The sequence below is a fragment of the Fulvimarina pelagi HTCC2506 genome, from assembly GCF_000153705.1.
GTDB classification, from domain to species: Bacteria; Pseudomonadota; Alphaproteobacteria; order Rhizobiales; family Rhizobiaceae; genus Fulvimarina; species Fulvimarina pelagi.
In genome coordinates, this window is record NZ_DS022272.1 from 2,956,456 (window position 1) to 3,068,581 (window position 112,126).

General features: G+C 62.4%; 108 protein-coding genes and 1 riboswitch (2 of these 109 running past the window's edge). Of the genes, 47 read left to right on the forward strand and 61 right to left on the reverse strand.

Translation table 11 applies throughout. The features are described from left to right. Positions 1–1,586 carry the 3' portion of a flagellar hook-length control protein FliK gene (locus tag FP2506_RS13820; protein WP_007068151.1) on the forward strand. 316 nt of this gene lie to the left of the window's left edge, so only the last 1,586 of its 1,902 coding nucleotides appear in the window; its start codon lies beyond the left edge, outside the window; its stop codon occupies positions 1,584–1,586. A gap of 16 nt (positions 1,587–1,602) precedes the next feature. Here the strand turns inward: FP2506_RS13820 and FP2506_RS13825 are convergent, their stop codons facing one another. Next, positions 1,603–2,760 carry a 2'-deoxycytidine 5'-triphosphate deaminase gene (locus FP2506_RS13825; RefSeq protein WP_007068152.1) on the reverse strand — a complete coding sequence of 386 codons (1,158 nt, stop codon included), beginning with the start codon at positions 2,758–2,760 and terminating at the stop codon, positions 1,603–1,605. Positions 2,761–2,807: 47 nt separating this feature from the next. Further along, a riboswitch (SAM riboswitch) is annotated at positions 2,808–2,885 on the forward strand. Positions 2,886–2,964: 79 nt separating this feature from the next. On the opposite strand from FP2506_RS13825, the gene FP2506_RS13830 reads away from it, so the two are divergent. The 4 genes from FP2506_RS13830 (at position 2,965) to FP2506_RS13845 (ending at position 7,439) form a co-directional block, all read left to right on the forward strand. Then, positions 2,965–4,161: an O-succinylhomoserine sulfhydrylase gene (locus tag FP2506_RS13830; RefSeq protein ID WP_007068153.1), complete on the forward strand. Its 1,197-nt coding sequence runs from the start codon at positions 2,965–2,967 to the stop codon at positions 4,159–4,161. A gap of 100 nt (positions 4,162–4,261) precedes the next feature. After that, positions 4,262–5,017, forward strand: coding sequence for a sulfite exporter TauE/SafE family protein (locus FP2506_RS13835; RefSeq protein WP_007068154.1), 756 nt, complete (start codon positions 4,262–4,264; stop codon positions 5,015–5,017). Between the two features lie 124 nt (positions 5,018–5,141). Continuing rightward, positions 5,142–6,611, forward strand: a complete 1,470-nt coding sequence (locus FP2506_RS13840; RefSeq protein ID WP_007068155.1) for a mannitol dehydrogenase family protein — start codon at positions 5,142–5,144, stop codon at positions 6,609–6,611. A gap of 87 nt (positions 6,612–6,698) precedes the next feature. Beyond that, positions 6,699–7,439, forward strand: a complete 741-nt coding sequence (locus tag FP2506_RS13845) for a glutathione S-transferase (protein ID WP_007068156.1) — start codon at positions 6,699–6,701, stop codon at positions 7,437–7,439. A gap of 65 nt (positions 7,440–7,504) precedes the next feature. Here the strand turns inward: FP2506_RS13845 and FP2506_RS13850 are convergent, their stop codons facing one another. The 4 genes from FP2506_RS13850 to FP2506_RS13865 form a co-directional block, all read right to left on the reverse strand. Then, positions 7,505–8,329 (reverse strand): lytic murein transglycosylase, encoded by an 825-nt coding sequence (locus FP2506_RS13850; RefSeq protein WP_007068157.1) that lies wholly within the window; start codon positions 8,327–8,329, stop codon positions 7,505–7,507. Positions 8,330–8,772: 443 nt separating this feature from the next. After that, positions 8,773–9,108, reverse strand: a complete 336-nt coding sequence (locus FP2506_RS13855; protein WP_007068158.1) for a hypothetical protein — start codon at positions 9,106–9,108, stop codon at positions 8,773–8,775. 113 nt (positions 9,109–9,221) lie between these two features. Then, a complete protein-coding gene (gene acs, locus FP2506_RS13860) occupies positions 9,222–11,186 on the reverse strand; it encodes an acetate--CoA ligase (RefSeq protein ID WP_007068159.1) in 1,965 nt (654 codons plus the stop codon). 304 nt (positions 11,187–11,490) lie between these two features. Further along, positions 11,491–11,889, reverse strand: a complete 399-nt coding sequence (locus FP2506_RS13865) for a DUF1761 domain-containing protein (RefSeq protein ID WP_007068160.1) — start codon at positions 11,887–11,889, stop codon at positions 11,491–11,493. A gap of 143 nt (positions 11,890–12,032) precedes the next feature. Between FP2506_RS13865 and FP2506_RS13870 the strand changes: the two genes are divergently transcribed. Further along, complete coding sequence (locus FP2506_RS13870) at positions 12,033–13,223, forward strand: winged helix-turn-helix domain-containing protein (protein ID WP_007068161.1); 1,191 nt, start codon at positions 12,033–12,035, stop codon at positions 13,221–13,223. A gap of 6 nt (positions 13,224–13,229) precedes the next feature. Here the strand turns inward: FP2506_RS13870 and holA are convergent, their stop codons facing one another. Genes holA through leuS form a run of 3 tightly spaced genes read right to left on the reverse strand, consistent with a single transcriptional unit; the run spans position 13,230 to position 17,448 of the window. Continuing rightward, positions 13,230–14,267, reverse strand: a complete 1,038-nt coding sequence (holA, locus tag FP2506_RS13875) for a DNA polymerase III subunit delta (protein WP_007068162.1) — start codon at positions 14,265–14,267, stop codon at positions 13,230–13,232. A gap of 36 nt (positions 14,268–14,303) precedes the next feature. Next, the gene (locus FP2506_RS13880; RefSeq protein WP_007068163.1) at positions 14,304–14,846 is read right to left on the reverse strand and encodes a hypothetical protein; all 543 of its coding nucleotides are present in this window, start codon (positions 14,844–14,846) and stop codon (positions 14,304–14,306) included. Next, positions 14,833–17,448 (reverse strand): leucine--tRNA ligase, encoded by a 2,616-nt coding sequence (leuS, locus tag FP2506_RS13885; RefSeq protein WP_007068164.1) that lies wholly within the window; start codon positions 17,446–17,448, stop codon positions 14,833–14,835. The genes FP2506_RS13880 and leuS overlap by 14 nt, the downstream gene beginning before the upstream one ends. 407 nt (positions 17,449–17,855) lie before the next feature. On the opposite strand from leuS, the gene FP2506_RS13890 reads away from it, so the two are divergent. Continuing rightward, positions 17,856–18,530, forward strand: coding sequence for a YggS family pyridoxal phosphate-dependent enzyme (locus FP2506_RS13890; protein WP_007068166.1), 675 nt, complete (start codon positions 17,856–17,858; stop codon positions 18,528–18,530). Between the two features lie 37 nt (positions 18,531–18,567). Here FP2506_RS13890 and FP2506_RS13895 read toward each other — a convergent pair whose 3' ends face one another. Both FP2506_RS13895 and FP2506_RS13900 read right to left on the reverse strand, forming a co-directional pair. Further along, positions 18,568–19,263 carry a M48 family metallopeptidase gene (locus FP2506_RS13895; RefSeq protein WP_244404202.1) on the reverse strand — a complete coding sequence of 232 codons (696 nt, stop codon included), beginning with the start codon at positions 19,261–19,263 and terminating at the stop codon, positions 18,568–18,570. Positions 19,264–19,523: 260 nt separating this feature from the next. Continuing rightward, positions 19,524–19,967, reverse strand: a complete 444-nt coding sequence (locus tag FP2506_RS13900) for a DUF2852 domain-containing protein (protein ID WP_007068168.1) — start codon at positions 19,965–19,967, stop codon at positions 19,524–19,526. A gap of 234 nt (positions 19,968–20,201) precedes the next feature. Here FP2506_RS13900 and FP2506_RS13905 point away from each other — a divergent pair, with 234 nt between their 5' ends. From FP2506_RS13905 to FP2506_RS13915, 3 genes are all read left to right on the forward strand, one after another. Then, positions 20,202–20,651, forward strand: a complete 450-nt coding sequence (locus FP2506_RS13905; protein WP_007068169.1) for a YqaA family protein — start codon at positions 20,202–20,204, stop codon at positions 20,649–20,651. 258 nt (positions 20,652–20,909) lie between these two features. Continuing rightward, a complete protein-coding gene (locus FP2506_RS13910) occupies positions 20,910–21,317 on the forward strand; it encodes a TadE/TadG family type IV pilus assembly protein (RefSeq protein WP_007068170.1) in 408 nt (135 codons plus the stop codon). Beyond that, positions 21,314–22,960, forward strand: a complete 1,647-nt coding sequence (locus FP2506_RS13915; protein ID WP_007068171.1) for a pilus assembly protein TadG-related protein — start codon at positions 21,314–21,316, stop codon at positions 22,958–22,960. Before FP2506_RS13910 ends, FP2506_RS13915 begins: the two co-directional genes overlap by 4 nt. A 23-nt stretch (positions 22,961–22,983) precedes the next feature. On the opposite strand, the gene FP2506_RS13920 is transcribed toward FP2506_RS13915, so the two are convergent. After that, positions 22,984–24,543: an SLC13 family permease gene (locus FP2506_RS13920; protein ID WP_007068172.1), complete on the reverse strand. Its 1,560-nt coding sequence runs from the start codon at positions 24,541–24,543 to the stop codon at positions 22,984–22,986. A 205-nt stretch (positions 24,544–24,748) separates the two neighbouring features. Here FP2506_RS13920 and FP2506_RS13925 point away from each other — a divergent pair, with 205 nt between their 5' ends. Beyond that, entirely contained in the window at positions 24,749–26,029 is a 1,281-nt protein-coding gene (locus tag FP2506_RS13925) for a glycerophosphodiester phosphodiesterase family protein (protein WP_007068173.1), read from the forward strand. Between the two features lie 103 nt (positions 26,030–26,132). Then, positions 26,133–26,339 (forward strand): hypothetical protein, encoded by a 207-nt coding sequence (locus FP2506_RS13930; RefSeq protein WP_007068174.1) that lies wholly within the window; start codon positions 26,133–26,135, stop codon positions 26,337–26,339. A gap of 236 nt (positions 26,340–26,575) precedes the next feature. On the opposite strand, the gene FP2506_RS13935 is transcribed toward FP2506_RS13930, so the two are convergent. After that, complete coding sequence (locus tag FP2506_RS13935) at positions 26,576–27,466, reverse strand: branched-chain amino acid aminotransferase (RefSeq protein ID WP_007068175.1); 891 nt, start codon at positions 27,464–27,466, stop codon at positions 26,576–26,578. A gap of 283 nt (positions 27,467–27,749) precedes the next feature. Here FP2506_RS13935 and FP2506_RS13945 point away from each other — a divergent pair, with 283 nt between their 5' ends. Genes FP2506_RS13945 through FP2506_RS13955 form a run of 3 tightly spaced genes read left to right on the forward strand, consistent with a single transcriptional unit; the run spans position 27,750 to position 30,518 of the window. After that, the gene (locus FP2506_RS13945; RefSeq protein ID WP_040489960.1) at positions 27,750–28,295 is read left to right on the forward strand and encodes a MarR family winged helix-turn-helix transcriptional regulator; all 546 of its coding nucleotides are present in this window, start codon (positions 27,750–27,752) and stop codon (positions 28,293–28,295) included. Continuing rightward, entirely contained in the window at positions 28,292–29,008 is a 717-nt protein-coding gene (locus FP2506_RS13950; protein WP_007068177.1) for a response regulator, read from the forward strand. Before FP2506_RS13945 ends, FP2506_RS13950 begins: the two co-directional genes overlap by 4 nt. 13 nt (positions 29,009–29,021) lie before the next feature. Beyond that, the gene (locus FP2506_RS13955) at positions 29,022–30,518 is read left to right on the forward strand and encodes an ATP-binding protein (protein ID WP_007068178.1); all 1,497 of its coding nucleotides are present in this window, start codon (positions 29,022–29,024) and stop codon (positions 30,516–30,518) included. 55 nt (positions 30,519–30,573) lie between these two features. On the opposite strand, the gene fae is transcribed toward FP2506_RS13955, so the two are convergent. Continuing rightward, positions 30,574–31,113 (reverse strand): formaldehyde-activating enzyme, encoded by a 540-nt coding sequence (fae, locus tag FP2506_RS13960; protein ID WP_007068179.1) that lies wholly within the window; start codon positions 31,111–31,113, stop codon positions 30,574–30,576. Positions 31,114–31,505: 392 nt separating this feature from the next. Continuing rightward, positions 31,506–32,351 (reverse strand): MOSC domain-containing protein, encoded by an 846-nt coding sequence (locus FP2506_RS13965; RefSeq protein WP_244404204.1) that lies wholly within the window; start codon positions 32,349–32,351, stop codon positions 31,506–31,508. 295 nt (positions 32,352–32,646) lie between these two features. Between FP2506_RS13965 and FP2506_RS19370 the strand changes: the two genes are divergently transcribed. After that, the gene (locus FP2506_RS19370; RefSeq protein WP_007068181.1) at positions 32,647–32,781 is read left to right on the forward strand and encodes a hypothetical protein; all 135 of its coding nucleotides are present in this window, start codon (positions 32,647–32,649) and stop codon (positions 32,779–32,781) included. 187 nt (positions 32,782–32,968) lie between these two features. Here FP2506_RS19370 and FP2506_RS13970 read toward each other — a convergent pair whose 3' ends face one another. After that, positions 32,969–37,882: an NAD-glutamate dehydrogenase gene (locus FP2506_RS13970; protein ID WP_040489965.1), complete on the reverse strand. Its 4,914-nt coding sequence runs from the start codon at positions 37,880–37,882 to the stop codon at positions 32,969–32,971. Positions 37,883–38,130: 248 nt separating this feature from the next. Between FP2506_RS13970 and FP2506_RS13975 the strand changes: the two genes are divergently transcribed. From FP2506_RS13975 to FP2506_RS13990, 4 genes are all read left to right on the forward strand, one after another. Then, positions 38,131–38,388, forward strand: coding sequence for a hypothetical protein (locus tag FP2506_RS13975; RefSeq protein WP_007068183.1), 258 nt, complete (start codon positions 38,131–38,133; stop codon positions 38,386–38,388). After that, positions 38,385–39,281: a pyridoxal kinase gene (pdxY, locus tag FP2506_RS13980; protein WP_007068184.1), complete on the forward strand. Its 897-nt coding sequence runs from the start codon at positions 38,385–38,387 to the stop codon at positions 39,279–39,281. Before FP2506_RS13975 ends, pdxY begins: the two co-directional genes overlap by 4 nt. 119 nt (positions 39,282–39,400) lie before the next feature. Further along, positions 39,401–40,054: a carbonic anhydrase gene (locus FP2506_RS13985; RefSeq protein WP_007068185.1), complete on the forward strand. Its 654-nt coding sequence runs from the start codon at positions 39,401–39,403 to the stop codon at positions 40,052–40,054. Between the two features lie 611 nt (positions 40,055–40,665). Further along, positions 40,666–41,061: a protease inhibitor Inh/omp19 family protein gene (locus FP2506_RS13990; RefSeq protein ID WP_187289053.1), complete on the forward strand. Its 396-nt coding sequence runs from the start codon at positions 40,666–40,668 to the stop codon at positions 41,059–41,061. Positions 41,062–41,151: 90 nt separating this feature from the next. Here FP2506_RS13990 and FP2506_RS13995 read toward each other — a convergent pair whose 3' ends face one another. The 8 genes from FP2506_RS13995 to FP2506_RS14030 all read right to left on the reverse strand — a co-directional run bounded on the left by FP2506_RS13995 (position 41,152) and on the right by FP2506_RS14030 (position 48,554). Beyond that, complete coding sequence (locus FP2506_RS13995) at positions 41,152–42,585, reverse strand: phosphomannomutase (RefSeq protein ID WP_007068187.1); 1,434 nt, start codon at positions 42,583–42,585, stop codon at positions 41,152–41,154. A 299-nt stretch (positions 42,586–42,884) separates the two neighbouring features. Continuing rightward, on the reverse strand, positions 42,885–43,136 hold the full coding sequence (locus FP2506_RS14000) for a DUF1902 domain-containing protein (protein ID WP_007068188.1): 252 nt from the start codon (positions 43,134–43,136) through the stop codon (positions 42,885–42,887). 99 nt (positions 43,137–43,235) lie between these two features. Continuing rightward, positions 43,236–43,721, reverse strand: coding sequence for a protoporphyrinogen oxidase HemJ (gene hemJ, locus FP2506_RS14005; RefSeq protein WP_007068189.1), 486 nt, complete (start codon positions 43,719–43,721; stop codon positions 43,236–43,238). A gap of 172 nt (positions 43,722–43,893) precedes the next feature. Then, positions 43,894–44,913: a uroporphyrinogen decarboxylase gene (gene hemE / locus FP2506_RS14010; protein ID WP_007068190.1), complete on the reverse strand. Its 1,020-nt coding sequence runs from the start codon at positions 44,911–44,913 to the stop codon at positions 43,894–43,896. 488 nt (positions 44,914–45,401) lie between these two features. Further along, entirely contained in the window at positions 45,402–46,739 is a 1,338-nt protein-coding gene (locus FP2506_RS14015) for an 8-oxoguanine deaminase (RefSeq protein ID WP_007068191.1), read from the reverse strand. Beyond that, positions 46,736–47,368 carry an urease accessory protein UreG gene (ureG, locus tag FP2506_RS14020; RefSeq protein ID WP_007068192.1) on the reverse strand — a complete coding sequence of 211 codons (633 nt, stop codon included), beginning with the start codon at positions 47,366–47,368 and terminating at the stop codon, positions 46,736–46,738. The genes FP2506_RS14015 and ureG overlap by 4 nt, the downstream gene beginning before the upstream one ends. Further along, complete coding sequence (locus tag FP2506_RS14025; RefSeq protein ID WP_007068193.1) at positions 47,365–48,075, reverse strand: urease accessory protein UreF; 711 nt, start codon at positions 48,073–48,075, stop codon at positions 47,365–47,367. Before FP2506_RS14025 ends, ureG begins: the two co-directional genes overlap by 4 nt. Then, a complete protein-coding gene (locus FP2506_RS14030) occupies positions 48,072–48,554 on the reverse strand; it encodes an urease accessory protein UreE (RefSeq protein WP_007068194.1) in 483 nt (160 codons plus the stop codon). Before FP2506_RS14030 ends, FP2506_RS14025 begins: the two co-directional genes overlap by 4 nt. A gap of 123 nt (positions 48,555–48,677) precedes the next feature. On the opposite strand from FP2506_RS14030, the gene FP2506_RS14035 reads away from it, so the two are divergent. Continuing rightward, complete coding sequence (locus FP2506_RS14035; RefSeq protein WP_007068195.1) at positions 48,678–49,304, forward strand: hypothetical protein; 627 nt, start codon at positions 48,678–48,680, stop codon at positions 49,302–49,304. Here FP2506_RS14035 and FP2506_RS14040 read toward each other — a convergent pair. Next, positions 49,301–49,696: an MliC family protein gene (locus FP2506_RS14040; protein ID WP_007068196.1), complete on the reverse strand. Its 396-nt coding sequence runs from the start codon at positions 49,694–49,696 to the stop codon at positions 49,301–49,303. The genes FP2506_RS14035 and FP2506_RS14040 overlap by 4 nt on opposite strands. A 278-nt stretch (positions 49,697–49,974) precedes the next feature. After that, positions 49,975–51,687, reverse strand: a complete 1,713-nt coding sequence (ureC, locus tag FP2506_RS14045) for an urease subunit alpha (RefSeq protein WP_007068197.1) — start codon at positions 51,685–51,687, stop codon at positions 49,975–49,977. 324 nt (positions 51,688–52,011) lie between these two features. Between ureC and FP2506_RS14050 the strand changes: the two genes are divergently transcribed. From FP2506_RS14050 to typA, 3 genes are all read left to right on the forward strand, one after another. Next, positions 52,012–52,485 carry a hypothetical protein gene (locus FP2506_RS14050; RefSeq protein WP_058371597.1) on the forward strand — a complete coding sequence of 158 codons (474 nt, stop codon included), beginning with the start codon at positions 52,012–52,014 and terminating at the stop codon, positions 52,483–52,485. A gap of 129 nt (positions 52,486–52,614) precedes the next feature. Then, positions 52,615–53,235, forward strand: a complete 621-nt coding sequence (locus tag FP2506_RS14055) for a hypothetical protein (protein ID WP_050765082.1) — start codon at positions 52,615–52,617, stop codon at positions 53,233–53,235. A gap of 189 nt (positions 53,236–53,424) precedes the next feature. Beyond that, complete coding sequence (typA, locus tag FP2506_RS14060; protein ID WP_007068199.1) at positions 53,425–55,251, forward strand: translational GTPase TypA; 1,827 nt, start codon at positions 53,425–53,427, stop codon at positions 55,249–55,251. A 54-nt stretch (positions 55,252–55,305) separates the two neighbouring features. On the opposite strand, the gene FP2506_RS14065 is transcribed toward typA, so the two are convergent. Next, positions 55,306–55,707 carry a Uma2 family endonuclease gene (locus FP2506_RS14065; protein WP_007068200.1) on the reverse strand — a complete coding sequence of 134 codons (402 nt, stop codon included), beginning with the start codon at positions 55,705–55,707 and terminating at the stop codon, positions 55,306–55,308. Positions 55,708–55,819: 112 nt separating this feature from the next. On the opposite strand from FP2506_RS14065, the gene mnmG reads away from it, so the two are divergent. The 4 genes from mnmG to FP2506_RS14085 all read left to right on the forward strand — a co-directional run bounded on the left by mnmG (position 55,820) and on the right by FP2506_RS14085 (position 60,473). Then, on the forward strand, positions 55,820–57,715 hold the full coding sequence (gene mnmG / locus FP2506_RS14070; protein ID WP_007068201.1) for a tRNA uridine-5-carboxymethylaminomethyl(34) synthesis enzyme MnmG: 1,896 nt from the start codon (positions 55,820–55,822) through the stop codon (positions 57,713–57,715). Further along, positions 57,705–58,451, forward strand: coding sequence for a 16S rRNA (guanine(527)-N(7))-methyltransferase RsmG (rsmG, locus tag FP2506_RS14075; RefSeq protein ID WP_007068202.1), 747 nt, complete (start codon positions 57,705–57,707; stop codon positions 58,449–58,451). The genes mnmG and rsmG overlap by 11 nt, the downstream gene beginning before the upstream one ends. A 256-nt stretch (positions 58,452–58,707) precedes the next feature. After that, the gene (locus FP2506_RS14080; protein WP_007068203.1) at positions 58,708–59,493 is read left to right on the forward strand and encodes a ParA family protein; all 786 of its coding nucleotides are present in this window, start codon (positions 58,708–58,710) and stop codon (positions 59,491–59,493) included. Beyond that, positions 59,490–60,473, forward strand: a complete 984-nt coding sequence (locus FP2506_RS14085; protein WP_007068204.1) for a ParB/RepB/Spo0J family partition protein — start codon at positions 59,490–59,492, stop codon at positions 60,471–60,473. Before FP2506_RS14080 ends, FP2506_RS14085 begins: the two co-directional genes overlap by 4 nt. A 133-nt stretch (positions 60,474–60,606) precedes the next feature. Here the strand turns inward: FP2506_RS14085 and FP2506_RS14090 are convergent, their stop codons facing one another. From FP2506_RS14090 to FP2506_RS14105, 5 genes are all read right to left on the reverse strand, one after another. Continuing rightward, positions 60,607–61,233 (reverse strand): alpha/beta fold hydrolase, encoded by a 627-nt coding sequence (locus FP2506_RS14090; protein ID WP_007068205.1) that lies wholly within the window; start codon positions 61,231–61,233, stop codon positions 60,607–60,609. A gap of 12 nt (positions 61,234–61,245) precedes the next feature. Beyond that, positions 61,246–61,431, reverse strand: a complete 186-nt coding sequence (locus tag FP2506_RS19240) for an alpha/beta fold hydrolase (RefSeq protein ID WP_007068206.1) — start codon at positions 61,429–61,431, stop codon at positions 61,246–61,248. 27 nt (positions 61,432–61,458) lie between these two features. Beyond that, on the reverse strand, positions 61,459–61,818 hold the full coding sequence (locus FP2506_RS14095) for a hypothetical protein (RefSeq protein WP_040489974.1): 360 nt from the start codon (positions 61,816–61,818) through the stop codon (positions 61,459–61,461). A 230-nt stretch (positions 61,819–62,048) separates the two neighbouring features. Continuing rightward, a complete protein-coding gene (locus tag FP2506_RS14100) occupies positions 62,049–63,035 on the reverse strand; it encodes a cytochrome D1 domain-containing protein (RefSeq protein WP_007068208.1) in 987 nt (328 codons plus the stop codon). Next, positions 63,032–63,568 carry an SRPBCC family protein gene (locus tag FP2506_RS14105; RefSeq protein ID WP_040489977.1) on the reverse strand — a complete coding sequence of 179 codons (537 nt, stop codon included), beginning with the start codon at positions 63,566–63,568 and terminating at the stop codon, positions 63,032–63,034. The genes FP2506_RS14100 and FP2506_RS14105 overlap by 4 nt, the downstream gene beginning before the upstream one ends. Positions 63,569–63,799: 231 nt before the next feature. On the opposite strand from FP2506_RS14105, the gene ggt reads away from it, so the two are divergent. Beyond that, on the forward strand, positions 63,800–65,581 hold the full coding sequence (gene ggt, locus FP2506_RS14110) for a gamma-glutamyltransferase (protein ID WP_007068210.1): 1,782 nt from the start codon (positions 63,800–63,802) through the stop codon (positions 65,579–65,581). A 12-nt stretch (positions 65,582–65,593) separates the two neighbouring features. Here the strand turns inward: ggt and FP2506_RS18105 are convergent, their stop codons facing one another. Both FP2506_RS18105 and FP2506_RS14120 read right to left on the reverse strand, forming a co-directional pair. Further along, positions 65,594–66,082: a MarR family winged helix-turn-helix transcriptional regulator gene (locus FP2506_RS18105; RefSeq protein ID WP_007068211.1), complete on the reverse strand. Its 489-nt coding sequence runs from the start codon at positions 66,080–66,082 to the stop codon at positions 65,594–65,596. 114 nt (positions 66,083–66,196) lie between these two features. Then, positions 66,197–67,099 (reverse strand): histone deacetylase family protein, encoded by a 903-nt coding sequence (locus tag FP2506_RS14120; protein ID WP_007068212.1) that lies wholly within the window; start codon positions 67,097–67,099, stop codon positions 66,197–66,199. Positions 67,100–67,244: 145 nt separating this feature from the next. Between FP2506_RS14120 and FP2506_RS14125 the strand changes: the two genes are divergently transcribed. After that, the gene (locus FP2506_RS14125) at positions 67,245–68,615 is read left to right on the forward strand and encodes an MATE family efflux transporter (protein ID WP_007068213.1); all 1,371 of its coding nucleotides are present in this window, start codon (positions 67,245–67,247) and stop codon (positions 68,613–68,615) included. Positions 68,616–68,727: 112 nt separating this feature from the next. After that, complete coding sequence (locus FP2506_RS14130) at positions 68,728–69,078, forward strand: DUF427 domain-containing protein (protein WP_007068214.1); 351 nt, start codon at positions 68,728–68,730, stop codon at positions 69,076–69,078. Between the two features lie 22 nt (positions 69,079–69,100). Here the strand turns inward: FP2506_RS14130 and FP2506_RS14135 are convergent, their stop codons facing one another. After that, positions 69,101–69,406: an Rdx family protein gene (locus FP2506_RS14135; RefSeq protein ID WP_040489157.1), complete on the reverse strand. Its 306-nt coding sequence runs from the start codon at positions 69,404–69,406 to the stop codon at positions 69,101–69,103. A 124-nt stretch (positions 69,407–69,530) separates the two neighbouring features. Here FP2506_RS14135 and FP2506_RS14140 point away from each other — a divergent pair, with 124 nt between their 5' ends. The 6 genes from FP2506_RS14140 (at position 69,531) to arsH (ending at position 73,328) form a co-directional block, all read left to right on the forward strand. Beyond that, a complete protein-coding gene (locus FP2506_RS14140; RefSeq protein WP_007068216.1) occupies positions 69,531–70,463 on the forward strand; it encodes an ion channel in 933 nt (310 codons plus the stop codon). A 65-nt stretch (positions 70,464–70,528) separates the two neighbouring features. Further along, complete coding sequence (locus FP2506_RS14145) at positions 70,529–70,891, forward strand: ArsR/SmtB family transcription factor (protein ID WP_007068217.1); 363 nt, start codon at positions 70,529–70,531, stop codon at positions 70,889–70,891. Continuing rightward, the gene (locus tag FP2506_RS14150) at positions 70,888–71,409 is read left to right on the forward strand and encodes an arsenate reductase ArsC (protein ID WP_007068218.1); all 522 of its coding nucleotides are present in this window, start codon (positions 70,888–70,890) and stop codon (positions 71,407–71,409) included. The genes FP2506_RS14145 and FP2506_RS14150 overlap by 4 nt, the downstream gene beginning before the upstream one ends. Positions 71,410–71,433: 24 nt before the next feature. After that, positions 71,434–72,150 carry an aquaporin gene (locus FP2506_RS14155; RefSeq protein ID WP_007068219.1) on the forward strand — a complete coding sequence of 239 codons (717 nt, stop codon included), beginning with the start codon at positions 71,434–71,436 and terminating at the stop codon, positions 72,148–72,150. A gap of 33 nt (positions 72,151–72,183) precedes the next feature. Continuing rightward, entirely contained in the window at positions 72,184–72,600 is a 417-nt protein-coding gene (gene arsC, locus FP2506_RS14160; protein ID WP_007068220.1) for an arsenate reductase (glutaredoxin), read from the forward strand. Then, the gene (gene arsH, locus FP2506_RS14165; protein ID WP_007068221.1) at positions 72,597–73,328 is read left to right on the forward strand and encodes an arsenical resistance protein ArsH; all 732 of its coding nucleotides are present in this window, start codon (positions 72,597–72,599) and stop codon (positions 73,326–73,328) included. Before arsC ends, arsH begins: the two co-directional genes overlap by 4 nt. A 107-nt stretch (positions 73,329–73,435) precedes the next feature. Here arsH and FP2506_RS14170 read toward each other — a convergent pair whose 3' ends face one another. Together FP2506_RS14170 and FP2506_RS14175 are read right to left on the reverse strand one after the other, a co-directional pair. Beyond that, positions 73,436–74,299 carry an RNA polymerase factor sigma-32 gene (locus tag FP2506_RS14170; RefSeq protein ID WP_040489158.1) on the reverse strand — a complete coding sequence of 288 codons (864 nt, stop codon included), beginning with the start codon at positions 74,297–74,299 and terminating at the stop codon, positions 73,436–73,438. A gap of 544 nt (positions 74,300–74,843) precedes the next feature. Continuing rightward, entirely contained in the window at positions 74,844–75,458 is a 615-nt protein-coding gene (locus FP2506_RS14175; RefSeq protein WP_007068224.1) for a CarD family transcriptional regulator, read from the reverse strand. Positions 75,459–75,927: 469 nt separating this feature from the next. Here FP2506_RS14175 and def point away from each other — a divergent pair, with 469 nt between their 5' ends. Further along, positions 75,928–76,449, forward strand: coding sequence for a peptide deformylase (gene def, locus FP2506_RS14180; protein ID WP_007068225.1), 522 nt, complete (start codon positions 75,928–75,930; stop codon positions 76,447–76,449). Here def and FP2506_RS14185 read toward each other — a convergent pair. Further along, positions 76,446–77,072, reverse strand: a complete 627-nt coding sequence (locus FP2506_RS14185; RefSeq protein WP_007068226.1) for a hypothetical protein — start codon at positions 77,070–77,072, stop codon at positions 76,446–76,448. The genes def and FP2506_RS14185 overlap by 4 nt on opposite strands. A 261-nt stretch (positions 77,073–77,333) precedes the next feature. On the opposite strand from FP2506_RS14185, the gene FP2506_RS14190 reads away from it, so the two are divergent. Together FP2506_RS14190 and FP2506_RS14195 are read left to right on the forward strand one after the other, a co-directional pair. Then, complete coding sequence (locus FP2506_RS14190; protein WP_050765161.1) at positions 77,334–78,575, forward strand: MFS transporter; 1,242 nt, start codon at positions 77,334–77,336, stop codon at positions 78,573–78,575. 15 nt (positions 78,576–78,590) lie between these two features. Next, on the forward strand, positions 78,591–79,514 hold the full coding sequence (locus tag FP2506_RS14195; protein WP_007068228.1) for a DMT family transporter: 924 nt from the start codon (positions 78,591–78,593) through the stop codon (positions 79,512–79,514). Here the strand turns inward: FP2506_RS14195 and FP2506_RS18110 are convergent. From FP2506_RS18110 to FP2506_RS14210, 3 genes are read right to left on the reverse strand one after another with little or no spacing between them, the layout of a single operon-like run. Then, positions 79,493–79,939, reverse strand: coding sequence for an acyl-CoA thioesterase (locus FP2506_RS18110; protein WP_007068229.1), 447 nt, complete (start codon positions 79,937–79,939; stop codon positions 79,493–79,495). The two genes, FP2506_RS14195 and FP2506_RS18110, sit on opposite strands and share 22 nt — an antisense overlap. Positions 79,940–79,970: 31 nt before the next feature. Continuing rightward, positions 79,971–80,696: a DNA repair protein RecO gene (gene recO / locus FP2506_RS14205; protein ID WP_007068230.1), complete on the reverse strand. Its 726-nt coding sequence runs from the start codon at positions 80,694–80,696 to the stop codon at positions 79,971–79,973. Between the two features lie 12 nt (positions 80,697–80,708). Further along, positions 80,709–82,328 (reverse strand): peptide chain release factor 3, encoded by a 1,620-nt coding sequence (locus FP2506_RS14210; protein WP_007068231.1) that lies wholly within the window; start codon positions 82,326–82,328, stop codon positions 80,709–80,711. A 239-nt stretch (positions 82,329–82,567) separates the two neighbouring features. Here FP2506_RS14210 and lexA point away from each other — a divergent pair, with 239 nt between their 5' ends. Beyond that, positions 82,568–83,284, forward strand: a complete 717-nt coding sequence (lexA, locus tag FP2506_RS14215) for a transcriptional repressor LexA (RefSeq protein ID WP_007068232.1) — start codon at positions 82,568–82,570, stop codon at positions 83,282–83,284. 149 nt (positions 83,285–83,433) lie between these two features. On the opposite strand, the gene FP2506_RS18115 is transcribed toward lexA, so the two are convergent. Then, positions 83,434–85,812, reverse strand: a complete 2,379-nt coding sequence (locus tag FP2506_RS18115; RefSeq protein ID WP_050765083.1) for a ComEC/Rec2 family competence protein — start codon at positions 85,810–85,812, stop codon at positions 83,434–83,436. Positions 85,813–85,920: 108 nt separating this feature from the next. Between FP2506_RS18115 and gltX the strand changes: the two genes are divergently transcribed. Both gltX and gltA read left to right on the forward strand, forming a co-directional pair. Then, positions 85,921–87,345, forward strand: coding sequence for a glutamate--tRNA ligase (gene gltX / locus FP2506_RS14225; RefSeq protein WP_007068234.1), 1,425 nt, complete (start codon positions 85,921–85,923; stop codon positions 87,343–87,345). Positions 87,346–87,503: 158 nt separating this feature from the next. Continuing rightward, entirely contained in the window at positions 87,504–88,796 is a 1,293-nt protein-coding gene (gene gltA / locus FP2506_RS14230) for a citrate synthase (protein WP_007068235.1), read from the forward strand. Between the two features lie 81 nt (positions 88,797–88,877). On the opposite strand, the gene FP2506_RS14235 is transcribed toward gltA, so the two are convergent. The 8 genes from FP2506_RS14235 to FP2506_RS18985 form a co-directional block, all read right to left on the reverse strand. After that, positions 88,878–90,041, reverse strand: a complete 1,164-nt coding sequence (locus FP2506_RS14235; protein ID WP_007068236.1) for a helix-turn-helix transcriptional regulator — start codon at positions 90,039–90,041, stop codon at positions 88,878–88,880. Between the two features lie 166 nt (positions 90,042–90,207). Next, on the reverse strand, positions 90,208–90,759 hold the full coding sequence (locus FP2506_RS14240) for a pyridoxamine 5'-phosphate oxidase family protein (protein WP_187289054.1): 552 nt from the start codon (positions 90,757–90,759) through the stop codon (positions 90,208–90,210). Between the two features lie 183 nt (positions 90,760–90,942). Then, entirely contained in the window at positions 90,943–91,659 is a 717-nt protein-coding gene (locus FP2506_RS18120) for a TetR/AcrR family transcriptional regulator (RefSeq protein ID WP_007068238.1), read from the reverse strand. Positions 91,660–91,873: 214 nt separating this feature from the next. Beyond that, on the reverse strand, positions 91,874–92,194 hold the full coding sequence (locus FP2506_RS14250; RefSeq protein WP_007068239.1) for a 2Fe-2S iron-sulfur cluster-binding protein: 321 nt from the start codon (positions 92,192–92,194) through the stop codon (positions 91,874–91,876). Positions 92,195–92,301: 107 nt separating this feature from the next. After that, on the reverse strand, positions 92,302–93,171 hold the full coding sequence (locus FP2506_RS14255) for an MBL fold metallo-hydrolase (RefSeq protein WP_007068240.1): 870 nt from the start codon (positions 93,169–93,171) through the stop codon (positions 92,302–92,304). Beyond that, positions 93,164–94,714 (reverse strand): AMP-binding protein, encoded by a 1,551-nt coding sequence (locus tag FP2506_RS14260; RefSeq protein ID WP_007068241.1) that lies wholly within the window; start codon positions 94,712–94,714, stop codon positions 93,164–93,166. Before FP2506_RS14260 ends, FP2506_RS14255 begins: the two co-directional genes overlap by 8 nt. Beyond that, positions 94,707–95,444, reverse strand: coding sequence for a class-II aminoacyl-tRNA synthetase family protein (locus tag FP2506_RS14265; protein WP_202814199.1), 738 nt, complete (start codon positions 95,442–95,444; stop codon positions 94,707–94,709). Before FP2506_RS14265 ends, FP2506_RS14260 begins: the two co-directional genes overlap by 8 nt. After that, on the reverse strand, positions 95,444–95,677 hold the full coding sequence (locus FP2506_RS18985; RefSeq protein ID WP_187289055.1) for a phosphopantetheine-binding protein: 234 nt from the start codon (positions 95,675–95,677) through the stop codon (positions 95,444–95,446). The genes FP2506_RS14265 and FP2506_RS18985 overlap by 1 nt, the downstream gene beginning before the upstream one ends. Positions 95,678–96,187: 510 nt before the next feature. Here FP2506_RS18985 and FP2506_RS14275 point away from each other — a divergent pair. Beyond that, positions 96,188–97,189 (forward strand): cytochrome P450 family protein, encoded by a 1,002-nt coding sequence (locus FP2506_RS14275; RefSeq protein WP_007068244.1) that lies wholly within the window; start codon positions 96,188–96,190, stop codon positions 97,187–97,189. A 9-nt stretch (positions 97,190–97,198) separates the two neighbouring features. On the opposite strand, the gene FP2506_RS14280 is transcribed toward FP2506_RS14275, so the two are convergent. The 8 genes from FP2506_RS14280 to FP2506_RS14315 form a co-directional block, all read right to left on the reverse strand. Then, complete coding sequence (locus FP2506_RS14280; RefSeq protein WP_007068245.1) at positions 97,199–98,572, reverse strand: NAD(P)H-dependent oxidoreductase; 1,374 nt, start codon at positions 98,570–98,572, stop codon at positions 97,199–97,201. Positions 98,573–98,627: 55 nt separating this feature from the next. After that, positions 98,628–100,958 carry a 1-deoxy-D-xylulose-5-phosphate synthase N-terminal domain-containing protein gene (locus tag FP2506_RS14285; protein WP_081448419.1) on the reverse strand — a complete coding sequence of 777 codons (2,331 nt, stop codon included), beginning with the start codon at positions 100,956–100,958 and terminating at the stop codon, positions 98,628–98,630. A 122-nt stretch (positions 100,959–101,080) separates the two neighbouring features. Then, positions 101,081–102,100: a 1-aminocyclopropane-1-carboxylate deaminase gene (locus FP2506_RS14290; RefSeq protein WP_040489160.1), complete on the reverse strand. Its 1,020-nt coding sequence runs from the start codon at positions 102,098–102,100 to the stop codon at positions 101,081–101,083. A 154-nt stretch (positions 102,101–102,254) separates the two neighbouring features. Then, positions 102,255–102,728 (reverse strand): hypothetical protein, encoded by a 474-nt coding sequence (locus FP2506_RS14295; protein ID WP_007068248.1) that lies wholly within the window; start codon positions 102,726–102,728, stop codon positions 102,255–102,257. A gap of 131 nt (positions 102,729–102,859) precedes the next feature. Beyond that, positions 102,860–104,077 carry an argininosuccinate synthase gene (locus FP2506_RS14300; protein ID WP_007068249.1) on the reverse strand — a complete coding sequence of 406 codons (1,218 nt, stop codon included), beginning with the start codon at positions 104,075–104,077 and terminating at the stop codon, positions 102,860–102,862. 133 nt (positions 104,078–104,210) lie between these two features. After that, positions 104,211–104,846 (reverse strand): DsbE family thiol:disulfide interchange protein, encoded by a 636-nt coding sequence (locus FP2506_RS14305; RefSeq protein ID WP_007068250.1) that lies wholly within the window; start codon positions 104,844–104,846, stop codon positions 104,211–104,213. A 4-nt stretch (positions 104,847–104,850) separates the two neighbouring features. Further along, positions 104,851–105,036, reverse strand: coding sequence for a heme exporter protein CcmD (gene ccmD / locus FP2506_RS14310; RefSeq protein WP_007068251.1), 186 nt, complete (start codon positions 105,034–105,036; stop codon positions 104,851–104,853). After that, complete coding sequence (locus FP2506_RS14315) at positions 105,033–105,812, reverse strand: heme ABC transporter permease (RefSeq protein WP_007068252.1); 780 nt, start codon at positions 105,810–105,812, stop codon at positions 105,033–105,035. Before FP2506_RS14315 ends, ccmD begins: the two co-directional genes overlap by 4 nt. Before the next feature lie 226 nt (positions 105,813–106,038). Here FP2506_RS14315 and FP2506_RS14320 point away from each other — a divergent pair, with 226 nt between their 5' ends. Continuing rightward, positions 106,039–106,356 (forward strand): hypothetical protein, encoded by a 318-nt coding sequence (locus FP2506_RS14320; protein WP_007068253.1) that lies wholly within the window; start codon positions 106,039–106,041, stop codon positions 106,354–106,356. A 303-nt stretch (positions 106,357–106,659) separates the two neighbouring features. Here FP2506_RS14320 and FP2506_RS14325 read toward each other — a convergent pair whose 3' ends face one another. The 3 genes from FP2506_RS14325 to FP2506_RS14335 form a co-directional block, all read right to left on the reverse strand. Next, positions 106,660–108,144: a cobyric acid synthase gene (locus tag FP2506_RS14325; protein ID WP_007068254.1), complete on the reverse strand. Its 1,485-nt coding sequence runs from the start codon at positions 108,142–108,144 to the stop codon at positions 106,660–106,662. Positions 108,145–108,153: 9 nt separating this feature from the next. Next, on the reverse strand, positions 108,154–108,897 hold the full coding sequence (locus FP2506_RS14330; RefSeq protein WP_007068255.1) for a TSUP family transporter: 744 nt from the start codon (positions 108,895–108,897) through the stop codon (positions 108,154–108,156). An 87-nt stretch (positions 108,898–108,984) separates the two neighbouring features. Further along, positions 108,985–109,854 carry a PhzF family phenazine biosynthesis protein gene (locus FP2506_RS14335; RefSeq protein ID WP_007068256.1) on the reverse strand — a complete coding sequence of 290 codons (870 nt, stop codon included), beginning with the start codon at positions 109,852–109,854 and terminating at the stop codon, positions 108,985–108,987. A 244-nt stretch (positions 109,855–110,098) separates the two neighbouring features. Between FP2506_RS14335 and FP2506_RS14340 the strand changes: the two genes are divergently transcribed. Beyond that, entirely contained in the window at positions 110,099–111,319 is a 1,221-nt protein-coding gene (locus tag FP2506_RS14340; protein WP_007068257.1) for an MFS transporter, read from the forward strand. On the opposite strand, the gene FP2506_RS14345 is transcribed toward FP2506_RS14340, so the two are convergent. Then, positions 111,274–111,975 carry a DapH/DapD/GlmU-related protein gene (locus tag FP2506_RS14345; RefSeq protein ID WP_050765162.1) on the reverse strand — a complete coding sequence of 234 codons (702 nt, stop codon included), beginning with the start codon at positions 111,973–111,975 and terminating at the stop codon, positions 111,274–111,276. The genes FP2506_RS14340 and FP2506_RS14345 overlap by 46 nt on opposite strands. 123 nt (positions 111,976–112,098) lie before the next feature. On the opposite strand from FP2506_RS14345, the gene FP2506_RS19375 reads away from it, so the two are divergent. After that, positions 112,099–112,126: the 5' end (the start) of a hypothetical protein gene (locus tag FP2506_RS19375; protein WP_007068259.1), read on the forward strand. Its footprint extends 104 nt past the window's final position; the window shows 28 of its 132 coding nt (coding positions 1–28); its start codon is at positions 112,099–112,101; its stop codon lies beyond the right edge, outside the window.

Sequence of the window (112,126 nt, forward strand, 5' to 3'; positions counted from 1 at the left end):
CCGCGAACGAAACGAAAGACGCAATGTCCGCAGACTTCGAGATCACCGGCAAAAAGAAGAGCAACGCGCCGGTAGCTAAGGAAAAGACGGCCGGTAGGCGCGACGGCGGCGAGGAACAGCTTGGTGGCGGCTTTGACGCAGAGCTCGGCGCGGAGGGCAAGCCTGCCGAGGCGATCCAGCCGGGACGGGATACTCCCACGGTGTTGCCGCCGCAGACTTCATCGCGAGCCGAAAGCGTTCTCTCCGACCAGACTGCCGGATGGACGGCGAACGGCGAAGCAGAATTTCGCGGCAAACCGAGTTTCGAGCAGCTCCTGAACGGCTACGGAAGCAGGCTCGGGTCCGTCACAGCGGACATGAGATCGTTCCGTCTTCAGTCGCAAACGGCTCCGGGTGCGGCCGTTCCCGCATCCGAGGGCAAGGTCACCGCGAACAGCCCGCAGCTCTTCCCGACGTCCGACATGGCGGACGTTTCGATTACTCCGCATCGTATTGCTGCGTCCGTTGAGCCCGCAAAAGGCATCTCGGCCCGCGCAGACCTCGTCTCGATGCGGACCGATTTCCAGCCGGCCGGCATGGATGCCAACGGCGCGAAAGCGGCAGTCGGCGCCAATCCGCTGGCGGCCCAGAGGCTCGAAACCGCAGTCCGGACCGGCGCGGCCTCCGCTGATCTCCACGCCAACCCGACCGGCTTCGAGGCGACGGGCAACGCGAAGACGGGCGAGGCAAAAGCGGCCGATTCCAATTCGTCCTTGCCGGCATCCCGCCCCACGATGCCGGGGGCGGCAGCCGAAACTATTCCTGCTGACACCGGTCGCGACATGAAATCCGGCGCGGCTGCGGACAAATCGATCGCTGCAACCAATGAGCCGCCACTGCGCGAGCGCGGTGCCGAAACGGTGCGGCATCCCGCTGCGTCCGACAGGATTCCCATCGATAAAACCGCAAGAGCCGAAGTGAGCGGTGTGAAAGTCGAGAAGACGATCGACGCGAATGCCGATTTCGGCCGGCAGGTGGGCTCGATCATCGCCGAGAACCTGCCCCAGACCGGCAACCGCCAAGGCCCGGCACCGCAGACCGCAAGCGTCCCCCAAGCCGCCTATGAAGGCTCGTCCGAACGTGTGCGCTACCAAGCCGGCGGCGCTGCCATGAAGACGCTTCAGATCCAGCTCCAGCCAGCCCATTTTGGCACGCTCGACGTTCTAATGAAGGTCGTGAACGGCCAGATGACGCTCGATCTTTCGGTCAGTGAACCCGAGACGCTGATGCGGCTTCAGGACGACCGCGAAGGCCTGAAAGCGGCCATGGCCTCGGCCGGCTTCGACCTCGACGAGGCCCAGGTGACGATCACGCTGAGGGACAGCGGCGCTCAGCCGACACGAACAGCGGGATCGGGCTTCGACCCGTCGTCACAGGGCCGAACGGACGGCAATGCCGCGAACGGCGATACGGGTCAGTCGCGCGGCCAGGACAGCGAGCGCGGCAATCGTTCGAACGGTCGTCAGTCATCGCAGGAGCATGCGGGTCCCAATCAAGGCCACGGGCTGGAGCGCGGTCGCCGGAGCGGTTCCGACCTCTATCTCTGACGGTTCGCCATTGCCCTCAGGCGAAGTGCTTCGACAGCTTGAGGCCCTGCGCCTGGTAATTGCTCTTGAGGTCCGCGCCGTAGAGCCGGTCCGGCAGCGAGGCCATGTGCTCGTAGACAAGGCGGCCAACGATCTGGCCGTCCTCCAGAATGAACGGCACCTCGTGGCTGCGCACCTCCAGCACCGCCCGCGAGCCCGAACCGCCCGCCGCATCGTGCCCGAAGCCCGGATCGAAGAAGCCGGCATAGTGGACGCGGAATTCGCCTACCAATGGATCAAACGGCGTCATCTCGGCGGCATAGGCGGGCGGCACGTGGACGCTTTCCTTGGAGACGAGGATGTAGAACTCGTCAGGATCGAGCACGAGCTCCCCCCGGCCCTGCCGATAGAGCGGCTCCCAGAAGTCCGCGACAGCGTTCGTCCCGCGTTTGTCGACGTCGACGACACCGGTGTGGCGCTTGCCGCGATAGCCGACGAGATCGTCGGCATTCCCCATCAGGTCGATCGAGAGCGCGATGCCGCCGCCGGTGATGTTGGCGGCGGTATCGGAGGTTAGCCGATGTTCGCCGTGCAGCGCTTCGAGATCTGCGCCGGACAGCGTCGGCTCGCCCCGCCGGAAGCGGATCTGCGAAAGCCGCGAGCCCTGCCTCACGAGGACCGGAAAGGTGCGCGGCGAGATTTCGAGATAGAGCGGCCCGTCATAGCCGGCCGCCACCTTGTCGAACTCCCGGCCGCGATCGGTGAGGACGCGCGTAAAAATGTCGAGCCGGCCGGTCGAGGATTTCGGGTTCGCGGTCGCGCGGACATCATCGGGCAGCCGCAGCTTTTCCTGAAGCGGCACGATGTAGACGCATCCGGTCTCGAGAACTGCGCCGTCTTCCAGCGAGAATTCGTGCAGCGAGAACCGCTTCAGCTTGTCCTCGACCGTGCGCTCGATTCCCGGCAGAAAGCTCGCCCGCACGCGGTAGGCACGGTCCCCGAGCCTCAGATCGAGCGAAGCTGGCTGGATCTGGTCCTCGTCTCGAGCGCGCGGGATCGCAATCGACCCAGTCTCGAATAATTCGGCGATGTCGCGATCGGGCAGAATGCCGCCTTGAGGTTTCGCCTGCTCGTTCGCCACCGCCAGCCTCGTTCCGCTGCTTTGAGTCGTCTCAAGCCTGAACGCCTCGCGCATCCGGCCATTTCGATGAGAATTGACGCTTAGACGAAATCGGCGTATGCGCAAAGGACAGTGGTGATTTGGCCGGCCGGCTTGCAGCCACGTTAAACAACTCGCTAAAGGGCCGATCCGATCGTGGACCGTCAGGGGTCCTTTTCGAACCGGCTTTCCAGCGATCTTCGCCAGGCCGGTTTTTTCGTGTCGGGAGTTCGAACGACCATGCTGAAGCGCGACGACAATAGACGAGGCTGGCGGCCCGCCACGGAACTCGTGCACGGCGGGACGATGCGGTCCAATTTCGGCGAAGTCTCCGAGGCGATGTTCCTCACGCAAGGCTATGTCTACGCCACCGCCGAACAGGCCGAGGCTCGCTTCAAGGGCGAAGAGCCGGGCTTCATCTATTCGCGCTATTCCAACCCGACGACCCGCATGTTCGAGGAGCGCATGATGCTGCTCGAAGGGGCCGAGGACGCCCGCTCCACGGCCTCGGGCATGGCGGCTGTCTCGACCGCGCTGCAATGCCAGCTTCAGGCCGGCGATCACGTGGTTTCGGCCCGCGCCCTCTTCGGTTCCTGCCGTTATGTGGTGGAGACCGTGCTCGGCCGCATGGGCGTCACCTCCACCTTCGTCGACGGGCGCAATCTCGACGAATGGCAGGCGGCGGTGCGGCCGAACACCAAGGTCTTCTTCATGGAGACGCCGACCAACCCAACGCTCGAACTGATCGACATCGCAGCCGTCGCCGAGATCGCCCATCAGGCAGGCGCGCGGCTCGTCGTCGACAACGTGTTCGCGACCCCGCTCTTCCAGCACCCGCTTGAACTCGGCGCGGACGTCGTCGTCTATTCGGCGACCAAGCATATCGACGGCCAGGGCCGCTGCCTCGGCGGTGTCGTCCTCTCCTCGAAGGACTGGATCGACGAAAACCTGCACGACTACTATCGCCACACCGGGCCGGCGATGTCGCCGTTCAACGCCTGGACGCTGCTAAAGGGCCTCGAAACACTGCCATTGCGCGTGAAGCAGGCGACGGCTTCTGCCGCCCGAATCGCCGATTATCTCGCCGATCATCCGAAGATCGCCCGCGTCTTCTATCCCGGCCGCGACGACCATCCGGATGCGGCGGTCGCGAAGAAGCAGATGACCGGCGGTTCCACCCTGATCGCGTTCGAGATGAAGGGGGGCAAAAGGGAAGCCTTCGCCTTTGCCAACGGCCTCGAACTCGTCCTTCTCACCAACAATCTCGGCGACGCCAAGACCCTGACGACCCATCCGGCGACCACCACCCACAAGAACCTCAGCCAGGAGGCCCGCGACCAGCTCGGCATCTCCGACGGCCTGATGCGCCTCTCGGTCGGCATCGAGGATACGGACGATATTCTCGAGGATATTGAAGGAGCGCTGAAAAGAGTATGAGCCGCCAGTAAGGAGCGCTCTCGAACTCTCCGTTTCTCACCTTGCCGTCGCTCGCATTGGCGTGACATGCCGGCCCGCATACGAACCTCGCCGAGCCGCCATGTCTCTCCTCACCATCGCCCTCCTCTTCCTTTCGGGACTGCTTGCAGGAGCCATCAACGCCGTTGCAGGAGGTGGGACGTTCATCTCCTTCGGCGCGTTCTCGCTCATCGGCATGCCGCCGGTGGTGGCGAACGCCTCCTCGGCGATCGCCCAGCTGCCGGGCTATCTCACCTCGACGCTGCCCTATCGAAAGGACATCGCGAAGCTCTGGCGTGGGCTCGTGCTCCTCGCCATCGCCTCGATCCTCGGCTCGGTCATCGGTGCGATGATCCTTCTCTGGCTCGACAACGACCGTTTCCGCGTGATGGTGCCCTGGCTGCTACTCGCTGCGACCGCGCTGTTCGCGGCAGGCCCCTGGCTGAGGCCGCGCCGGGAGCACGAAGAGGCTGCGGCGAAAGGCAGGACCTATGCGAGCCCGATCGTCCAGTTCCTCGGCTCGATCTATGGCGGTTTCTTTGGCGCTGGCATGGGAATCATGATGCTGGCAACGCTGGGACTGACCGAGAGCGGCGACTATCACCGCCTCAACGCCATCAAGAATGTCCTTTCCAACGTCATCGCCGTCGTCGCGATCGTGGTCTTCGTCTCGGGCGGGGTCGTGGACTGGCCGGGGGCCCTCGCGATGGTGCCTGGCATCGCGCTCGGCGGTTATTTCGGCGTCCGGATCGCCCAGCGCGTACCGCAGATCGCCGTCAGGATCTTCGTCATCGGCTTCGGGATCTTCCTCGCGGGCTATTACTTCGTCACCGGCTGACAAAGAGACGAACGCCATCGCAGACGGTTGCAGACTTGCCGTCCCGCCTATGTTCTGATGACGCGTCAAAACGCGCTTCGATGCGCGAAGGCCGAGACGTCGATCGGCGGGAGGAGGACTGCAGATGACCACGAAATTGTCGCTTCAAACCCTGAACGACCTTCCCGCAAATGTCGCCAGGCCGTCCTATAGCCGAGTCGATTTGAAGCCCGGCATCCTCCATATCGGCGTCGGCAATTTCCACCGCGCCCACCAGCAGGTCTATCTCGACCGCCTGTTCGAGACCGGCCGCGATCTCGACTGGGCCTTTGTCGGCGCGGGCCTCATGCCCTTCGACGCCAAGGTGCGCGACACTTTGAAGGCGCAGGACTATCTCGCTACCGTCGTCGCCCAGGAGGCGGAAAGCTCCACCGCCCGCGTCACCGGCGCAATGGTCGACTTCGTCGAGCCAGGGGACCCCGAAAAGATCGTCGAGCGCCTCGCCGATCCGGCCATCCGCATCGTCTCGCTCACGGTCACCGAAGGCGGCTATTTCGTCGATCCCTCGACCGGCGAGTTCGATCCGACGAACCCTAAGATTGTCGCTGACGCAAACAATCTCGACGCGCCGCAGACCGTCTTCGGCGTCATCCTGAAAGCGCTCAAAAATCGGCGAGACGCGGGCCAAAAACCCTTCACGGTGATGAGCTGCGACAACCTTCCCCACAACGGGCGCGTCGCGCGGGACGCCGTCATGGGCCTTGCCAAGGAAGCCGATCCGGAATTCGCCGCCTGGGTGGGCGAGAACGTCGCCTTTCCGAACGGCATGGTCGACCGCATTACCCCAGCGACCGGCGACCGGGAACGGCGCATCGTGCGCGACGACTTCGGAGTTGCCGACGAGTGGCCGGTCTTCTGCGAGGACTACATCCAGTGGGTTCTGGAGGACAAGTTCACCGCCGGCCGTCCGGCGCTCGATCAGGTGGGCGTCCAGTTCGTGCCGGACGTCTCGCCATACGAGACCATGAAGATTCGCATCCTCAACGGCGGCCACGCGATCATCGCCTATCCGTCGGGGCTCATGGACATCGAATTCGCTCATGAGGCGATGGAGAACGATCTCGTCTCGCGCTTTCTGAAGAAGGTCGAGACCGAGGAGGTGATCCCCATCGTGCCGCCGGTGCCGGACACCAGCCTCGACGATTATTTCGCGCTGATCCAGAGGCGCTTCGCCAATCCGAAGATCGCCGACACGATCCGTCGGCTCTGCCTCGACGGCTCGAACCGCCAGCCGAAATTCATCATCCCCTCGATCAAGGACAATATTGCCAAGGGCCGCGACGTTACGGGCCTCGCCCTCGAAAGCGCCCTGTGGTGCCGCTACTGCCTCGGCGAGACCGACAGCGGCAAGACGATCGAGGACAACGATCCGAGCTGGGACCGGCTGACCAAACAGGCGAAGGCCGCCAAGGAAAACCCGTCCGCCTGGCTGGAGATGACCGACATCTACGGCTCGCTGAAGGACGAACCCCGCTTCGCCGAGCCCTTCGGGAACTGGCTCAGGATGCTCTACGAGAAAGGCACGAAGGCAGCGCTCGAAAGCTATCTCGCTTAGAATTCAGGCAACCAACCGCTTGTCATCGAACTGGCCAGTCGTAGCTCCGGAAACGTCGAACCACGGACGTTTCGAGGCGCACGCATCATGATCGATCTCTATTACTGGCCGGACATTCCCGGCCGGGGCGAATATGTCCGGCTGGTGCTCGAAGCCGGTGGCTTGAAATATCGCGATGTCGTTCGCCTGCCCGAGGCGGAGGGCGGCGGCATGCCGGCGATGGTCGCCTTCCTCGAAGGCCGCAAGGGCTATCCGATCCCCTTTGCCCCGCCCTTCATCGTCGACGACGGTATCCTCGTCTCCCAGACTGCGCTCTGCTGCGCTCATGTCGCCGCCCAATGCGGTCTTGCGCCGGAAGCCGAGGCCGATCGCGCCTTCGCCCTCTCCGTCGCGGTGACGACGGCCGACTTTGCGGCCGAGGCCCACGACACCCACCACCCGATCAGCGTTTCGCTCTACTACGAGGACCAGAAGCCGGAAGCGATGCGCCGGGCGGAGGATTTCAGGAACAACCGCATCCCGAAATTCCTCGCCTGGTACGAGAATCTCATCGAGAACAATCCCACGGATTCCGGCTGGCTCGTCGGCGACAGGATGACCTACGCCGATCTCGGCCTCTTCCATACCTGCCGCGGCCTCGCCTACGCATTCCCAAACGCCATGGGGGAAGCATCGCAGGCGGCACCCAAGGTGCAGGAGCTATGCCGCACCATCGCAAAGCTCCCGAAGGTGATCGCCTATCAGGGCAGCGATCGTGCGCTCCGCTTCAGCACGGACGGCCTCTTCCGGCGCTACCCGGAACTCGATCCGGCAAGCGGCGGGCAATGAGCGAATGAATAACCCCGGCCGCTATGCGACCGGGGCTGCGTCATGTCTGTTTCGACTGATCGGGATCAGCGCGCGGCGTCGATCTGCGAGCCGAGATAGGCGATGGCCTGCTGGTAGACCGGGGCCGCGTTCCAGCCCTGGATCCCGCGATAGCCGGCCTGGCCCTGCTGATAATTCTGCGTCATCCCATGCGAGCGCAGGAAGTTCGCAGTCGAGTAGAGAGCGTCGCGGCTGCTGGCAAGATCGACCCGGCCGTTGCCGTCGGCATCAACGCCGTAGCGCAGAATGTTGGCGGCTAGGAACTGGGTGTGACCGTATTCGCCATGGCCCGCGCCGCGCGAGTTCGGAGACAGGCCGCCACGATCGACCAGCTGCAGGGCTGCGATCAGGTGCGGTTTGAAGAAGTCAGTCCGCCGGCAGTCATAGGCGATCGTCGCGGCCGAGGAGACCACGTTCTCGCCGCCCATAAAACCACCGAAACCGGTTTCCATGCCCCAGATGGCAAGGATCGGTCCTGGCGGCACGCCGTAGCGGCGCTCGATGTCCTGAAACATGCCACGGTTCTGCGCGAGCTTGCGCTTGCCGGTCGCGACGATCGAGGCGCCGCCGCGCTTCTTCAGGAAGGTGTCGAGGCTCATGGTGAAGGCAGAGCCTCCACGCTGCGCAGCGCGGTCGATCTGGATGGTCTTCTGGTTGTAGCGGGCGCTGGCCAAAGCCTGCAGTCCACGGCTGCCTACGCCGTTCTGCTGCGCGACGCCTGCGAATTGCTGCTTCCACTGCTCAAAGCCGCCGGGGCCGTTGCCGCACTGCTGCGCATAAGCGGAAGTCGCGCCGAGCGAAAGGGCGGCAGCAATGCCCAGTCCCTTCAGCATGGTCTTGAATGAAGTCATTTACAGATCCTTGTCGGCTGGCCCGTCATGGGCGCGGTCGCAATGTCTCGGCCGGAAACAAATCGCTGACCGGCCATCTTCACTCGAACGCCTGAACGTTCATTGAATGGCGGCACACGATCGAGACCGGCAATAGGAGTTTGCAGGTCATCCTCAAGACCCGCAGCACCCGGTTTTCACCCGAAGACAACGGCAAAACGGTGACAAGCTCCAAACCTACGCAGGAAAGCTTGCTTCGACGTTGCCAAAAAGGCACCAAACTCCTTAGGCAGGCGCGCAAACCGCAACGCCACGGGCATTTTCACTTCAGTTCGTCACCCTGGCCCTGTTGTATCGCAGCAACGGCATCGGGATGACGTCGACGCTGAGGTCATATCTTTACCTGCGCGAGCGAACAAGGTTTGCGAGCGGGAGTAGAATGCCGGCGCAGTTTTGCGAAGGTGTCAGCCGCCGCCGTTCTCCTTTGTCTCAAGACCCTCCCACCAGCCGGCATAGGACGAGTTCCAGGGCGCCTTCTGCGTCTCGTCCGGCGCACCGTCGTCCCACCAGACTGGCCCGCGCTCTCCGAGGCGGCGTTTCGCGGAATTGACGGCATCCCGCGCATTGCGCTCCGCCTCGCCGCCAGCCGCCTTCTTCACGGCCCGGCGCGCCTTCATGAGATCACGAACCGCTGCCTGCCGTTCCTCTTCGGAAAGCCGCGGATCGGTCTTTCGCCAGAGCCTGCCTTTTGCGACGAAATAGCGGCCGTCGGGTGTCTCGGGGTAATCGCGATCAGTCATCGAGAGGCATCGGTAAATGGCCGAGGATGTTCAACGCCGAATGCAGGCAGGGCATCAAAAAGGCGGTCCCGAAGGGCCGCCTTCTAAATGAAATAAACGAGGCCAGATCTAAATCAGCTCGAAGCCTTGCCGCCCTTGTTCTGGCGGTTTTCGATCAAGTGATCGACGACCGACGGATCGGCGAGCGTCGAGGTATCGCCCAGTTCGTCGAGCTTGTCCTCTGCAATCTTGCGCAGGATGCGGCGCATGATCTTGCCCGAGCGGGTCTTCGGCATGTCAGGCGCGAACTGCAGAGCATCCGGCTTGGCGATCGGGCCGATCTCCGAACGGACATGCTTAATCAGCTCATCGCGCAGGTCATCGCTTGGCTCGGTGCCCTCCATGAGGGTGACATAGCAGTAGATGCCCTGGCCTTTGACATCGTGTGGGAAGCCGACGACCGCCGCCTCGGAAACCGCCTTATGGGCGACAAGCGCGCTCTCGACTTCGGCCGTACCCATGCGGTGGCCGGAGACGTTGATCACGTCGTCGACGCGGCCGGTGATCCAGATATAGCCGTCCTCGTCGCGCTTCGCGCCGTCTTCCGTAAAATAATATCCTTTGTATTGCTGGAAGTAGGTGTTCACGAAACGCTCGTGGTCCTTGTAGACTGTGCGCATCTGGCTGGGCCAGGAATCGGTGATCGCGATCACGCCTTCGACGCCATTGCCTTCCAGAACCTCGCCCGACTGGGGTTCGAGGATCACAGGCTTGACCCCGAAGAAAGGCTTGGAGGCGGCACCCGGCTTCAGCGGCGTTGCACCCGGCAGTGGCGTGATCAGGATGCCGCCCGTCTCGGTCTGCCAATAGGTGTCGACGATCGGCACGTTGGAATGGCCGACCTCTTCGTAATACCAATTCCAGGCTTCCGGATTGATCGGCTCGCCGACCGTGCCGAGGATCTTCAGCGCGGAGAGGTCATGTCCCTCGACATGCTTTCGGCCCTTACCCATGAGGGCGCGGATCGCTGTCGGCGCGGTGTAGAACTGGTTGACCTTGTGCTCCTCACAAACCTTCCAGCACCGCGAGGCATCCGGATAGGTCGGCGTCGATTCGAATACGAGCGTCGTAGCACCGTTGGCGAGCGGGCCGTAGACGATGTAGCTGTGCCCGGTGATCCAGCCGACGTCCGCAGTGCACCAATAGATGTCGCCCGGATGGTAGTCGAAAACGTACTCGTGCGTCATCGAGGTGTAGACGATGTAGCCGCCCGAAGTATGCACGACGCCCTTCGGCTTGCCGGTCGATCCGGAGGTGTAAAGGATGAAGAGCGGATCTTCCGCGTTCATCGGTTCGCAATCGCAGTCATTGCCGACCTTGCCTTCCATCTCGTGGAGCCAGAAGTCGCGGCCGTCGGTCATAGGTGTGTCGTCGCCGGTGCGCTTGACGACGAGGCATTTGACGTCGCCTTCGATGCCTTCGAAGGCCTTGTCTGTGTTCTTCTTCAGCGGCGTGGCTTTGCCGCCGCGCGGCGCATGATTCGCCGTAATGACGACCTTGGCCTCCGAGTCGTTGACGCGATCGCGCAAGGCGCCGGGCGAGAAGCCAGCGAAGACCACAGAATGGATAGCCCCTATTCGGGCGCAGGCAAGCATGGCGTAGGCCGCCTGCGGGATCATCGGCAGATAGATGACGACGCGGTCGCCCTTCTGAACACCGAGCTCTTTCAGGACGTTGGCGAACTTGCAGACGTGCTCGTGTAGCTGCTGGAAGGTGATGTGCTGTGCGTTGCCCGGCTCGTCAGCTTCCCAGAGGATAGCGGTCTTATCGCCTTTGTCCTTCAGATGCCGGTCGACACAGTTGTAGCAGACGTTGAGTTCGCCGTCCTCGAACCATTTAATCGAAACGTCGGGATACGTGTAGTTGATCGACTTGACCTTGGTCGGTTCCTTGATCCAGTCGATGCGCTTGGCGTGCTGCTTCCAGAACCCTTCCGGATCGTCGATCGACTGCTTGTACCATTCGTCATAGGTCGCCTTGTCGATCTTGGCGCGCGATTTCCACTCGTCCTTGACTTCGATCATCGTCATTCGGTTCATCCTCCCAGTTTCGAATGCTCTGCCCTTCGCACGCAGCCTCGAACGCCCGAGGAACCTCATGCGGAAGGTTCCAGTCCCGTCGGCATCCGGCGAACGTTCCCACGATGCACTTCCGCAAAGACATAAACTCTCGATGCCGTCTGGCAATCCGTCGTAAGTCGCAGCGTTCGGTCACGCCAGAGATCACGCTCCGGCACATAGGCGTGGCCGTAGTTTTCGAGGTCACCATTGCGTCGGAGCGCGATTGTCCATGCGGTCTGCTCTCTGGGTGAGGCGCAGCAAGCACGATCGACGTATTGCGACGTCAACCGCCAAGCAGCCCGATGACCACGCTCATGATCAGAAATACACCGAACCAGTGGCCCGCATTGATGTAGGTCAGCCTGCGGGAACGGGCCTCGAAGGAATGGTCGACGACCATCGTCGCGAGCACGAAGCCCGCCCAGACGAGAATGCCGGTCACGAAGGTTTCGTATACGCCGACATTGCCGATGTGGGCCGTCAACCCGGCCAGCATGCCGGCGATGACGATGTATGCGATGAAGACGATCACCAGTGGCCCCGGCTTCAGGGCGGGTTTGCTGGAATAGCCAGTGGCAGTCATCCAGGGCTTTTCGAAAAGCCGGTGCCAGGAAAATCCGAAGAGAAAGGCGGCGAAGGCAGCGATAACGACGCCGAGCGGGCTGAAATTGGTGAAGCCCATGAGGCATGTCCTTGTCTTGCGACTGGTCCGCATCAGCTGCGGTCCAGTCCTTATCTGAAAGGCAGGCGGATTTCGTACCCAACGAGCCGTAATCGGCCTGGGTTCAATCGGTAAGGCTGCGGCCGAACAGCCTTGGAGACGCGATGGCGATCCCGGTTCTCGATAATCGAACGGCACGGCAGATTTTTCTCGACCGGCATCTCCTTGCCGGCATCACCGGCAAGACAACAGATCTTGGAGCTCTGATCCGCAATCTCGGCTTCGTTCAGCTCGACTCGATCCGCACGGTCGAGCGCGCCCACCACATGATCCTGCGAGCCCGGCAGCCCGGCTACAAGCCGAAAGCGCTCAAACTGCTGATGGAGCGCGACCGGGCAGTCTTCGAGCACTGGACTCATGACGCCTCGGTCATCCCGATGGACTTCCTGCCCTATTGGAAGATGAAGTTCGAGCGCACCTATCCGGCGCTACTTGAGCGCTTCATCGAGTGGCGAGGCGCGGCATTTCAGGACAAACTCGACGAGACGCTCCGCCATATCGAGGCGGAGGGACCTGTAGGCGTCGGCGATATCGGCCACGAGGAAGAACGTTCGGGCGGGGGTTGGTGGGAATGGCACCCCTCCAAGACCGCGCTCGAGTTCCTCTGGCGCACCGGAAGGCTGGCGATTACGCGGCGCGAGAATTTCAACAAGATCTACGATCTCGCTGCCCGCGTCTATCCGAACTGCGGGACCGCCAGCCTCGAAGAGACGCTCGACTGGTCCTGCAACGCCGCCCTGGACAGGCTTGGCTTTGCCACCTCTGGCGAGCTCGCCGCCTTCTGGAAGCTGATCAGCCCAGCCGAAGCGAAGACGTGGGTAGCGCGCGAGTTGGATGTCGACCGTTTGGAGGAGATCGATGTCGAAGGCTCCGACGGCCGATCGCGCCGCCACATCGCGCGGCCCGGCCTTCTCGACACCATCTCCGACATACCGACGAATGCGACGCGGGTGAAAATCCTCTCACCCTTCGATCCGATGCTGCGCGACCGAAACCGCACCGAACGCTTGTTCGGCTTCTTCTACCGGATCGAAGTCTTCGTGCCCGAACCCAAGCGGCAATACGGCTATTACGTCTTCCCTGTCCTTCAAGGCGACCGCATCATCGGACGTCTCGACACGAAGGCCGACCGCGCGAGCGGCACTTTGAACGTCCGCGCCTTCTGGCCGGAGAAGGGCATCAGGCGCTCCGCAGGCCGCATGGAAGCACTCTCCAAGGAGATCGAACGCCTCGCCCGCTTTGCCGAATGCGAGGAGACACGCTACGAGGCCGGATGGCTCCGGGGTGCTGGGTAAGCCGGCTTATCCCCTACGGTTCTTCGCCGCTTCGACGGCGATCGATAGCATCATCTGGCGGGTGATCGTCAGCGCCATCTGGTTTTCCTTGCGGCTGCGCAAAATGTCGGTCTCGATCCGCCGTGCCGTTCGGGCGAGCGCATCGAGCGGCCAAGAAGCGAGTGCGGTCTCCAGCGCAGCCTTACGTTTGAAGTGCGGGCGGCGGCGCTCAACGACCCGGCTCACCGGCTCGCCCTGGCGCTCCACGATCTCGCGCATTGCCGTCAGCTGCTGAATGGTGCGAAGCAGGTTCTGCTGAAGCTGGAAGATCGGCGTGCCGGCATCCGTCAAACGCTCGATCAGCGCCGGCAGCTTCTTCACCGCCCCGCTGATCGTCGCGTCGATCGCCTCGTCGACGGCATCGGCGGAGACATCGCCGACGATCGCCGCGACGTCGTCGGCCGTCACGCGCTCGGTGCCGTAAGCATAGACGCAGAGCTTCTCCACCTCGCCGCGAGAGGCCATGCGGTTCGCGCCCAGGCGGCTCTTCAGCTCTTCGCGCCCCTCGCGGTCGATCTGTAGACCGGCGCGGGAAAACTCCTCATCGATCATTCGGTCGAGAGCTCGGCCCTCGTCCTGATAGCATGGCAGGGCGATCGCGAATTTGGCCCTCTCGACGCTCAACCGCAGTGCGGCGTTTCTCTTCAAGTCGCCGGCTTCGACGATGAGTATCGCGCCTTCGAGTTTCTTTTCAGAAAGCGTTGCTACCGCTTCAGACAGCACCTTCCCGGTGCCTGCGCCGCGCACCCGGATCAGCCGCGTGCCACCGAACAGCGAGACCGTCAGCGCCTCGTCGTAGAGGCGGCCGATATCCTTTTCGAGCTCGTCGGCTGACAGGCTGACGCTTGCGAAGGGATCGCTCGGATCGATGCCCGAATGCCCCGCGATCGTCGCCGCACGTTCGGAGACGAGCCCCGGATCGGGCCCATAGAGGAGGATGACCGGATAGGAAAAGTCCGGCCGCGACAGAAAGGCGTCGACCTCGCCGGCCTTCTTCTGAGCCATGACGAACCTTTCGAGCCGCGGCAGGCTTGACCGAAATCAGTAGCCTTCCTGCTGGAGGGCGGTCGCGATCGTGATTTCGAGCTGGGCTGCAGCCTCCTTGCCGGCCTGTTCGCGGGCATCGAGCAGCGCGCGCTGGGCCTGATAAAGCTGCGATGTGCGGTCGTAAGGGGTGATGATCTCTCGCCTGCCACTATCGATGACTTGATCGTCAGAAAGCCGGATGAGACTGTAGGTCACCGTCAGATCGTAGATCGCGGAACGAGGAACGCCGCCCGTTTCAATCGAGATGCCGCGTTCGACCCCTGTAGCGTCCAGCCTGACCGCGTAGAGCGGCTCAGCGACCCGCGCGCCCGCGTTAAGACGCGAGAGCAGTTCGTTGCGCACGATCTGCGTAGTTCGGGTGTTCGCCTCGGTGATCGCGATCCGCCCTCTCAGGCTCGCAAGTCGAGATGCGGAAACACCATCGGCTGCGGAAAGATCGGCATAGAGCGGCCGCGCCGTGCAGGCGGAGAACGCGCTGAGGCCGGCGACGACAGCGAGCGCAACGCCGCAGCGCTTGAAACGATCAGACGACCACATTCACGATTCTCCCCGGCACCACGACCAACCGCTTGGGTTCGCCGCCGTTCAGCGCCTGCCGCACGACCTCGGCGGCGAGCGCTGCTTGTTCGATTTCAGCTTTGCTGGCCTCGGCCAAGACGGTCAAGTCGCCGCGCTTCTTTCCGTTGATTTGCAAGGGAAGTGTGACGCTGTCGTCGCGCAAGAGCCCCGCGTCGACCGCCGGCCAACTCTGCGCGGAAACAAAATCCTCGTGCCCGAGGAGCGTCCAGCATTCCTGCGCCAAGTGCGGCATCATCGGTGCGATCAGTCGGACGAGCATGTCGAGCGCCGCAGCGGCGGCAGCCTTCGTATTGGCATCCGCCTTGCCGATCTCGGACAGGGGGCCGGCCAGCGCGTTGACGAGTTCGTGGATCCGCGCAACCGCCTTGTTGAAGCCGAGTCGCTCAATGTCGGTTTGGACGCCATGCGCCGCACGATGCGCGGCCTTGCGGATATCGAGGCCCGGCTGCGCCTCGGGATCGCTCACGGCACCTGTACCGGCCACGTGCGGCGCGGCTTCGCTGACGAGCCGCCACAAACGCTGGACGAAGCGGAAGGCACCCTCCGCGCCCGCCTCGGTCCAGATTACGTCGCGATCGGGCGGAGAGTCCGAGAGCACGAACCAGCGCGCGGTATCGGCTCCGAACCGGCCGATAATATCCTCCGGATCGACCACGTTTTTCTTCGACTTCGACATCTTCTCGATGCCGCCGATAGCAATCTCGGCCCCGGTGGAAATGCGGGTCGCGACGCGCTTTCCATTCTCCTCGAAGATGTTCACATCAGCCGGCGGCACCCATTCGCGGCCGTCCTTGTAGGTCTCGTGGACGACCATGCCCTGCGTGAACAAACCCTTGAATGGCTCGCCCAGATCGAGATGCCCGGTCGTCTTCATGGCGCGTACGAAGAAGCGCGAATAGAGAAGATGCAGGATCGCGTGCTCGATGCCGCCAATATACTGATCGACCGGCAGCCACTGATTGGCAGTGTCCGGTACGGTCGGATTCTCGGCGCGCGGAGCGGTGAAGCGGGCGAAATACCAGGACGAGTCGACGAAGGTGTCCATCGTATCCGTCTCGCGCAGCGCCTCGGCGCCGCATTGCGGACAGGAGGTCTTCCGCCAGGTCGGATGGCGATCGAGCGGATTGCCCGGCTTTTCGAAGTCGATGTCCTCAGGCAGTTCGACGGGCAGGTTCTCCCGTTTCTCCGGCACGACGCCGCAGGCTTCGCAATGGATGACCGGGATCGGGCAGCCCCAGTAGCGCTGGCGCGAAATGCCCCAGTCGCGCAGGCGGAAATTGATCCTCCGCTCTGCTATGGGTTTGCCGGCTAAGTCGGCGTTCTCGAGCCGGCTCGCGACCGCCTCGAAACCCTCGTCCGGCGTCTTGCCGTCGAGGAACCCGGAGTTGAACAGCACGCCGTCGCCATCATAAGCTTCGGAATAAATAGAAAAGACCGTTGGGTCCTCCTTCGGTGGCAGCACCACGGGCTTGACCGGCAGCACGTATTTCCGCGCGAAGTCGAGGTCGCGCTGGTCGTGTGCCGGGCAGCCGAAAATTGCGCCGGTGCCGTAGTCCATCAGCACGAAGTTCGCGACATAGACCGGCAGTTTCCAGTTCGGATCGAACGGATGCACTGCCTCGACGCCGGTCTGGTAGCCCTTCTTTTCGGCCGTCTCCAGCGCCTCGGCGCTCGTGCCCGAGCGCCGGCATTCAGCCGCGAATTCGGCGAGTTTTGGGTCGCTCTCGGCGAGCTTCAACGCCAGCGGATGATCGGCCGCGACCGCGAGGAAGGAGGCTCCGAACAGCGTGTCGGGCCGTGTCGTGAAGACGGTCAGTTCGTCGATGCCTTCGGGCTTGCCGCCCTCGGCCAGCGACCAGCGGACCATCAGGCCTTCCGACTTGCCGATCCAGTTCTTCTGCATCAGCCGGACCTTTTCCGGCCAGTTCGGCAGATGGTCGAGCGCCTGGAGCAGATCCTCGGCGAAATCGGTGATCTTGAAGAACCACTGGGTCAGTTCGCGCTGCTCGACGAGCGCGCCCGAGCGCCAGCCGCGGCCGTCCTCAACCTGTTCGTTGGCGAGCACGGTCATGTCGACCGGGTCCCAGTTCACCTTCGACTTCTTGCGATAAGCGAGTCCCGCATCGAGGAAGTCGAGGAAGAGCATCTGCTGGCGATGATAATATTCGACGTCGCAGGTCGCGAATTCCCTGGACCAATCGAGCGAAAGCCCCATCGACTTCAGCTGGGTGCGCATGGACGCGATGTTCTCGTAGGTCCATTTTGCCGGATGCACTTTGTTCTGCATCGCCGCGTTCTCCGCCGGCATTCCGAATGCGTCCCAGCCCATCGGATGGATTACGTTGAACCCTTGCGCCCGCTTGTAGCGCGCCACCACGTCGCCCATCGTGTAGTTGCGCACATGACCCATGTGAATGCGCCCCGAGGGATAGGGGAACATCTCCAGCACATAGTATTTCTCGCCCGGCGCGTCGGTCTTCGTCTCATAAAGACCCGCCTCGTCCCAAGCTGTCTGCCAGCGAGGTTCGACGGCACGCGGATTATATCGTTCGATGGTCATAGCTCGGGTATCGGAAGGGCCAGATTGACGGAAAAAGAATGCCGGTGTTCAACACGGCTTTGACGAAAGCGTCAACCGAAACCGCGGTCTCGGGCCGCCGCTGCCGTATCCTGGTGGCGTTGTCACCGTAGCCAGTCTTCGCGCTGGTGATCATTCTTGCCGGCAAATTGCGTTCGCCAAGAAACCGGTTCGAGGGCTGAAGGAGACAGCTTCACGCTCGAGGATGAACTGATAACGATGGAACTGATCTCGTTCAGCATCACGCTGAGCGTCAAGAAATCTCGGCCAACTGAACCGTGGTTATTCGGGTCACCGTGTTGAGTTAGGCTCTGGATACCCGTTCTCGTCGGGCATCCACTCCTGCAATATATGCCCAGATCCTTTCAGAATCAGAAGGAGCCGTCCCGATGGCCGTCGCCGACCAGTATCACGCCGTAAAAAACGCCATCGCGAAGGCGATGGCCGATGCCGGTCGGAAGCCGGACAGCGTCGCCCTGGTCGCAATTTCCAAGACCCATGGCGAGGACAAGATCCTGCCTCTGCTAGAAGCCGGGCACCGGGTATTCGGCGAGAACAAGGTACAGGAAAGCCAAGCCAAATGGCCAACGCTGCGCGAGCGCTTTCCTGATATCGAACTGCGCCTCGTGGGGCCCCTTCAGTCCAACAAGACCGGCGATGCCGTCGCACTTTTCGACGTCATAGAAAGCGTCGACCGGGAAAAGATCGCACGCGCAATCGCCAAGGAAGTCGAAAAGCAGGGCCGAAACCCACGCCTTTATGTTCAGGTGAACACCGGAGAAGAAGAACAGAAAGCGGGCATCCTGCCGAAGGAGGCCGTCGCCTTCGTCGAGCGTTGCCGCTCCGAACACGGCCTGACGATCGAGGGTCTCATGTGCATCCCGCCGGTCGACGAGAACCCGGGCCCCCACTTCGCACTGCTCGCCAAGCTCGCGGGGGAGGCCGGCGTCGAGAAGCTCTCCATGGGCATGAGCGGTGACTACGAGACCGCGATTCAATTCGGCGCTACGAGCGTCCGCGTCGGCTCGGCGATCTTCGGGGAGCGGGACTACTCGGGAAACTGAACCGCGAGCGTTTCACGTGAAACGTCGACGCTCGCGCTCAGTCGAAACGGATGCGATGGAGGGATGCGCCGTTTGCCTTGAGCCAGGTTCGCCCCTCATCCATGTCCGGGCAGAGATCGCGGCAGAGGGCCCAGAACGCGGCCGAGTGATTCATCTCTTTGAAATGAGCGACTTCGTGCGCCACGAGATAGTCGAGCACATTGGGCGGCGCCATGACGATCCGCCAAGAGAACGAGAGGCGGCGATCGGACGTGCAGGAGCCCCAGCGGCTGACCGTATCCTTGAGCGAAAGCGCATTTGGGCTCAATCCGACACGCACGGCGTGGTTTGAAACCGCCGCCGTCAGATCGACTTTGGCTTCCTTGCGTAGGAAGTCCTTCACCCGCCGGCTGAAGTGCTCCGGCATTCCGCCGATCGACAGTTCACGCGAATCGGTATCGAGACGCGTAACTCTCCGCCCGCCACAATGTACGAGCCGGATAGCCGCGCCGCGAATGGGAATCGTGCAGCCGTCAGCGACCGTGACCGGCGCTGCTGCACCCCCTGCCCGCTCCGCGATCCAGTCGCGATGCCGCGTGATGAAATCGGACAGCACCTTCTTCCGCGTCCGCGGCGGGACCGTGACGATAACTCCGCCGTCTGGTGCGACACGCAGGATCAGCCGTTTGGCGCGGGCGTTTTCGCGTACCGTAACCGGCACCTGCCTTCCTCCGGCCTCCACGAAATCCGGCATGGGAAATGCGTCGGGACGCCGATAGAGACTACGGAGTTTGAGCGGCATGGGTCTCAAGTCGAGAATGATTCGTCCGTTCGGTGACACATGATACGACAATCGAGTCGCTCTCATGGCGACGCCATTCGCTCGGCCGGTTTGTTCGCCGGCGTTTCCATCGTGGTCTGCAGTTGCGCAAAGAAAAAGGCGGCGCCGCAAGGCACCGCCTTCACTTGAGCAACTCATCGCGACCAACTCAGGTCAGCCGCAAGAGACCGCCATCAAGCTGGGTGGCCATCGACCACCGGACCCTCGTCTTTGCGGGTCCCGCGTGAACGACGATCACGCATGAAGCGATCGAACTCTTCCTGATCCTTTGCTCGCCGCAGTTCGCGAGCATAAGCTTCGAATTCGGCCGAAGCCTCGTGCAGCTTGCGTCGTTCCTCGTCGAGGCGCTTCAGCTCGGCGTCGCGCCAGTCGTCGAAAGCGACATTGCCGGTACGCTGCCCACCAAAGGACGACGCATCGAAACCGGCCCGCTTCAGACCGCCGAAGAAGCGGTCGGTCGATGTATTGACGTCGCGCTTGAACGCGTCGAGCCGATCGCCCCACAGAATATAGGCAAGAACTGCCAGGCCGAGCGGCCAGAACACGAAGAAACCGCCAACCATCAGGGCGATCGTTGCTGGCGTCCAGGCCGGCCGAATAAGGGCGCGTGAAGTCATGGTGATCCCGTTCCTTTTGAAAATCGGCGACGACGCCAAGCATCGTCGACCCGCAGAGAGTGCTCGTCTTTATTTCCCGCATGATGTGGTGATGGCAGACAGTGCGTTCAATCACCGAGATGAAGAAATCAGATGAGACGACGTCGGCACATCTTGGCTGCTTCGTTTCACTAGGCTTGGCTGCAGACCTGATTCCATCTTTTCGGATCGGCGGAAGACGGCTATCGCTCGCAGATGACGGATATTGCCATTCTGGCCGGGCTCTTCTGGAGCGCCTTCCTCGCGGCCACGATCCTGCCTGGCGCTTCCGAAGTCGTTTTGGTCGCAACCCTTACCGAAACGGTTGTCGATCCAGTCACGGCTGTCCTGGTCGCCAGCACCGGCAATACGCTCGGCTCGGTGGTCAACTGGGCGATGGGTCGGTATCTCGCACGTTATGCCGACAGACGCTGGTTTCCGCTTCCGAAGCCCGCTCTTCTCAAGGCTCAAACGGTCTTTCGACGCTATGGCGTATGGATGCTCCTTTTTGCTTGGTGGCCCTTCGGCGGTGATGCACTCACGCTCGCGGCCGGCTTCCTGCGTGTACATCTCGCTACCTTCACGATCCTCGTCGCTGCTGGCAAAACTGCACGATACGCCGCCGTTGCCGGAGCGACCATCGGCCTTTCCGAACTCCTCCAGTGAACGAGACAAAGTTGCGAGAAGGCCCATTGGAACGGGACCGGGTAACTTACCTGTGATAATAGATTTGAACGCTTATAATAAGCCTAGGTTACGTTTTCTTAGTCCGAGTTTTGTTTGATTGGCTTACGGTTTCACTCGACCAAAGGTCAGCTCTGAATGCCCCGTCAGACACCCTCGTATCGCCCCTCGACGTCCAGCGCCCCTATTCTTGGCAGGCAACACCTATCTGGCTTGCTATGCCCCTGCAGCCGAAAGACGTTGTCCTCGCCGTCATTTCGCGATGCGACCGCAGGTGTTGCTGGGATCGAGTTCGCACTTGTCCTTCCCCTGTTCCTCTTCATCACCTTCGCTGCGGCTTTCTTCGGCATCTATATCGGGCTGTCACACTCGCTGCAGGCAATGTCCGCCGATGCGAGCCGCTATGCCATGGTTGGTCACAATGCAGAGGAACGACGGCTGCTGGTCGGCGACGCTTTGCGCGATGCCTCGCAGCAATACGCGTTGATCAACGATGATCTGCTGACTTTCGAAATCGAGGAAGACGGCGAGTGGCTGACGGTCAGCGTCGCTTACGACGTATCGAAGAGCAGGCTTCCCACGATCGTGACCGAGCCCCTCGGTCGCTTCGATTCCCTGAAGCGCTCGGCGACGGTGCTGCTGCCATGATCAGATCGCTGTCCGCATTCATCTCCGGTTCCGATCGCGGCAACATTGCGGTCAGTTTCGCGCTGCTCCTCCCGCTCATTCTTGGCTTCGGCGGTTTTGCGACCGATCTCGGTCTTGCTTATTTGGAACGCCGCTCCCTTCAGGCCGCGACTGATGCCGCGGCCTTGGCTGCCATCCGCCATCCGCATGATGCCGAAGCGATCGCAGCGAAAGTCTTCGCCGCATCTTCGCAAAAGGACGCAACCTTCGACGTCGTCTTCGGCTCATACGAACCGGACCGGAACCGCGACGAACGTTTCCGACCTGAGGGTTCGAGCGCAGTTTCGGTGGTCCGTGTCGAAGCAAGAAAACCACATCATTATACGTTGGCACGTGTGCTCGGCGTCAACGGAGTCGAGCTGTCCGCCAGCGCAGACGCCTCGCTCAATGCGCAGGTCGTCTTTCAGGCTGGGAGCCGGCTCATGAAAGTCGATCCCCCGGTCCTCAACGCCGTGCTGCGGGAGATCGTCGGCGCAGAACTCTCGTTGACCGCACTCGACTACAACAATCTGATTGATGCGCAGGTCCGCCTTGGAGACCTTTTCGAGAATGCTCCGGCAGATGGCTCCAGCACACCGGATGTGGCGGGCCAATTCGGCGCCAAACTATCGACCAGCGCCCTCTTCATGCGCGTCTCCGAGGCGCTTCGGAAGGATGGCAGACCTGTCGCCGCAGCCTCGATGCGGAAGGCGGCCCAAAGCTCTCTCTCACTGACGACGAAGGTTACCGTTTCGAATCTCATCAATCTTGGCCCGGATGGCGTATCGATCTCACGAAACCAGACCGCGGAGCTTTTGAACCTGAAACTGTCCGCCCTCGATATTGTCGAGGCGGCTGTTAGGCAGACGATTCACGGTTCGGGCACGGATGTCAGTCTCAATCTGCCGCTGATCGCGGATGTCGACCTGTCCTTGATGGTAGGCGAGCCGATGAAGTCGAGCCCCTCGCTCGCAGTCGCAGGGATCGGCGAGGGCATCGAGACCGGTCAGGCACGCCTGCGCCTGCGCGCCGCAACGGTCGAGCTCCTCGCGGCGCTCGGCATCGGCGTCGACCTCCCCCTCGAGGCGATCGTTGCAGGCGGTCGGGCCGAGGTCGCTTCGGTCGCCTGCGCGGCCGATCCGCTTGAAACGTCCGTCACTCTCGCGGTGACACCGGGTATCGCCCGGCTTTCGATTGGGCGATGGACAAAAGACCTCCGCGACATCGCCATGGGTGACCAGCTGGCTCATGCGGAGATTGCCAAGGCACTCCTTGCCAGAGTGGATGCCCGCGGCAATCTCTCATTGGCGGATACCAAGCCGGTGCTCGTCACATTCACGGGCCGTGAAATTGCGGCGGGTACCCTCAAGACGGCGCGTACGACATCGTTCGTCTCCAGTCCGCTGGCAAGCCTCTTCGGCCAGACCAGACTTACGGTTCGAACCGCTATGATCGGGGTGTCGAGCGGCTCGTTGACGAACTCCGTACGCGACAGGCTGACCGACGTCGCGGCACCGCTCGACGATCTTCTTGCAGATCTTCTCGATCTCGCGGGAGTTGGCCTCGGCGAGATCGACGTGAAGATCGAAGATGTTCTCTGCAGCAATGCACGGCTCGTCGGATGAGACAGCGTCAGGCGGTTCGGACTCTAGTTGCCGGTGCCGCTCGCCCAATCCGGCATTTCGCCGACCGTCACCCCGAAGAGCGTCGTCAGCACGAGATATCCGATGGTGGAGACCACGATCAGCGCAGCGAGATTGTGCCACGCGCCGTAGCGGACCATCTGCGGGATCGTGACGTGGCCGGATGAAAAGACCAGCGCGTTAGGCGGGGTCGCCACCGGCATCATGAAAGCCATCGAAGCCGAAAGCGCCGCCGGAACCGCCAGCATCAGCGGGTTTTCACCAATGTTCTGGGAGAGCGCGGCGAGAAGCGGCAGGAAAGTCGCCGCGGTCGCAGTGTTCGAGGTGAACTCGGTCAGCATCAGCATGATCGAAGCAACCACAAGAACGAGGACGATCAAGGTCAGCGTGCCGGCGAATGAGCCGATCGCCGAGCCGATCCACTCGTCGAGACCGGTTTCGGTCACCGCAGCCGCGAGGCTGAGCCCACCCCCGAAAAGGATGAGAACACCCCAGGGGAGTTTCGCGGCCGTTTTCCAGTCGAGCAACCCGATCCGCGTCCCGTCTCCGTCCTTCTCGGAGGTTGGAATGACGAAGAGTAGCAATGCGGCGCCGATGGCGATCGCCGCATCGTCGAGTTCCGGGACGAAGTTCTGCAGCCAGGAACGCAGGATCCACAGAACCGCTGCGCCGGCGAAAACGGCGCCGACGATCGTCTCGGCGCGCGACATCGAGCCGAGCCCGATCAGTTCCCTCTTGATCACCTCCTGGGCACCCTCGATCTCGTCCTTCTTCAGGCCGATCGCGAACTGCGTGAGCAGGAACCAGGATATGCCAAGCATCAGGATCGCCACCGGCAAGCCGATCAGCATCCAGCGGCCGAAGCCTAGATCGTAGCCGTAATTCTGGCTGAGCGTCCCGGCGAGCAGCGCATTCGGCGGGGTGCCGATGAGGGTCGCGACGCCGCCTATGGACGCGGAATAGGCTACGCCCAGTAAGAGCGCGAGGGCGAATTTCTTCGCATCGGCCGCATTCCCGGTCTCGTCGCCCACCAGCCCGACGACCGAAAGCGCGATCGGGAGCATCATCACCGTCGTCGCGGTATTGGAGACCCACATCGAGAGAAAGGCGGTAGCCAGCATGAAGCCGCCGACGATATGGTGCTGGCGCGAGCCCGTACGCGAGACGATGTTGAGCGCGATCCGCCGGTGGAGGTTCCATCGTTCCATGGCGCCGGCCAGCATGAAGCCGCCCATGAAAAGGAAGATGGTTGGATCAGCGTAGGGCGCGGCTGCATCGTCCATCGAGGTCGCGCCAGTGAGTGGAAACAGGACGAGAGGCACAAGAGCCGTTGCCGGCACCGGGATTGCCTCGGTGATCCACCAGACGATCATCAGGCTCGCCACTGCCACCACGCGCCAGGCTTCGATTGCGAGACCCTCCGGCGGAGGGAGGATGAGAAGGACGACGAAGACGCCAAGGCCAATCAACATTGGCAGGAGTTTCAGCGAGCCTGTCGCACCCTCTCCGGCAGTTTCACTTGAAACGTCCTGATCCGCTCCAGCCGCTTGATCGCTTGTCGCCATCCCTCGCTACCCTTCGCGAACTGTTTGTTACCGCAGGGTGAATTGGCGGCAGTGCCCGCTCCGGCAAGAGTTCTTGGCAGCCTCGCCATGGAAGTAATGCGCGAGCCTCGCGCACTTAAGCGTGAGCGCTGTGTCGTTCCGCTGTCGTAAAACTCCTCTATCTATTCCAGCTGACGCAGGTACCGCATCAGCTCGGGAGGTCTTCATGCGCGCCGCTCTTGCCCTCGCCGCCTTTTCCAGTCTCGCCCATGTCCAGCCGGGGTTGGCGCAGGAGCAGACGGCAGCAGGCGACAACACGATGCCGACCTCGGCGGAAATCGGCTCGCGGCCCGGCTACCTCGTCGATCAACTCGAAGATGGCGAGCTGAAGACGCAGTTATCTGCCTGTCTCGGCCAACCGATGGAGGCGAACGACTGGTCGATCGGCCATCGCGGCGCCCCACTTCAGTTTCCTGAACACACCCGCGAGTCCTATGTCGCAGCCGCCCGTCAGGGCGCCGGGATCATCGAATGCGACGTCGCCTTTACAAAGGACCGCGAGCTCGTCTGCCGCCACGCCCAGTGCGATCTGCACACGACGACGGATATCCTGACGCGACCGGAACTCGCCGCAAAATGTACGACGCCCTTCGCGGCAGCGACTGGCTCGGGCGAAGGGGAGGAGGCGCAGGCGAAATGCTGTACTTCGGACCTGACGCTCGCCGAATTTCAGACGCTGAGCGCCAAGATGGATTCCTTCGACCCGGCCGCCGAGACCGCCGAAGACTATCAGGACGGTCTCGCGGAATGGCGCACGACGCTCTATTCGCCGGGCACACTCATGACGCATGCCGAGTCGATCGAACTCATCAAGTCGCTCGGCCGCAAGTTCACGCCGGAGTTGAAGGGCCCCGAGGTCGAGATGCCCTATGAGGGAGAGTACAGCCAGGCCGATTACGCCCGGCAGATGATCCAGGACTATATCGATGCAGGCGTCCCGCCGAGCGACGTCTATCCCCAGTCCTTCAATCTCGAAGACGTCAAATTCTGGATCGCTGAGTTCCCAGAATTCGGCCAACAGGCCGTCTTCCTCGACGATCGCTACGAGACGCTCGAGGGCTTCGACCCGATGCAGCCGGATACGTTCGAGCCGACGATGCAGTCGCTTGCCGACGACGGCGTACAGATCATCGCACCGCCGCTCTGGATGTTGGTCACCACCGAGAACGGAGAAACCGTTCCTTCACCCTATGCCGAGGCGGCTAAAGAAGCTGGCCTCGATATCATTGCGTGGTCGCTGGAGCGCTCCGGGCCACTTACCGAAGGTGGTGGCTGGTACTATCAGTCGATCGCCGACGTGACGTCTTCCGATGCCGACGTGCTCAAGCTGCTCGACGTGTTCGCGAACGACATAGGCGTAAGGGGCGTCTTCTCGGACTGGCCAGCGACGACGACGTTTTTTGCCAATTGCGTCCAATCGGGCGGAAATGAGGCGAAAGCGAATTGACTCTCAACGGAAACTAAAGATAATCTTTAGATGATGGGAGAACGCACGCTAAATTGGCGTATTTTCCTTCTGTCTTCTGTAAAACAGGACGTCTAGAAACGCGATGACTTTGTCTTTTCTTCGCAACCGCGTCCTTGAACGCGCGACCGACACGGCGCCGGAAACGGTCGAAGCTCCTCTTGTTCCCGACCTGCCCGCGGAGACGGAGTCCCGTCGGACCGGTCCATTCTCCAAATCGGACGATGTTCATGCCCTCTACCGCGCGGCCGATGCCGCTGGCGGCGCAACCGCGATGATGATCGCCGACTGAGGAGCCGGCTTCCACATCGGCGGATTCTTGCCAAATGCGCGAGCCTCTGGGCGGGATCGCCATTAAAGTTGGGAACGCTGAGCGCGCAGCAAGCGCACCTGTTCACGATCCGTGACCGACCATCAGTATCAACGGAAAAACTCGATGCGTATGGACCGCGTCGCGGTGCGAAGGCGCTGCTTCGCCGCCAGAATGCTGACTCAGGCGCGTGATATCGGATCCAGCAAGCGTAGCACCTATTCAGCTGCCGCGCGTTTCGGCTGGACCTCGGCCGAATAGTCTTCCACCAGTCGGCGGGTGATTCCGCCCGGCGTGAACCGCCAGTCCGCGATCTCCGCGACCGGCGTCACTTCCGCAGCCGTTCCGCAGATGAAGCACTCGGAGAAGCCGTTGAGCTCGTCCGGCATGATCGCGCGCTCGACCACCTCGAAGCCGCGCCTGCGTGCAAGCTGGATCACCGTCTGTCGGGTAATGCCATTGAGGAAGCAGTCCGGGTCCGGCGTGTGGATGACGCCATCCTTGACGAAGAAGATGTTGGCACCGGTCGCCTCGGCCACCCGGCCGCGCCAGTCGAGCATCATCGCGTCCGCATAACCCTTCGCCTCAGCCGCATGCTTGGATATCGTGCAGATCATGTAGAGGCCGGCCGCCTTGGCCCGCGAGGGGGCCGTCATCGGGTCGGGTCGCCGGTATTCGGCAAGATCGAGCCGGATACCTTTCATCCGCTGATCGGGATCGAAATAGCTCGGCCATAGCCAAGCGGCGATCGCGACGTTGATGCGGTTCTTCTGTGCCGAGACGCCCATCATTTCAGAGCCACGCCATGCGACCGGGCGAACATAGGCGTCCGTGAAGTCCTGCCGCTTCAGAAGTTCGTTCGTCGCCGCGTCGATTTCCTCTGCGCCGTACGGGATTTTGAAGCCGAGGATGCGAGCCGACTCGATCAGCCGATCGGTGTGCTCGCGCAGCTTGAACACTTCACCGCCATAGGCCCGCTCGCCCTCAAAGACCGAACTCGCATAGTGAAGACCATGGGTGAGCACATGGATTTTGGCATCCTTCCACGGCACGAAGGCGCCGTTCATCCAGATTTCGCCCTCGAGCTGGTCGAATGGAACGCTGCTCATGGTCTGAAGTCCTCCGGCGCCCGATCTTCGGAACGCAATCTCGCAAAATCGTCAAGAAGCCCGCCGTTTCGGCTCAGCACATCTGCCCCCGTGGAAATGCCGGCGGCGGGGTCAATGGAAGCCCTGCTGCAAATGACCGGGGATCGAATTCCGCCGATCGGCCCACCATGGTCCGTCACCATCGTATCGACACGCTGCCGAGCCATAAGGCACCGCAGTTTCCAACGCTTGCGCAAATGTGTAACGTGGTCCGAAAAATGCGTCAATAGTGCTGACCTATTTCATGAACAATCCTGTTGCAAACGGATCAAAGCTTGAGCAGGCGGACGCCATCGTCGCCGAGCCTCTGGAAACCCTCGGCGCGGTCGACTTCCGTTTCATCGAACTGATGTTCTTCGCATATCGCCAATTCACGGCGGACGCGGATGCGATCCTTGCGGCCTATGGCTTCGGCCGCGCGCATCACCGCATCCTCCACTTCGTGAACCGCTCGCCCGGGATCTCGATCGCCGAGATTCTGGATCTTTTGAAGATTACCAAGCAGTCGCTTTCGCGAGTGCTGCGCCAACTTATCGACGAGGGGTTCGTCGCCCAGCTTCCGGGTGAGGAAGACCGGCGGCAGCGGCGCCTTTACCCAACGCCGAAGGGCCGCGAACTGACCCTCGAACTCTCGCGGCAACAGGCAAGGCGCCTCGACGCGGCCATCGTGAAGATCGGACCGGAGGGCGCGGGCGCCGTCGCCCACTTCCTCGCCCTTCTCGGGGGCAGCGAGCCGCCGGCCCGCACCTGGCTCGAGACCCGCGTCTGGAACGAAGGACCCCTCGCATGAGCGATGCACAAACCCTCGAGCATGAACGGGTCGACGACGGCGCCGCGCATATCCTTATCGTCGACGACGACCGTCGCATCCGCTCGCTGCTTTCGCGCTTCCTGACCAGCAAGCGCTTCCGAGTTTCGACCGCCTCCGACGCTGCCGAAGCCCGACGGATCCTCGGCGGTCTCGATTTCGACCTGATGATCGTCGACGTGATGATGCCCGGCGAGAACGGCCTCGATCTCGTCCGCTCCCTGCGCCAGACGCGCGACTGCCCGATCCTCATGCTGACGGCCCGTTCGGAGATCGACTCGCGCATTGAGGGGCTGGAAGCCGGCGTCGACGACTATCTCGCCAAGCCTTTCGATCCGCGCGAGCTGCTTCTGCGGCTCAACAACATCTTAAAGCGCGGCGCCGGCCAGACGCCGGTAACGATCGAGACCGTCTGCTTCGGTCCCTTCGCCTTCAACCTGTCACGGCGCGAGCTGAAGCGCGGCGGCGAGATCGTCCGTCTGACGGACCGCGAGCAGGATATCATGGCGCAGTTCGCAGCAAAGCCGGGCGAGACGGTGCCGCGCCTCGATCTGCTCGGCGAGGAGAACGAGATCGGCGAGCGCACCATCGATGTTCAGATCAACCGGCTGCGGCGGAAAATCGAACCCGATCCCGGCAATCCGCTCTGGCTGCAGACCGTGCGCGGCGTCGGTTATCGTCTGAACATCGATTGAGGGGCTCGCCCCCATGACCTTCATCGAGCGCATCCGTAAGAGCCGCATTGACACCGCGAACGGTTTCGCACGTGCCGTCCGATTCTCGCGCGACTGGATGCGGCGCTGGCCCGACGTCTGGGGCTGGCAGTGGCTGCGGCGCGTTCCGGTCCCCTCGCGCATCGACATCTGGCGCGGGCCTTTGAGGCCGATCCCGCGCTTTTTCGCGCGTTATACGCCGAAAAGCCTCTATGCCCGCTCCCTGATCATCATCATCGCACCGATGGTGATTCTGCAGTGCGTCGTCACAATCGTCTTCATGGAGCGGCACTGGGCGCTGGTGACCCGGCGTCTGTCCGAAGCTGTGGTGCGCGACATCGCAGCGGTCGTCGAGATGGTCCGGGAAATTCCAGGCGAAGAGGGCGATCAGATAGCCATGCGCATCGCCCGGCGGGATCTTGACCTCAACGCCTCGATCCTGCCGCTTGGACCTCTGCCGCCACCGGCGCCAAAACCCTTCTTCAACATCCTCGACAGCATCCTCTCGAGCGAGATCCGCGACCAGATTGGCCGCCCGTTCTGGATCGACACTGTCGGTGATTCCAAGATCGTGGAGGTGCGAATCCAGCTCGACGACAAGATCCTGCGCGTCTTCGCACCGCGCAATTCTGCCTATGCTTCGAACACCCACATTTTCATCGTGTGGATGGTGATCACGTCGCTGGTTCTCCTGCTGATCGCCATCCTCTTCCTGCGCAACCAGATCCGGCCTATCCAGAACCTCGCGGCGGCTGCCGAGGGCTTCGGCCGCGGCCAGCCTCTGCCGCCCGATTTCCGGCCGCGTGGCGCCTCGGAGGTCCGCCGCGCCTCGATCGCCTTCATTCAGATGCGTGACCGGATCGAACGCCAGCTCGAACAGCGCACGCAGATGCTGAACGGTGTCAGCCACGATCTGAGGACCATTCTCACCCGTTTCCGTCTGCAGATATCCTTCCTCGGCGAGGGTGAGGATGCCAAGGAGTTGAACGCCGACATCGACGAGATGCAACGCATGCTCGAAGGTTATCTCGCCTTTGCCAAGGACGAGGCCAACGAGGATGTTGGGGAGGTCGATATCGAGGAGGTGCTCGACCGCCTCCGAAGCGAGGCGCAGATGAAGAAGAAACGGCTGACAATCAGGATCGACGGCGATCCGCGGCTGACCGTCAGACCCGACTCGTTCCAGCGCATGGTCACGAACGTCGTCGGCAACGCGCTTCGCTATGCTGACAAGGTAGCCGTCACCGCTAATCACCAGGGCCGGTGGCTGACCCTGGAAGTCGAGGACGACGGACCGGGCATCCCGCCGGACAAGCGCGAGGAAGTGTTCAAGCCCTTTGTCCGGCTCGACGACGCCCGCAATATCGATGCCGGCGGCACCGGCCTCGGCCTAGCCATAGCCCGCGACATTGCCCGTGGCCATGGCGGCGACATTCTGCTCTCGGAGAGCCGGTTGGGCGGTCTCCGCGCCCTCATCCGTTTGCCGGCTTAATAAGACGGCAAATCAAGACCTGTTTGCGTTCTTCAATACTATTTCGAAAGGCGCGTCAGTAATCGACGACACCATCGAGTGCGTAGTGCTTCACCGTCTTGCGGTTCTCGATAAGCGTGTCGATCGACGGCTCTCCCTTCATCGCGCGGGCGATTGCGAGCTTTGTCGCCTCGTAATTCGTTCGGTAAAGATCGGACTTGTCGAGGTTCTCGTCCTCGGCGCAGCGTGGGTCGAGCCAGATCGTCACGATCATGCAGATGTCGTCGACAATGGCCTTCGGGATCACGCCCTCGATCACGCAGTCGACGATCGCATCGCCGGTCGCCGCCTGCACGACGCCGCCGAGAAGCTCGACATAGGCCTCCGAATGGATCGTCGCCTTGGTGGTCATCATCGTCGCCGGGCGAACCATTTGATTCAGGTCTCGCACGACGAACATCCGCGTATGGCCGACGGTCTGGCCAAGCATGCCGGCAAAGGCATGACCCACGGGTCCCGAGAGCGAACCGATGACGATTTCGGGCATGGCGTCTGTCGCCTGCCCCTCTGCGGCGAGAACCGTCGCCTCGCCAGTGCGCATGATGATGTCGGACACGTTTGATTTCCTTCGGTAAGGGGGGACGGGCTCGCATGCATCGCGCGTTCGGAGCCATCTTTCGGGTGGTTCTCTAGGGGTTTTCGATGGCACTCGGCAAGAGCGCTGGAATCGGGTTTCCCAGCCGTTTGCACGCGTTCCAAACCGCGCTTTCCGACGCGTTCAAGCGCAAGATGAGGATTACGGGCGATGCCACGCGTTGCGAGCGCTTCGAGCAACCGCTCGCGTTGCTCCTTTCTCGTCCGTCAGCTGGAACCCGCCCCACTGAGTGGCGGGGCCCGATCGGAGTCAGCGCAGAATCAATCGCGATGATGCACTCGAACCTCGCAATAGATCATACTAAATTCGTTGTTCCCGGTCTGAACGTGGGCTGTCGACGGGCCGGGCCGGCCTCAGCCGCGTACCACTTCCCCGTCCCGATGCTCCAACACCTCCACTCGATCGCCGACATCAAGCCGCCCTTCGCCCCGTGGGACCGCGTTCCAGCCGAAGAGAACGCCGGGGACGCGGCGGTCGGCGGAAAACCGCGTCTCTCGCAGGATTTGAAGTGGTTGTTCGCCTGTCACCACGCCGTCCAGCTGGTCGATCGTCGTCACCTTGCAGCGCGCACAGGGCTTGACGAGATCGAGGGTAACGCCGCCGATGCGGATCGTCCTCCACGTGTCCTCTCGCCAGGGCCCGCTGTCGTCGATCACGAGATTGGGCCGAAAGCGACCCATGGGGACCGGCTCTTCGCCGTCGTAGACGAGCCGCGAATTGAGGTCGCGTAAGGAGTCCGTGGTGGCGATCAGTAGCGGATAGCCGTCCGCCAGCGAAACCGGGCTCTCGGCCGGAGCGAAGTCCATGTCCGCCTGCCGGTCGATCCGGTCCTGGTAGATCAACCGCACATCCTCGCCGAACCAGCGCGAGAGCGCGTTGTTCGTTTCCTCGCCCGCGAGCGCCACATCGAGTTCGTTCTGCCACAACCGGGCATCGACGCGCTCTGATCCGTCCGGAAACGGTACGAAGCGTTCCGCCTCCTCACCGAAGGTTAGGATCAGGCCGTCCTCGGTCGGCTCGGCGTCGAGCCGGGCAAGCGCGGGCAGATCGCGCTGGGACTGGAAGCGCCCGTCCGCGTCGATCAGCATCCAGCGCCGGTCCCGGGCGAGGCCTTCGCGATGGAGTTCGGCAGATTCGAGACCAAGCGAGCGTCCGCCCTTCACCGGATGAATGTGGATGGCGCCGAGCTTCAACGTCAATTTCTCCTTCGGCCGCATGTCACCGACGTCAGCCGATCAGGTCTGAGCGCTATACGCTTTTGATCGATTTGGTACCCGCCGAATGTCTAAAAGGCCGGGGTCTACGCATATCCTGACTGTTATGGGCCGCAGTCCCGCATCTGAGTGGCTTCACGTGGAATTGCAATCCTGACCCGAATGACGGTGATAAACTTCGCACCGAGCTTATCAGCTCTCGAGACCCTTCGTCCTTTTGCGCAATTTCGGACGAACCGCCTGACTTCTCCTCGGAATTGCACTCGAAAGAAGGTCCATTATGGCCAAAGGACAGATGCGCGGGAACAAGGAAATCCGCAAACCTAAAGCCGACAAGAAAGCTGTGAAACCCGAGCCGGCTGCGGTCGCAACGCCGGCAAAGTTCGCAAAGAGCCAGGACGGGAAGAAGAAGTAGGCACCCTCGCTGGGGGTCACTGGCGGTCGAAGCTCACACGCCATCATGGTTCGATCGCGCGGTGATCCACGAAGGCAACGCTCGTGGTCAACGACTTCCGCGGCGTTTCCCATCACGGTCGCTCGAACCATCGGACGCTCAAGGGGCATCGCATGGTCTTGCGGTGCCCCTCTTTCGCGATTGCCGCTCAGCCGGCGAGATCGGCGAGGAGGCCTGCGGCTACCGTTAGGCGTGGGACGGAAGCCTCGCCGCTGCCCGTCAGCGTGCGGATCTGGTTGCCGATCCGTTTTGCATGGTCCCCCTGATCTTCGCTCCACGCCGTGACGGGATTGTCCGCATCGCCATAGCTCTTGAGCGCAGTCTCAGTCAGTTTTCGACGTGCCTCCGCAATCTGACTGCCCGACCGGTCGAGTGCCAGAATTTCGTAGTAGTCCGCCGCTTCGATTCCGAAGATTGCCGACTCCAGTCGTCCGATCTCGAAACGCTCGGTCATGCCGAAATAAGTCGCCATCACCGCTTCCGGCGGCTTCGATGTTTCACGTGAAACAGAGGCGATGTCCGGCACCAGTGCAACGAGCGGCAGGGCCGCCAGATCCTCGGACAGATCCTGCGGTACGCCGTTCGCGGCCCAGGCTTCGGCGCTCGCCTTCGTATCGGCGCGGGAGGCGTCCGAGGCGAGATCGAGCAATTTCGGCTTCAGCTGCTCCAGTGCATTGCGGCATTCGACCACGACACCGGTCAGACCACTGGAGAAGGTCTCGTTGCGCACGAACCAACGGGTTGACCGGCGCAGGAACGCCGCAACGGCCTCGTAGAGATCGTTCTGCAGCTCGCCGTCGATCTTCGTATCGAGCGCATCGATCCTGTCGGTGAGCGCTGCGACATTGAGCCCGTCATGGGAGGCGACGAAGCTGCGGACGATCCGCGATGGCGAGGCCCCCGTCGCCTCGCGGATCACAGTGAGGAATGTCGGCCCGCAGCGATTGGCAAGCTCGTTCGACAGGATCGTCGCGACGATTTCACGCTTCAGCCGGTGGCTCTCGATATCCCGCGCGAAATCGCGACGCATCGGGCCGGGGAAGTAGTCGTGCAGCCGATCCTCCAGATAGGGATCGTCCGGCAGGTCGCTGTCGACCAGCTGGTCGAACAGCGTCAGCTTGGAATAGGCGAGCAGCACCGCAACTTCGGGCCGGGCCAAACCGCCGCCGGTCGCCTTCAGATCGGCGATTGCCCCATCCGCAGGCAGCACTTCGACCGCTCTGTCGAGATCGCCGGTCTCTTCGAGCGCGGCCATGAAGCGCGACTGCAACGGCAGGATCGCATTGCCTTTCCGCGCATCGAGCGAGATCGCCAGCGTCTGCTCGTAATTGTTGACGAGGACGAGCCGGGAGACGTTCTCCGTCATCGACGCGAGAAGCGTGTTGCGGGCGTCCCGATCGAGCCGCCCCTCCTCCATTGCCGATTTCAGCGCGATCTTGATGTTCACCTCGACGTCGGATGTGTTGACGCCGGCAGAGTTGTCGATCGCGTCAGAATTGATCCGTCCGCCGCTCCGGGCGAACTCGATCCGCCCGCGTTGGGTGACGCCAAGATTGGCACCCTCGCCCACAACCTTCGCCCGAACCTCCGGCGCGGTAACGCGTACGGCATCGTTCGCACGGTCGCCGACGTCCGAATTGGATTCGGTGGCTGCTCGGATATAGGTCCCGATGCCACCGAACCAGAGAAGATCGGCCGGGCTCTTGAGGATGGCGGAGATGATCTCCGGTGGCGTGCCGCTCTCCTTGTCAAAACCGATCGCTTCGCGTGCTTCCTGCGAGAGCGTTATCCGCTTATTCTTCCGCGAGAAAACGCCGCCGCCTTTCGAGATCTTTCCTTCGTCGTAATCGGCCCACGAGGAGCGGGCCATCCCGAACAGCCGCTTGCGCTCGGCAAAGCTCGTCGCAGGATCTGGGTCAGGATCGATGAAGATGTCACGATGGTCGAAGGCAGCGATCAGCTTCGTCTGCTGCGACAGAAGCATGCCGTTGCCAAAGACGTCGCCCGACATGTCGCCGCAGCCGACCGCCGTGAACGGGTCGGTTTGGATGTCGTGGTTCATCTCACGGAAATGTCGCTTCACGGCTTCCCACGCGCCGCGCGCGGTAATGCCCATCGCCTTGTGGTCGTAGCCGACCGAACCGCCAGACGCAAAGGCGTCGTCAAGCCAAAAGTCCACCGACTGAGCGATGGCGTTCGCAGTATCAGAGAAGGTCGCCGTGCCCTTGTCGGCGGCGACGACGAAATAGGGATCGTCCCCATCGATACGCTTCACCTTCTGCGGCGCGACGATGTCGGCGCCGGCGATATTGTCGGTGATCGACAGCAGCGACGCGATGAAGACGACGTAGGCCGACTTGCCGGCATTGAACCAGGCTTCGCGATCGGCGGCCGGGTCCGGCAGGCGTTTCGGATAAAACCCGCCCTTGGCGCCGACGGGCACGATGACCGCGTTCTTCACCTGCTGTGCTTTGACCAGCCCCAGCACCTCGGTGCGGTAATCCTGCGCCCGGTCAGACCAGCGCAGGCCGCCACGCGCGACCTTGCCGAAGCGCAGGTGGACGCCCTCGACACGGGCGTCGAAGACGAAGATCTCGCGGAACGGGACCGGCTGCGGCAGACCTTCCACCGCCGCACTGTCGAACTTGAAGGCGAGCGCGGGTTCGACGTCGCCAGGCTTGTTGTCGAGATCGGCGCATGTGCCGTCGATCGCGAAATAATTGGTGCGGAGAGTTGCAAGGATCGCGCTCGCATAATGCCGAAGGATGCGGTCGTCGTCGATCGAATCGACCGCCTCCAACCGCTCGATGAGATCGGTGAAGCGATCGGCGACCCCACGGTCGGCCGCTCGCGCGATCAGGGCGGCATCGACGCCGGGGATGCCCTTGGCAGCCCCCTCCGCATCGACTTCGGACGCCTTGCCGTCTGACGAGGCCGGATCAAGGGCTTCTTCGAAAAGCGTGAAAAGAGACTTGGCGAAGTCGGCGCGCCGGGTCAGAGCGTCGGCCAGGAAGTCGGCTGAATAGGTGAGACCCCCCTGGCGCAGATAGCGGCCATAGGCCCGCAGCACGTTCGCCTGGCGATGGTCGAGGCCGGCTTCGAGCACCAGCGCATTGAAGCCGTCATTCTCGATCCGCTGGCCCCAGACCGCCGAGAAGGTCTGTTCCAGCGCCTTGCCGTTATCGCCGAGATGGATCTCCCCGCCGGCCCGGCGCTGCAGATCCATGTCGTGCAGGTGCACGTGTTCGCCATCCGGCCGGCGAATCTCGAAGGTACGCTCCGAGACGACCGAAAAGCCCATATTCTCGAGGATCGGAACGCGGGTCGAGAGCGCCACCGCATCGCCGAGATGGAAGATTTTCAGGCGGGCGACCGTCGCAGCGTCACCCGGCCGGCGATAGAAGTCCATGAAGAGCGGCGCATCAGCGGTCAGGTCCGCCATCACGCCGGCATCGGACACTGCCTCTTCCGGCGCGATGACGTCGCGATAACTTTCGGGCAGGCCGGCCGCGAAATCGGCAAGCTCGGCGAAGCGACCGCGACGCGCAAGGACCGTCTGGAAGGTATCGGCCCAATTGCGTGAGAGCAGGCGAATCTCTTCCTCGATCGCCTCGACATCAACCTCCGGTAGCTCATCCGAGCGCCGGCCAATGATGATGTGGACGCGTGCGAGCGGGCCTTCCGGGAAAGCGGGATAATAAGCCGAGACCCGACCCTCGTAGGCATCGGCGAGCATGGCACCGATCCGTTCGCGAAGACGAGAATCGTAGCGGTCGCGCGGTACGTAGACCATGATCGAAACGAAGCGGTCGAACCGATCCGGCCGCGGCATGACCTTGATCCTCGGGCGCTCATTGAGGCCGACCGCCGTTGTCGCAAACTCCTCCAGGGTCTCCGGGTCGATCTGGAAAATTTCGTCGCGCGGGTAGGACTCGAGCACATTTAGAAGCGCCTTGCCCGAATGGGAATCGGCGCGGAAGCCCGAATGCGCAATCACCGTCTCGGCCTTCAGACGCAGATACGGAATCGACAGGATCGAGCGGGTATACGCCGATGAGGTGAAGAGCCCAACGAAGCGGACCTCTCCGCGCAGTCCGCCATTCTGATCGTACTGCTTGACCCCGACGTAATCCATGTAAGCGCGGCGGTGGATTTTCGTCTGCGCGTTCGCTTTGGTGACGATCATCGGCTGCTTGGCTTCGAGAAAAGCGCGAATTTCCGGTGTCGTCGTTGTCGGTTGGCCCTGCCGGCCAAGGATCGAGACCGACGGGTCCGACAGGATGCCGAGGCTGTCGTCCTCGCGGCGCGCGAGGAGGTCGCCGGCGTCCTCGTGGCTTACACCGTAGACGCGGCTGCCCAGGAAGATGAAGTTGTCGTTGCGCAGCCATTGCAACAGTTCGGCCGATTCCGCGATCAGGGTCTTCTCGTCGCCCTCGACCCGCTCGGCCTGCTGGCGCAGATCCGCGATCACGCCATCAGCTCGTGCGCGCATCGCCCCGAAGTCCCTGTTGGCGAGGCGGACGTGATTGAGGATCCGCTCTAGGCTCTCGCGCAGCTTCCGTCCACCTTCGGGATCGGCAAAACGGTCGAGCGCGAACTGGATGACGCTGATGCGTTCGCTCCGTGCCCCATCGACGTTGAGATGCGAGGCCGTCGCGAAGCTTGAAATTGTCCCCTCCGGCTCCCGCATAACGTCGAGGATCGGATGCGAGATGTAATGGATAGCCGACGACCGGGCGGCGATCTCGCCGGCAAGGGAATCGAACAGGAATGGCATGTCCCGATTGACGATCGTCACCAGTTGGAGACGATCACCATCCCGCTCGAAATCGTCCGGCTCGTCGACACGAACGACCGGTCCCTCACCCTTGTGGCTTAGGAGGCAATCCGTCGCCGCGCGTACTGAAATGGCGAGAGAGTTTACCTCGAATGCCCTCAGATCCTCGACAGGCGGTCTTGCGAAGAGGAGCGGAGCCAAACTCGCGGCTGCATCGCCTTCGGGAAATTGCCCGATGACGGCCTCGAGCAGTTCCAGTTTCGTCGATCCGACCGGTTTATGCATGACGCTCTCCCGCTTCTTACCGATTGCGATGCGCCATGATCGCGTCATCGCATTCTGCACCGGTCAGCTTACCCTCTGTCCAACCGCACGGACAACGAAGGATCGGACGCCGAACGGTTCGGTCGGGTATCTGGGCCTCGACAGGGCGATTTCAGCGCCCGAAACCGTAATACTGATGAATTCCACCGCTCGAAGGAGGGGTTACAAACGCTTTCCAGGACGGCCCGCAACCGATAAGGACGGATCTCATGGGTACACGCGAAGACGAAGACGAAGCCCGCAGCCGCGAGGCAAACCGCATCCTCAAAGCGATTCGCGAGGAGACGGATCCCCAGACCGGGACGCATGTCCAAAACTGGCTGTTGCGGCCGAAAGAATTCTTCGCCGCCGACGATGCCGACCCGGACGATCGGATCGAGAAGATCGGCCTCCGGATCGGGCGGGTCGCGAGCGTCGTCGGCTTCGTGGTCTTCGCGATTATCCTCTATTTCCAGTTCGTATCATGAGCCATACGAAAGGCGACGGACGGAATACGGACGATCCCGACAAGGCGGTGATGCTCGCCATCTCCAGCCATGTCGTGCGCGGGGCCGTTGGGAATCGCGGGGGCGTCTTCGCGCTTGAAAGCCTTGGACACCGCGTTTGGTCGGTGCCGACCATCGCTCTGCCCTGGCATCCGGGGCATGGTCCGGGAACCCGGATCATTCCCGATGACGCACAATTTCGAACGCTTTGCTCGGAGATCGCAGCGTCTCCCTTCGCTTCGGAAATCGGAGCGGTGACGACCGGCTATTTCGCGACCGGCGGTCAGGTTCACGCGGCAGCGGACCTCATCGAAGCGTTACGCCGATCAAATCCTGGCCTTATCTACTGCCTTGATCCAGTACTTGGCGACGAGGGCAGGCTCTACCGCCCGCCCGAAGTGCTTGCCGCCATCTCCGAACGTCTCCTGCCAATCGCTGATATTGCGACACCGAATCGGTTCGAGCTCGAATTTCTCACCGATCTCAGCTTGAACGAGAACGGCCATCTCGTCGAGGCCGCGCGCACACTCGGGCCAGGCATGGTTTTGGTGACCTCGGCATTCGGCATGCTCTCCGGCAGCATCGCAAATCTCCTTGTAACCGAGAAAGCGGTGGATCTCGCCGAACATCGTTTGATCGAGAACGGGCCGAATGGCGGCGGTGACCTGACGGCCGCGCTGTTCCTCGCCCGGCTGGTCGAAGGCCAGAAACCGGAAAACGCCCTAAGACTGGCGACGGCCTCGGTCTTCGAGATCCTTGCGCGCACCGCAAAACGCGGCCTCAACGAGCTGTCGCTCCAGACCGATGCGAGCTCTCTCGCAACGCCGTTCGCCATGGTCCAGATGCGCAAGCTCGCCGGCCCGAAAAAGAGATGACAATCGAGCCGGTCGCCAATCGGGCCGAGCTTTCCTTGCCATCCGGGTCGCAAAAAACCGTCCGATCTTCTCGAATTGTGGATGGAGGCGCAGCGATCGGAGCCCTATAATCTCGATCTATGAGCGAACATCTGCCCGATCACCTCGTCACCGGTTACAAGACCTTTCTGGAAAAGCGCCTTCCCGGAGAACGGGATCGCTTCCGTCAGTTGGCCGAAGCCGGCCAGAAGCCGCCGACCATGGTGATCGCCTGCTGCGATTCTCGAACGGCGCCCGAAACGATCTTCAGTTCGTCCCCGGGCGAGATCTTCGTCGTTCGAAACGTCGCTAATCTAGTCCCACCCTATGAGCCCGGCGGTGACAATCACTCCGTCTCTGCAGCGCTTGAATTCGCTGTGCAGGCGTTGAAGGTGAAGCACATCGTGATCCTCGGCCATAGCCATTGCGGCGGCATAAAAGCCGCCCTCTCGCCGGAAAGAGAGCCGTTGTCGCCTGGCGATTTCATCGGCAAGTGGGTGGGCCTGCTCGATCCCGTCGCCAAAGGCATGCATGACGACGATCGCATGACCCCGGAGGAGCGCCAAACCGCGACGGAGCGAACCGCCATCCGCCATTCGGTCGGCAATCTTCGAACATTCCCGATGATCGAGGAACTGGAAGCAGCAAACGAGCTTACCCTGCACGGCGCCTGGGTCGATATCGCCACAGGCGATCTTTGGACCATGGACCCGCAGACCGGCGAATTCGGTCGTATGGATTCCGTACTGGAATAGGACGGTTTCTGCGAACAAAGATTGGCGTAGTGCCCCATCCCTAGGGGCTTGTTAAGGCGGCGTTCGATCCCGGAGAGCCGTCTTCAGACTGCGTTAGAAACTACGCACTGCCGTAAAACCCCCGAAAAGCTGCAGTTTTTCCCCATTTCAGCCGCGTTTGGATTCTTAGACCCAAGGCCTGTGCGTAGATCGGAGCCAACACCGCGACGGCTTGCATGAACGTCTGCATTCGACGCCGTGAGGGCGAGGTCGGACTGTTGCAAATGCGTTTCAGCGTTGCAGATTGGCACAATTTTGGGGCCCACAGACTTGCATGACGACCCGAGCATCCCTCTAGTGGATACAGAGCGCGTCATCAGGGCTTTGGCCCTTCCGAACCGAACCTGCCGCGTCGGCGCATGATGAGGGGAAGCATTCGACCGATGAAACTATCTTTCTTGAAAGCGGGAGCGGCTATTGCCGCAATGCTGACAGCGGCTGGATGTTCGCCGTCGATCCCAAGCTTCAGTAGCAACGATCGCGGACCGGCGCCGCTGACGGCATCACCGACACCTCAGGTCTCGCAGAACCAACTGCCGCCACCGCCGCCACCGCCACCGCCGAACCAGGACATGGCGAACAACGCGACGAACGGCGATCAAAACGGCGAGAACGGCGACACTCAGGTTGCCGCGCTCGATCCGAATGCCGGTTCCAACGCCTCCTCGTCCTCGTCGGGTGGAGGCGGGAGCCTTTCGCGCAACAAGGTTCTCGGCGCCTACAAGGTGACGACGGCTGGCGGTAACTGCCAGATCATCCTCTCCCTCACCAAATGGAGCGGCGGCTACCGCGCCGCTTCGCGCGGCTGCCCTGGCGCCGTTGCCGACGTTTCCGCCTGGGACGTTTCAGGCAGCAATGTTGTCCTGAGAAACTCCGGCGGATCGCAGGTTGCGAGCCTCTCCTCCACGGGCGACTCGCGCTATGACGGCCAGACTCAGGGCGGACAGGCAATCAGTCTCTATCGCTGAGACTCGCCGCATCACATGGAATGACGAGCCCCGGTCCAAGCGGCCGGGGTTTTTTGTTTCGAATGCGTTCGAAGAAAAGCGTTTCGCGGATCAGCCGAGTTCTCGGCGTGCCGTTTCAAGGCCCCAGGCAAGCCGATCTCTCGCGACCGGCTCGCTCGCCGCTTCGATATAACAGCGCAGTTCCGGCGCGTTGCCCGATGCGCGGAAATGAATGACCTCGCCATTTTCGAGGATCGTTCTTATCCCATCCGTGTCGTCGATTGACACGACAACCCCAATAGGCTCGAAGAGATGCGCCGTATAATCGTGGTCGTTCACGAGGCGGGCAAGGAAGGGCGCGCTCTTCTCCGCCGGTACCTCCTTCAGCCGATCGGCGGCGGTGAAGCCGGCTTTCATCTCCGTCACGATCTCAGAAAGTGGCTTGCCGGCGCCGGCCGCTTCGGCGAGCGAACACAGGATCGGCAGCACTGCATCGCGAGTAGGAAGCGCCTCGAGCATCCGGCCTCCCCGTTCGATATCGGAGCCCAGCAGCACGCCCCCATTCGCCTCGAAGCCGATGATGGCCGAGCCACCTTTCCGCGCCGTCTCTGCCATTCCGGCGATGACGAAGGGCGAACCGACCCGCGTTCGAAGGACCTCGCCCGCAAAGTCCGAAGCTTCGATCGCCGAGGATGAGGTGACGGGCGTCACGATGCTCGAAAGACCGAGATGCTTGGCCGTGATCATACCGAGGACATCGCCACGCAGGATGGTTCCGGTCTCGTCCGCGACCAGAGGCCGGTCGGCATCGCCATCGGTCGAGACGATGGCATCAAAGCCGTATTCCTCAGCCCATTTGGCGACGAGCGCGACATCCTCCGGCCGGTGCGCTTCCGTATCGACGGGAATGAAGCTGTCGGCACGGCGAAGCCCCACCGTTTCGGCACCGAGCGCGTTGAGGATCGTCGTCAGGATGTCGCGCGCGACCGAACTCTGCTCGTAGATGCCGATCCGCCTGCCCTTCAGCGCATCCGAGCCGAAGAAGGTCGAATAGCGATGCATGTAGGCTTCGATCGCCGCCTCTGCACCGCCCTCAAGATCGGCCAGAGAGAGGCTGTGAGCGGCTTCGCGAACCTCCGGCACCAGATCGTCATGGGCAAGCCGAATACCGCCCTCGTCTGCCTTGTCGATCTCTCCGGAGGGCGAATAGAATTTGAGCCCGTTGCGATCTTCCGGAATGTGGCTGCCGGTGACCATCAAGGCTGCGGCATCACGCTTCAGCGCGGCGAAGGCCAGAGCCGGCGTCGGCAGCGCGCCACAGTTCACCGCCGTCCAGCCGGCATCCGAGACGGCCGCCGCCGCCCGCGCCGCGATCGAGGGGCTCGAGGCGCGCAGATCCTGACCGATAAGCACCGTCTTTGAGCCGGTCTGATCGGACCGCTCCAGATGGCCGACAAAGCCCCGCGTCCATGCATAGGCCGGCGGCCCGTCGAGATCGCTGACAAGGCCGCGCAGGCCGCTGGTGCCGAACTTGAGTGATGACATGGGGACGCTACCGTCTCGATGACTGTTGGCCAAACCCTATACGGGAAGGCGGCAGCCGACAAAGGAGCAAAGGAGGCCGTGTGAAAAGTGCGGCATCTTCAAAATTTGGCTGTGACGCCCGCAGATCGAAGAATTCCGTTCGCGGTGTGGCGACTTTTAAGATTTCGAGGAACGAGCACCATGTGCCCGTCGACTCCCGGCGCCATTTCTCGTGCGACCCTTTCGCGTTCGAGACATGGACATAACCTGCCTGTTTCAGGAGCTTGGATATCTCCTTGTAGAACCCTTCCGACATGCAATCAGGCTGCGTGGCGAACGTCGCCCGGGCGTTGCCAGACGATCGCGGGAATCAAGTCCTTGAGGGGCTTAGTCGCCAGGTCGTCGGCCGAAACATGGTTCGCGACGATCAGTTCGACGGCGGTCTCGTACAGGAGGTCCTCGAAGGCATCAAGCGTCTCCGCCTCGATGTGAAGTCCATCGATGTCGCTTTCGCAGACGAAGACCTTGGCTTCGTCGTCCCATACGGCCTTGACCGTGAAAGATCGCTGCATGGTCTGAAAGTCCTGCCCGAAAAGTATTCCGGAGTAACCTTACACCGTCCTGGTTTTTCAGGCGACTCCTCAGCGCTTGGGTTTGGCTTCGGCCTTCACTCAGAACGGCTTGACGATCACCAGCACGACGATCACCGCCAGGAGCACGGCCGGAACTTCATTGGCAATACGCCAGAACTTCGAGGAACGGGTGTGCTGATCGTTCGCGAACCGGCGCAACGAGGCGGCAAGGAACATGTGCATGGCGGTGAGGACAACAACGAGAACGATCTTGGCGTGAAGCCAGGCACCCTGGAACTCGAAGACTTTCGCGGCGAGCCAGAGGCCCACGGCCCAGGTGACGATCATCGACGGCGTGCCGATGCCACGCAGGAGCCTGCGCTCCATGACCTTGAAGGTCTCCGACTGTGGCGTCTTCGGCCCGGCTTCCGTGTGATAAACGTAGAGCCGCGGCAGGTAGAGCAGAACGGCCATCCAGGAGATGACGAAGAAGACGTGGATCGACTTCATCCACAGCTGGGCCTCGACGGGGATCACCCCAAGGACGGCTACCAATGCGACGAGCCCCACGACCGGGATGATCATCTTCTGAGGCGAGGGCTTGGATTTTGGGGTGTCGCTCACGTCGCGGCCTTCATCGTTCGTCGTTCAATTCACCGGCAGTCCAGCGTCTTATCAGGCATTGGCTATCGTCCGCTTTGAAGGACCGCACCGGCCCGGAGTCAATCGGTTACGCTTTACCAACCCTATCCGAAACTCAGCCTCGGATGCGCTTCAACAGCCGTTCCACATGCTCGATCGGCGCATCCGGCGTGATGCCGTGGCCGAGATTGAAGATGAAAGGTCCGTCCGACAAAGCTTCGAGGATCAGATCGACGCCCTCGTCGAGCGCCCTTCCCCCAGCGATCAGCCGCAACGGGTCGAGATTGCCCTGCACGGCGCCGTCCGCCTGAAGCTCCTTGGCGAAGGCGAGGGGCACCTGCCAGTCCATGCCGAGCGCGTCGACGCCCGTCTCCTGCCGATAAGTCTTGAGGCGATAGCCGGCGCCCTTGGCAAACCCGATGATCTTGGCGTCGGGGATCGCCGCCCTCACCCGGTCGACGATCAGCTTCACCGGCGCGACGGCATAGTCGGCAAAACTCTGCTCGTCGAGCACGCCGGCCCATGAGTCGAATATCTGGACACAGTCGGCACCCGCGCGCAGCTGGCGGATCAGATAATCGGCGCTCATTTCGGCGAGCAGCGTCAGAAGCTGCGCCATCGCTTCCGGGTTATGGTAGCCGAACATCCGGGCCGGCGCCTGATCAGGCGTCCCATGTCCGGCGATCATATAGGTCGCCACGGTCCAGGGAGCCCCGCAGAAGCCGATCAAGGTGGTTTCCTCAGGGAGTTCCTCGCGAAGCCGCGCGACCGTCGCTATGACCGGCGCCAGATGCGTCTCGGCAAGGCTCGGATCAAGCCGATCGATCTCGTCCGGCCGGATCGGGTTCATCATCGGGCCTTCGCCCTTTACGAACTTCACGCCGCGCTGAAGCGCATCCGGGATCACGAGGATATCGGAGAAGAGGATCGAAGCATCAAAGCCGAAACGCCGGATCGGCTGGAGCGTCACCTCGGTCGCAAAGTCCGGATTGTAGCAGAGATCGAGAAAGCCGCCGGCCTGGGCGCGGGTCTCGCGATATTCCGGCAGATAGCGCCCCGCCTGGCGCATCAGCCAGATCGGCGGTGGGCCGACGGTCTCCCCTTCCAGCACCTTCACGAGTTTGCGCTCCGCCATCTGCGGCCCCCTCCCCTTAAAGAATCCTTTCTTAAAAGGATTTATGATTCTTCTTTGACTCGGTGGATTGTGGGAATCCACATCCATGGTCCTGCAGGCGTTTGATCGGCCGGCAATTCGCATCACTCGTAGCCATGATGAGGCAGGCTGTCGAGGAGAGCGGGGACGGACCAGGAAAAGGTCCAGTTCGAAAGGATCTTAGGCCCTGAACCAAGACCGGTTTACAGTGTGAAGAACCTGTCGAAACAGGAGGAACGGCGCACAGCTTTCAACAGATTAACGCAACCTGTTTCGACTCCCTTCGAAGAGCCGGGCGATGGGGAAAACTCGATCCCTATCGACAGAAGCTTCCCGATACCTCTTTACTGTCCCGTCCTCTCCCAATTCGTAAACAAGAGGTTAAAGAATCACGGGAGTGATCGCTCGCGGATATTGCATTTGTGTGACGAATCGAGTCCGCTGGAGTTCGGTCGATTGCAAAGAATGTTTCACGTGAAACGCTTTGCAGCCTCGCCATGCTCGAAGCGCAGCCGGGCGATATCCATACCGATCGGTTGACCGTCCCTGACCCGCCACTCACCCTTCACCATCACCCGGTCGGCGGAATGCGCACCGCAGAGAACGAGCGCCGCGATCGGATCGTGCGCACCGGAAAATCGTAGTTCGTCGAGAGTGAAGAGGGCGAAATCTGCCTGGCGACCGACCGCGATGCGTCCGATATCGCTGCGGCCGAGACAGGCGGCTGAGCCCTCCGTCGCGAGTTGAAATGCATCGCGGGCGGTCACAGCACTCGCCGAGCGATAGTTGAGCCGGCCGATCATCACCGCGTGACGAACCTGCTCCATCAGGTTCGAGGCGTCATTCGAGGCCGAGCCGTCGACACCGAGCCCCACCGGCGCTCCGGCGGCCTTCAGCTCGTTGATCGGGCAGAAGCCCGAGGCAAGCACCGCGTTGAAGGCCGGACAATGGCAGACGCCGACCTTGTGCCTTCCGAGCTTCGTGCATTCCTCCGTTGTGAAGTGGATGCCGTGGGCGAGCCATGTGCGGGGGCCGAGCCAGCCGACTTCTTCGAGATACTCCACCGGCCGGCAGCCGAAGAGTTCGCGGCAATAGGCGTTCTCGTCCTCGGTCTCGCCGAGATGGGTGTGGAGGCGGCAGTCGTGCTTCTCGGCGAGCGCCGCGCTCTCCGTCATAAGCGCCTTGGTCACCGAAAAAGGTGAACAGGGCGCGAGCGCGATCTGCGTCATCGCGCCCTCGGACCCATCGTGATAGCGGCCGATCAGCCGCTCTGCATCGGCGAGGATCGTCTCCTTGTCCTGCACCACGAGATCGGGCGGCAGACCGCCGTCCTTCTCCGACAGATCCATCGAGCCGCGCGTCAGCATCACCCGCATTCCGAGGGCTTGCGCCTCCTCTGCCTCGATGTCGATGGCGTCGTCGAGCCCGTCCGGGAACAAATAGTGGTGGTCGGCCGCCGTCGTGCAGCCGGACATCAGAAGCTCGGTCAGAGCGAGGCGCACCGAAAGGCGAAAACTCTCCGGATCGAGCCGCGCCCAGATCGGATAGAGGCTCTTCAGCCAGGGGAAGAGCTCCTTGTCGATCGCGTCCGGATGGGCGCGGGTGAGCGTCTGGTAGAAGTGGTGATGGGTGTTGATCAGCCCCGGCAGGACAACGTGGTTCGAGGCGTCGAAGGTCTCGTCCACGGGTGCGGCTGGTGCGCCGCCGGACGGCACCAGTTCGGCGATCCGGCCGTCTTCGACGACAAGACCGCCTCCCGCATTATTCGCGAGGATCGCGAGCGGCGCCTTGACGTAGAGCCTTGTCACGCGGCGTCTTCGATGGCGGGCAGGCCGCCGGCCGCGCTGAGAAAGGCGAGGATATCCCCGATTCCCTTGGCGCGGGAGAGATCGGTGCAGACCGTCGGGAGTTTTCCCCTCCCCTTCGCCGCATCCTGCTCCATTCGTGTGAGATCGGCACCGACATGCGGAGCGAGATCGGTCTTGTTGATGACCAGAAGATCGGAGCGGGTGATGGCCGGCCCGCCCTTACGCGGAATGTCGTCGCCCTGACAAACTGAGATCACGTAGATCGAGAGATCGACTAGATCGGGCGAGAATGTCGCCGCGAGGTTGTCGCCGCCCGACTCCACGACGACGAGGTCGAGGTCCGGATGGCGCTTCGTCAGATAGCGGATCGCGCGCATGTTGATCGAGGCGTCCTCGCGGATCGCCGTGTGCGGGCAGCCGCCGGTCTCGACCCCGATGATGCGGTCGGAGGTCAGCGCCTGGGCGCGCACCAGCGCCTCGGCGTCTTCGCTGGTATAGATGTCATTCGTGACGACGCCGATCGACCAGTTCTCCCGCGCCGCCTTGCAGAGCTTTTCGACGAGGGTCGTCTTGCCCGAACCGACGGGGCCGCCGATGCCGACGCGCAAGGGTCCGTTCTGATGCTTCATGAGGAAAACAGCCTTGGAGAGAGAGTTTCGTGCCGCATGGAATGGATGTCGGACAGGAGCGCCGCCGAGCCGAGATCGTCCAGCGAGCTGCTTGCGGCTAGGCTCGCGGTCTCGACTATTGATGGCCCGAGGGCATGGGTGATTTTGACCGCATCGCTCTGACCAAGCGGGATGAGCCGGATTGCGGCCTGGACGAGCATATTCGAGAAGCCGTGCAGGAAGGCGGTGAGCACCTCCGTGCGGGGTAGTTTCAGCGAAGCCGAGAGCGCCCCCGCCGCAACCGGATAAGCGACGGGGCTATTGGCGATCGCGATCGCGTCGGCGCTCTGCCATGGCCGCGAGGCCTCGCGAAACGCCTCGCCGAAATGCTCCGTTTCAGTGCGCCGCTCGGCGGAAAAGCCGAGTGCGAGTGCTAGTTCGTTGGCGGCATCGAGCCTGGATTGGTCGTGATCCGATGCTGCGTCGTAGCTCTCGGTGAAAAGGACCGCGTCGTTCCAGCCGCTGCCTGATCTCAGGAGAAAGGCAATCCAATCGCGCGTCTCGTCGGCATTGGTCACGAGACCGCCGCGGACCGTACTTTCCAACCCATGCGACCAGGCAAAACTACCGATCGGGAAGCTCTGCGAAAAAAGAGTGATGAGAGAAACGAAGCCGGTATGAGTTGGCGCTTCCCTGATCGCCTCTTCGCTATCCGGCCCGCGGTTCAAAGTGCTTCCGCTTCGACCGGGTCAGCGTGATGGTGGTGGTGAACCGAATGCGCATTGCCATAGGCCCCACCTTCGGGATCGAAGCCGCTCTCGATGCGCCGTAATTCCGCGCCGAGACCTTCCAGCATCGTCGCGATCACCGGATCGTCGCGGATGAGGACGCGCTCGGCGTGGATTTCGGCTGCAAGATGCCGGTTGCCGATCTGCCAGGCGAGCGCGAGGAGATGGCGGGCATTGCGTCCCCTCACCTCCAAAAGGTTTTCGGGTTTGGCCTGAACCTCGATCAGGCGCCCGTCGTCGAGCTGGATCGCATCGCCGGATTTCAGAAGCCGCGCCTCTGGAAGATCGAGCAGGAAGGCGATACCGCCGTCGCTCACCATCGCCATCCGGCGGCGGTGTCGCGCTTGTTCGTCAAGGGTGATCGTATCGGCAGCCTCCTGCCATGCGCCTCGGGTAACGATCGAAGTTCCCACGATCATGGACGCCCTCGCTTCTTGCGCGTCTTTGCATCATGCCAAGATATTGGCGTGCGAGCGGTTTTGCCAGCGGTCAATCACCGAGGATCGGTATTTCTCCGGAGGCTGACAGAAAGGAGGAGGAGTATGCCGCTTAAGAACCGGGTGCTTCCGACAGGAGAGATCGTTTCACATCCTTCGAAGGCCGGCCTCTTCATGGGCAATCGCGGCATCCTTCATGGCGAGGATCGCACGCTCGGCAGTAGCCGCTGGAAGCAAAAGAACTGGATCATCTGCGCGCTCGATTTTAGTGGACGCAAGCGCGAGCTCATGTCCAAGGGCTGTTACACCGAACTTTTCTTTCTCGATGAGGCGGTTGCGCTTGCGGCTGGTCATCGTCCTTGCGCGGAGTGCAGAAGGGCAGTTTTTCTCGCCTACAGATCGGCCTTTGCACGGGTGAATGGCGCCGAGGCGCGGGCCGGGGAGATCGACAAAGCGCTGCATGCAGTCAGGGTGGATTCGAGAAGGCGCCTGCAGATCCGGCTCGAAGTGAACACAAGCGAGATCCCGGACGGTGCCATGGTTCATTTTGAGGGCGAAGCCTGGCTGCTTAGGAACGGTCGGCTCCTCCACTACACCCCCGATGGTTACGATACTGCTATGGGCCTTGCAGCGGGGACTGTTACCGTGCTCACGCCGAAACCTAGTGTAATAGCCCTCCAGAACGGCTTTGTCCCCGTCGTCCATCCGAGTGCGGATGCCTTTTCCGCCTAGTCCTTCACTACCCTGCAGACATAGGCTTCCTCCACACCGCCGCGCAGTTCGTCGTAAAGATCGCCGCGATTGCCGCGCGTCCACCAAACGAGGGACTTCGAGACATATTTCGAGCCGGAGTTGGCGAGGGTTAAGGCAAATACGGTCGGTCGGCCAGCCACAGGCACGATGGCGAGATTGCCGTTCGGCAGGTTGATGTAGTCGACAGTGATGCGTGCCGGTGTCTCCATCTGGTCGTCCTGGCACGCATAGGTGATCTCCTGCCGATCGACCGGCCCAGTGACCTGAATGGTGATCTCCTCTGCCGTTTGAGCCGCCGCGCTCCCTGAAAGCACCAACGTCAATAAGGCGGCCAGGCCGCCGATAGTCTTCATCTCCGTGGCGATCCGCATCGGTCTCTTCCCTTTGTCTTCAGTCTCTTTACGCGCCCGAAGCGAGGAGCCACGTCGCGTCGAGAATTACAAGGGCGATGCGGCGGTCGAAGCGTAATGCGTCTATGAGAGGGAGAGAGCTAAATGCCATTCACGAAAACTGCGGGTAAGCGACCAGATGCTCCGGGGAACTGTCCGCAGGGAACGCGCAATGGGGTCCTGATCGCCAATTGCACAATCTGTCCCGGCTGTCTCGATTTGGAGTTTGCAGCCAAAGATCCTCGCGCGCACCCGGGCCTTCAGAACATGAAGTAGCGCTGGGCCATGGCGAGTTCCTTTGCGGGCTCGCAGGTGAGGAGTTCGCCATTGGCGCGCACCTCGTAGGTTTCCGGGTTCACCTCGACCTCAGGCGTCATGTCGTTGAGGATCATCGATGCCTTGGAGATGCCGCCGCGGGTGTTCTCGACGGCGAGGAACGTCTTCTCGCATCCGAGCTGGTCTTTCAGGCCGGCGTCAAGCGCAGCCTTTGAAACGAAGGTCGCACCTGTCGCGCCGATCGCCTTGCCGAAGGCGCCGAACATCGGACGGTAATGGACCGGCTGGGGAGTCGGAATCGAGGCGTTCGGATCGCCCATGGGCGCTGCCGCGATCATCCCGCCGATCAGCACCATCATCGGCTTGACGCCGAAAAAGGCGGGATCCCAGAGCACGAGATCGGCCCGCTTGCCGACTTCGATCGAGCCGATCTCCTTCGACATGCCCTGAGCAATCGCCGGATTGATCGTGTATTTCGCGACATAACGCCGGGCCCGCAGATTGTCGTTGTCGCCGGTCTCGTCCGGCAGACGGCCGCGCTGGCGTTTCATCTTGTCCGCCGTCTGCCATGTGCGGATGATCACCTCGCCGACGCGCCCCATGGCCTGTGAGTCCGACGCGATGATCGAGAAGGCGCCCATGTCGTGGAGGATGTCCTCCGCCGCGATCGTCTCCTTGCGGATGCGGCTTTCGGCGAATGCGATATCCTCGGGGATCGAGGCGTCGAGGTGGTGGCACACCATGAGCATGTCGAGATGCTCCTCGAGCGTGTTCACCGTGTAGGGCCGCGTCGGATTGGTGGAGGAGGGGAGAACGTTCGGCAGCCCGCAGACCTTGATGATGTCCGGCGCATGACCGCCGCCCGCGCCTTCCGTGTGGAAGGCGTGGATCGTGCGGCCTTTGAAAGCGTCCACCGTGTTCTCGACGAAGCCGGATTCGTTGAGCGTGTCCGTATGGATCAGAACCTGAACGTCGTAGTCGTCGGCGACGGTAAGGCAGCAGTCGATCGCGGCCGGCGTCGTACCCCAGTCCTCGTGCAGTTTCAGCGCGCAGGCGCCGCCTTCGACCATCTCCTCGAGCGCAGTTGGCAGGGACGCGTTGCCCTTGCCGGAAAAGCCGAGATTCATCGGGAAAACATCGGTAGCCTGCAGCATCTTGCCAAGATGCCAGGGACCTGGTGTGCAAGTGGTCGCGAGCGTGCCGTGGGCAGGGCCCGTTCCACCGCCAAGCATTGTGGTGACGCCTGAAAAGAGCGCCTCCTCGATCTGCTGCGGACAGATGAAGTGGATGTGGCTGTCGAAACCGCCGGCCGTGACGATCTTACCTTCCGCCGCGATTGCCTCGGTGCCAGGTCCGATGACGATATCGACATTCGGCTGGGTGTCGGGATTGCCAGCCTTGCCGATCTTGGCGATGCGCCCGTCCTTGAGTCCGATATCGGCCTTGTAGATGCCGGTGTGGTCGAGGATCAACGCGTTGGTTATCACCGTGTCGACAGCGCCGTCGGCCCGCGAATGCTGGGACTGGCCCATACCGTCGCGGATCACCTTGCCGCCGCCGAACTTCACCTCCTCGCCATAGGTGGTGAGGTCCTTTTCCACCTCAATGAAGAGTTCTGTATCGGCAAGCCGCACCCTGTCGCCCGTGGTGGGGCCGAACATTGCGGCATAGGACGAGCGGGCGATCGTAGTGGGCATGGCATGGACCTCGTTGTGAGGAGCGGATCGCTGCCGGTTCCGAGCAATTCTTCAAGATAACAATGCCAGTCGGACAGCAGGATCGGTGAAACGGCGTGAAGGAAGCAGACTCCCTGTGTACGCAGGTTAGCGCCATTCACCGCTGTGACGAAAGAGTACGCGTGATGCGGGCTGCTCAACGGCGAGGCAGTTCGGTTCGAAATGCGCTTGATCAAAGCCCTGCATGGTATCTGTACCGCCGCAAAGGTTTCGACCCGCTTGCGCGCCGAGAGATAGGAGCTATGTTAAGCACCTGACCGGCCTAACAAAATGCGCTGTGTTCCGATGATCCGTCCGCTCGTTCCTGCCGGCGTGAGCCGCTTCATATTCTTACTGACCTTCAGCGCTTTTTCGTTTTCCGCCCTTGCCCAGCCCTATGGTCCGGGTCCGGCCGGCACACTGCCGGGCACGTCGATGGCAGATATCCCGATTGTCGGAGCGCCTGTTCGGAGGCCGGGCATAGCTGGTGCGGAGATCTTCGGCGACACGAATGCCGAGAGGCAATTCGGCAAACCTTATGACGACAGCTATCTGAAGCCGAAGGTCCCGCGACTGGAGGGCGGTAATTCGGCCGCGAAGCGTGCGGTGGAGGGCCGTTCTGATTTGAATAGCGTTTCGGCCGGTATCTTCGCGCGCGAAGGACCAGCCGCGATTGGTCGTAGCAGCGTAACGCGTGGGCAAAGTCGGGGGCGTCCGCAGGTTATACCGCGACCGAACAACCATCCGGCGCGCGGCGGCCGAGCGATCATCCGCCGTTAAGCGTCTTCCTTGCGAAGGGGTTAAGGACATGCCGCGACCTAACGATTGGAAATGGTTGACGCTGCTTGATTCCTGCGTGGCGTTGCGCAAATCTAGCGCTCTGTCTCAACTGATCGTCGGATAATCGTCATGAGCTTTGTGCCCAGTCGCTCGCTTCTCGCTCTGATGCTCGCTGGCTCGCTCGCGGGCATGCCAGCAGCGGCTCAGACGACGACTGGCGGTTCGTCTTCTGGTTCTGGCTCCTCCGTAGGCTCGGGGTCGACCACCGGCTCATTCGACAGCGGGACCTCCTCGGGCTCGGCCGGCTCCGACGGCGACAGTTCACTCGAGAACAGCGGCGCGGCGGGTGGCCTCGACTCGTTGACGGCACCTGACAGCAGTCCCGGTACCAGCTCGCTTTCGGACGGCTCGAGTTCGACGACAGGGTCCTCCAGTTCTGGAATTGAGTCCGAGACATCGCCGAGCGACGCGACGACGCTTCGGGCGACCGAAGGCTCCTCCGCCATCGGCGAAGTCAATGCGGGCGCCTTTGCGCGCTCCGGTGAGGCCGGCACCTCAGGCGCGACCAGTCTCGGTGGGGAAGGGGGCTCGACGGCCTCGTCCATTAGCAGCGGCGAGTCCTATACGCCCGGCGCCGGTTCGGCAGCGGACTATCGTATTCCATCGCCGCCCGTTGGCATCGATCTCGGATCGATCCGCGCGGGCCTGCGCAATGCGCCGAGCGCGACGCCTAAGGCGAACGGCGATTAAGCGATCATGCGCCGAAGGACGGCGATCGTGATCCTTTTGTGACCGACGCGGTCCTGCCTTTCGCAGCTGCGAAATATGCTGTATAGGCGCACTTAAACGACAATCGAGCGGCATCCGGCCGGGGCGAAATTCTCGCCGTCCGGCCTTTTTGCTCGCTGATACCTTCTTCGATCCTGATCCGGTGACATCATGAAGCTTCGCAATATCGCGATCATCGCGCACGTCGACCACGGCAAGACGACCCTAGTCGACAAGCTCCTCGCCCAGTCGGGCACCTTCCGCGAAAACCAGCGCACGGAAGAGCGCGCGATGGACTCCAATGATCTGGAGCGCGAGCGCGGCATCACGATCCTCGCCAAGGCGACCTCGGTCGAATGGAAGGACACCCGGATCAACATCGTTGACACGCCCGGCCACGCCGATTTCGGCGGCGAGGTGGAGCGTATCCTCAACATGGTGGACGGCGCGGTGATCCTCGTCGATGCCGCCGAAGGCCCGATGCCTCAGACGAAGTTCGTTCTCGGCAAGGCGTTGAAAGTGGGCCTAAAGCCGATCGTCGCGATCAACAAGATTGACCGCTCTGACGAGCGTCACAAGGAAGTTCTCGACGAGATCTTCGACCTCTTCGTCGCCCTCGACGCGGCTGAAGAGCAGCTCGATTTCCCGGTCCTTTATGGTTCGGGTCGCGCCGGCTGGCTGGCTTCGGAGCCTGACGGTCCGCAGGACCAGGGCCTGACGCCGCTTTTCGATCTCATTCTCGATCATGTGCCGGAGCCGGATACGGCGAGCCGCAACGAGCCGTTCCGCATGATCGGAACGATCCTTGAGGCGAACCCGTTTCTTGGCCGTCTGATCACGGGCCGCATCCAGTCCGGCACGATCAAGCCGAACCAGTCGGTGAAGGTGCTGTCGCGCGACGGCAAGCAGATTGAGGCTGGTCGCATTTCAAAGATCCTCGCCTTCCGCGGCCTCGACCGCGTCCCGCTGGAATCGGCGCAGTCCGGCGACATCGTCGCGATCGCGGGGCTCTCGAAGGGCACCGTCGCCGATACCTTCTGCGATCCGTCGGTGACAGAGCCCTTGGAGGCGCAACCGATCGATCCGCCCACGGTGACCATGAGCTTCATCGTCAACGACTCTCCTCTGGCTGGCACCGAGGGCGACAAGGTGACGAGCCGCGTCATCCGCGACCGCCTGCTGAAGGAAGCCGAAGGCAATGTCGCGCTGGAGATCGCCGAAGCTCCGGACAAGGACTCGTTCTACGTTTCGGGCCGTGGTGAGCTGCAGCTCGCCGTGCTTATCGAAACGATGCGCCGCGAGGGCTTCGAGCTCGGTATTTCGCGCCCGCGTGTCGTCATGAAGGAGGGCGAGAACGGCCAGATGCTGGAGCCGGTCGAGGAGGTCGTCATCGACGTCGACGAGGAGCATTCCGGTGTCGTCGTCCAAAAGATGAGCGAGCGCAAGGCCGAGATGATCGAGCTTCGCCCCTCGGGCGGCGATCGCCAGCGACTGGTCTTCCACGCCCCGACGCGCGGCCTCATCGGCTATCAGTCGGAGCTTCTGACGGATACGCGCGGCACGGCGATCATGAACCGCCTGTTCCACTCATACCAGCCGTACAAAGGGGAGCTGGCGGGCCGGAACAACGGCGTCCTGATCTCCTCGGAAGACGGTGAGAGCGTCGCCTATGCGATGTTCAACCTCGAAGATCGCGGTCCGATGGTGATCGATGCGGGCGTGAAGGTCTACGCCGGCATGATCATCGGCATCCACACCCGCGAGAACGATCTCGAAGTGAACGTTCTGAAGGGCAAGAAGCTGACCAACATGCGTGCATCTGGCAAGGATGAGGCCGTGAAGCTGACCCCGCCGATCCGCATGACTCTCGACCGGGCGCTCTCCTGGATCGAGGACGACGAACTGGTCGAGGTGACGCCGAAGAATATCCGGCTGCGCAAGCTCTATCTCGACACTCACGAGCGCAAGCGCTTCGAGAAGGCTAAAAAAGCGGCCTGATTTGATTGACACGAGGTGACCGGTGGCGAGAGCTGCCGGTCATTTATGCCGATGTTACACGTGAAACATCGGCTCTCGGGCAGAGCGAAGAACCACAGGTTTTTGGAAATTCTGAGGCTCGACACCAGCACAGATTTCAGACAGCGGAAGCTCGATCCCGGCGCCCGCAATGGCGAGGTTTAGGAGTTCGCAGTCGATCCCGGCATCGGGTCGACGGATCTGGCCAGGATAGGTTTCCACCGCACCGTCAGCGGAGAACGGGCTGCACGGCTTGTCACGCAAACGATTGCGCAGTTCCCCGATGATGTTGATGACGATGGCATCGTGCCGGTTCGAAGCTCCAGTCATCATCTTCAGCGGAAAGCCATCGACGAGTTCGTAGCGCTCCTCCTGATCTTGCTGCCAGGCGAAGAACTGCTCTTTCGTCCAAGGATCATGTTCGCGAAGACGGCTCATCGGGCTCTCGACCTGCGACGCTCCATTGTGACAGCCGCATGCAGCGATTATAGAGACCAAAACGCTGAAATTGAAGCTGACGGAACACTCGGGAAATCCTGAGGAATATGCCATGACCAACCCGCACGCCAATCGAGGTTTTCCGGACAGCGCCGATGTTGTCGTCATCGGCGGCGGTCATGCCGGATGCGAAGCGGCAAGCGCCTCGGCGCGATTTGGAGCCACGACGGTCCTCGTTACCCATCGCTTCGATACGATTGGCGCGATGAGCTGCAATCCGGCGATCGGCGGCATCGGCAAGGGCCATCTCGTGCGAGAGATCGATGCGCTCGGCGGGCTGATGGGTGAGGTGGCGGATGCCGCCGGCATACAGTTTCGCATGCTGAACCGATCCAAGGGCCCAGCGGTGCACGGCCCGCGCACCCAGGCCGACCGCAAGCTCTATGGCGAAGCCATGCAGGCAAAGATCGCCGCACATGCGAACCTGTCGGTCGTCGAAGGCGATGTCTTCGACCTCGATTTGACACCGGAAGGCGAGGTTCAGGGCGTGATCTTCGCAGACGGGCGGCGGCTCGCCTGTGGCGCGGTGGTGCTTACGACGGGGACCTTCCTCTCCGGCCTCATCCATATCGGTACGCAGCGAATTCCGGCGGGTCGGATGGGTGAGGACCCCTCCGTCGGCCTTTCGGGAACGCTGAAGCGCCTCGGTCTTTCGCTTGGGCGGCTGAAGACTGGCACGCCGGCCCGGCTAGACGGTCGCACTATTGATTGGGCATCCATCGAAAGCCAGGCGGCGGACGACGAGCCGGTGCCGTTCTCCTATCTGACCGACCGGATCACGAACCGCCAGATCGAGTGCGGTGTGACCCGCACGACGCCCGATACCCATCGGATCATTCGGGATAATATCCGCAAGTCAGCGCTCTATTCCGGGCAGATCGAGGGGGTTGGCCCGCGCTATTGCCCGTCGATCGAGGACAAGATTGTCAAGTTCGGCGATCGCGACGGCCATCAGGTGTTTCTGGAGCCGGAAGGTCTCGACGATCACACGGTCTATCCGAACGGTCTCTCGACATCGATGCCGGAAGATGTGCAACTCGAATTCCTACGGTCGATCCCCGGGCTTGAGAATGTCGAGATTCTGAGGGCGGGCTATGCGATTGAATATGATCATATCGACCCACGTGAACTCGATCGGCATCTCGCCGTTCGAAAGGCGAGGGGGCTTTACCTCGCGGGCCAGATCAACGGTACGACGGGCTATGAGGAAGCAGCCGCACAGGGCTTATTAGCCGGCTTGAATGCAGCCTGCTTAGCCGGCAAAGCGGCGCCCGTCGCCGTTGGCCGGGCCGATGCTTATCTTGGCGTGATGGTGGACGATCTGACCCGGACCGGCGTCACTGAACCCTATCGCATGTTCACCTCCCGGGCCGAGTTCCGCCTGTCGCTACGCGCCGACAACGCGGACCGCCGCCTGACGCCGCTCGCCGTCGAACTAGGGATCGCGGGTGCTGAGCGGACCGAGCGCTTCCTGAAAAGCGAGGAAGGTCTTGCCAAAGGCCGCGCTTTGCTTGAAGAGCGAACCTTGACGCCGAACGAGGCTGCCAAGCATGGGCTATCGCTAAACAAGGATGGCCGGCGGCGTTCGGCCTGGCAACTTCTCTCTCAGGCGGGGATCGATCTCGGTCGGCTGTCGGCGATCTGGCCGGAACTTGGCAAGATCGCCGGGAAGACGCGCGAGCGGACCGAAATCGAGGCCGCCTACGACGTCTATTTGGATCGCCAGAGGAAGGACCAGGACCGTCTTCGCCGTGACGAGAACCGCGTAATTCCGACGGAGCTCGATCTGAAAAGCCTGCCCGGTCTCTCGAACGAACTCCGCCAAAAGCTCGCGAGCCGGCGCCCGCAGACACTTGCCGAGGCCGAGCGGATAGACGGCATGACGCCGGCGGCGCTCGCGCTCATCCTCGTTGCGATCCGGCGCAACGAAGTGAAACATGCGGCCTGATCGCTCGCGCCGAAACAGCGAGAGCCGGACGCCGTCCAGCCGCAGTCAGCTATCTGCGCTGTCCGAGACACGTCCGCCGAAATCGCTGGGTATTGAGCCCGCAGAACTCGCGCGTCTTCAAGCGGAAGACCGTGAGCGCTTTACAGCCCGCTTCGATGTTTCACGTGAAACACTGACGGCGCTCGATCGCTATGTCGCGATGCTCACCGACTGGCAGACGCGGATGAACCTCGTCGCGCCCTCGACGCTCGCGACGGTCTGGGAACGGCATATCGCAGACTCCCTGCAGCTCGAAGCGTTTCTGCCGCCGTTTGAGACTGGCGCCGATCTTGGTTCCGGCGGCGGTTTGCCTGGGATCGTTATCGCGATCATGCGTCCGGAAGCGAAGGTGCACCTGGTCGAGAGCGTCGGCAAGAAGGCGACCTTTCTGCGCGCGGTGGCGGACGAGCTCGGCCTCAATACTCATGTGCACGCCCGGCGGATCGAGGCGTCGGGGCATGCTCTGAGGCAGTCCGAAGTGGTGACGGCCCGCGCTGTTGCGTCTCTGGACAGGCTCCTTGGGCTCGTCTCGCCGCATATTTCGGCCGAGACTCGCTGCTTTTTCGCAAAGGGAGCAAGCCATGAAGTGGAGATTGCGGCGGCGCGGGAGCGGTGGTCGTTCGAATTGAAGACGCACGGTTCGCAATTGGTGGAGGGCTCGGTGATCCTCGAACTGAGCGCGGTTCGACCGCTCTGACCGGGATTCACGGCCGAAATGAAGGGCTCACCGAGGCGTTGAGCGGTGGATGATGCGTGGCTTGGGATTCCGTTGCCGTAGGATGCTGGCTATGGTCTTCGATCAAGACCGGTAAAACGAAGCGTGGCATGGCATCGATGAGTCCGATGCTGTAAAGCCGCGTTGCGAATAAGATCGAGGCTGCCGCGCCTATTAGAACAGCTTGCGGCGAGGATATGAAGCCTCTGGTTAGACCGATGAGGACGATGAAAACGCCATGCGCGTCATCACGATAGCCAATCAGAAGGGCGGGGTAGGAAAGACCACAACCGCCATCAATCTGGCCACGGCTCTCGCTGCGGTCGGCAAGCGCGTGCTGCTCGTCGATCTCGATCCGCAGGGCAATGCCTCGACGGGGCTTGGGATCGAGAAGGACGACCGGGAGGTCTCGTCCTACGACCTGCTCACCGAGCGGGCTTCGGTCGAGGAGGCTGCGATCCCGACGGCGGTGCCGGAACTCTCCCTCATTCCATCGACACTTGATCTGCTCGGTCTCGAAATGGAGATCTCGAGTGCCGATCGCCGGGCCTACCGGTTGCGTGATGCGCTGCGTGAGCACGAAAAGCGGGAGGCTCGGTTCGACTTCGTGCTGATGGACTGCCCGCCGTCGCTGAATCTTTTGACGATCAACGCAATGGCCGCAGCCGATTCGGTGCTCGTGCCGTTGCAATGCGAGTTCTTCGCCCTGGAGGGCCTCAGCCAACTGCTTCAGACAGTCGAAGAGGTGCGCGACAGCCTGAACCCCGAACTCGACCTGCACGGCATCGTGCTGACCATGTTCGACGGGCGCAACAACCTTGCGGCACAGGTCGTGCGGGATGTGCGGGCCTACATGGGCGAGAGCGTCTACCAGACGGTGATCCCGCGCAATGTGCGCGTTTCAGAAGCGCCGTCTTTCGGCAAGCCGGCGATCCTCTACGACATGAAATGCCCCGGCAGCCAGGCCTATATCGCGCTCGCATCCGAAGTCATTCAGCGAGAGAAAAGGCTTGCGGCGGCATGACGAAGAGACCTGAGCAGGCAGCCCGCAAAGACGACGGAACGACAGGGATGAGCGAAGATCGATCACGCCAGCGGTTGGGGCGGGGCCTCGCGGCCCTCATCGGCGGCGGGGAGACCCATGGCGGCTTCCAGCCGAGGCAGCGCGATCGTGAGGAAGCTGTGCGGCCCGATCGGCAGGTACCGCTCGAAGCGGTCCTCGCCAATCCGAACAATCCGCGCCGCACTTTCAGCGAAGCGGACATCGCCGATCTCGCACAGTCGGTGAAAAAGCACGGCATTGTGCAGCCGTTGCTCGTACGGCCCAATCCCGACAGGCCCGAGACCTTCGAAATTGTCGCCGGTGAGCGACGCTTCCGGGCGGCAAAGGCTGCTGGTCTTGAAAAGATTCCTGTCGTCGTGCGTGACATCGACGATCGCCAGTCCATCGAGATCGCGCTGATCGAGAACGTCCAACGCACCGACCTCAATGCCATCGAGGAGGCGCTCGCATACGAACGCCTGATCGACGAGCACGGCTACACCCAGGCCGACCTTGCCGAGGCGCTGGCTAAGAGCCGTAGCCATGTGGCGAACATGCTGCGGCTGTTGAACCTGCCCGACGTCGTGCGCAAGATGGTGGTCGACGGCGACCTCTCCGCCGGCGCGGCGCGAACGCTGATCGGCTCGGACGATCCGGAAACGGTCGCGCGGCTGATCGTCAAGGACGGACTAAGCGTGCGTGAGGCAGAGGAACTTGCTCGTTCCACAGGCGCCGCAAATTCGGGCGAGGGGGTGAACGATCTTGGTGAGGGATCGGGAACTTCGGCCGCGAGGAAGCGGACGCCATCCGCGGAGATGGCGGAGATCGAGCAACGGCTCGCCGATCATCTGGCGATGAACGTCGCTCTCAAGGGCAAGCCCTCGAAGGGCAGCCTGAAGATCGATTACAGGTCGGCCGAAGAACTGAGTCACATTCTGCAGCGTCTGGGGCTGGCAGGATAGGGGACGACTGGGACGCAGCCGGAGCTATCGTCGGTGTGTCTGACCGCAGCCAAGAAGTCGTCTTACCTCGGACCTGTTTGACGTGAGCGCTGGCTCATTAGGCGTCTTTCGGGCTGATCGACTTTGAATCCGATCATGCGCAGTCGAGGTGCTTCTCAAGCGCGGTCAGCACCCGGTCGGGTGCTTCGAGTTGCGGCAGATGACCGGCTTCGGGAAGCACCTCGAAAACGGCCTGCGGCATCGCCTCGTGTAGCGCGCGGCCCCGGTCGATCGGAATCCAGGGATCCTGTTCGCCCCATAGGATCGCGACTGGGCATCGGACCTCGCCAAAATGCGGCTCTGCCTCGGCGGTGTAGCGCTCGTCGGCTTGCGCGAACTGACGATAGAAGCTCACTTGGCCGGCCTCGGAAAGCCAAGGCGCGACCAGCGCCTCGACATCGTCCTCGCTGATTGCAGTCGCGATGGCGCTCCTCACATAGGCCCGGACGATGGCCTCATGAATATGCGGCGGCAGACCGGTGAAGGCTTTGATATGGCGTTTCACGTGCTCGAAAAAGGCCGAGCCCCAAGGGCGCATGGCGACGACATTCATCAGGACGTATCCGGCATAGTCGCGCCCGCCGAGGAGATGGGCACGCAGGGTGACGGCGCCGCCGAAGTCATGGGCGACGACCAGCGGGCTCGCAAGGCCCCAGTGATCGAGCATTTCGCCGAAGATCTCGCCCTGGACAGCGATCGATGACGGCCGCGCGTCGCTCATCTGGGACTGCCCTTAATCCGGCATGTCGTACCAGTGGACCCGGTAGCGCTCCGCGAGCGCCGGAATGATCCGATGCCAGCTAACGGAGGACCATGGCCAGCCATGTGCGAGTATGAGGTCCTGTCCGGATCCCGCGCGACCCCAGGCGACGGTGCCGGCCGAGGTGGCGGTGGTTTCGGTGAGCGAATGCGCCGCCATCGACCGGTTTCCGGTTTCGCAATCAGCCTATTCGAAGCAGCGGATTTCGGCTTCCGCCTGAGCTCGCCGGAGATTGCCGACCGATTCCTTGGCTTGGGCGCTCGACTTGAAGAGAACGCCTTTCTCGCCCGTCACCTGTCCCATGGAGAGAAAGGTCGAGGCGTCGACATAGTCCCGGTAGGAGATCAGCGAGGCGACGACGTCGAACGAGCATGAGCACTGTTCCAGCGCCGTACGGGTCTGACCGTTTGTCGCCATGCAACCGAAGACGTAATCGGCAGAAACGATCGTCGGATAGTCCGCAGTCGAGGCGCTCGGCGTCTGGCCCGGCAGGACTGGGCTCGCCGAACCGCCGGAACCGACGACAGGCGAGCGCGGGGCGGGCATGGTGCCGGATTGGGAAAGCGTTCCCGGCTGGCCGGCCTCGCCCGTGGTGGCGCCTGGCTGCATCGTATGTCCGCCGATGTCCGTCGCAGCTTGCCCTTCGCTCTGAGTGCCGGGCTGCGAGGTCGGCGCGGTACTTTGCGCGTATCCCGTAACTGGAAGCGCGAGAATCATCGCGGAGGCGCCTAGGGCTGCGAGCGCGAAACGGGCGGTCGAAAGCGTGTTCGTTTGGGTCATTCGTTCACATCCTTATCGGTCGCCTTGCCGGCGATGAAATTACCGAAGGCACGCGGTCCGCTTCCCACCTCGATGGTTGCAGTCACTTCGAGCGTTTCGGTATCGACCTTGGCAAGGGTATTATCGAACCAGTTGGCGACGTAGACGAAGCGGCCGTCCGCGCTTGCCTCGATGCCTTCCGGATATTCCCCGACGACGATCTCGTCGACCGGTTCGAATGTGGCGGCGTCGAAGACGGAGAGCGTCCCGCCGTACTGATCAGTGACGAAGACGCGTCCGTTCGCTTCTGCCGCGGCATATGGGTGGGATCCGACGGACACGGTCGCCAATGTCTTGTGCGAGGCCATGTCGAGGACGGTGACGTCGTTGCTGCCGACATTGACGGCGTAGACACGGCTCTGATCAGGAGAGATCGTCACGCCGAAGGGTCGCTCGCCGACCGTGACACGGGCATCGGCCTCGCCTGTCGTGGTGTCGATGAAGGAGACTTGGTTGGAGTCCCGGTCGGCCGTTACGACGGTTCCGCCATCAGCCGAGATCGCGACGCCCGAAGGCGACTCTCCGGTCTCGAATTTCTGTGTGACCTCTCGGGTCTGCGGATCGACTACGAGCAGCGAATGGGAGAACCAGTCGGCAACGTAAATGGGGCTCCCAGAGGGATGGACTGCGATGCCGAGCGGTCCGCCGCCGACATCGATCTCGGGCAGGGTATTGCCGGTCTTGAGATCGATCACGCCGATCGCCTTTGCCTCGGGACGCGAGACATAGGCGTAGCGATCAGTCACGGCGATACCGGCAGGCTTGCCCGACATTTCGATCAAGCCGGTCACGTCCATCGTCTCGAGATCAACGATCGAAACGGTCTCGCCGTCCTGGTTGGTCACGAAGGCGCGTTCCGCTGCGAATGCAGGGCCGGCCGCCGTCAGCACGGCCGCGAGCGTGAGAGATCCCAGCGCTCGCGCCGCGGTGTCGTATGCGATCACGACCCGGCTTCGACGGCCTGCTTCAGGCCTTCGAGACCTTCGGTAATGTAAGCGCCAATGCCTTCTACGGCTGCCTCGTCGTTGAGCTCGGCCGGCGGATCGTTATTGGGATAGCCGCGGTAGAAAGCAGCGCTCCAGGTGACTTCCGAGGTGCCCTCGCTTTCACCCGCCTCGACCATGACGTTGGACGAGTAGTTCGTCGCCGGGATTACCTCGATATTCGTCTGGCCGATAAAGGTCCCGAAACGCATCCGGTCGGCGTCGAAGCGCGACAGCTCCTCCTCCATGGTCTCGCCCGAGCTGTAGGTGATCGTGCGTATGGAACCCTTGTTGTTGCCGTCGCTCGCCTCGACCGATTCGACGCGCGGGTGCCATGACATGTCGGCGAAATCACCTAGAACTGCCCAGACCTGTTCTGGCGCGGCGTTGATCTCGATGCTTTCGCTCGTCTTCTGCCGTGTAGGGCCATGGGCGAAGGCAAGCGACGGAATGACCACGCAAGCGGCCGCAATACTCAACAAACGTCTGGACACAAAATCCTCCTCTTTGGAACGGCGGCGCCCGACCGGACTCTCTCCCATGGCCGGGGCGCCTGTGCTGCGGCGGACAATATCGACAAACAGGCGGCGAAGAAAAGGCGAGGTGTGCGATCCTCACGGGATCGGGAAGATATCCGCCGAGGGCGGGCGTCTTGACGCGGCTGACCGGCGATAAACCTACCTCTCCTCCGATTTGTCGTCGGACTGCCTTTGAAAGGTCCACCGATGCGTCTTCGTCGATCCATCCATCTCACTGTCTTCGCCCTCTTTGTTGCTGGCGCCTCTCCGTCGATCGCGCAGGATCAGGCGAGCGATGCGGTCCAGCCCGAACGGGGCGGTTCCACAGCAAAGGTGGTCGAAGAGGTACGGGGTGCCGTTCGAGCGGCGCGGCATATGGTGGCGTCGGCCCATCCGCTCGCTGCCGAGGCGGGTCTCGCGATGCTGCGCGCCGGCGGCAACGCCATCGATGCGATGGTCGCGACCCAGTTCGTGCTTGGCCTCGTTGAACCGCAATCCTCCGGTGTCGGGGGCGGTGCGTTTCTGGTCTATTTCGACGGCGAAGCGGAGCGGCTGACGACGTTCGACGGCCGCGAGACAGCGCCGGCTTTGGCGACGCCCAGACTCTTCCTCGACGATGACGGAAAGCCGCTCGAATTCTTCGATGCTGTGGTGGGCGGCCGCTCTGTCGGGACGCCCGGCACGGTGATGCTGATGGCCGAAACCCACGAGCGCTACGGGAAGCTGCCGTGGCGGACCGTGCTCCAGCCGGCGATCGCGGTGGCTCTCGAAGGCTTTCCGGTCTCGCCGCGCCTCGCCGATGCGATCGCAGAGGACAAAGAACGGCTGTCGCGCTATCCAGGTACCCGTGGTTACTTCTTTCATGCCGACGGAAGGCCTTTAGCGGCCGGCGAGACACTGACCAACGTTCCCTATGCGGCGACACTGCAGGTGATTGCCGAGGAGGGGCCGAGCGCCTTCTATCGCGGGCCGCTCGCCGACAAGATTGTGGAAGCAGTACGGGATGCCGAGGGCAATCCGGGTGTTCTTTCCCGCGTCGATCTGGAAAACTACCGCGTGGTCGAACGAGAGCCTGTCTGCGTCACCTATCGGGCGCACGATGTCTGCGGCATGGGCCCCCCATCCTCCGGCGCGCTCACCATCGGGCAGATCCTGAAGATGGTCGAGCCGTTCGATCTCGCCGGCCTCGGCTTCATGAATGTCGAGAGCTGGCGGCTGATCGGCGAAGCCTCGCGCCTCGCCTTCGCGGACAGGGGCCGATACATGGCCGATACCGATCATGTTGCGGTCCCGGTCGATGGCCTGATCGACGAGGATTATCTCGCCGACCGCTCTGCGCTGATTGCCGAGGAACGGGTTCTCGCGGCTGGGGAGGTCCAGCCCGGCACACCGCCGTGGGATCATGCGAAAATACTGGGGGACGATAAGTCCATAGAGCTGCCGTCGACCAGCCATGTCTCGATCGCCGACGAAACCGGTAATGTCGTTTCATTAACGACGACGATCGAAAATGGCTTCGGCTCGCGGCTGATGGTGGGAGGGTTCCTCCTCAACAACGAACTGACCGACTTTTCCTTCGAAACGCACGAGAATGGCCTGCCGATCGCCAATGCGGTCGCGCCGGGCAAGCGGCCGCGCTCCTCGATGGCGCCAACTATCGTCTTGAAGGACGGTGAACCCCTTTATGTGCTTGGTTCGCCGGGCGGCAGTCGCATCATCGGCTATGTGGCGCAAGCGTTGATCAGCCTGATCGACTGGGAACTCGATCCCCAGGAAGCAGCGAGCCTGCCTCATCTCGTCAATCGGTTCGGTGAATACGATGTCGAGGAGGAAACGGCTGCGGCCGATCTTGCCGCTTCGCTGGTCGGCATTGGCTACCAGGTGAACGTGCGCGATCTCAATTCCGGACTGCACATCCTTGAAATGACCCTCGACGGGCTGCTTGGCGGCGCCGATCCGCGCCGCGAAGGCGTTGCCGTCGGAGACTGACAACCGCTCGCCTCAGGCTTCGTTCGCGGCCCTGAACTTCGTACGGGAACGGCTCGGCGTGCCGTCGGAGCCCGGCTCGCATAGATTGTCGGCGAAGGTCTTCAGCATTTCCAGGAAGCTTGCCTGTCGCTCGGCGTCGAAACCGTGAAGGGCTGTATTCAGGACGCTTTGGGTACGCTTCTCGATATCCTCGCGCAGAATGCGCGAGTGACGCGTCAGGTATAACTTGCGAAGCCGGCGGTCTCGCTGCTCCGTGCGCCGCTCGACGAAACCGAGGTCGACAAGACGATCGATCTGACGCGAAATCGTCATCGGATCCATTTCCAGTTGGGCTCCGATCTCGGACTGGGCTATCCCTTCCTGCACATAAAGCCGCCCCATGATGCGAATCTGCGGCCAAGTGATCTTCATGTCGCGGTGTGCGTGTTCGAAAGCCTCGCGCAGGAGCCGCGCGGCGTCGAAGAGGCCCAGAGCGATCTGTTGGTTGACCAGAAGAGTCATCGTGCCGCCATGCCGCTCATTCCGATAGGAAATGCTTTAGCGAGACCAACTTCCACTACGTCGCATGGGTCAATTTTGACCGGAGTTTCCGATGGACGGTCGTCGACCCCTGCATCAAGTGAACTCTCTCGCGACACGGTGAACGATCGAATGTCGGCGCGCAAGGGTTTCGATGTCGCGTGAATAGCCGCCGCCGATGACGCAGGCGACCGGGATCTGGCGGTCGCGAAGGAAGCCGATCACCCGCCGGTCGCGTTCGGCAAGGCCTTCATCGCTGAGAGAGAGGCGGCCGAGGCGGTCATCCGTGTGAGGATCGACGCCTGCGTTGAAGAAGGCGAAATCGGGTTTCGCCTGCTCGAAGGCTTGATCGAGAGCAGGTATCAGAGCTTCGAGATAGGCCGTGTCACCGGTGCGGTCGGGTAGCGAAAGGTCGAGGTCGGAATTGGCTTTGACCGCCGGATAATTCTTTTCGCCGTGGACGGAGAAAGTGAAGACGCGGCTGTCGCCTTCAAAGATCCGGGCTGTGCCGTCGCCCTGATGGACGTCGCAGTCGACGATAAGAATTCGATCGACGTCGCCGTCGGCGAGCAGCACCTTCGCGGCGACGGCGACGTCGTTGAAAACTGAAAATCCGGCACCACCAGTGGCGCTCGCATGGTGGCTCCCACCCGCCGTATTACAGGCAAGGCCCTCGCCGAGGGCAAGCCGGGCCGTCAGCACCGTTCCGCCGGTCGCCGTTCGCGAACGCAGCGCAACGGCTGGATCGACCACGAAACCGATTGCCTTCTCCGTCGCGGGCGGCACGTTGGCGCCAAGGACCTGATCGACATATCGGGCATCGTGCGCAAGCTGTAGCCAGCCGGGAAGGGCGGGAGCCGGAACGTAGAAACCGTTCGGGCCGTCGAGGCCGTCTTCCTTAAGAATTTTTGCAAGACGTGAAAACTTCGACATTGGAAAACGATGGGCTTCGTCGAAGCGGGCGTCGAATGCGGGATGATGAACGATCGGCAGGCACATTCCGCCGCATATGGGATCAGGCGTCGGCAACGGGAGTATTCGGGGATGCGACAACGCCGGATTGCGGCGAGACGCCACGCGGAAAGCCCTGTGTTATGAGCGTGAGATGCGCTCAAAGAGCGGCAGAGCGCGGTAGGGACTATCGATGAGCGAAGCCGGGATCGAGGATGTACGCGGGGCGGAGCCGGGACGCCGGAAACGCCCGTTCGACGTGACCAACCGCATGATCTGGGCGATCACCATCCCGATGACCTTCGCCTTCCTGACGACACCGCTGATCGGACTGACCGATGTCGCGGTTGTCGGACGCGTCGGCGACGCAGTGGCGCTGGGTGGCCTGACGGTAGGAGCGCTCATTTTCGACTTCGCCTTCGCCACCTGCAATTTCATCCGCTCGGGAACAACTGGCCTCACGGCTCAGGCTCTAGGCGCGGAAGATGGCCGGGAAGGGCAGGCCGTGTTCTGGCGCGCGGCGATCCTCGCCTTCGGCATCGGTCTGTTTCTCATCTTTGCCGAACCGCTGATCGTCTGGCTGGGGCTTCTCGCCGTATCGCCGGGAGAGGGCGTTGCCGAGACTGTGCGCGAATATGTCTTCGTCCGAATGTTTTCGGCGCCCTTTGCGCTGCTGAACTACGCCATCCTCGGCTATGTACTTGGTCTCGGGCGGGGCAATCTGGGGCTGGCGCTGCAGATCGTCGTCAATGGCGTGAACATCGTGCTGTCGATCCTGTTCGGCCTCGTCCTCGGCTGGGGCATCTTCGGGGTGGCGCTCGGCACCGTGTGCGGCGAGGCGGCGGGCGCTCTGGTCGGCTTGATCGTCGTCCTGCGCGGCTTCGACCCGAACGAGAAGCCCTCAAGGCGGCGTATTATGGATCGGACTGGTTTCACGCGCATGATTGCAGTCAACCGGGACATCATGATCCGCTCGTTCTGCCTCCTGTCTGCGTTCACCCTGTTCGCCCGTTTCGGGGCGGGCTTCGGTGCCGTGACCCTGGCGGCGAACGGCATTTTGATGAACTTTTTCATGGTCGGCGGTTATTTTCTCGACGGCATGGCGACGGCCTCGGAACAACTGGCTGGCCGCTCGATTGGCGCCAATTGGCAACCGGCCTTCGAGCGGGCTCTGAGGCTCACGATCTTGTGGGGTTTTCTGCTTGCCGGCGTTCTCTCGGCGATCTTTCTCATCGGCGGCGAAGCGCTGATCGCTTTCCTGGCAACCGATTCAGAAGTTCGGGCAGAGGCGGGAGCGTACCTCGTCTTCGCCGCGCTGACGCCGCTGGCTGGGTCGCTCGCTTTCATCATGGACGGCATCTTCATCGGCGCGACCTGGTCGCGGACGATGCGCAACATGATGATCGCCTCGCTGGCAGTGTTCATCATCTGCGCCAACGCCCTGGTACCGGTGTTCGGCAATACCGGATTGTGGATCGCCATGCTGGTTTTTCTCGGCGCACGAGGTTTTTTGCTGCTCGCCTTCACGCCTTATAATCGCGACCGCGCCTTTGCCAGCGTTTGAGGTGACGAAAGGCTGTGGCTCTGCCGCAAGGCGTCGCACGGCGGAACGATCCGACGTGCTCACGCTTGTGAACGAAGACGTTATTCGACTGCACTCTCAGGGAGACATCGCAATGGAAACGCACGACCGGATTACGATCGAGAAGGCCGAAGGCCCCGTCAACATCACATTCAACGGTGCGGTCCTGGCAAGCACGAAGGATGCGCTGATCCTGCGGGAAAAGGGTTACGACCCGGTCTACTATTTTCCGAAGGATCACGTCGCCATGGCTTTCCTGAAAGAAAGCGAGACGAAGACGAGTTGTCCCCATAAGGGCGATGCGCGCTACTGGAACATCTCCGCTGAAGGTCAGGCGGCCATGGACGCCGTCTGGGCCTATGACGAGCCTCACGCCGGCGTAAAGGAAATCGCGGGTAGGGTGGCCTTCGACCGTTCGAAGGTCACCATCGACGACGGCGCCTGATATCACTCCTGCTGCCGACCGGTTAGTTTTGCTGCGTCGGTCGGTCGCTGTGGCCGAGATCGCGCGTCGGATCGAGACGGTCGCGCACACGCTGCTTCAGCACCTTGGCCTCCGGAAAGCCGCCGTCCGCCTTGCGCTCCCAGATCGTCTCGCCGTCGTACATGATCTCGAAGCGGCCGCCGGTAGCCGGCCGTAGCGTGACGCTTTGGAGATCGGTGCCGAACGTCGAGAGCAACTCCTGCGCCATCCAGGCAGCGCGCAGCAGCCACTGGCACTGGGTGCAGTAGAAGATTTCTATTGTTGGCCGCTTCGGGTGGTCATCGGGCATCAACAGCGTATCTCCCCACTAGCTTTGTAAACCTCTCTGCGTCCACGCCTACGCAGGTATCGGTGGCACAATGCAAATGCCCAATACGCCAGAAGCGCTGTAAGAAGCGCAAGAAAGCGGTTGAATGACGAAATCCAAGACAGCCGAGAAAGGTGCGAGCGACCAAAATCAGGTCGAAAACGACTCGCTTCAGGCCGGTGATGAGGAGCAATGCGCGGACGGGACCGGCCGAGAAAAACAAGACGAAGCGGAGGAAGACAACGGCGAACCGGTGCGCGAAACCCGGCGCACGGCCTTTGGGCGCGCACGCCTGCGGCTTCGGAAACTCTATCACGGTCAGAGTCCTGCGGCCGTACGCTTCCAGGCAGTCATCCTCTGTGTCGACCTTGCGATCATCGCCCTCTTCGTGGTTTCACCGATCATCCGCGGGACGGAATATTTCCTTCCCATCGACTATGCGGTCGCGGTGATCCTTGCCGCCGATCTCGGCGCACGTGCCGTCGCGACGCGCAATCTGAAGCGCTGGGCGCGCCAGCCCTTCGTTCTGCTCGATGTCCTGATTCTCATCACGCTCGTCTTTCCCGAGACCTTCATCAATTTCGGGTTCTTGCGGATCGTCCGCCTTTGGTCTCTCTCACGCAGTGGCATGCTCTGGCGGCCCTTGCGGCGCTCGAGCTATTCCGAATACGAGCTCGCGCTGAAAGCGATCGTCAACCTCGTCACCTTTCTATTTCTGGCGACCGGATTCATCTACACCTTCTTCTTTCGCCAGACGTCCGGCCTCGAGGGCTATCTCGACGCGCTTTACTTCACCGTGGCTTCGGTGACGACGACCGGCTACGGCGACATCACGCTGGATGGTCCAGGCGGCAAGCTGACCTCGATCATCATTATGATCATCGGGATCTCGCTGTTCTTCAACCTCGCCCAAGCCGTCTTCAAGCCTCCCAAGGTGCAGCATCAGTGTCCTAATTGCGGGCTGCAGCGGCACGATCCGGATGCGGTGCACTGCAAGGCCTGCGGCGAACAGCTCAACATTCCGAACCCGGAAGGCTGACCCGCGAAGCGACTCTTGAAATTGTTCTTATTGCAATCCTACAATTATGTTTGTAGCATTGCACTATGAGACTGAAACACGTCGTCGAACAGCTCGCTGCACTTGCCCACGCCGACAGGCTCGCGGCCTACCGCCTGCTTGTTCAGGCCGGTCCGAACGGCATGCCGTCGGGCGAAATCGCCGAGAACCTCGCGGTTCAACCAACACGGATGAGCTTTCACCTCTCCACTCTGGAGCGGGCCAATCTTCTCCGGTCATGGCGGGACGGGCGGCGGATTCGCTACGCTGCGAGTTTTGATGAAATGCGCCGACTGCTGGGTTTCCTGTCGGAGGATTGCTGCGGTGGCCGCCTGGAAATCTGCGGCCATCTCGCCGAGTCTCTGGAAGCTGCCTCGTCCTGCGACGAACGAGAGGCCCCGGCGCAATGAGGAACGTTCTTTTTCTTTGCACGCACAATTCGGCACGTTCGGTGCTGGCTGAGGCCGTCATGAACGCCGAATGCGAGGATCGCTTCGACGCGTTTTCGGCAGGGAGTAGCCCGAGCGGCGCGGTTCACCCGCTGGCGCTCGAGACGCTGAGAGAGGCCGGCTATTCGACGACCGGGCTGCAACCGAAGTCGTGGGTTACGTTCGCCGAGCGCGATGCCCCCGACATGCATTTCGTGATCACCGTCTGCGACAACGCAGCTGGCGAGAGCTGTCCCGTCTGGCCAGGCACACCGGCGCGAGGCCATTGGGGGATCGCCGATCCCTCGCGCGTCGAGGGGACCGAGGAGGAGCAGCGGGCGGCCTTCCGCGCCGCACTCTCCCATATCGAGGCGCGCATTCTCGCCTTCCGGTCCCTGCCCGTGGAGAACATGACAAAGAGCGCCCTCAAACACGCGATGGAAACGATCGGCACGATGGAGGGCGCGAGCCCGATTGCCGCAAATCCCGACTGGGATTGATCGGAAGAGGATGGCTGGACTGGCATGAGCGACACGCCGACATTCGATCTGCCACGCCGGCTGACCGCCGAGGCGCTCGGCACCGGCGTCCTCGTTGCGGCCGTCGTCGGCTCGGGCATCATGGGCGAGCGTCTGACCGATGATGTCGCGCTCGCGCTGCTCGCCAACACGATCGCCACCGGGGCGATCCTCATCGTGCTCATCACAGTCTTCGGGCCGATCTCAGGCGCTCACTTCAACCCGGCGGTGACACTTGCGATGCGGCTTCGCGGCGCGATCGCCGGGCGCGCGGCGCTCGCCTATGTGACCGTACAGATCGCCGGCGGTATCGCAGGTGCAGTCGCGGCGCACGTGATGTTCGAGCTGCCACCGCTGATGCTGTCGGGCCATGTGCGCACAGGGCTTTCCCAATGGTGGGCTGAGATCGTGGCGAGTTTCGGCCTCGTCGGCTTCATCCTCGGCGGGCTGCGCTTTGCGCCGCATGCGATCCCGTGGCTTGTTGGGCTTTTCATCACCGCCGCCTACTGGTTCACGGCCTCGACGAGCTTCGCCAATCCGGCCGTCGCGATTGCGCGGGCCTTCACCGACACCTTCTCCGGCATCCGCCCGCTCGACGTGCCGGGCTTCATCCTCGCCCAGTGCGTAGGCGCGGTGCTCGCCGTCATCCTCTTCGAATGGCTCCTCAATCCCGGCCAGAAGCTGACCATTCGGTTCTCGATGGCAGCGGATGAGCGGGACTGAGAGTGTCAGCCACAAGCTGGAAAGCGCAGACTCATGACTGTCACGATCTACCACAACCCGAAATGCGGCACCTCCCGCAACGTCCTCGCGATGATCCGCGAGGCCGGCGAGGAACCGGAGGTGATCGAATATCTCAAGACCCCGCCGAGCCGGGAACGCCTCGTCGAACTCATCGGCGAGATGAACATGACGCCCCGCGCGCTTTTGCGCCGGAAGGGCACGCCCTATGACGAGCTCGGCCTCGACGACGAGAGCCTCACCGACGATCAGCTGATCGACGCGATGATGGCGCATCCGATCCTCATCAACCGGCCGATCGTGGTTTCGGAGCGGGGCACGAAGCTGTGCCGGCCGTCCGAGACGGTGCTGGAGCTTCTCCCGGAAGGCGCAGTCCAGAGTTTCACCAAGGAGGACGGTGAAATCGTTGTCGCAAGTGGAGCCAAGGCGTGAAGTTCGACAATATCGCGCTCGCCGACCTGCCGAATATCGATCCCGCCCAGCTGACACCGATCGATCCTGCGCTTTACGCCTCTGCGGATGATCCAAGGCATCCGCCGCGCATCCTTCTGCTGCACGGTTCGACGCGCGAGCGCTCCTATTCGCGGCTCCTGAAGGAAGAGGCGGGACGCCTGCTCGCCTGGTATGGCTGCGAGGTCAGGAGCTTCGATCCCGCTGGCTTGCCGCTGCCCGACGACGCGCCGACCGATCACCCGAAGGTCGCCGAACTGCGCGAGCTCGCCCAGTGGGCCGAGGGCATGGGCTGGTTCAGCCCGGAGCGCCACGGCGCGATGAGCGGTATCATGAAGGCGCAAATCGACTGGATCCCGCTTTCATTGGGCGCCGTGCGGCCGACCCAGGGCAAGACGCTCGCCGTCTTCCAGGTCTGCGGCGGTTCGCAAAGCTTCAACGCGGTCAACCAGATGCGCATTCTCGGGCGCTGGATGCGGATGGTGACGATCCCCAACCAGTCCTCGGTTGCCAAAGCCTTCAACGAGTTCGACGAGGCCGGTCGCATGCTGCCCTCTGCCTACTACCAACGGGTCGTCGACGTCTGCGAGGAACTCGTGAAATTCACCTATCTAACCCGAGGCCGCTCGTCGGCCCTGACGGATCGGTATTCCGAGCGCGTGGAAAGTGCTGCGGAGCTGTCGAAGCGGGTGAACCAGAAGAGAATCTGAGGTGGATGAGGCGCAGTGGGCGATTGAGGAACGAAGAAAGCCGGACCCTTTCGGGCCCGGCTTTCGTATGCGTCGCAAACAGTCGACTAATTACGTCGAAGCCTTGCTCAGACGTAGGCCGAACGATCCTTGTTGGTCTCCAACAGGGCCGAGCGTAGCTTTTCGAGGGCGCGCGTTTCGATCTGACGGACGCGTTCCTTGGAGATGCCGAGCTTCGTGCCGAGAGCTTCGAGGGTTGCCCCGTCGTCCTGCAGTCGGCGCTCACGGATGATCTTCAGTTCGCGCTCGGAGAGAACGTCGAGCGCGCTGGTCAACCAGGTGACGCGGCGCTCGTCGTCGATCGAGACCGAAACCGTCTCGTCCGGGAGGGGATCGTCTGCCACGAGGAAGTCTTGGCGGTCGGCGCTGCCTGACTCATCATCGAGAAGCGGGGCGTTGAGCGACGAGTCAGGGCCAGAGAGCCGCGAATCCATCAAAGCAACGTCGCTCTCCGAAACCTTCAGTGCGCCGGCGATCTCGCGATACATGGCGTTGCCGCTGATCGGCTCGGCACCCTGGCTGAGGCGGGCGCGCAGACGGCGAAGATTGAAGAAGAGCGCTTTCTGGGCCGAGGAGGTACCGCCGCGGACGATCGACCAGTTGCGCAGGATATAGTCCTGAATAGAGGCGCGGATCCACCAAGTGGCATAGGTGGAGAAGCGGACTTCGCGCTCGGGCTCGAAGCGGGCGGCCGCCTCCAAGAGACCCACATGGCCCTCTTGGATGAGGTCGTTCATGGCGAGACCGAAATGGCGAAACTTCGAAGCCATCGAGATGACGAGGCGCATATGCGCGGAGGTGATCTTGTGTAGGGCTTCCTGGTCCCGGTTTTCTTTCCACCGGACGGCGAGTTCGTATTCCTCCTCGCGCTCGAGATAGGGGGCCGCCATGGCGGCGCGGATCATCGTGCGACGAGCGGACTGAGACTTCATGTATCCCTCCGGTAAGACGTTCCAGGCTTCTTCGGCCAATGCGCTGCGCCGTTCACGCAACGCTCCGGTGATGGCGTAATGCGGCCAACCTAAGAAACGTTCCCAAAGGTGGAAACTTTTTTACGAGATGTAGAGAGGTTTGTGTATCGGACAAGGAGACCGGCGGAATACGTCGCGCATGTCCGAATTCACGACAGATTTCGGCTCGTCGCGAACAGGCGGAGAACCGAACTTTCATCGTCGCCGTCGCCGCGCAACGCCCGTTCAGAGCCGTTGGTGCGCGGTCGATCCGGGCGGACAATGCCGGAAACCTTAACACCAATCAACCCCGCCGGCACAGGAACGGCAGTGCGGAGTCGCCGCGTCAACGGAGTCAGCCCCGTCGATGGGACGATCGGGAAGCCCGATAAGCAGTTGGACTTGCGGCGGTTTTCACGTTCGGTTCGAGGTGCGCAATCGGCACGAAAAAAGCCGGCCCCGGTGATGGGCCGGCTCGATCATTTCGCCGCGATCAGGCATTGCGGCCGTTCGATGCGCGCCAATATCAGGCAGCTTCATCCTTTTCAGCTTCGTCGTTGTCGGCTGCCGTTTCGTCGCCGGCCTCGTCGTCACTGTCGTCCGCATCGGCTTTCGGTCCGCGCTTGGGACCCTTATTGAGGTTTTCCTCGATCAGCCGGACGGCCTCGGTCTCCGAGACCTCGTTCACTGCGGCGAGTTCACGGGCCATCCGGCCGAGAGCGGCTTCATAAAGCTGACGCTCGGAATAGCTTTGCTCTGGCTGGGTGTCGGCGCGGTAGAGGTCGCGAACGACCTCCGCGATCTGGATCAGATCGCCGGAATTGATTTTGGCGTCGTATTCCTGGGCTCGCCGGCTCCACATAGTCTTCTTCACGCGGGCGCGGCCCTGAACGACCTTGAGGGCGCGATCCACGAAATCGGTCTCCGAAAGCTTGCGCATGCCGACCGACTTGGCCTTGGCCACCGGTACCTTGAGGCGCATCTTGTCCTTTTCGAAATCGACGACGAAGAGTTCGAGCTTCATCCCCGCGACTTCCTGTTCTTCGATCGCGACGATCTTGCCGACACCATGTGCCGGATAAACGATGCTCTCGCCGGTCTTGAAGCCCTTGCTCGCGGACGCCTTCTTGGGGCTACTCATACGCTTTCAAACTCCTTCTTGTGTCGGGCCGCTACAGCCGCTAGACACGTCACGGCGAACATGCCGCCGGTTTGATTCAAATCCGCCCTCATGGCGGATCGACTATGGTTGTGCTGGACGAAGCATGCCACACACCGACGATGGCTCTTGAATGGAGCTCAAATCGCCGTTGTTTTTTTAGATGGTGATGCCGGCGCCCCTTTCGCGCACGATGCGGTGCAAAACAAAAGTGCCCGCTCGTTGAGATACCATACCCCAAAAAGGCGGAAATCTCAACATTAAAGTGATTCTCACCAGGAAATCCCGGTGTGGACACCAGCACTTGCACAAAAACCGGAGGGAAACGTGCGCTGCAGCATAGTAATTGTGCGACTGCGCGCCGTTGTTCTTCCCATACGTCATCGAACTGTCAAAAAGCCGGACCCGACGGCGAATTGACCGACTGTCCAACTGTCGCTACCTGCAAGTCATGACGATCAAGCCGCTCATCATTCTGCCCGATCCGGTTCTCCGGAAGACGTCCGAGCCCGTGGCGCGGGTCGACGACGCCTTGAAGCGCTTCGCCGACGACATGCTGGAGACGATGTATGAGGCACCCGGCATCGGGCTCGCAGCGATTCAGGTCGGTGAACCCTTGCGGATGCTGACCATCGACATCTCTAAGGAAGAGGAGGCGAAAGAGCCGCGGGTCTTTCTCAATCCGGAGATCGTTTCGCGCTCGGAAGATTTCAGCGTCTACGAGGAAGGCTGCCTCTCGATCCCCGAATATTTCGCAGAGGTGGAGCGACCGGCGCGCGTGTCGGTGCGCTATCTGGGGCTCGACGGGGAGATGCACGAGGAGGAGGCCGAGGGCCTTCTCGCCACCTGTCTGCAGCACGAGATCGACCACCTGAACGGCGTGCTGTTTATAGACTACCTGTCCAAGTTGAAGCGCGACATGGTGATCAAGAAATTCACCAAAGCGGCGAGGACGAAGCGGGTGACGGCTTAGCCGATCCCACAGATCCGGAACGCGTCGTCCTCGGTCCAATCTTCGAAAGGTGTTCGCGTAGCCTTAAAGCCGACCGGCTCACCGTTCAGCTCGCCCGTGCCGGCGAACAGATTGAGGTCGCAGCTGAGCGGATCCTCCTCCTGTAGCTTGTCGTAAGCTTCGTAGGTGAACCCGGCCACGCGGAACCGGCCATCGCGATATGCAAGCGTGACTTTCTGCTGCCAGGCGTTGCGGCCGATGCCGGTGTTTTCCGTTTCGATGCGCAGCGAACCGTTCTCTAGCGCGGTGAGTTGCGGCACCTGTCCAGCCATCAGCGGACCTGCGCCCCACGCCGCCGCCTTGCGATGAAGGGCAAGGGCGAGCTTGCCCGGCGGCGTATCTTCGCCCGCGCCTTCGAGAAAGACGTAGAGATCGGAATCGGTCGCATCCTCGTCCAATGGCAAGACGATCATCGCCGCATCCATAGTGCCGTTGCCGTCGAAGTCTCCGGTCGCGACCGCGACGATGTCTTCGGGCGCGAAGGCGCCCGCCGCTGAACCCTGCGCGACGGCAGGGAAAGGTAGCGAGCTAATAGCTGCATATGCGGATGCGATCCATAAGAGGCGCGCAAACGGGAACAACATGCGTTTCGATCCTCCACGGAGAGCGCCTTGCGCAAACAAATATGCGCTGAAACCAGCCTGCATCTTTCAGAGGAAAACGTGAAAGTGAAAGCCATCCCTTGCTCATAGCGCAGTTCGACGCGTAAAAGCCGCAGAAATAATCTGAACGGGCGCTGTCCTGGCCTGCCTACCGTTCGCTCATCCATAAGCATGATACGACCGCTCTTCGCGTTTCGGCCGATCGCCGCCACGCAGAGCATAGCCATGGGACAGACCAGCCCGATGACGACGCCTTCGACCGCCAGCGCCGGCTCCGAAACCCGGCTTGCCACCATTCTCGCGATTTCCGCCGGGTGCCTGATCGCGCTGCTCACCTTCGGCCCACGTTCCGCGATCGGCTTCTTCCAGCTGCCGATGATCACCGATCGCAGCTGGACCCGCGAGGACTTCGCGCTCGCCATCGCGATCCAGAACCTTTTCTGGGGCGCGGGCCAGCCGATCTTCGGCGCGATAGCCGACAAGTTCGGCACGGCGAAGGTGCTCGTTCTCTCCGGCCTCCTCTATGCCTCAGGGCTTGCCGTGACGGCGATTGGCGAAGCACCGATCTGGCTCCTCATCGGGCAGGGGCTGCTGGTCGGCCTCGGCGTCGCGGCCGGTTCCTTCGGTATCGTGCTCGCGGCCTTTGCCCGGCGGGTGACGCCCGAGCAGCGCTCCTTCGTCTTCGGCCTCGGTACGGCGGCGGGTTCGGCCGGGATGTTCATCTTCGCGCCCTTCACGCGTGGCCTGATCGACGCCTTCGGCTGGGTCGACGCCCTCTTCATCATGGCCGGAACCATGCTGATCATTCCGTTTCTCGCCGTTGCGTTGAAGGGCGCGCCTAAGGTGGGGTCGGCGCTCTCGACCAACCAGATCGAGCAGACCATGGGCGAGGCCCTGCGCGAGGCTTTCGCGACGCGCAGCTATGTATTGTTGACGAGCGGTTTCTTCGTCTGCGGTTTCCAGGTAGCCTTCATCACCGCACATTACCCCGCCTTTCTCGCCGATCGGGGCATCGATCCCTATTGGGCGGTGGTCGGCATGGCCCTGATCGGCTTTTTCAACATCATCGGCTCGCTCGGCTCCGGCGTCATCGGGCAGAAAAGTCCCAAGCCGATCCTCCTCGCCCTTATCTATATCGGCCGTTCGATCGCGGTGGCGGCATTTCTCCTGATGCCGATCACGCCGGCGAGCGTCGTCATTTTCTCGGCCGTCATGGGCGTTCTCTGGCTCTCCACCGTGCCGCCGACAAACGCCCTCGTCGCGATCATGTTCGGCACGAAATATCTCGGGCTGCTGGGTGGTACGGTATTCTTCTCCCACCAGGTCGGCTCGTTCCTCGGGGTCTGGCTGGGCGGCTATCTGCGCGAGACCACCGGGAGCTACGACCCCGTCTGGTGGCTAGGCGTCGCACTCGGCGTCTTCGCCGCTATCGTTCACTGGCCGATCGAGGAGAAGGCCGCGCCGAGGCTCAACCCTGCGACGTGAGCTTCACGCACAACAATGGCTGATCTGAAGGGCGATGCGGGTCGCCGCACCGCGCTGATCGCCAGCCTGATCGTCGTTGGGACGGGCGCGCTCTGGGGGTTCTACTGGTACCCTGTCCGCCGTCTCGACGCACTCGGGCTTTCGGGCGCGTGGGGTTCGCTTGCAATCGTCGCCAGTGCCGCGGTCCTGCTTCTGCCGCTCGCCGTCATGCGACGCGAGCGGCTCGCGCGAGCGGGCTTCCCGGCATTGGCTTCGATCGCGATTGGCGGGGCGGCCTTCGCCTTCTATTCGGTCGGTTTCGTCTACGGCCGTGTCGCGATCATCATCCTGCTGTTCTTCCTGACCCCTGTCTGGTCGACGCTGATCGGCCGCTTCGTGATGGGCTGGCCCATCACCGGGCTGCGCATCGCGGCGATCGGGGTCGGCCTCGCCGGGCTCGGCGTCATGCTCGGGGCGGAGGGCGAGATCCCAATCCCGCGCGGTACGGGGGAATGGCTGGCGCTCGTCTCCGGCATTCTCTGGTCGATCTCGACCACCGGCATGCGAGCGAATGCGCCGCTCGGCCCCGCGGAGTCCGCCTTTGTCTTCGCATTCGGCGCTTCTGTGGGCGCGCTCCTCCTCGCGCCCACGCTCGAACCGTTCCCGACCGGTATCGGTGGCGATAAATTCGTCGTGGCTTTTGGATGGGCCGTTTTCGCCGGAGCGCTCTGGTGGGGCCTCTCCATGGCCGCTCTCATCTGGGCGGCATCGCGCCTGGAGCCTGCACGCGTCGGCATTCTCCTGATGGCCGAGGTGCTGATCGGCGCGCTTTCAGCCGCATGGTTGGCGGGCGAAGCGCTCGGCACGCTGGAACTCGCGGGTGGAGCGCTGGTGCTGATCGCCGGCATACTGGAAATCTGGCCGAGTAAAGAGGAGCCTCAGCCGTCATCGGTTCGATAGCGGTCCAGCTTTTCGCGAACCGCTCCGGGGATCGCGCAGGATCTGTGAGAGCGGGCTTCCACGAACACCTCGACCGTCCGATAGATTGCGTGGACTTCGCCGGTCCGATATGTGCCGAGCGTCAGCTCCAGCGTGACGCTCTTTCCGCCGATGCGGGCGATCTTGCCCTTGATCCACGTGCAGTCGCCGGCAAGCAGCTCCTGCTGGAACTCGGTCTCTGCCTTCAGCGTGACCGTGTGAACGCCGTGGGTCTCCGTCAACGCCCGCATCGAGAGACCGGCCTTTTCCCAAAAGAGGAACGAGGCGTCGTCGAAGACGGGCGCGTACCAGCGCACGTTCATGTGGCCGAACTGATCGAGATGCCAGGGATGGACGACCGATCCGCCGAGATCGACGGCTTTCCACGCATTTTCGTTTTCTGCCATCTGCCCCTCCCGATCGCCGCTACCGGCCAGTCTAGCCGGAAGCGCACGCGGCCGAAATAAAGCTGGTTCGTGAGTGGGGCTCGTCGAGGCCGCGCGGTTCGTAGACATGGCGGGAGAGGAAATAGCGGGTGAGGGTAAAGCCGGTCCTCAGGGTCTCGCCATCTGCCGCACGATCCGTGTCGGTGAGAAAAGCGGGGAGGGCGAGAAGCTTGTCGTGATAGGGCTCACCCGGCTCGCGGCTCACGGCCCGGCCGCTCTTCGGCGAGACGTAGACCAGGTCTTCCTTCGTCCCGCTCGCCGCGCATCGGGCGAGATCGAGGCCGAAGCCCAGTTCTTCCAGAACGGCGAGCTCAAAGCGCAGCATGAGTTCGCCGGCCGTCAGGCGATCCGCATTCAGGTTTTCGATGAGGACGATGAGCCCGTCGTAAAGCCGCGGATGGGGATCGCGCTCGGCAAGAAGCCGCAGGTGGCTCGCGGCCAGCTGCACGCCATGGAGGCCGACGGTGCTTTCCATCAGCCCGCCGGCGCGCGAGGCGACAGGCTCCAGCGCGAAGGCTCCCATATGCTCGTCGAGCCGCGCCCGCCAATGGGCCATCACCGAATTACCGGGCTGGAGAACGGGCCGCATCGCCTTCGATCGCCCGCCCCGCACGAGCCCCAGATGCCGACCGCGCGAGCGGGTCATCAGTTCGGCGATGACGCTGGTCTCGCCATGGCGGCGGACACCGAGAACGACGCCTTCCTCACGCCATTCCATGGGCTGACGCCCCTATTGCTGAACGATCTCGCGGGTCGCATCGAAGGCGATGTCCTTGTTGCGCTCCATGATGTAGCGCAGATCCCAGTCGTCGCGGCAGAGATAGACCGGGCGGTCGTCCCGGTCGCGGACGATCTGGTTGGTGTTGTCCTTGATGAACTGCTTGAGCGTCTGCTCGTTGGCGCATCTGATCCAGCGCGCGACATTGTACTGTACCGGCTCGAAGGTGACGTCGGCCTTGTACTCGCCCGAGATGCGCGAGGCGAGAACGTCGAGCTGGAGCGGCCCGACGACGCCGACGATCCAGTCCGAGCCGATCGTCGGGCGGAACACCTGAACGAGGCCTTCCTGCGCAAGGTCTTCGAGACCCCGGCGCAGTTGCTTCATCTTCATCGTGTCTTCGAGACGTACCCGGCGCAGCACTTCCGGCGCGAAGGCAGGGAGGCCGGTGAACCGGAAAGTCTCGCCCTCGGTCAGCGTGTCGCCCACCTGCAGCGTGCCGTGGTTCGGAATGCCGATCACGTCCCCGGCATAGGCTTCTTCCGTGAGCGAGCGCTCTTGAGCCACGAAATAGATCGGGTTCGAGACCGCGATCGCCTTGCCCGAGCGCACATGGTCGAGCTTCATGCCGCGCTTGAAATGACCCGAGCAGAAGCGAACGAAGGCGACGCGATCCCTGTGCTTGGGGTCCATGTTCGCTTGCACCTTGAAGACGAAGCCGGAAACCTTCTCGCCGGAGGGATCGATAGGGCCCTTGTCCGAGGGCTGCGGGCGCGGCTCGGGTGCATGAGCGGCAATGAGGTCCATCAACCGGTCGACAGCGAAGTTCTCGAGCGCCGAGCCGAAGAGGACCGGCGTCAGATGGCCGTCGCGATAGCTCTGGGCATCGAAACTGGCATAGCCCTCGCCGGCCAGTTCCGCCGCCTCGCGAAAGCCGGAATAGGTCTCGGCGCCGAGTGCCTTCTCCAGCGCCGGATCGTCGAGCCCGCCGTCGAAATGTTTCGTGCCATCGCCCTTCGCCGAGATGAAATCGTGCTCGGCAAGATCGTAGACGCCCTTGAAGAGTCCGCCCTGACCCACCGGCCAGACCATGGGCGCGACGTCCATGGCGAGCTGCTCTTCGATCTCGTCGAGGAGTTCGAACGGATCGCGGCCTTCGCGGTCGATCTTGTTCACGAAGGTGATGATCGGGATGTCGCGCAGGCGGCAGATCTCGAACAGCTTCCGGGTCTGACCTTCGATGCCTTTTGCCGCGTCGATCACCATGATCGCCGAGTCGACGGCGGTCAGCGTCCGATAGGTGTCTTCGGAAAAGTCGCTGTGGCCCGGCGTATCGAGAAGGTTGAAGTTGATGCCGTCCTTCTGGAAGGTCATCACCGACGAGGTGACAGAGATGCCGCGATCCTTCTCGATGCCCATCCAGTCGGATTTGGCGCGCGCCTTGTTGCCCTTGGCACGCACCGCACCCGCCATCTCGATCGCGCCGCCGGTGAGGAGGAGCTTCTCCGTCAGCGTCGTCTTACCGGCGTCCGGGTGCGAAATGATCGCGAAAGTGCGGCGGTTCGAAAAGGCGTTCTTCGCGGAAGGCGCCGATATTGGCTGGTCATCGGCCGCGAGGGCAAGGCTGCTCATAACGGGTTTTCTCAATTCTCTCAGGAGGTCGCGTGCTCTCTTCGCCGACAAAAGCGGCGTCTTCGTGAGGCGACCTTGCGGACAGATGTACGTTTCATCGCATGTCGCACAAGCCGTGACCTTGCGAAACTGCGCCGGTATCAATTTGATTGATTCCCGATTCGTTCCGATGCACCTCTTGCGGAACACAATAAGAACATATAGGCTCGTTCAGGATTTGTTTGGAGGCGCCGAGACGTATGCTTACGCGCAAGCAGCACGAACTTCTGAAATTCATCGACGCGCGGCTCAACGAGACCGGCGTCCCGCCATCCTTTGACGAGATGAAGGATGCGCTCGAACTGAAGTCGAAGTCTGGCATTCATCGGTTGATCACTGCGCTCGAGGAGCGCGGCTTTATCCGCCGCCTGCCGAACCGGGCGCGGGCTCTTGAAGTCCTCAAGCTGCCGGATGCGATGCGGAGGCCCGAGCCGCAGCAACCGGCGCAGCGCGGCTTCAAGCCGAGCGTCATCGAAGGTTCCAAGGGTCAACCGCCCAAGCCGCGGGGCGCTTCGGACGAGGGCGCAGCAAATGAGAACGTTTCAATCCCCGTCATGGGCCGCATCGCGGCCGGCGTTCCGATCTCCGCGATCCAGCACAACACTCATTCGATTTCGATCCCACCCGACATGATCATGGGCGGCGAGCACTACGCCCTCGAAGTGAAGGGTGATTCGATGATCGAGGCGGGTATCCTAGACGGCGACACGGTGGTCATCAGGCGAAGCGAAACGGCCGTTCCGGGCGAGATCGTGGTGGCCCTTGTCGACGACGAGGAGGCGACGCTGAAGCGCTTCCGTAAGAAAGGCGATACCATCGCGCTGGAAGCGGCCAACCCAGCCTACGAGACTCGCATCTTCGGGGCGGACCGGGTGCGCGTCCAGGGCAAGCTGGTCGGGTTGATCCGGCGTTACTGACGGCGATCGTCCCGGCGGTTGTCGCGGCGCGGCAAAACCGACGCCGCCTCTGCACCAAGTTGAATGCGAAGGCCGGATATCAACGCTCCCGAAGCAGGGTTTAGCCTAAGCGCCGTCCTCCGGATTTCCCCGGTTCTCCGGTCCCTGTTCTATTCGGTTGAGGCGAATGAAGATGGCGCGTGTCCGGGCTTTTCCGGATCGTTCGATGGCGAATTCTCCGATGAGGTTTTGCCGGGCGGCATTGTCGATGATGGCTTTTTCGGACTCGTCCCATCGTCGGCCTCAGGCTTGCGCCAGTATTCCGGCCAAGGCGCGTGGCGATGGCGGTTCCAGTCAGCCGGAGCGGCCAACACCGAGCGGCTGACGACGATCTCGCCCGATGACGGATCGCGCGCTATGGCGAGCGACCCGCTCCGGCGCAGGGTCCTGAGGGTGACGAGATGTGCGCCTGAACGGCATCGGCGGGTTCGGGCAGCTCGGGCGACGAAGGCGATCTCGGCGCTATCGCAGGCTTCGCCGAGCAGACGGTAGTCGGTGGTGTAGGCGACAGTGATACCGGACGGAGTTGTGAAGCGGCAGATCTTAGACTCACAGTCTTTAAGCCCGGGGATGAGACCGCGCTCGGTCCCCTCGGCCCGATAGGCACGGTCCCATTGGTCGGAGACGAAGCTGTTGGGCCGGCCCTTGGAATAGGCGATTGTGCCGTTCTCGATAAGCGCGAAAGTCTTGCCGTCCTCGAAGATGAGAAACTCCGGGGTAGCGGCGCGGTCGATGGCCATGACGAGCCCCGTCGCGAGGAATGGCACCGCAAGCCATCGCAGCCGACCGACGGGGATACAGAAGATCAGAAGCGCAGCTGATAGGGTGATCAAGGCCGATGGGCGGACGAGGCCTGTGCTCTGGTCCGGCAGTTGCGAAGCGAGATCGAAGGCGATCGCGATCAACGCGTCGAGGCCCATGCCGACAGCGGTCAACGGGATCGCATCGAGGCCGACCGGCATGAGGACGACGCCGAGCAGCGCCATCGGCATGATCAGCAGCGAGAAGAGTGGCATGACCAGCAGATTGGCGACGAGGCCGAAGGGCGCAAAGCGCTGAAAATGGAAAATGGAATAGGGTGTCGTCGCAAGACCGGCGATCAGCGCCGTGGCGGCGGTTCCCACGAGAAAGAAGAAGACCGTGCGAAGCGCGCCTTCGGATATATCGCGAGAACGCCCGCCGCGATATCTACTGAAGGCTCCGTAGACGCCGACGAGACCGATGGTGGCGGCGAAGCTCATCTGGAAACTAGCAGTCATCACCGCGTGCGGGCTAAGCGCTAGGATCGCGATCGCCGCGATCGACACATTGCGCATGGTGATTGCCGGCCGGTCGAAGAGAACGGCGAGCAGCATAACGAGAAGCATCAGATAGGCGCGTTCGGTGGCGACGCTCGACCCGGAGAGGACGAGGTAGAAGGTCGAGACACCGATCGCGCCCACCGCCGCGATTTTCTTGATCGGCCAGACCAGGGCGAGATGACCGACCAGAACGAGACTTCGGCGGATCGAAACCATGGCGAACCCGGCGACGAGCGCGACGTGGAGGCCGGAAATCGCAAGTATGTGCGCAAGTCCGGTTGCGCGGAGTGCCTCGCTGGTCTCTTCGTCGATACCGTTACGTTGTCCGGTGACAAGAGCAGCGGCGACCGCGCCGGGTTGGCCTGGAATGATCGCGCGGATGCGATCGGTCACCATACCGCGCAGATCGGCCACCGCGATGGCCACCTGTTCCGAAAGCGTTGGCGGTGGACCCTCCGTACTCAACTCGGACCGAGGCTTCGGGATACCGAGGGAGAATCCATATGCTCCAAGGCCTTCGAAGTAGGGTACGAAGGCGAAGTCGTAGCTGCCGGGAAAGGCCGGGCCAGCAGGCGGGCGCAGCCGCACGAGCCCCTCGAAGCGATCACCCGGCCGCATGACATCGTGCTCACCTGCCACGACGATCCGAACGCGCTCCGGCGGACGGGAAAGAACCGGCCGTTCCGTCGAGTTGATGTCAACGAGATAGCGGGAACGCTGGCGATCATCGAGTTCGTGGCCTGCGACGCGTCCCTTGATGAAGACCGTCGCCTGACCGGAGAAGATCGTCGTTCCGGTGCGCCGAAGTTCGAAATGGGAAAAGCACAGTCCGGCCAAGAGACTGGCGAGGACAAGGATCAGCGTCGGGCTCGTTGCGCTTTTCGTAAAGCGGATCGACAGGACTGCGAGTGCGAGAAAGACGCCCAGCACGGCCATGACCGTCAAGCCCGCTCCCAGGCCGAAAACGGCTACGGCGCCCGCAGCCATCGAAACCGGGATCAGATGGAAGGTCGTGCGGTGCGCGCGTTCGTTTTCCCATTCGGCCGCCAGCCATTCGCCGAACTGCGGCAACCGGCTCGAAGCCGCCAATCGGGCCAGCGAGGCCAAACGATCGAGGAGCGCCTCAGGAACGGGCGTGAAGCGCGTGCCCCCGGTGCCTGCTAGATCCTGGTCTGCCGGTTCGCTCAACGCCCGCCGGTCCGTTCCTTGTTTCATGGATGAGCTATGGTACACACCCCGCGAAAAGACGCGACCGAAAAATCGAGCGTTTTGCTATCTGAAATGAATGGAAAAGACATGACGGACGGCGTCGTCACCCGTTTCGCGCCCTCGCCCACCGGATTTCTCCACATCGGTGGAGCGCGCACCGCGCTGTTCAACTGGCTCTATGCTCGGGCCAAGGGCGGCAGAATGCTGCTGCGCATAGAGGATACGGACCGGGAGCGCTCGACACCGGAGGCGGTCGACGCGATTATCGAGGGCCTGAAATGGATGGGCCTCGAGGCGGACGGCGAGCCGGTCTCGCAGTTCGCCAACGGCGACCGGCATCGTGCTGTGGTGGAGGAACTTCTCGCGAAGGGCCAGGCCTACAAGTGCTATGCCAGTCAGGAAGAGCTCGCCGAGATGCGCGAGAAGGCGAAAGCCGAGAAACGTGCGCCGCGCTACGACGGGCGCTGGCGCGACCGCGACCCGTCCGAGGCGCCGTCCGGCGTCGATCCTGTGATCCGGCTGAAGGCGCCGCTCGATGGCGAGACGATCGTCGACGACCAGGTGCAGGGCCGGGTGCGCTTCAACAACAAGGAGCTCGACGACTTCGTGCTCCTGCGTTCGGACGGATCGCCCACTTATATGCTCGCTGTCGTCGTCGACGATCACGACATGGGCGTCACCCACATCATCCGCGGCGACGATCACCTCACCAACGGCGCGCGCCAGGCCCTGATCTACAAGGCGATGGGTTGGGACGTGCCGGTGATGGCGCATATCCCGCTCATCCATGGACCGGACGGCGCCAAGCTTTCCAAGCGGCACGGCGCGCTCGGCATCGAGGCCTATCGCGCGATGGGCTATCTGCCTGTCGCCTTGCGCAACTATCTGGTCCGGCTCGGCTGGGCCCATGGCGACGACGAGATCATCTCGACCGAGGACATGATCGCCTGGTTCGACGTTTCCGAGATCAACAAGGGTGCGGCGCGGTTCGACTTCAAGAAGCTCGAAGCCCTGAACGGCTGGTGGATCCGCCAGTCCGGCGACGAAGCCCTGACGGATCAGCTGATGGCCGAACGTGACGCCTTGCCGAACGGCGATATCCTCAAGGGCGGCCCGGACGCAGAGGTGCGCGCCAGGCTTCTAGCGGCAATGCCTGGCCTAAAGGAGCGCGCCAAGACCCTCGTCGAGCTCGCCGACAGCGCGACCTATCTCTTTGCCCAGCGTCCGCTTCCTTTAGAGGAGAAGGCGGAAACGATCCTCGCCGATGGTGGCCGCGACACAATCGCCGAACTGACGCCGCGCCTCGAAGCGGTTGCCGACTGGGCGGTCGAGCCTCTGGAAGCGGAGGTGCGTACCTTTGCCGAGGAAAAGGGTCTGAAGCTGGGCAAGGCGGCGCAGCCTCTGCGTGCGGCACTCACCGGGCGATCGACTTCGCCCGGCGTGTTCGATGTCCTGGCGGTTCTCGGCCGGGAGGAAGCTTTGGCCCGCCTGAGGGACCAGTTTCCCAGCTAATCGAATCGCTTTCGCGATTCCGGATCGATGATCTATACCGCAGTGCAAGGTCTCAACTTGTTCCGTCCTCACGGATGAAGTAGGCAGAGCAGTGGAAACCTTGTGCGCTGCAAAAACCATTTGATAACAAGAGCGGCTGCGACCGGAAGGGGAAAGAGATGACGGATCAATCCGCGAAGTTCACGATGGACTCCGAACAGGCCGAACTGCCGCGCCGCAGTGGAACCATTGGTCCCGAAGTCGTCGATGTGACCCAGCTTTATAAGGATACGGGTCTTTTCACCTTCGATCCTGGTTTCTCCTCGACTGCCTCCTGCGAGTCGAAGATCACGTATATCGACGGCGACAATGGAATCCTTCTCCATCGCGGCTATTCGATCGACGAACTTGCCGAGAAGGGCGACTATCTCGAAGCCTGCTATCTGCTGCTCTACGGTGAACTGCCAACGGCTCGAGAGAAGGAAGACTTCGTCTACCGGGTGACGCGCCATACCATGGTGCACGAGCAGATGAATCGGTTCTTCACCGGTTTCCGCCGTGACGCCCATCCGATGGCCGTGATGGTCGCTTGCGTCGGTGCGCTCTCTGCCTTCTATCACGATTCGACCGACATCGCCGATCCGCATCAGCGCATGGTCGCATCGCTGCGGATGATTGCGAAGATGCCGACGATCGCGGCGATGGCCTATAAATATCACATCGGCCAGCCCTTCGTTTACCCGCGAAACGACCTCGATTACGCGGAAAATTTCCTCCACATGTGCTTCGCGGTTCCATGCGAACCCTACGAGATCAATCCGGTTCTCGCGCGTGCCATGGACCGTATCTTCACTCTGCATGCCGATCACGAGCAGAACGCCTCGACGTCGACCGTCCGTCTCGCAGGCTCGTCAGGCGCGAACCCGTTCGCCTGTATCGCGGCTGGTGTTGCATGTCTGTGGGGCCCGGCCCATGGCGGCGCCAACGAGGCTGCGCTCAACATGCTGATGGAGATCGGGACAGCAGACCGTATCCCGGAATTCATCGCGCGCGCGAAGGACAAGAACGATCCGTTCCGTCTGATGGGCTTTGGGCACCGGGTCTACAAGAACTACGATCCGCGCGCGAAGATCATGCAGAAGACCTGCCATGAAGTGCTCGACGAACTCGGTGTGCGCGACGATCCGCTTCTTGAGGTCGCGATGGAACTGGAGCGCATCGCGCTGACCGATCAGTATTTCATCGACAAGAAGCTTTATCCGAACGTCGACTTCTATTCTGGTATCACCTTGAAGGCGCTCGGCTTCCCGACCGCGATGTTCACGGTGCTCTTCGCCGTGGCACGGACCGTCGGATGGATCGCCCAGTGGAAAGAGATGATCGAGGATCCGAAGCAGCGGATTGGTCGCCCGCGCCAGCTATATACCGGCGCCCCGCAACGCGACTACATGCCGGTCCAGGATCGCGGCTGAGGCGCCGATCGCGACAGATGAAACGATGACGGACGGGTCGGGACGGATGTTCCGGCCCGTTCCTCGTTTCCGCGACGGCGATCAGAGCACAGGCGGCCTCAAATGCGCTGCCTTCAGTGCCAGGCTGCCACGGCCGTCGGCACCTGTTTTGCGGTAGATCGTGCGGATCTGTGTGCGTGCCGTATGGGGCGAGACACCGCGAACCTCTGCAATTGCGGGCAAAGTGTAGCCTTTGAGGATCAGGCCCATGACCGCTGTTTCAGCCGGCGACAGACCGTGAAGAGCAGCCAGATGCTGCGGATCGACAGTCGGCGGATCGTTCGGGTCGATGATTGTGACGAGCGCGCCCGCGAAGCCGCGATCCATTTCCCGAGCGCCATCTCGCATAGGCGAGACTTCGATCAGTAGCGGTTCGGTGAAGCCCGAGGAGGGGCTGAGCAGTATCTCATGAGCCGGACGGTTCAGCCGGTAGGCCGCGTCGCCAGCCGATTGGATCGCTTTCACAATGCGACGGGTCAACCTTTCGTCACGGGTTCGTAGATGACTATTGCCGCAAAGGGTGATCCCGCCATGCCTGTCCATCGTGGATTTGGCGGCCTCATTAGCGAGAACGATTTCGCCAGACCCTTTTGCCAGCATGAGACCGACGGAGATCCGATCGAGAACGCCGAGCACCGCTTGGTATTTCGCGATCAACCCGCTGATCAACCGCCGTAGACCGAGTGAGGCTGAAAGGTGGGGCGAAAGAAAATTAAGGACGGCATGGGCCGATCGATCGATTTTCTCGCCCTGGCCCGAACAGTGAACGAGTATTCCTGCCCGCCAACCATCCTGTGCGATCATCGGAGCGGCATATCGCGAGCGGGTGCCGAGGCGATTCAGCAGGAATAATTGGTCGTCACGACCGATCAGCTCTTCTTCCGACCATGTGCTGCGGTCGGTCCAGATCTCGCCGGGTTTCAAACCAAGCAAGGTCCGTTCCGCCTGCTCCTCGTAGTGCCGGAACCGAGACAGCCAAGTCTCCGTCATATGAAAACGCTCGGCAAAAAAGCTGCAGACCCGGTCTGGTCGATAGATGTCGTCGAATCCAGAGATGCCGAATATGATCGCGCCGGTGCCGGTCTCGATGGACCCCGCGACACCGTCCAGCGTCTCCTGCCAGCCATCAGCAACAGACGTCATGTCGTAGAGCGCCGGGAGGGTGGCGTAGGTGAGATCTGGGATCGTATGCCGCTCGGTCACCATCAAGTCAAACCATCGGGCGCCTCAAGGACGAACGCCACCGCTTTGGGAATCAGAGAGTACATGGTGCACGCCTCGCGGAAAAAGCCAAGCGTTGGAAAGCAACGAAGAATGGATGGTTCGTGATTCTGACTGAAAGGAGAGTGGAAGCGAGGGCGATGCGGCGATTTTACACGAAACGCATCTGCGGAATGCGGCTCTGGCAATTGCCGAAGGCCTGCTCGACCGTCACCACCACAACGGCCTGAGCGAGCGGCCAAACCTTCTTGATCTCGGCGCCGGCGCGCTCAATCTTTGCTATGCCGTTGACCCGGCAACGGCGCTGCGTTTCGAAGTCGATGAACAGCATGCCGACATGTGGATTGACGGCGATGTTCCCAAGGCTGTTGTAGAGCCCGTTGCCGGAGAAGTCCGGGAAGACGAGGTGGTTGGGGCCGATGACCCGGATGGCCGGCAACGGTCTCCCGGAGCTGTCGGTTTCGCAGCCACGAAAGCTTGCGTCGCAATGACCGTCGGAACTTGCCGTTGCGATGAAAAACATCGGCTGCGCTTCGATGAAGCGGGCAAGAGGTTCCGTGATCGCCGGACGCATCATCGCCCGAAGATTGTTCTCATCCCAGCGATAGCGCGTCGGATACCGATCGCGCATCGCCAATTCACCGGCGTGGCCGAGAGCGTTGTCTGGCAACAGATCCGGCGCGAAGTCCCCCGTACTCCTCACGAGCCGAGCCCCCTGCATTCTGAGCGTGCAACTTGCACCATAAGCTCCCGCTCAGCCAGGTGCAACCTTCAGATGCTGATTTGAATGCAGGCCGGGGCGCCACCGCAATCACGGTGGCTAGACAGATACGTGGAGATCGCTGGAAACGGCCTGCTAATTCGTGCCGCGTTCCAGTATCAGCCTCTATCGAACGCAGTTCTCGGCCGCTACACGGTCGGTCTGAGCGCACTGTGCGGTGAAGTGGTTTCTCTCAGCTTTGACCGCCCGCAGTGCCAGCGTCTTTTCCGCAACGCTTGCCCAGCGCCAGTCTCCCATGGTGGCGTCGAGCAGCCTGCGTGCCTCAGGATCCGGGAAATCCATCGCCAGACCGTCCGCCCGCTCGAGCAATGAGACCTTGACCGCCTGAACCGCCGCATCGCCCCGTTCGAGAACGAGGTAGAGCGTGGCACCCTCGACTGCGATGATGCATTCGCGGGCGAAACGTTCGGCAATATCGTCGTCGAGACCTTGCCTGAGACAATGAATGAAGAACGCGTGAATATCGTCGAAGAAGGCTTTGACTGCAGATCTCAGCTCATAGGGCATGCCGCTATAGCTGTAGGCGAGTTGGAAGCCGATGCAGCGACGACCCTCGGTAAGCGTTTCCACGAGGCCTCCGAGGGCTCTCTCGAAATCGTAGCGCCAGTCGCCGGTGTTTTCCACGTCGGTGAAGATTTCGGCATAGGTGAGAGCGAGAACTTCGGATACGAGCTCTCCCTTGTTTTTGACGTGGGTGTAAAGACTTCCTTTCAGGAGGCCGACACGCTCGGCAACGTCCTGCATCGACGTGCCGGCATAGCCCTTTTCCCGGATCAGATCGCGTGACGCGATGATGATCTGTTCCCGCGACGACTTGACCATGTTCTACCTCCAGTAAACGATCGTTCGTTTCTATGGGAGGCCGGCTGAGCGCGCAAGTGCTGCTGTACAATCGTGCTGCTGTGTATAAGGCTTTTTATGCGTTAGAATAGCATGATGCGCCATGGGGCTGCATAATCAAAAGGTTTGGGCAATTTGCGATGCATCGTCGTCGCAATCGTGCCACAGCCGGCTTTCCTCCAAACTACCGATCTTCCTAGGTCTGCTCGCCTGGAACGGTGACGACGAGGCCGTCATGTTCAGGGCCGAGCCTGATTTGGCACGCGAGACGGGAGGTTTCGTCCGCCTCAAAGGCAAGTTCCAGCATGTCTTCCTCGAACTCGCTACGCGGCACGAGCCGCGCGCGCCAGCTTTCATCGACGTAGACCATGCAGGTTGCGCAGGAACATGCACCGCCGCAGGATGCCTCGATCCCGTCGATGCCGTTGCGGACTGCCACTTCCATCAGGCTAAGGCCAGCCTCGCCGTGAAGGGTTCGCGCGTGGCCGTCCTGGTTGCGCATCGTAATCGTGATCATCGTTCGCTCCTCGCGAGGCTACGGTAGAATTGCGTGCGGCTGGCAGAGCCGCGGCAGAAATGTTCCGATTGGGGCAGGTTCGGTAAATTCGGTTGAATACAGGCGATTTAACTTGCGCATCGAAGCGTTGAACCGTCCTCGACCGAGACATGCCTGATCTCTCGTTCGGTTTTTCGGCAGAGCTTTTCAGGGTCATGGAGCGTCACCAGTTCCGGCGTCATATCCGGCACGCTGCCTATCGCGGGCGGGGCCTGTCGGGCCCGCGCTGGCCTCTTGCAGAAGCCGGCAAAGGCCTCGAGTTCCCGAAATTTCAGATAGACGTTACCGCGTTGGAGTGCGGCGAAGGTCCGCCCGATCGGCTGGCGGTAGCGGTGGCCCGGATAGATCCGACATTCGGCTGGCAAAGTCCGTCGGAGCGCGTCGAGAGACCGGAATAGGGCTCCGCTGTCGCCGCCACCGTTTCTTGGATCCGAGAGGCCGCAACCTTCGGAAAAGAGCGTGTCGCCGGAGAACAGACAGGCGCCGATGCGATAGGAAATCGAGCCCGCCGTATGGCCGGGCGTTTCTAGCGCCTCGATCCCGATCGAGCCGAAAGCGAGCGCCACGGGCGCCTCGAGCGGCCTCAACCCATTTGAAGCGAATCCGAAATGGTCGGCGTCGAGCCGCGACATATGAACGGGGCATCCAGTTGCGCGCGCGATCGCCGGGGCTGCCATCCAATGGTCGCGATGGCCGTGTGTCAGGCAGATGCCGGCGAGGCGCAGACGAAATGCGGCGAGGGAGCTGAGGAGAAACTCGGCCTCCCAGCCGGGATCGATCACCACGGCATCGCCTGTGCTGAAGTCCGCGACAATATAAGCGTAGTTGGCGAAGCCGGTTCGACCGGCTTTCATCGCGAACAGTGTCAGGCCGGGACCGGGCCCCGACTCGTTCGGGCTCGCCGCTTCGAAATCGCCGATCGCGGACGGGTCAAGCATGTTCGCAGCTCTTTTCGTCCGCCGTCTCGAGGCATGTCGCATATGTCTCGCGCAACGCCGCCTTCTGCACCTTCCCCATGGCGTTGCGCGGCATGGTGCCGACCGGGATGTAACGGACAGGCTGTTTGAAGGCGTCGAGTTTGGCGTCGACCGCGCTTTTCAGCCTTTCCGTATCGATTTGGGCGCCGGGATTGGCAACAAGAATTGCGACCGGCGCGGCGCTTCCGGAGGGCGTCGGCACGCTGATAACCGCGCTTTCGGCGACCGCCGCGTCCTCGTCTAGAATCTCCTCCACCTCCTTCGGCAGCACCGTCCCCTCGCTCGTGAACACCGCATCCTTCACGCGGCAGAGGACGCTGAGATAGCCGTCCGCGTCGTACCGACCGAAGTCGCCGGAAATGAAGAAGCCGTCTTCCGTATGATCCGCGGCGGTCTTCTCCGGCTTGTTCCAGTATTCCCGGAAGAGGTTCGGCCCCTTGATCTCGATCATCCCGAAATGCCCGTTCTCTACGGTCTCGCCGCTTTTCACGTCGGTGATCCTCACCGTGACGCCGGGCAACGGAAAGCCGACCGTGTTGGGCTTGCGGGCCTCGTCATAAGGGTTCGAGGCGATCATGCTGCATTCGGTCATGCCGTAACGCTCGATGATCGTCTTGCCGGTCCGCTCGTGCCAGGCGCGGTGGGTCTGCGGCAGCATGGGGGCAGATCCCGAGATGAAGACGCGCATGTTCTTCGCCGCTTGTTCGAGTTCCCGCGTCTCCAGAAGCTGCATGTAGAAGGGCGGGACTCCCATCAGCGCGGTCGAGACCGGCATCTCGTCTAAGACTGCTTTAGGCTCGAAACGCGGCAGGTAGCGGCAGGAACCGCCGCTTGCGAGGACGACATTGGTTGCGGTGAAGAGGCCGTGGAGATGGAAGATCGGCAGCGCGTGGATCAGAACGTCGTCGCGTGCAAACTTCCAGGAGGCGACCAGGGCTTCGGCATTCGACCAGAGCGAATGATGGGTGTGGACCGCGCCCTTAGGCTTGCCGGTCGTGCCGGAGGTGTAGAGGATCGCCGCGATATCAGCGGCCTCGCGCGGGACGGCTTGGAAGCCGGGCTCGACGGCGTTTCGCGCGTCGATCAGGGTGCCCGTCTCGTCGGCATCGAGCGTGAAGAGGTGCGCGCCGGACCCTTCCGCCTCGCGCGCCATCGCTACGCGGTCCTTCTCGCCGCAGACGACGGCTTTCGGCTCCACATCGCTCAGGAAGTACGACATGTTGTCGATCGGCAGGCCTGGGTTGATCGACACGTAGACGAAGCCCGCGATGAGGCAGCCGAAGTAGAGTTCGAGCGACGTTGCCGACTTCGGCGCGTAGACGAGAACGCGGTCGCCTGCGGCAAGGCCCCTGTCGGAGAGTAGCCGCGCTATCCGTTCGCTGCCGGCGAAAAACTGCTTATAGGTGATGTGCCGGTCTAGGTCCGGAAGGACGAGAAAAGCGGCGTCGCGGTTTTCCGCCGATCCCGCAGCGAGACGTGTGGCGAGATAGTTGGCGTCATACATAGCTCGGCTCCTTCGACGGTGCGACCGCCGCGGATGCAAGGGAAAGCTGATGGGCGAGCCGGTCGTAGCCAAGGCCGAAACAAGCTGAGTAAAGCGGTTCACCGGTTTCCGTCAGGATGTCGCAGGCCTTGGAAAAGGCCCTGAGATGTAGGTTGACCGATCCGACCGCAATTCCGCCGATGACGAACTCGGATTTGAGGTTCTGGTCTTCCTGGAACTTCTGCTTGTAGTCCTTCGCGTTGAAGAACGGGTCGGTCGCAGCTTCCACGGCGACGGACAGACCCATGCCGCGCAGGAGACCGGCGACTTCCTCCTTCACCCGCACTGTCCAGGCTGAGGCTTCGTCGGCAGTCGAGGCGAACAGGATGTATTCGCGCATCATGAAGGCGATCTGCCGGGTGCCCTCGCGATAGTGGTCCTCGCAGCGGAAGCAGAGATTCTTGTGGGTGATCAGCGTGCGCTTCGCCAGGCGGGCGCCGGTCTTGCCGTGGAAGACCGGGTAGCAGCAGGTGGGCGAGAGGAGATAGTTCTCCTCGGTCCGGACCGTGTTCGACAGGGAAAAGCCGTGTTGCGGGAATGACTTCAGGTAGTTGCCGGCGAGAACGAAGCTCTTCGGCAGGAGCGGCGCATAGCGCTCGTCGACGCCGCCGGCGAAACAGGGAAGGCCTGCGAGTGCCGCGTCGAATTCCGCCTCGCGCTCCGCATCGATCGCCATCCGCGCCATACACATCACGCGGTCTCCCGCGCCAGATACGCGTCCATGATCGCTGAAGGCGTCTTGATCTGATCGAGGTCTAGCTCTTCGAGCGAGACGGCACGGCCAGTCCTCTCCTCGATATAAGCTAAGAGTTCCGCGATGTTCATGCTGTCTATGATCCCGCTCTCGATGAGTTCGGTCTCCGGAGCGATGGCATCGGCCGGCTGATCGGAAAGCATCACAAGGGTCGCGATTAATTCATGCATTTCGAAGTCTTTCTGTAATTGAGTGAACTTCCCTGGTGGAAATGGACTTTCGAAAGCCCATCGCGTCTCGCTGTTGTCTTCAGATATCGAGACTTTCGGACGCTCAATCTCATCAGCTGTTTTGTATAGGCACTCGCACACGGGAGGCATTCCGAGCGTTGTCGACCCGGCAGAGGCGAACTACTCCCGGTTGAAATCGCAGATGAGCGGCCGCGCCAATTTTCTCTTCCACGGAGTCTCTCTACAAAACGATCGTTTGGACGTCAACACCATAGATTGCAATAAGAGAGATAATTCTCGCGTAATAAGAGAAATAAATTGCTTTTAGAGTGCAGATTGTTCCGATATGAGACGCTTGCGGCTGGGTTTGGGCCATCGCCCTCCTCAGTTTGCGACACGACGACAATGCACCCATGAGTTGAAAATGACCATCGCTCTCCAAGCGTTTGGAGCCGAGCGAACGCTCACTCTTGTCTTGGATGAGGACCAGATTGACGGAAAGGAAATACTATGGCCGACCGCCGCGTTTCGATCTATGTTGAAGACCTCGCAGACGGTGTTGCAGTCTTAAGAGGCAATCAGTTTCGCACCGACCATCCCTTCCGCGCGACCCGGCAGCTATTCGGGCCGACTGTGCTCGACGTTGAAGGCAAGGACCACTCCACGCGTAAGCGGAATTGGCTGCAAGACTTCTCGAGGCGTGCGCTGGCTTCCGAGAGCTATCGCTCGATCATTCAGCGCAGTATGGCCGAGGGCTTCGCCGATGCCCGCGACCACGACGACCTGATGCGCCTAGCAGTCTACGTGCCGAACCGTGTGATCCTGCTGCTTCTCCGGTGCGAAGACATCGATCCCATGAAGCATCACGAGCGTGTGCGGCCAGCAATTGCCTATCTGGAAACCAACGTAAAAGGCCCAGGCCTAGCCGAAGCGAAGGCCTATCTCCGCAGCGCGCTATTCAAGCGGGACAATGGGCTGTTTGGCGGACTCGAACCCAGGGAACGCGAGGCCGAGCTGTCGCTCCTCGCCGTCGCCGGCTCCGAGACGACGACGGTGGCGATGAAGGCGCTGCTCGCCTTCTGGGCCGAGGATCACGACGGATTCGTCCGCGAATGCGAAGATGAAGGCGTCGACGCCTTCATCCTCCGCCTGTTGCGCCGCGACCCGCCGCTCGGCCTCGCCACCCGCTATTGCAGCGGCGAGGCGAGGGTGGGCGAGACCACGTTCCAGAAGGGCGACATCGTCCATGTCGACCTGGTGAAGAGCAATGGCGGCTGCCCGATGTCCAATGGAAGCGCCAGCTCCGATCTCACCTTCGGCCAAGGCAAGCACAGCTGTCCCGGCCATCTGCTGGCGAAGGCGGAACTCACCCTTCTCACCGAGAGGCTGATGGCGATGAACCGGGCCGACATCGTGCTCGAGCGAACGGCGGCGGCACCGCGACCGGCCAATTTCCGCCATCCTTCGGGCATCGCCCTGCGGTTTGCGGGCGAAGCGCGATCGGTCGCCTGATCGCTGGCGTCAGCCTGAAATGCCAAGCCGCGTGCGCTCGGTGTCCTCCATCGCCCGGCGCACGGTGACAGCCTGGCTCTCGCCAGCTTCGACATCGTCCCAGGTCAACATCGCGCCCTCGGCGACGTCGCGCTTTAGCGACATGCCGTGGGCGAGGCCGATCGGCAGGCCCTTGGCGCGAAGTGCATCCTCGGCGCGGGCGATGCGGCCCCAGACCGTGTAGCCGCCCTCGCCGTCGAGCCTGTCGCCGGGTTTCAACGCTTTCTTGGCGACTGCGACCACATCCGAGACGAGTGCATTGGTGCGTCCGGTCGGCTCGCCGCGTAAGGCAGCGCTCGCGACCGAGACCGGCAGTTCGAGGCCGATCAGGTGTGAGGGCCGAAAGAGGGTCGCGTAGCGCCCGGAGGTGTCGGTGACGACCTGATATTCGCGAAAGCAGCGCCGGACGTAATCCGCGCCGCGACCGGCCTCGTCCATCGCCTCGAAGGTGACGTAGACGCCCCAGCGGAGATCGCCGAAGACGTGCCGGCCGTCGCGCTCGACGCTGGACACGCACTCCACCATCCCGGCTTCCTCCAGCATGCCGCCGGCGGCGACGGGTTTGAGCACATTTGCGAGATCGTGCGTCCCGGCGGGCGGAAACTTAAGCCCGTCACGCGGCGCGAGGAGATCGGCGGCATTGGAGATCGCAGCCATTTCCAGCGCCGATTTCGTGCCGTCGAGGAAAGAGTTGAACATCTGCGGGTTCATGCCGCCGGCCTTCGCCTCCTCGGGCGTCAGCCCGTAATGGGTCCAGACCGTGTCCGGCGTCGAGGCGGCGTATTGGGGGAGGTATTTCGTGCCTTTGCCGGCGGCGACGATTTTGAAGCCACAGGTGCGCGCCCAGTCGATCATCTCGCAGACAAGCGCCGGCTGGTCGCCGTAAGCCATGGAATAAACGAGACCGGCGGTGTCGAACTTCTTGACGAGATAGGGCCCGGCAAGGACATCCGCTTCGACATTGACCATCACGATGTGCCGGCCTTCCTCGGCGGCGAGCAGGGCGTGGCGGATGCCCGCGGCGGGGCTTCCCGTCGCGTCGATGACGACGTCGAGGCCAGACGCCTTGATGAGGGCGTCCGAGTCCTCGCTGATCATCGTGCGGCCGGAGGACAGGGCGTCCTCGAAGCTGGAGGCGAGAACGGCATCGGCATCCCAGCCGGTGTTGGTCAGCGCCTCCTCGGCGCGTGCCGCCGAGAGATCGGCGATGCCGTAAAGATGCATGCCCGGCACGTGCCGCACCTGGCTGAGGAACATCGAGCCGAACTTGCCTGAGCCGATCAGCCCCACCCGGATCGGCTTGCCTGCGTCCTGCCGCGCCTTGAGCTTGGTGTAAAGATTCATGGGTTTCGGCCCTCCCTGCCGGTATGGTCTTTTTCGAAAGCTGCGCTTCCGGTCTTCAGCTTCCGATCGTCGCGCGAACGCTCTCGGAGAGCTTCCGTCCCGCCGTCAGCCCCTCCACGCGGTCGACGATCCTCGCGGCGTCGATGCCGAAATGGTCGTAGAGATCGCCGATCGTGCCGGTCTGGCCGAAATGCTCGACGCCGAGCGGGATCGTCGGGTGGCCGGCGACCGCGCCGAGCCATGACAGCGTCGTCGGGTGCCCGTCGATCGCGGTGACGAGGTGGCAGCCGCGCGGCAGCGCCTCGAACAGCCGCTCGATATGGGATCGTGCCTCCCGGTTGCCGCGCGAGCGGGCGCGCTGGGCGGCGAGCCAGCCGGAGTTCAAACGGTCCGCCGAAGTAACGGCGAGAACGCCGATATCGCGCCGCCCCTCGCCGAGAATGCCTGCCGCCTTGATCGCTTCCGGCGCAACCGCGCCCTGATAGGCGATGACGACCTCGCAATTTGGGCCCGGCTTCTTCAGCCAGTAGGCGCCGTCGATCGCGCCCTGCCGGAAGGCGTCGTCGGCGCGCGTCCCGATCTGCTCGATCGGGTTGGTGGTGAGGCGCAGATAGACCGAGCCGCCGGTCTCGTCGCGCAGCCATGTGCGCTCGTTAAGAACGGCTTCGCCGTCACGCTGCAGATATTCGAACGCCCATTCCATGATGACCGCGAGCTCGTCCGCAAAGGCCGGCTCGAAGGCCGAGAGCCCGTCCTGGCTCATGCCGATCAGCGGTGTGCCGATCGATTGATGTGCCCCGCCTTCCGGGGCCAGCGTGACGCCCGAAGGTGTGCCAACGACGATGAAGCGGGCGTCCTGATAGCAGGCATAGTTCAGGGCATCGAGGCCGCGATTGACGAATGGATCGTAGAGCGTGCCGATGGGGATCAGCCGCTTGCCGAAGAGGGAGTGGGAGAGGCCAGAGGCAGCGAGCAGAAGGAAGAGGTTCATCTCGGCGATGCCGAGTTCGATATGCTGGCCCTCCGGAGCGAACACCCATTTCGCGGTTGAGGGGATCTTGTGCTCGATGAAGGCGTCGAGCTGGTCCTTGCGGGCAAAGAGCTTGCGCCGGTTCACCCAGGGCCCGAGATTGGTGGTGCCGGTGACGTCCGGCGAGGTGGTGACGATGCGGGCGGCCAGTGCGCTGTCGCCCTTGGCGAGATCGTCGAGGATCTTTCCGAAGGCAGCCTGGGTGGAGAGCGTCTTGTCCTTGGGCGGCGCGACCTTCGGAACCGAAATCTTGTCGTCCTTCAGCCGGCGCGTTCCCTTTGTGAAGAACGGCACCTCGTCGAGAAACGCCTTGAAGGCGTCGACATCCTCGATCGTCGCGAAGGGCTCCCATTCCTCGCCCTCAGCTACGCCCATATGCTGCTGCCATTCGGCGAACTGGCCCTTCGTCATCAGCCCGCCGTGATTGTCCTTGTGGCCGGCGATCGGCGTGCCCCAGCCCTTGATTGTATAGGCGAGGAAGCAGGTCGGGTGATCGTGATCAATCGACGCGAAGGTCTCGGCCATGGTCGCGGTGCAGTTGCCGCCGAGATTCTCCATGAGATCGGCGAGCTCTCCGTCGCTGCGCCGGTCGATGAGGGCCGAGACGTCACCCTGATCGCCGAGATCGTTCATCAGCCGCTCGCGCCAAACAGCGCCACCCATGAAGGTAAGGGCCGAATACTCCTGGTTCGAGCAGGCGTCGATCCAGTCGCGCAGCTTTGTCCCGCCCGGCTCCTCGAAGGCCGCCCGCTGGAGCGCGCCGTGCTTGACGCGCACGACGTCCCAGCCGAAGACGGCGAACATCTTCTCGATCCGCTCGAACAGGCCCTCGCGCACGATGCCGTCGAGGGACTGGCGGTTGTAGTCGATGATCCACCAGCAATTCCGAAGATCGTTCTTCCAGCCCTCCTGCAGGGCCTCGTAGACATTGCCTTCGTCGAGTTCCGCATCGCCGACGAGCGCGACCATGCGCCCGAGCGGCACATCCGCGCCCCAGGTCTTGGCCTGAATGTAATCCTGAACGATCGAGGCGAAGCTCGTCACCGCGACGCCGAGGCCGACCGAGCCCGTCGAGAAATCGACGTCGTCTTTATCTTTCGTGCGACTCGGATAGCTCTGGGCGCCGCCTAACCCGCGAAAGGCTTCGAGCTGCTCGCGGGTCTGGTTGCCCATGAGATATTGCATGGCATGGAAGACCGGCGAGGCGTGGGGCTTCACCGCCACCCGATCCTCCGGCCGCAGTGCCGAGAAGTAGAGCGCCGTGATGATCTGCACCATGGAGGCGGAGGACGCCTGATGGCCACCGACCTTGATGCGGTCCACCTTGGGGCGGATATGATTGGCGTGATGGATCATCCAGTGCGAGAGCCAGAGCAGCCGACTCTCCACGAGCTTCAATGGATCTTGAGACAAGAAGTCCTCCCTTCTTCACCGAATGGCGGAACGCTCTCCCCGTTCCGCCTCAGGCCGTCGAGGCCTCAGCCGTCCTTGTAATAATAGCTATAGCCGTTGAGGGCAGGTGCGCCGCCGAGATGGGCGTAGAGCACTTTCGAGCCTTCCGGGAAGAATCCCTTCTTCGTGAGATCGATCATGCCCTGCATGGATTTCCCCTCATAAACAGGATCGGTCATCATCGCCTCGGTGCGGGCGGCGAGGCGGATCGCATCGTTGGTTTCTTCTGAGGGGACGCCGTAGGCCGGATAGGCGTAGTCCGGATTAATGACGATCTCGTCCTCGCGGACGGAACGTCCGAGGCCGACCAGCACGGCGGTGTTGTCGACGATGGAGCGCACCTGCGACCGAGTTTGGTCGAGCGTGCCGGAGGCATCGATGCCGATGACGCGGTCAGCCCTGTCCTGCGCAGCGAAGCCGACGATCATGCCGCCCTGGGTGGAGCCGGTGACGACGCAGACGACGACGTAGTCGAACTTGAAGCCGAGTTCGGCCTCCTGCGCGGCGACCTCTTCGGCAAAGCCGACATAGCCGAGCGCCCCGAACTTGTGGACTGAGGCCCCGGCCGGGATCGGATAGGGCTTGCCGCCGGCCTCCTCGACCGAGCGGATCGCATCCTCCCAGCTTTTGCGGATGCCGATGTCGAACCCGTCGTCGACGAGGCGCGAATCGGCGCCCATCAAGCGGGTCATCAGGATATTGCCGACCCGGTCGTAGACCGCATCGTGATGGGGCACCCATTTTTCCTGGATCACCACGCATTTCAGGCCGAGTTTGGCCGCCGTCGCCGCGACCATGCGTGTGTGGTTCGACTGAACGCCGCCGATCGAGACCAGCGTATCGGCCCCCGAGGCGAGCGCGTCCGGCACGATATATTCGAGCTTGCGCAGCTTGTTGCCGCCCATGGCGAGCCCGGAATTGCAGTCCTCGCGCTTGGCGTAGATCTCCACCTTGCCGCCGAGCGCCTCGGTCAGCCGCGGCAGATGTTCGATCGGCGTCGGGCCGAAGGTGAGTGGATAGCGTTCGAATTTTTCAAGCAACGACACGAGTGATTCTCCGGAACCTGTTTCGGTGCGGTTCTAGCGGAAATTTTACGGGTGTGGGCTTGAAATGGGCGGGACGAGCAGGAGCCGTAGATATTGATCGAAGCGGGATTGCCGAGCCGCCCGTCACGACTGGCCGAGTGCAGCAACGAACCATTCAACGGAATTCGACGAACTTCGTCCCATTCCATGTAAAAAACTTCTCGCAGGGGTCAGCGCCTGATCCGCCACAATTCGTGCCGTGCATCCCCAAGTAAATGACAGGTTTGCCTTCGACGTCCGTCAGTTCGAACGATTGGGTCAGAATCTCAAAGATGTTCTCGTATCCGCCGCCAGTTGCTCGAAAGATAGCGATATTGCAGCCGCCGCTCCCGCAAAAGACCGAGGCGGCGCGTTCGCAAACTGCGGAATGCTGCGAGAGAATGACATCCGGAATGCCGTCGCCCGTTAGATCCTTCCGCGTTTCGAAACCCTCGTGCAGAACGAGCGCACCGAGATCGGCGTCACGGCAGGTTTCGGCGAGGTCCGCCTTGTAGCGTTCGATCGCATCGAGGCTCTGCGCGGGCGCGGGCCCCGCAAGCATCGCGGCAAGTGCGAACCACGCCGCACCGATTGCGCGTTTGACGTTCAAGCGGATCTTCCTCCCTGACGACCCAGGGGAAGATCGCAGATCGGCGATGCTATCGCAAGAAATCCCGATGGGTAGCCGCTCGAACTTCGGTCCGGCGGCAGGCGATCCCAAGTTCCGGGGCTTGGGTGTGCTCAGCGATCCCGCTTCGCCAACGTGCGGAGCCGCAACGCGTTGAGGCGGATGAAGCCGGCGGCGTCCTTCTGGTCGTAGGCGCCGTGATCGTCCTCGAAGGTGACGAGCGCGTCGTTGTAGAGCGATTTCGCGCTCTCGCGGCCCTCGACGATGACATTGCCCTTGTAGAGCTTCAGCCGCACGGTGCCTTCCACTTGGCTCTGGCTCTTGTCTATCGCCGCCTGCAGCATCTCCCGCTCGGGCGAGAACCAGAAGCCATTGTAGATCAGCTCGGCATATTGCGGCATGAGCTGATCCTTGAGGTGCATCGCGCCTCGATCGAGGGTGATCGATTCGATCGCCCGGTGCGCCGCGAGAAGGATCGTCCCGCCCGGCGTCTCGTAGATGCCGCGCGATTTCATGCCGACGAAGCGGTTCTCGACGAGATCTAGGCGACCGATGCCGTTGTCGCGACCGAGATCGTTGAGCTTGGCCAGGATCTCGTGCGGCTTCATCGCGGTGCCGTCGATCGAGACCGGATCGCCCTTCTCGAAGCCGATGGTGATCGTGGTCGGCGTGTCAGGCGCTTCTTCCGGCGAGACCGTGCGCATGAAGACGTAGGGCGGCGGGCCCTCGTTCGGGTCCTCAAGCACCTTGCCCTCGGAGGAAGAGTGGAGGAGGTTCGCGTCGACCGAGAACGGTGCCTCGCCGCGCTTGTCCTTGGTCACGGTGATCTGGTTCTTCTCGGCGAAATCGAGAAGCTCGGTGCGCGACTTGAACTCCCAGTCCCGCCAGGGCGCGATCACCTTGATGTCCGGGTCGAGCGCATAGGCGGAAAGCTCGAAGCGCACCTGATCGTTGCCCTTGCCTGTCGCGCCATGGGCAATGGCATCGGCTCCTGTCTCCCGGGCGATCTCGACGAGCCGCTTGGAGATCAGAGGCCGGGCGATCGAAGTGCCCAGCAGATAGGTGCCTTCGTAGACGGCGTTCGCGCGGAACATCGGGAAGACGAAGTCGCGGCAGAATTCTTCGCGTACGTCCTCGATATAGATGTCCTTCACGCCGGCCCGCTCTGCCTTTTCGCGCGCGGGACCGAGCTCCTCACCCTGGCCGAGATCGGCGGTGAAGGTCACCACCTCCGCATTGAGTTCGGTCTGCAGCCATTTCAGGATGATCGAGGTGTCGAGCCCGCCGGAATAGGCGAGTACGACCTTCTTGACGTCGCGGGGAAGGGGCATGGGGGTTCTTTCGAGGCGTGTTGTCCTTGCCGCGCTCTATAGCAAGCTTGGCGCACAAGAAAACCTCGGGTACCGCGATGGTTCGAGAGAAGATCGGCGTTTGGACCGTGAGAGGTCGAACTGGCCGCCGCTATCAGCCGACGGCGGGTTTTTCGCCGCCCTCTTCGAGCAGCTTCTCCAAAGCCGGCATCAGTTCCTGGCGGAAGGACTGTTCGGAGAACGGGCCGGTCTGCTTGTAGACGATGCGGCCGTCCGTCGAGACGAGGAAGCTTTCCGGCACGCCGTAGACGCCCCAGTCGATCGTCGCCGCGCCCTTCTGGTCGACGCCGATGGCGTCGTAAGGATTGCCGAGGGATTCCAGAAAGCCGCGGGCGTTGGCGGGCTTGTCCTTGTAATTGATGGCGACGATGTCGATCCGGTCGTCCTTCGCGAGTTCCATCAGCAGCGGATGCTCCTGCCGACACGGGCCGCACCAGGAGGCGAAGACGTTGACGAGCATCGGCTTGTCGTGCGGTGCGCTCATGTCGAGGGCGGGGATCGGCTCGCCGTTTGCGAGCTCGAGGCCTTCGAGTGGAGGCAGAACCGTATTCGGTGCGGCCTTATCGATCAGCACTGACGGAATTTCGGTGATGTCGCGGCCGAGCTGGTTCTGGTGCAGTGCGTAAAAGAACAGACCCGCAAGACCCGCAAAGAGGAGGAGCGGCAAGGCGACGAGAAAGCCGCGCTTCGTGCCGGATGGCTTGGCGTTCTGAGTTTCGCTGTCGCTCATCGGTTCAGACCCCTTCCACCGTGGCGTCGCGCTTCATGTCGGAACGCCGACGGATGCCGCGCGCTTCAAGATCGGCGAGCGCCCGCTTTTGGGAACGGGAGTCGAGCGCAATCCAGATGATAAGACAGATGATGGCGAGCGCCGAAAAGCCGTAAGCCGCGAGGATGAAGCCCGTATAGTCACCGCTCATGCCGCGACCTCGCTCTGGCCGCGCTCGGCCTTGCGGGCGGCAAGTCGCGACAGGGCCTCGACGCGTCGGCGCAGGATTTCCGTACGCATCGCCGTCAAATGCAGGGCGAAGAAGAGGAGGGTGAAGCCGACCGCCGAGAGAAGCAGCGGCGTCAGGAATTCGGCTGGCATGGAAGGCCCGTCGGCGCGCATCACGCTCGCCGGCTGGTGCAGCGTGTTCCACCAGTCGACCGAGAACTTGATGATCGGGATGTTCACCCAGCCGACGAGGACGAGGATCGCGGCCGGTTTCGCGGCCTTGCCGGGCTCGTCCAGCGCGCGGGTGAGGGCGATCAGGCCGAGATACATGATGAGGAGCACAAAGACCGAGGTGAGCCGCGCGTCCCAAACCCACCAGGTGCCCCACATAGGGCGGCCCCAGATGGAGCCGGTGAGGAGCGCGAGCACCGTGAAGACCGCGCCGATGGGCGCGGCTGCCTTGATCGACACGTCGGCGAGCGGATGGCGCCATACGAGCGTGCCGAGCGCTGAAAGCGCCATCACCGTCCAGATCATCATGCAGAGCCAGGCAAAGGGCACATGAATGAACATGATCCGCACGGTCGCGCCCTGCTGATAATCCTCCGGCGCCATGAAGCCGAGCGTCAAGCCGGTGAGGATCGCGAGGGCGGCCAGCGCGTAGAGCCACGGCTGGATCTTGCCCGACAGCTCCAGAAAGCGCGTCGGGTTGGCGAGAATTGCGAAGCGGCCTGGTCGGCCTGTGGCGACAGTGCTCATGGGATTCGTTCTAGCCTTTCCTCAAAAGCCCCGCAAACCCAAAAGCCTGCGGCGAAGCGCCGAAAATTGTTGGGCTTTCACGGCAGCCCATACCAGCTGAATTGGCGAATTTCGGGTCGCCGTATCCGGTGTGACTCCAGTCACTGCGGCCGATAAGGCTCTCGCGTAGCTTCTTTCCATCGGCAAACGAAACGAACCGCCCCAACCCAAGAAGGAAGCTCAGACCATGTTTCGCAAGACCATCCTCTCCACCGTCGCCGCCGTCGTCCTCGCCACCTCGGCCGTCTCTGTCTCCGCCACTTCCGCTTCGGCGGGCAAGCGTGAACGCGATATCGCGATCGCCGTCGGGATCGGCGTCCTAGCCGGTGTCCTCGGCGCCAAGGCCAGCCAGAACCGGGGCTACCATCCGCGCCAGAATTACTACAAGCGCAGTGGTGGCCGCCACATCGACAGTCACGACGACAACGAATGCTTCGACAAGCCGATCCGCAAATGGCGGTATGGCCAGAAGGTCATCGTAGGCTACCGCACTATCTGCCGCTGACCGCTTCCCGGCGGCGGACAAAGGCCCCCGACCGAAAGGTCGGGGGTCTCTTCTTGTTGAACCTCATTGCCTTTTGGGTTCTGGGTTCTGGGCTTTTTCAAACGCTTCTTCGCAGATGGTCTCCAACGCCACCTTTGGCGCGGTTTTGGCGAGGGACGCCCTTCCCCCCGCGGTTCGTCATCCTCGGGCTCCGTCCCGAGGATCCAGGCTACCACAGCCGACATCGCGCTGGATCCTTGGGTCGGGGCCCAAGGATGACGGAGGAGAGAGTGGTGACGGCCCAGAGTGTGGGCGGCAAACCCCTCACCGCCGGCGTGCGATTTCCAGAAGCCGGTCACAATCGACCACCTCTTCCAGTCGCGCGGCGATCTCGTCGAGGGCGGCCTCGACGCCGGCGCGGTAGCTGGGGCCGGTGGCGCGGAGCCCGAGCCTTGCGAGGAGATCGCGGCGGAAGCCATCATTGGCGAAGATGCCGTGGAGATAGGTGCCAAAAACCTTGCCATCCGCGCTCGTCGCCCCGTCCGGCGTCCCGCCGATTCGGCAGACCGGGCGGGCGCAATCGGGGCCGGTCGTAGTGCCGAGATGGATTTCGTATCCCTCCAGCGGCTCGCCGCCGAGTGACGTCGCCGAGCCCTCGCGGACGGTCTTTTCCGGCGCGAGCGTCGTTTCGACGTCGAGGAGGCCGAGACCTTCGCTTGTCCCCGCCGGGCCTTCGATGCCGTGCGGATCGGCGACGCGCCGGCCGAGCATCTGGTAGCCGCCGCAGAGGCCGACGACGTGGCCGCCTTTCGCTATATGGCGGCGGAGATCGCGGTCCCAGCCGTTGGCGCGGAACGCTTGGAGATCGGCGATCGTCGATTTCGAGCCGGGGATGAGGATGAGATCGGCGCTCTCGGGCAGCGGCTCGCCTGGCGCGACGAAGACGAGCGAGACGCCGGCCTCGTGGGCCAGCGGATCGCAGTCGTCGAAATTGGCGATCCGGCCGAGGCGCGGGACCGCGACGACGATGTCGCCCTGCCGGCTTTCCTGCTTCGCCAGTCTCTCCAGCGCGACCGAGTCCTCCGCCGGCAAGCGATTCGCGGCGGGAAGGAACGGGACGACGCCGAGCGAGGGCCAGCCGGTGAAGCCGGTGATCGCCGTGAGACCGTCGTCGAAGAGTGAAACATCGCCCCGGAACTTGTTGATGAGGAAGCCGGCGATCATCCTGCCGTCCGCTTCGGGGAGGATCGTATGCGTGCCGACGATGGAAGCGATGACGCCCCCCCGGTCGATGTCGCCGACGAGGATCACCGGCACGTTCGCGGCGGTCGCAAAGCCCATATTCGCGATGTCGTTCGCACGCAGATTGATCTCGGCCGGCGAGCCCGCACCCTCGGCGATGACGAGATCGGCCTCTTCGCTCAAGACCTCGAAGCTTTCGAGCACGGTCTTGAGGAACTCGCCCTTCAGCGCCTGATAGTCCCGCCCCTTCGCGCTGCCGGCCATCTTTCCATTGAGAACGATCTGGCTTCCGGTCTCCGACTGGGGTTTGAGGAGCACCGGGTTCATCAAGGTCGTCGCCGGCGTGCCGCAGGCGAGCGCCTGGACCCATTGCGCCCGGCCGATCTCGCCGAATTCCGTCGTGCCGGGAATGCGCGCCACGGCCGCGTTGTTCGACATGTTCTGCGGCTTGAACGGCCGGACGGAGAGCCCGCGCCGGGTAAACAGCCGGCACAGCCCCGCCACCAGCACCGACTTGCCGACATCGGAGCCCGTGCCCTGTAGCATAATGGCGGGGGTGTTCTTCATTCCTGTCGCTTAACCGACAAGCAGCTTGGTCGCCAGCGCCAGGCAGGTGATCACCAGCAACGGCCGGATCAGTTTTGAACCGAAGCGCATCGCGGTCGCCGCGCCCAGCCGCGCACCGAGGAACTGCGCGATGCCCATGGCGAGGCCGACGCTCCAATAGACTGCTCCGCCGACAACGAAGACGAGGAGTGATCCGAAATTGGAAGAAAAGTTCAAGAGCTTGGTGTGTGCCGTCGCCTTCAGGACGCCGTAACCGGCGAGCGTGACGAAAGCGATCATGAAGAACGAGCCCGTACCCGGACCGAACAGCCCGTCATAGGCGCCGATCAGCGGTACCACGAAACCGACGAAGAAGAAGGACGAGAGCCGGCGCTCGCGGTCGAGATCGCCGAGGCCGGGCCGGAATGCAAAGAACAGCGCGACGGCGATCAGCAGGAAGGGCAGGGCGGTCTCGAGGACGTCCGTCGGCACGACGAAGGCGAGAAGCGCCCCGCATATCGCGCCAAAACCTGAGGCGAGCGCCCCCGGCCATTGTGTCTTGAGGTCGACGTGACCCTTCGCGGAGTAGGCAATCGCCGCTGAACCCGAGCCGAACAGGCTCTGCAGTTTGTTGGTGCCGAGCACGGCCAGCGGGTCCATGCCGGAGAGGAGCAGGGCGGGAATGGTGATGAGGCCCCCGCCGCCAGCGACCGCATCAATGTAACCGGCGAGAAAGGCGGCGGCGACGAGGAGGAGAAGGATGTCGATCGGCATTCGATCGCTTTGACCGAGCAGCGTGCAAAGTGCAAACAGGAAACGTTCCGAACCAAAGGCATAGAAGTACGCTCTCCGGACGAGGCCTCACCCCGGCACCCGTATCCGTCCCTCCAGATAAATCACGCCGTAACCTGAGACGACCACGGTCTCGCCGTCCACCTTGCACCAGAGATCGCCGCCGCGTTTCGAAACCTGCCGCGCTTTCAGTTCGGACTTGCCGAGACGTTGGGCCCAGAACGGGGCGAGCAGGCAATGAGCGGAACCAGTTACGGGATCCTCGTCGATGCCGGCATTCGGGGCGAACATGCGGCTGACGAAATCGATCGTTTCGCTCTTTGCCGCATCGCTGGAACCGGCATCGCCTTTCGCCGTAACGATAATGTCGCTCCCTGGCGCGGTGGCGACCACATTGCGCGAGCGCACCGCTGCGATGGCGCGGATATCGGGATCTAGCCCCACGACATCGCTCGCCTTGTCGAAGACGGCGAGAAACGAGGTATCTCCTGCGACCTTGGTAAAGAAAAGCTCGTTCGGGTCCTTCCCAAGAGCGGCGGAGAGGCCGTCATGGGCCTCGTGCGGCTCCCAATTGCGGGCGGGAAAGCGCATGACGAAGCGGCCGTCTTCGGTTCGCGTTACCGTCAATTCGCCGGACTGGCGGGTGGCGAAGGTGAGCGTTGCGGCTTCGACGCCGAGGCATTCGGTGAGGACGAAGGCGGTGGCGAGGGTCGCGTGGCCGCAGAGCGGCACCTCGATCGCCGGCGTGAACCATCTGAGCTCCCACCGGTTCTCGCCGTCAGGCACGAAATAAGCTGTCTCGGCGAGATTGTTTTCGGCAGCGATCTGGGTAAGCGTCTCGTCGGGCAACCATTCGTTGAGCGGCACGACAGCGGCCGGATTGCCCGCGAAGAGTTCGGTCGTGAAGGCGTCGACCTGGTAGATTGGGAGCGTCGGCATGATCGGCTTTCCTCAATTTGCTGCTGGAGAACGGGGCTGATTTCCCAGCTAAAGGCAAATCAAAGCTGACGATAGGAGCGATCCGTGTCGTGAATGAAGGCCGCGAATCTGGCCTTCAACCGGTTGTCGCGTCCATTGTCCCTGAACTCACCGTTCGAGCCGCCGACTTTTCAGCACCCTGGAGATCCCTACCTGGGAACCAACGACGGACGCTCCACGACGCAAAGCACCCGGACAAAAGATCATGGCCGCCACAAGCGAAAGCGCGGTGCCTGCGGAGACGCATGAGCGCGGCGGCATTGGTACGCTTCTGACGACGCTCTTCGCCTTCGCTTGCGGAGCGCTCGCCGCAAATCTCTACTACGCCCAGCCGCTGGTCGCGCTGATCGGGACCGATACCGGGCTGTCGGTCTCGCTGGAAAGCTTCATCGTCACCGCCGCCCAGGCGGGTTATGCGATCGGGCTCGTTTGCCTGGTGCCGCTCGGCGATATCCTTGAAAATCGCAAGCTGATCCTAGGCACGATGGGCTTAAACCTCCTCAGCCTCGCCGGGCTCGCGCTTCTGCCGGGTCTCGGGAGCCTCTTTGCGATGACGCTTGTCGTCGGCGTGACCTCGGTCGCCGCGCAGATGATCGTGCCGCTCGCGGCCAATTTGGCACCCGCGAACCAGCGTGGTGCAGTGGTCGGCAACGTGATGACCGGCCTTCTCGGCGGCATCCTGCTCGCCCGGCCGATCGCGAGCTTCCTTGCGGATTACGTCGGCTGGCGCGGCGTCTTCGGCGTGTCGGGACTTGCGATCGGGATCATCCTTGTGATCGGTTTCTTCTTCATTCCCCATCGCCAGCCAAGTGGCGGGAAGGGCTATGGCGAGCTGATCGGCTCGCTCGGCCGCCTCTTCTTGACCGAGCCTGTACTGAGACGGCGCGGGCTCTACCATGCGGCGATGTTCGCGGCCTTTTCGGTGTTCTGGACGGCCGCGCCGATCATCCTCCTGCGCGAGCCGTTCGGCTTCTCGTCGACCGAGGTCGCGCTCTTCACGCTGGCGGGCGTCTTGGGCGTCTTCGCGGCGCCTGTCGCCGGCCGATTGGCCGATCGCGGCCACACCCGGACGGGAACCATCGTCGCGATCGCGCTGGCGATCTTCGCTTTCGTCCTCGCCTGGTTCGGCGAGACGACGTTCTGGCCGCTGCTTCTGGCCGGCATCGTCATTGACCTCGGCGTGCAGGCCAATCTGGTGCTCGGCCAGCGCGAGATCTACCAGCTCGACGAGTCGATCCGGAACCGGCTGAACGCGGTCTACATGACGACCTTCTTCCTCGGCGGCGCGCTCGGTTCGGCGCTCGCGAGCCCGCTTCTCGAAAATTTCGGCTGGACGGCGATCTGCCTCGTCGGCGGCGGCATGCCGGCGGCAGCGCTCGCCTATTTCGCGCTGGTCGAGGGGCGGGCGTCTTCGGAAGAAGGCTGAAGCGCTTCCCACTTGTCGAGAAAGACCTCGACCGGAAGTTCGGCCATATCCGGCACGGCCTCAAACAGGGTTTCTGCCGGCCAGTCCCACCAGCGAAGTGCCCGAAGCCTTGCGACGGTCTTTTCGGCGAACCGCTTGCGCAGCACTTTCGCCGGAACGCCGGCGACGATCGCATAAGGCTCGACATCCCGTGTCACCACCGCATTCGCGCCGATCACCGCGCCGTCGCCGATCGTCACGCCCGGCATGATGACCGCGTTCTGGCCGATCCAGACGTCGTGGCCGACGCTGACCCGCCTTGCCCGGCGTTCGTCCTGGAAGACCTGATCGACCGGGCGCCAGCGGAAATATTCGTTCGGCCGATAGGCGATCTTGTGGGTGGTCACCCGGTCCATGGGGTGGGCGAGCGCGTTGATCCGCACATTCGGCGCGATCGAGCAGAAGCGGCCGACCGTCGCGTAGGTCGCGTGCCCGCCGGGCTCGAAATAGGAATAGGCGCCCACCTCCACCTCGCGAAGCGTAACGCGCGGGCCGATCTCGGCATAGTCCCCGAACCGGCATCCTTTGGTCGTCGCGCTCGGATGGATCTTCGGTTCCGGGTCACGGAACCTCAGCGCGAGATGTGATGGGTCCTGCTCTGGATCGTAGGCGGGCATGATGATAACCGAAAGGCTCTGGCGGCAGGCGCGAATGACGGCCGCCACCGGGATTTGCATTACGGGTTCAGGATGGCCAATTCGACGGGAAATGGCGAGGCCCCGCCTTTCGGGCCATGGAGTATGCGCCTGGCCCTGGTGCTTCTCACGA

Excerpts from the sequence above, each read along its gene's own strand:
- FP2506_RS14050 (WP_058371597.1), top strand. The coding sequence starts at position 52,012 with ATGATCCGTCCGCTCGTTCCTGCCGGCGTGAGCCGCTTCATATTCTTA.
- FP2506_RS14185 (WP_007068226.1), bottom strand. The coding sequence starts at position 77,072 with ATGTTGTTCCCGTTTGCGCGCCTCTTATGGATCGCATCCGCATATGCA.
- FP2506_RS14235 (WP_007068236.1), bottom strand. The coding sequence starts at position 90,041 with ATGGTGACCGAGCGGCATACGATCCCAGATCTCACCTACGCCACCCTC.
- FP2506_RS14140 (WP_007068216.1), top strand. The coding sequence starts at position 69,531 with ATGACGAAATCCAAGACAGCCGAGAAAGGTGCGAGCGACCAAAATCAG.
- hemE (WP_007068190.1), bottom strand. The coding sequence starts at position 44,913 with ATGGCGGAGCGCAAACTCGTGAAGGTGCTGGAAGGGGAGACCGTCGGC.
- FP2506_RS14285 (WP_081448419.1), bottom strand. The coding sequence starts at position 100,958 with ATGATCCATCACGCCAATCATATCCGCCCCAAGGTGGACCGCATCAAG.
- FP2506_RS14090 (WP_007068205.1), bottom strand. The coding sequence starts at position 61,233 with ATGAGCGACGCGCGGCCGTCATCGATCGCTGTCCAGGGCGAGATCTTC.
- FP2506_RS18120 (WP_007068238.1), bottom strand. The coding sequence starts at position 91,659 with ATGGTCAAGTCGTCGCGGGAACAGATCATCATCGCGTCACGCGATCTG.
- FP2506_RS13895 (WP_244404202.1), bottom strand. The coding sequence starts at position 19,263 with ATGCCGGATTTCGTGGAGGCCGGAGGAAGGCAGGTGCCGGTTACGGTA.
- FP2506_RS14055 (WP_050765082.1), top strand. The coding sequence starts at position 52,615 with ATGAGCTTTGTGCCCAGTCGCTCGCTTCTCGCTCTGATGCTCGCTGGC.
- FP2506_RS14000 (WP_007068188.1), bottom strand. The coding sequence starts at position 43,136 with ATGCAGCGATCTTTCACGGTCAAGGCCGTATGGGACGACGAAGCCAAG.
- FP2506_RS14280 (WP_007068245.1), bottom strand. The coding sequence starts at position 98,572 with ATGAATCTTTACACCAAGCTCAAGGCGCGGCAGGACGCAGGCAAGCCG.
- FP2506_RS13825 (WP_007068152.1), bottom strand. The coding sequence starts at position 2,760 with ATGCGCGAGGCGTTCAGGCTTGAGACGACTCAAAGCAGCGGAACGAGG.
- FP2506_RS14120 (WP_007068212.1), bottom strand. The coding sequence starts at position 67,099 with ATGTGCCTGCCGATCGTTCATCATCCCGCATTCGACGCCCGCTTCGAC.
- FP2506_RS14135 (WP_040489157.1), bottom strand. The coding sequence starts at position 69,406 with ATGCCCGATGACCACCCGAAGCGGCCAACAATAGAAATCTTCTACTGC.
- FP2506_RS14170 (WP_040489158.1), bottom strand. The coding sequence starts at position 74,299 with ATGAAGTCTCAGTCCGCTCGTCGCACGATGATCCGCGCCGCCATGGCG.
- FP2506_RS14085 (WP_007068204.1), top strand. The coding sequence starts at position 59,490 with ATGACGAAGAGACCTGAGCAGGCAGCCCGCAAAGACGACGGAACGACA.
- def (WP_007068225.1), top strand. The coding sequence starts at position 75,928 with ATGACGATCAAGCCGCTCATCATTCTGCCCGATCCGGTTCTCCGGAAG.
- FP2506_RS14125 (WP_007068213.1), top strand. The coding sequence starts at position 67,245 with ATGAGCGAAGCCGGGATCGAGGATGTACGCGGGGCGGAGCCGGGACGC.
- ggt (WP_007068210.1), top strand. The coding sequence starts at position 63,800 with ATGCGTCTTCGTCGATCCATCCATCTCACTGTCTTCGCCCTCTTTGTT.
- FP2506_RS14040 (WP_007068196.1), bottom strand. The coding sequence starts at position 49,696 with ATGCGGATCGCCACGGAGATGAAGACTATCGGCGGCCTGGCCGCCTTA.
- FP2506_RS14330 (WP_007068255.1), bottom strand. The coding sequence starts at position 108,897 with ATGCCGATCGACATCCTTCTCCTCCTCGTCGCCGCCGCCTTTCTCGCC.
- FP2506_RS14195 (WP_007068228.1), top strand. The coding sequence starts at position 78,591 with ATGGCTGATCTGAAGGGCGATGCGGGTCGCCGCACCGCGCTGATCGCC.
- FP2506_RS14335 (WP_007068256.1), bottom strand. The coding sequence starts at position 109,854 with ATGCCGACGCTCCCAATCTACCAGGTCGACGCCTTCACGACCGAACTC.
- FP2506_RS13830 (WP_007068153.1), top strand. The coding sequence starts at position 2,965 with ATGCTGAAGCGCGACGACAATAGACGAGGCTGGCGGCCCGCCACGGAA.
- ureG (WP_007068192.1), bottom strand. The coding sequence starts at position 47,368 with ATGAAGCATCAGAACGGACCCTTGCGCGTCGGCATCGGCGGCCCCGTC.
- rsmG (WP_007068202.1), top strand. The coding sequence starts at position 57,705 with ATGCGGCCTGATCGCTCGCGCCGAAACAGCGAGAGCCGGACGCCGTCC.
- FP2506_RS13935 (WP_007068175.1), bottom strand. The coding sequence starts at position 27,466 with ATGAGCAGCGTTCCATTCGACCAGCTCGAGGGCGAAATCTGGATGAAC.
- FP2506_RS13890 (WP_007068166.1), top strand. The coding sequence starts at position 17,856 with ATGGCCGTCGCCGACCAGTATCACGCCGTAAAAAACGCCATCGCGAAG.
- acs (WP_007068159.1), bottom strand. The coding sequence starts at position 11,186 with ATGAACCGAATGACGATGATCGAAGTCAAGGACGAGTGGAAATCGCGC.
- FP2506_RS13870 (WP_007068161.1), top strand. The coding sequence starts at position 12,033 with ATGGCGATCCCGGTTCTCGATAATCGAACGGCACGGCAGATTTTTCTC.
- FP2506_RS14065 (WP_007068200.1), bottom strand. The coding sequence starts at position 55,707 with ATGAGCCGTCTTCGCGAACATGATCCTTGGACGAAAGAGCAGTTCTTC.
- FP2506_RS13995 (WP_007068187.1), bottom strand. The coding sequence starts at position 42,585 with ATGTCATCACTCAAGTTCGGCACCAGCGGCCTGCGCGGCCTTGTCAGC.
- FP2506_RS13850 (WP_007068157.1), bottom strand. The coding sequence starts at position 8,329 with ATGACTTCATTCAAGACCATGCTGAAGGGACTGGGCATTGCTGCCGCC.
- gltX (WP_007068234.1), top strand. The coding sequence starts at position 85,921 with ATGACGGACGGCGTCGTCACCCGTTTCGCGCCCTCGCCCACCGGATTT.
- ureC (WP_007068197.1), bottom strand. The coding sequence starts at position 51,687 with ATGCCCACTACGATCGCCCGCTCGTCCTATGCCGCAATGTTCGGCCCC.
- leuS (WP_007068164.1), bottom strand. The coding sequence starts at position 17,448 with ATGACCATCGAACGATATAATCCGCGTGCCGTCGAACCTCGCTGGCAG.
- FP2506_RS14320 (WP_007068253.1), top strand. The coding sequence starts at position 106,039 with ATGTTTCGCAAGACCATCCTCTCCACCGTCGCCGCCGTCGTCCTCGCC.
- FP2506_RS14300 (WP_007068249.1), bottom strand. The coding sequence starts at position 104,077 with ATGCCCCTTCCCCGCGACGTCAAGAAGGTCGTACTCGCCTATTCCGGC.
- FP2506_RS13930 (WP_007068174.1), top strand. The coding sequence starts at position 26,133 with ATGACTTTGTCTTTTCTTCGCAACCGCGTCCTTGAACGCGCGACCGAC.
- FP2506_RS19370 (WP_007068181.1), top strand. The coding sequence starts at position 32,647 with ATGGCCAAAGGACAGATGCGCGGGAACAAGGAAATCCGCAAACCTAAA.
- FP2506_RS14155 (WP_007068219.1), top strand. The coding sequence starts at position 71,434 with ATGAGCGACACGCCGACATTCGATCTGCCACGCCGGCTGACCGCCGAG.
- FP2506_RS14080 (WP_007068203.1), top strand. The coding sequence starts at position 58,708 with ATGCGCGTCATCACGATAGCCAATCAGAAGGGCGGGGTAGGAAAGACC.
- mnmG (WP_007068201.1), top strand. The coding sequence starts at position 55,820 with ATGACCAACCCGCACGCCAATCGAGGTTTTCCGGACAGCGCCGATGTT.
- FP2506_RS14030 (WP_007068194.1), bottom strand. The coding sequence starts at position 48,554 with ATGATCGTGGGAACTTCGATCGTTACCCGAGGCGCATGGCAGGAGGCT.
- FP2506_RS13985 (WP_007068185.1), top strand. The coding sequence starts at position 39,401 with ATGAGCGAACATCTGCCCGATCACCTCGTCACCGGTTACAAGACCTTT.
- FP2506_RS14190 (WP_050765161.1), top strand. The coding sequence starts at position 77,334 with ATGACGACGCCTTCGACCGCCAGCGCCGGCTCCGAAACCCGGCTTGCC.
- FP2506_RS14340 (WP_007068257.1), top strand. The coding sequence starts at position 110,099 with ATGGCCGCCACAAGCGAAAGCGCGGTGCCTGCGGAGACGCATGAGCGC.
- FP2506_RS13845 (WP_007068156.1), top strand. The coding sequence starts at position 6,699 with ATGATCGATCTCTATTACTGGCCGGACATTCCCGGCCGGGGCGAATAT.
- FP2506_RS14325 (WP_007068254.1), bottom strand. The coding sequence starts at position 108,144 with ATGAAGAACACCCCCGCCATTATGCTACAGGGCACGGGCTCCGATGTC.
- FP2506_RS13855 (WP_007068158.1), bottom strand. The coding sequence starts at position 9,108 with ATGACTGATCGCGATTACCCCGAGACACCCGACGGCCGCTATTTCGTC.
- FP2506_RS13925 (WP_007068173.1), top strand. The coding sequence starts at position 24,749 with ATGCGCGCCGCTCTTGCCCTCGCCGCCTTTTCCAGTCTCGCCCATGTC.
- FP2506_RS14345 (WP_050765162.1), bottom strand. The coding sequence starts at position 111,975 with ATGCCCGCCTACGATCCAGAGCAGGACCCATCACATCTCGCGCTGAGG.
- FP2506_RS13915 (WP_007068171.1), top strand. The coding sequence starts at position 21,314 with ATGATCAGATCGCTGTCCGCATTCATCTCCGGTTCCGATCGCGGCAAC.
- FP2506_RS14265 (WP_202814199.1), bottom strand. The coding sequence starts at position 95,444 with ATGTGTATGGCGCGGATGGCGATCGATGCGGAGCGCGAGGCGGAATTC.
- FP2506_RS14175 (WP_007068224.1), bottom strand. The coding sequence starts at position 75,458 with ATGAGTAGCCCCAAGAAGGCGTCCGCGAGCAAGGGCTTCAAGACCGGC.
- FP2506_RS13975 (WP_007068183.1), top strand. The coding sequence starts at position 38,131 with ATGGGTACACGCGAAGACGAAGACGAAGCCCGCAGCCGCGAGGCAAAC.
- FP2506_RS19240 (WP_007068206.1), bottom strand. The coding sequence starts at position 61,431 with ATGGCGGCGCATTCGCTCACCGAAACCACCGCCACCTCGGCCGGCACC.
- FP2506_RS14150 (WP_007068218.1), top strand. The coding sequence starts at position 70,888 with ATGAGGAACGTTCTTTTTCTTTGCACGCACAATTCGGCACGTTCGGTG.
- typA (WP_007068199.1), top strand. The coding sequence starts at position 53,425 with ATGAAGCTTCGCAATATCGCGATCATCGCGCACGTCGACCACGGCAAG.
- FP2506_RS14305 (WP_007068250.1), bottom strand. The coding sequence starts at position 104,846 with ATGAGCGACAGCGAAACTCAGAACGCCAAGCCATCCGGCACGAAGCGC.
- FP2506_RS14035 (WP_007068195.1), top strand. The coding sequence starts at position 48,678 with ATGCCGCTTAAGAACCGGGTGCTTCCGACAGGAGAGATCGTTTCACAT.
- lexA (WP_007068232.1), top strand. The coding sequence starts at position 82,568 with ATGCTTACGCGCAAGCAGCACGAACTTCTGAAATTCATCGACGCGCGG.
- FP2506_RS14255 (WP_007068240.1), bottom strand. The coding sequence starts at position 93,171 with ATGCTTGACCCGTCCGCGATCGGCGATTTCGAAGCGGCGAGCCCGAAC.
- FP2506_RS13920 (WP_007068172.1), bottom strand. The coding sequence starts at position 24,543 with ATGGCGACAAGCGATCAAGCGGCTGGAGCGGATCAGGACGTTTCAAGT.
- FP2506_RS14145 (WP_007068217.1), top strand. The coding sequence starts at position 70,529 with ATGAGACTGAAACACGTCGTCGAACAGCTCGCTGCACTTGCCCACGCC.
- hemJ (WP_007068189.1), bottom strand. The coding sequence starts at position 43,721 with ATGATCATCCCGGTCGTGGGGCTCGTCGCATTGGTAGCCGTCCTTGGG.
- FP2506_RS13900 (WP_007068168.1), bottom strand. The coding sequence starts at position 19,967 with ATGACTTCACGCGCCCTTATTCGGCCGGCCTGGACGCCAGCAACGATC.
- FP2506_RS13945 (WP_040489960.1), top strand. The coding sequence starts at position 27,750 with ATGAACAATCCTGTTGCAAACGGATCAAAGCTTGAGCAGGCGGACGCC.
- FP2506_RS18985 (WP_187289055.1), bottom strand. The coding sequence starts at position 95,677 with ATGCATGAATTAATCGCGACCCTTGTGATGCTTTCCGATCAGCCGGCC.
- gltA (WP_007068235.1), top strand. The coding sequence starts at position 87,504 with ATGACGGATCAATCCGCGAAGTTCACGATGGACTCCGAACAGGCCGAA.
- FP2506_RS13835 (WP_007068154.1), top strand. The coding sequence starts at position 4,262 with ATGTCTCTCCTCACCATCGCCCTCCTCTTCCTTTCGGGACTGCTTGCA.
- FP2506_RS14315 (WP_007068252.1), bottom strand. The coding sequence starts at position 105,812 with ATGAGCACTGTCGCCACAGGCCGACCAGGCCGCTTCGCAATTCTCGCC.
- FP2506_RS13840 (WP_007068155.1), top strand. The coding sequence starts at position 5,142 with ATGACCACGAAATTGTCGCTTCAAACCCTGAACGACCTTCCCGCAAAT.
- pdxY (WP_007068184.1), top strand. The coding sequence starts at position 38,385 with ATGAGCCATACGAAAGGCGACGGACGGAATACGGACGATCCCGACAAG.
- FP2506_RS13880 (WP_007068163.1), bottom strand. The coding sequence starts at position 14,846 with ATGTGGTCGTCTGATCGTTTCAAGCGCTGCGGCGTTGCGCTCGCTGTC.
- FP2506_RS18110 (WP_007068229.1), bottom strand. The coding sequence starts at position 79,939 with ATGGCAGAAAACGAAAATGCGTGGAAAGCCGTCGATCTCGGCGGATCG.
- ccmD (WP_007068251.1), bottom strand. The coding sequence starts at position 105,036 with ATGAGCGGTGACTATACGGGCTTCATCCTCGCGGCTTACGGCTTTTCG.
- FP2506_RS18105 (WP_007068211.1), bottom strand. The coding sequence starts at position 66,082 with ATGACTCTTCTGGTCAACCAACAGATCGCTCTGGGCCTCTTCGACGCC.
- holA (WP_007068162.1), bottom strand. The coding sequence starts at position 14,267 with ATGGCTCAGAAGAAGGCCGGCGAGGTCGACGCCTTTCTGTCGCGGCCG.
- FP2506_RS13950 (WP_007068177.1), top strand. The coding sequence starts at position 28,292 with ATGAGCGATGCACAAACCCTCGAGCATGAACGGGTCGACGACGGCGCC.
- FP2506_RS13905 (WP_007068169.1), top strand. The coding sequence starts at position 20,202 with ATGACGGATATTGCCATTCTGGCCGGGCTCTTCTGGAGCGCCTTCCTC.
- FP2506_RS14250 (WP_007068239.1), bottom strand. The coding sequence starts at position 92,194 with ATGATCACGATTACGATGCGCAACCAGGACGGCCACGCGCGAACCCTT.
- FP2506_RS14260 (WP_007068241.1), bottom strand. The coding sequence starts at position 94,714 with ATGTATGACGCCAACTATCTCGCCACACGTCTCGCTGCGGGATCGGCG.
- FP2506_RS13970 (WP_040489965.1), bottom strand. The coding sequence starts at position 37,882 with ATGCATAAACCGGTCGGATCGACGAAACTGGAACTGCTCGAGGCCGTC.
- arsC (WP_007068220.1), top strand. The coding sequence starts at position 72,184 with ATGACTGTCACGATCTACCACAACCCGAAATGCGGCACCTCCCGCAAC.
- FP2506_RS14275 (WP_007068244.1), top strand. The coding sequence starts at position 96,188 with ATGGCCGACCGCCGCGTTTCGATCTATGTTGAAGACCTCGCAGACGGT.
- FP2506_RS13865 (WP_007068160.1), bottom strand. The coding sequence starts at position 11,889 with ATGGGCTTCACCAATTTCAGCCCGCTCGGCGTCGTTATCGCTGCCTTC.
- recO (WP_007068230.1), bottom strand. The coding sequence starts at position 80,696 with ATGGAATGGCGTGAGGAAGGCGTCGTTCTCGGTGTCCGCCGCCATGGC.
- FP2506_RS14130 (WP_007068214.1), top strand. The coding sequence starts at position 68,728 with ATGGAAACGCACGACCGGATTACGATCGAGAAGGCCGAAGGCCCCGTC.
- FP2506_RS14095 (WP_040489974.1), bottom strand. The coding sequence starts at position 61,818 with ATGCCCGCCCCGCGCTCGCCTGTCGTCGGTTCCGGCGGTTCGGCGAGC.
- FP2506_RS13990 (WP_187289053.1), top strand. The coding sequence starts at position 40,666 with ATGGCGAACAACGCGACGAACGGCGATCAAAACGGCGAGAACGGCGAC.
- FP2506_RS14210 (WP_007068231.1), bottom strand. The coding sequence starts at position 82,328 with ATGAGCAGCCTTGCCCTCGCGGCCGATGACCAGCCAATATCGGCGCCT.
- FP2506_RS13955 (WP_007068178.1), top strand. The coding sequence starts at position 29,022 with ATGACCTTCATCGAGCGCATCCGTAAGAGCCGCATTGACACCGCGAAC.